The sequence below is a fragment of the Microcoleus sp. EPA2 genome, from assembly GCA_020882975.1.
In the GTDB taxonomy this organism is placed as follows: domain Bacteria; phylum Cyanobacteriota; class Cyanobacteriia; order Cyanobacteriales; family Microcoleaceae; genus Microcoleus.
Genome location: JAHRFD010000005.1, coordinates 53,271 through 168,613 on the forward strand (window position 1 = coordinate 53,271; position 115,343 = coordinate 168,613).

The window sequence follows — 115,343 nt, forward strand, 5'->3', positions numbered from 1 at the left end:
TTCTTTTTGGGATTTTTGAGACCCATGGGTCTCACTTTTTCCCGGTTCGGGATTCAAAACTCAGGATTGAGGAACCAAAATCATAGTTGATTTTTCTTTTTGGGATTTTTGAGACCCATGGGTCTCATTTTTCCCGGTTCGGGATTCAAAACTCAGGATTGAGGAACCAAAATCATAGTTGATTTTTCTTTTTGGGATTTTTGAGACCCATGGGTCTCATTTTTCCCGGTTCGGGATTCAAAACTCAGGATTGAGGAACCAAAACAATTATCTATTCGGACTCCCAAATGCTTCTGCCTCTGAGGATACAGATATCTGCCTAGGCGACGGGTGCGAGCTTCTGCACTTTCTCTTCCAAGGAATCCATCAGAGATTGGAAGGGGCCGACGAATTTCTCAATCCCGTCGAGAAGCAAGTCTTCCATCACTTTGTCCAAATCGATGTCGATGTCGGGATCTTTGAGACTTTCGATCAGCGTGTAAGCTTCTTCGACATTGCTCTCAATCCGGGGCGCGACATCGCAGTGATCGAAACAAGCTTCCACGGTGTTCGGCGGCAAAGTATTCACCGTGTCGGGACCGATCAATTCATCGACGTACATCACATCGCTGTAGTTAGGGTTTTTGGTGCTGGTACTCGCCCACAACAGCCGCTGCACTTTGGCTCCCTTGGCTGCTAATGCTTGCCAGCGATCGCTCGCTACGATCTCTTTATACTTCTGGTAAGCTACTTTGGCATTGGCGATCGCAATTTTTCCCTTGACCGCTTCTAGTTTGGCTTTAGTCGAAATATCGGTGACATTTTTGAGTTTTTCGTCAATCTGACCATCGATGTTGATGTCGATCCGGCTCAAGAAGAAACTGGCAACTGAGGCAATATTGATCACATCCAAACCTTTAGCTGCTCGCGCTTCCAAGCCGCGAATGTAAGCCCAGAAGGTTTCGACGTAGCTGTCAACGGAGAACAGCAAAGTCACGTTAACGTTAATCCCTTCGCTGATGACTCGTTCCACTGCCGGCAATCCTTGAGCAGTTCCCGGAATCTTGATCATCACATTTGGTTTGCCGATCGCCTGATAATAGCGTAAGGCTTCGCTAATAGTGCTTTCGGTATCGTTGGCGATCGTCGGTGGCACTTCAATGCTGATATAACCGTCCAAACCTTTGGACTCTTCGTACACCGGAGCGAAGATGTCGCAAGCGTTGCGGATATCTTCAAACACCAGAGATTCGTAAATTTCGAGTACAGACTTACCAGCCCGGATGCCAGCTTCAATATCAGCATCGTAAATCACATTGCCCGCGATCGCCTTCTCGAAAATGGCAGGATTAGATGTAATTCCCCGCAATCCGCGACTTTCAATCATCTGTTTGAGTTCGCCGGACTCAATTAGATTGCGAGTCAAATTGTCCATCCAGATGCTCTGGCCAATTTCTTTGATTTCTAACAGGTGATTCTTTGTCGTTTCCGTCATGATCTGTAACTCCTACAATTTGGTTACTTGTTACTTGTTATTTGTTATTTGTTACTTGTTATTTGTTACTTGCCAATAACCAATAACCAATAACCAATAACTTCACTCAGAAAGTGTTCTCGGATTGCGCGATCGATCTTGAATAAAAGACTCAACCAGCGCTACATTTTCTTTACTGCCAATAATCAAAGGCGTGCGCTCGTGAAGTTGAGTTGGCACCACATCCAAGATGTCTTGAATGCCGGTACTAGCCCGCCCGCCGGCTTGTTCCATCAAAAACGCCAAAGGAGCAGATTCGTACAGCAAGCGCAATTTTCCCTCTGGTTTTTTCACCGTTCCGGGGTACAAAAAGACACCTCCCTGAAATAAAATCCGGTGAAAATCTCCCACCAAAGCCCCGCCGTACCGGGCACTGTAACCTTGATTGCGGTGGACGTAGCGAATGTAATCTCGATAAGATTCCTCCCACTGCCAAAAGTTGCCTTCGTTGACGCTGTAAACCGGGCCGCTGTCTGGAACCTGAATGTTTTCGGTTGCTAGAATAAACTCGCCCAAACTGGGGTCGAGGGTGAAGGAATGGACACCTTGACCGATGGAATAAACCAGCATGGTACTGGGACCGTAAAGCACGTAGCCGGCGGCAATTTGTTTGTGTCCGTGTTGCAGCAAGTCTGAGGCTGAGCCATCTGCATCGTCCCCCTCTTGCTTGCGGATGCTGAATATGGAACCGACATTGAGATTGGTGTCGAGATTGGAAGAACCGTCTATGGGGTCGTAGAGCAGGCTGTAGCGCCCGATCGGACAATTTTCGGGAATATAGTAGGGTTTTTCCATTTCCTCCGAAGCCAAGCGGCAGACAAGTCCGCTTTGCTGGAAGACGGAGATAAAAACTTCATTAGCATAGACATCCATCTTTTTGACGGATTCTCCCTGGACGTTGACAGCCCCTGTAAACCCCAAGGCATCTGCCATTAATCCAGCCCTACTCAGTCGCCTCGCGATCAGCTTGGCCGCGAGTCCGATGCGATTCATCAGGGCACTGAGATCCTGAGCATCTGCACTAAAGCTATGAAGTTGCTGGAGTACGTGACGGGATAGAGTCGTGCAATCGCGGTCTAAGGCTTGCACCTGATCGATCGGACCCAGACGGGTTTCTCCTGTCGGCGCTTGTACCATGATTTTGATAACCTCCCTGTCTTGCGGCTCGCTAATTTGGGGTTTTCAGGTGCTTGACAGTTGCTCCTGAATCGGGTATTAGACCGATCGCCCTCTCACTTATATCTTAGGGAGGGTTTTGCCAAAGGGGGTGGAACTTTAGGGGAATTTTAGATCCGGTGGAAAATTGAGGAGTGCGATCGGCTGTTGAGTCGGGAATTGTATTCAAAATCACTAATTTTTTGATTTACCGCAGAAAGTGTTGGTTTCGGAATTTAGGTTTGGTGTGTAGCAGAAAGAAGTTAGGCAACGGATTTAACGGAGGTCAGTCAATCGAACCCACTGCTAAAATGATTTTAAAATCAATACATCGGAAAGCTGTCCTATGCCCTCTCCCTTTCCCGGAATGGACCCCTACTTAGAACACCCCGATTTTTGGCAGGAAACTCACAATCGATTAATTGTCGCGATCGCTGATAGCATCATGCCTCAAATTCGCCCAAAATATGAAATTGCGATCGACAAACGCATCTATGAAATTACCGATCCAAATGACAGTAACGGCGACTCGCTTTTAGTTGGTATCCCCGATGTGGCGATTAAACGTCAATCTAATAGCCCCGATGTTCCCACCGGTTCAGTTGCCACTTTAACTATCGCACTGCCTACTACCGTCAAAGTGCCTATTCCTGAAAAAATTAAACAGGCTTACCTAGAAGTGCGAGAAATGGCAACTAAACAAGTTGTCACGGCAATTGAAATTCTTTCTCCTGTCAACAAACGCAGTGGAGAAGGCAGAATTACTTATCTCAAAAAACGCCAGAGTATTTTAGGTAGCTTAACCAATTTAGTGGAAATCGACTTGTTGCGAAGCTGGGAACTGATGCCTGTACTCAACAGTTCCATTCAAAGCGATTATCGGGTTTTAGTCAGTCGTAGCGATCGCCGTCCTTTTGCCGAACTTTATGCTTTTAATTTGCGGGATTCTCTACCTATATTTCCGGTGCCATTGCGCGAAGAAGATGTAGAACCTATTGTTAACTTACCGGAATTGTTCGCAGGTATTTACGATCGCGCCGGCTATGATTATCGGATCGATTACGATCGAGAACCCGTACCATCCCTGTCAGAAGAAAATCTGGTTTGGGCACAGGAACTTTTACAAGAAACAGGATTGCGCGATAATTAATTCTATTTTACCTTATTAATCGGCGATACTTTGGTTGTAATACTCGATCGAGTAGGGATGACTGTCAAAGTTGAATATGAGAGCGATCGCGCTCTAAGTTCTATCTTAGGAAGGGTTTTGCGATCGGGGTGGAACTTTAGGGGAATTTTAGATCTGGTGGAAAATTGAGGAGTGCGATCGAGTGTTGGGTCGGGAATTGTATAAAAAATCACGGATGTCAAGGATGTCAGTTTGTCACAGTTTGATGATAGACAAAAATTGTATTTTAGGGGCGGGATTTCTGGCCCACCCACAAAAAATTCATCAAACTTGACCGTACAATTGAGATTAACCGAACCTTAACCCTTGTGCTTGACAAAAAAAGCACCTTCAGGTAATCGCACACCTTCCAAAGTAGTGAATAGGGTATGAGCAAATTGGGGGTTAGAACCTTCCAAATCAGCGTAACTTAAATTCGCCATTGTCAGGTCAGCTTCACCCAAATTTGTATTGCTAAGGTCAGCCCAAGTCAAGTTCGCTCGACTCAAATTAGCACGGCTAAGATTGGCTCCTCTTAGATCGGCTTTGCTCAAGTCAGCAGCGTATAATTGAGCATCAGGCAATTCGGCTCCTACTAAGAAAGCATGGTATAAATTGACATAGCTCAAATTAGCTTTGCTAAAGTTTACCCCATTGAGATTTGCACCTCTCAAATCAGTTCCGACAAGTACCGCTTCGTATAAATTAGCGTTACTGAGGTCTATGCCCTGTAAATTCATGCCACTGAGTGTCACGCCACTTAAATCAGCACCCTTTAATTGTACTCCATCATGTAAATTGACCATCCGAAAATCCGAGCCACGGAAATCAATTCCACGCAAATAGATGTCTTGGAAATTGACATTTTCAAAAATGAAGTTACGAAAATCTCTCCGACCAAATTTATATTCTTGATGAAATTCTGCCTCTTTCATGATTTTATTGAATTTAGGAGGCTTAGGGGGAAGGGTAGCAGTATCATTACCTGAGATTGTGCGGAACATTTTGAACAGTCTGCTTAACATGATTTTTCTCCTATTCTGTAAGTAAGTAAAATGTAAATTCCATCCAAGTATAGAAACCCAGTCTCACTAAAAAAATGGGTTTATATCTGGTCATTTTTGTGCATGAAAATATTCCATTCACAAATCATCAGATTGCGTACCAGGAACTTTATCAAAAATATTTCTCCGGGTAAGATTGGCTAATTCTCCACAATATCTTGGCAAAACATCGAGATAATTTAAGCTACGACGCAGGTAAGCTTTAGGATGAGAACTTTGCTCAAAAAATGCCACTGATACATGGGCTTGCTCGACCAAAAACCTCCGAATATAATCGATATCATTGATTAGCTTTTGATAACGTCGATTATCAGCTTTTTGTTCCTCAGTGATTTTACCTATGATTTGTTGAGGGTGTTTTTTGGCAATGTTAAACAGGCGATAAATTCCTAGCTCAAGGTTTTTTTGCTCTAACTCAAGCCGTTGTTCAATCTCTTTGATATTACCACCTTGAATCTGCTCTGGATGTTTTTGCAGTTCGCTCCCTAAAAAATGGAGCATATCACCTAAAGAATAGGCTGATTTTTCAACAATTTCTACATTCTGAGTAAGAGCATGAGTAAGCCTTTCAGCTCTTTGTGGGGATATCACTTCCTTACCAGAACGGAGAAGTTTAACAACCTGTTTTAATTTGGGATTGTCGCATTTACCTGTATTGCGGTATTCATCGGCTTTGCTGGCATCAATGTAATTATTTTGAGGCTCAGTTCTGGAACGACCTCGGAAGTCAATCACATTTTCAGATTGAATGTCATTGGGATTTTTTGCGGTCATAACAATTACTTGTGAGTGTTGAGTGACTGTTTTTTCAGTGTTTGGTGGTTGTGTACCCAAGGGTGAATAGGGTACACTTTGCATTTAGCTATCTTCCAAAAATTCATCAAGTTCGATTTGGAGAGACTCGTCAAAAGACATTTGAATGTCTTGGCGGTAAGAATGAGCGATCGCCAACGCGCAAGCCCCCGCAGACGTAATGACTGATGTGGCGAAAAAGAAAAGTGAAAAGCCGAGACTATTCCAATTGCCTGTAATCAGTTTTGAAGTTGTACTTTGTATCGCTAAGCGAGTCGCTTCTGTCCCAGAAATTAACTGGCCGTTAGCGTCGAAGTGCTGTTCGTAAAGAGCGGGCATGATTTGTTTTACTCCTGCTGCATAGCTAGCCGATCGCACAATCTGATCTTTTTGCTTTTCCCAGTCAGCTTTAGCGACTTGAGAGACTTTGAAAGCATCTTCTGTTAAAAGCTTGGTTAAAGGGCAGAAGGGTACTTTTGCTTGACCTTCTTGAGCCAACACCGATTTCCAGTCGCGGTTTTGTTCTTGATACAAACCGTTAGCTTTGATAAAATAGTCATTGCGTGCGGTGCTGCCTTCAGGATAAGTCGCAGCCTTTTCTTGAAACTCTTTACATTTGGCTTCTGCATCTTTAACCGCTCTTAAATCTGGCTGAACGTCGTTAACCTTAATTTCTTGTTCGGCGACCAATTCTTTTGCTCTTAACTCGGCTAAATGACTCTGGTTTAGCGATAATTCAGGTGCGACTAAAGAGGTTCCAGACATCAAGACGTTCATTGCCAACATCGGCACGGTGGCACAGGCAGACCAAATTCGGTTTCCCGGTTTGCGAGTGGCAACTGCTTTGCCCATACCGTTGGTAAATTTGGTCATAGCAAGAGCAAGGGCAAGGGCGAAAATGAATCCTAAAAGCCCCATGTCTTTGCAGGAGTACAACAACAAGGGGAATATACTCACGCCGTCAATCGTGTTGCTGACGTTGATAGCTGTTGCTGTAACTGTCGAAGCTTGTGTGACTTCTTCAGTAACGTAATTAGAGCCGTGAAGCTCTTTGGGGCTAGTTAAGATCAAATCTTTGGACTTTTTGAACCATGTTTTGCTCTTTTTCAGCCAGATGTTAGGGTTTGCAGAAGTTTCATAAGGGTGATTTAGTTCGTGCATTTCTCTTTTCTCGCTGGGACATCTTGTCATAACAGACTGTGTTGCCTGACATTTCTATATCTGCGATCGCACCAGCTTTTATGCAAAATGGGAAAATTATTTGATGGCTGTATCGGCGAAGTTATTCAAAAGTCAAGGATTTTAGTGCGATCGTATAGGTTGAGTCAAGCAACGAAACCCAGCTATAGCCATTGTTGCGGTTGGGTTGAATGCAGTGAAAGCCAACCTACTGATTCTTAGTTACTTAAGTTTGAATTCACCAACCGCAGAGAACGCTGCCCAATAGAAAGGATCTTGAAAGGGTTTAGAGTTATCTTGCATTGTCTGAAACATACGATGCAAAGCCATTTTTTGTGCGCTATTCAAAGGTAACTGTTTTCGATCGATCCACAGTTTCAGTTCAGCCATAGTGATATCTCGCAGCCATAATTGAGATTGACAAAGTGCTGTAGCTACGGATGTTTTACTTTGCAGATTTTCGTAAAACCTAATCATTAAAAAACTTGTAGAAAAGTCGTTGACTGCCCAAAGGCTACTGACTACACTCGAACTGCCTGCAAGCAGGAAGCCGCTGGGAAAACCGATGTACTCATCACTTTTACTGGTGAAGTCAATCAACCCACTTTCACAAGCTGAAAGAGTTACTAGGCAACATTGGCTGAGATCTAGCTTAAGGATTTCTTCCAATGTCAGGCATTTGTCTAAATTAATTTTTGTACTTTCTAGTGAACGATTATTTTCACTTGCAGTTCCCTGTAATTGTCCGTTAGAACCTCCAGCCTCAGCTAGAATCAGAGCCGACTCCAGAGGTGATTCAAAGTTAAAGTAGCCGTGACAAGAGAAATGGATGCAATTAGCATCAAGAAAATGCTTGTTATCTAATATCTCTTTTTTACTAGCAGCTTCTTTCACTAAGACATAATCGTTAGGAGCAAAGTAACGCCTAATATTTTCAACTTCAATATCACTAAAACTTAGGTCTTGGGTAGGGTTTTGAATAGCAAATAAGTGTATCAAATCGGAACGTTTTTGAGTAAGGCTTAATTGCAGAATTTGACAACTAGGAGCATAACTCACACCTCTCAAGAAATAATCTAGGATATTATGGTTTTGACCTTCATTTAGAGGCAAAGCATGGAGAGGTAGCAGGTGCAGGAAGCGATGGGGGACAAAAATTATTCGGTCACAATCAGCAGGCAAATATTTGATAATTCGATCGATATGCAGTATTTCAGCGAGATGCTGAAGACGGGCTGAAAGTTGCTCTTGCCATTGTCTCGTGTTCTGCCCATAATCCTCTAAGTATTCTCCAAACCAAGTAAGTAAGTTTTCTATATCCTCATGGGAGGATTGCCAAACTATAGGACTCTTACCTTGACTGGTAATTATAAAAGTGAATATTTTATTGCTAACAATATACCATTCTATGATGGCTGTTTTTTCATCAAAGTCAAATTTTAGTAAAGCTTGAATTCGATCGAACGAGATTGGTTCAACTTGGTAACTGAATCTTAAATCATTGTCAGTTGGAATCTTTTTTGTTGGGTAGAGTTCCCGACTGGATAGAATATCCACAAGATTACGGGCTTTGCTGAGTTCGACATATTCAATCGCTCGATCGTGTCGATCGATATTAACGTAGCTTTGGACTATTTTTTCATAAATATCAATGGCTTCTTCAAGAATCTCTTGTTTTCTAGATTCAGAAGCCGCCCAACTACGACTTTGTTTTACGGCTTCAATTGCTACCGCAAAGCTATCTATTGCTATGTGCCATAATTCAGCATCAAAAGCTGTATTACCCAGATTTTTTGCTGTTTTCAAACAGTCTAAAGGAAATGTTTGGGGTGTGAAAATTTCTAAAGCTCTTTGATAAGCTTCAATTGCTGCTGCAAGATTCTCAGATTTTTCATATCTAATTCTCTCCGAGTATGCCTTGCCTAAATTATTCTGAGTCATCGCCCATTGATAAGGAAATGTCTCGCGAGTGTAAACTGTTAAGACATCATGATAACAAGAGATTGATTTTTCAATATTCTCCGCTCTATCACCTTTGATTCTATCGCTGTAAAATGTAGCCAAATTGTTTTGAGTGGCAGCCCACTGTTCGGGAAAAGCTTCACGGCTACGGACTTCTAAAGCAGCTTGATAACAACCAATAGCATTTTCCAAATTCTCGGTTTGATCTCCGAAAATCCTGTCTTGGTAAGCAATACCAAGATTATTTATAATCATTGCCCAATCCGACGGAAAATTCTCGCGCGTGTAAACTTGTAAAGCATATTGATAGCAACTAATAGCTATTTCTAAGTTTTCAGCCCTATTTCCTAGAATTCTATCTCTGTAAACTGTAGCTAAATTATTTTGAGTAGCAGCCCACTGTTCGGGAAAAGCTTCGCGGGTGCGGACTTGCAAAGCAGCTTGATAAAAATAAATAGCCATTTCTAAATTTTCCGCTATATCTCCACGTATTCTGGATTTATAGGCTGTACCTAAGTTATTTTGAGTAGTAGCCCATTGAGCGGGAAAATCTGTTAAAGTGTAAACTTCTAAAGCACTTGTATAGCAAGCAATAGCTATTTCCAAATTTTCCGCTCGCACTCCTAAAATGCGATCGCTGTAAGCATTAGCAAGGCTATTTTGCAAGCTTGCCCACTGTTGAGGAAAAGCGGCGCGAGTGTACACAGCTAAAGCTGCCGAGTAACACTGAATAGCTACTTCTAAGTTTTCACTTCTTTGACCTATAATCATGTGATTGTAGGCCCTACCCAAATTTATTTGAGAAAGCGCCCATTTTTCCGGGTATAATTCTCTCTTAAAAAAACTCAATCCAATTTCATAAGCAACGATAGCTAATTCTATATTGACATTTCTACTCCCTAAAGGAAACTGCTGAATTAAATTGCCAAAATTGCAAATTGTTGAGGCTACAGCTTCAGCTTCGTCCGCAGTCGATTCAGATAATAAAGTAGTTGCTACTTCCTGTAAAGCAGCACTTAATTTGACATTTAATTTGTCTAAATTTGATTGTAAAAACGGGTAAAAAACCCGTGGATCGGCACCTGTATCGGAAACTACTTGTAAAACCTGCAACAAAAAAGTTAAATCCTGTTGTGATTCAGCTATTGATGGGTTTTCTACTAACTCTATTATTTGAGTAGCAACACTTTGCAGGAAATCCGCTGCATTTTTATCTCCATTTTCAGCGAGATTTTCTGCTACTTGTGTCATCACCTGAACTAAGCCAGCATCAAGAAGTTCTGAGTTAGCATTTAAGATAGCTGCTTCTTCTCCACTTGGACAGCTTAGCAGTGCTTGTACGAGATGTAGGTAGCCCTGTAGACGCTGCTCGTTCATTCTTGATGCTCGCTTACGCTATTGTCGGATTTGATTTGGTTAATGGGTATCTCCAAAATTCAGGAGGATTGCCACAACAAACAAAAATTGTGCCAGATACAATTTTACCACGGCTATCAGTTTTTCGTCTTTGATAGCTCGATTAAAAAAAGAACTAATCGAACCAATTTTGACATCGAGACCAATTTTGGCTGACAACTTGTCAGATATTTCCTGCCAAGTGTATCCATCTAACCAGAGAAGGAATATTTCTTGCAGAGCAATATCGGGGTGTATTCTCATGGGCTTGCTGAAAATATTTTCAGGATTTTCTAGCGCTGTTTCGCGCATTTTCTCCAGAAAAGAAGGTTCAGGAATATCGGACGTAAATTGGTCTAAGTAGGTCGTCTGTGATTCATCACCATCTGCCGATTGAGCATTGCTGATTTGTCTGTCGGCTGACAGTACGATATCAGTGACTTTTTTTCCTTTTTCAGTTCTCTGATGAATACCTTGGTGACTAGCAATGAAATCGATCTGTTTTTTGGACTGAGTAAACCTCGCGTAGTTTAATACGTTTCCTTTTTTCGGATCGAACTTCCCCTTTTGTATAAACTCGAAAAGTGCCAAGTCTGTTTCTTGCTTAATGTCTTCCGAAACTTGGTGGTTTTCGGTGAGAGATAAGCTGGGTGAATGCTTTGGGAGTGAAAGGCGGCTGGGTTTCCTGAGTTGTGAAACCAATCTAGTTAAGGCTAACTGGCGATCGCGACTTTCAAGGGGATGCCTTTGGGCTTCCAAGGCCAGATCGTTCAGATGGTTATTCAGTTCGGCTTCGGTGAACTTTTCGTTTGCTTCTGGAGATGGCTGCTTTTCTTTGTCGTCCATAAATCAATCAATACTCCTCTGAGAGTAGAAGTTTTTGAGAACCACCGAGAAGCTATCAAGCCCTTATGTCCGCTTGTTGTTTATAGGTTAGCCACTACGGGTTTTGACTGACAAGAGTCCGATCGGCCTTTTAGTCCCACGTTCTGCATCACTCTACATACTGTAGCGGTGTGGTTTGTTATTCATCTAGAAATATCGCCAAATTTCTGCAAGTTACTAAAATTTTTTTCTGCTGTGGTAATCCCTGATCGTTGTATCTGGGTGCAAGCTATACCCCATAAAGCGTTTCAGGATGGGATAGTATTCTATCAGTACGCCTCTAGTCCCTAATTTACCGCACCTGGAGACGATCACCCCATCAAGACTTGCGCACCTTCAGTATCAAGAGAAATCGCCCTTACATCAGCCTTCACCCCAAAATCCCCCCAAGCAGCCGCCATTTCCCTCACAACCGCATCAACATTAGTAACATCAGTTAAAGCCAAAAGCGTCGGCCCCGCACCGCTAATGACCATCCCACAAGCCCCTGCATTCATGGCTGCTTCTTGCACCGCTTCATATCCCCGAATCAGAGACTGGCGGTAAGGCTGGTGAATTTTGTCATCGAGGGCGCAACGCAGCCAATCTCGATCGCCCGCAGCCAAAGCCCGCACCAACAAACCGAGGTGTGCGGCATTGAAAATCGCGTCAGCCCTGCTGTAATCTGCGGGTAAAACCTTCCGCGCTTCGGCTGTGGAAAGTTCAAAATCGGGAATCGCTACCACTGGCACAATATCAGGATGCCAGGGAATGTCGCAAATTTGCCAGGGAACCCCCCCCTGCCCCCCCTTGCTAAGGGGGGGTGTAAGAGGGGATTCATCTCTTAGCCCCCCCTTACTAAGGGGGGGTTGGGGGGGTGCATCGCTAGCAGCGAGGCGACAGCCTCCCAACAAAGCGGGGACAACATTGTCAGGATGTCCTTCAAGTTCGATCGCCAACTGCATCACTTCCACCTGACTCAAAGGCTTTCCGGCTAATAAATTTGCACCGACTAACCCGCCGACAATGGCTGTGGCGGAACTTCCCAAACCTCTAGCCAGGGGCACTTGCATATCTATATGTATGGCGACGGGGGGCGGCGATTGATTGAGGCGATCGTATAATTTGACAAATGCGACATAAGCCAGATTGCTGTCATCTGTCTTGACTTTGGCGGCTTCTGCGCCTGTGACTGTAATTTTTAGTTTCTCGGTTGCGGAGGGTTCGAGAAGAGAGAATTGAAAGGAGTTGTAGAGGCTTAAAGCGGCGCCGATGCAGTCAAAACCGGGGCCGAGGTTGGCGGTTGTGGCGGGTACGGTGACGGTGAAGGTGGAGGTTGCGGACATTTTTTGAATAGTAAATTTTGAGTATTTAACCGCTTGGGAACAGAGATAAATTGTTGATATCGGTTCGATCGCCTATTTTAACTGATTCCTAGAACATCTTCGTAAATTTGTGCGATCGGGCATTGAAATTCTACGCTAGCCAAGCGAACTTCTTCGCCATCCGCGTAAGGATAGAGTTCCCAGCGCCCTTCTGCATTGCGCCGATAACATTCTACACCGATTCTTTCTTGATTAATCACTACGTATTCTTGTAAAGTTTCTAAGGTGCGGTAGTCGGCAAATTTATTTCCGCGATCGAATGCTGCTGTGGTTGGAGAGAGAACTTCTACGATTAAGCGCGGGTGGCGTTTGAAATAGTCAAGACTTCTATCTCTTTCGTCGCAAGTTACCATGATGTCGGGATAGTAAAATACGTCCGCTTGCTCAATTCTGGCTTTCATGTTTCCTGCGTAAATGCGACAGCCTCTGCCTCTAACGTGAGTTGTGAGCAAGTTGACTAGGTTGATGCAAATTGTTTCATGGGCATCACTTGCTCCTGCCATTGCATAAATTTCGCCTTGTCTGTATTCGTGTTTGATCTGGCTAATTTTTTCGCCTTCTAAATAGTCTTCTGGGGAGGTGTAGGTGTGGCTGATGTTGGCAATCATAGTTGGTATTTCTTAAACACTAAGGAAATTATACCATGTTGGCAAAAGCTATTTATTGTTCCAGCATTTGAAGATGCTTAATGGCATCTTGATAATCGTTAGTTTTGCCTGATTTTTGATAGAATTGGGCTGCTGTATGATAATCGGCGATCGCGCCGTTGATATCTTCTAAGAATTCGCGGACTCTGGCGCGATTGTAGTAGGCATCGCCGTAGTTGGGGTCGATTTGAATAGCGCGATCGAAATCTGCCTTTGCTGCTGGGTAATCTTTGAGATCGCGGGCTCGAATTATACCGCGTTTGTTATGGGCTGCGGCGTAGTCGGGATTGAGGCGGATGGCTTCGGTATAATCGGCGATCGCACCTTGAATATCTCCTGCTTCTGACTTGGCTAAACCGCTGTTAAATAAATCTTCTGCCTGATTTTTAACATTATTTATTTGAACTATTAATACTTCTGATTTAGCAGAGACAGCAGGAGATATATTACCAAAAATAGTAAAGATTGCTAGAGTCGCAATTAAGTTGTAAAATGGTGTTTTCATAATTTAGGTAAAAATTAGAGCTACAGAACAACTAAATCCTGGCAATAAAGGCGATGTAAGTTCATCATTGTTTAAGAGCGTAGCAATGAGCCTTAAACTTGCTTGTTCGCGGCGATAAACTTCTATTTGTCGCAACCGCCAATTCACAATCCAGTATTCCTGTACTCCCCGCACTGAATAGAGTCGGAGTTTCAAATCTCTATCCCGTCTTTCATTATCTGCACCTGGGGACAATACTTCAACAATTAACTCAGGTGAGCCGGTTAGATGTCCGGCTTCGTCTAGTAAAATAGCCAAGCGTTCATTGCTCGCCCAAACTAGATCGGGAATTACGTTATCGGCATCTGTGAAAATAAGGCCCGGATTGATTCCTGCTTGTCCTAAATTAGTCTCTCGCGACCAAGTATTAAGTTCTTGGTAGAGGTTGCCTATAGCCTGTTGATGTCCCCAATGCGGTGCTCTAGTCATAAATAGCTCCCCATCAATAATTTCATAGCGATCGCCATTATCAGGCAATAGTTCTAAATCGGCGGTAGTAAAGCGTAGTTTATCAGATATTGTCTGGCTCATACAAACACTCTTGATAGGTGATACAAAAATTATAGACGATCGAGCATAAGAAAGCATCCACAAATTTCAACCTGTGAGTGCAAAAGAAGGCAAAAACAAAACCCGCCCAGGCGGGTTTCTATATTCTTAGTCCGCGAAGGCGGACTTTGTTTGTGTAGTCGCGATTTCCAATCGCCGGATTTCCTGAGAATTACAAACCATGAGATTACTTCAATATAGTCTTAGAAGCAATCCGAGTTTTCTTGCGATCGCCCTCACTCAACTCCTCACCGGATTGCAAGCGAGTAGCAGAGGTTTGGAGGACAGTGGCGGCACTTTTATCGCCCATTTGCAGAGCCGTTTTAGCCGCGGTTTGGAGCATCGTGGCTGCGCCAGCCCGATCGCCTTGCTGCAATCTAGTTTCAGCAAGTTGAGTTTGGCGGTATTTAGCCAAAGCTAAAATGTGTTGCTGTACCATGGGATTGATGGCCGGCTGATAAACTGGCAGGACATTAGTGGAAATCACCACCGATTCAGAGAGCAAACCTGAACCTACTGTCGGATCGTCGTAGCGAATTTGTAATTGCCCGATCGGCTGTTTACCCTCTGGTAACTGTCCAATATAAATATTAGCCAAAACTACTCGTTCTACATCCTTCATTAAATCTCCCAAACGGACCATAAAGCGATCGCCCTCTTGCTCGATCGGTAATTCAATAGTATCAGGGGCAACTTGGGCGATGGGTTTAAGTTCGGCTAACCGCACCTTTGGCATTAAAGAAAAGAGCAAATAAGCATTAGTCAGACCCACGGATTGGACGCGGGTAAACAGCTTGCCAAACTCTTCAACAGCATCTTCAGGACGCTGAATATGAGCCAAAGCACCGCCACCGGCATCCGCAATTTTTTCCAAAATATCCTGGTTCCAGTTATCCCCAAATCCCAGAGAATTCAAGGTCATGTTATACTCAGCGGCCAGCTTAGCCAACTTCAAACAGCGGTTGTTGTCGCCGTGTTCATTTTCGCCATCAGTCAATAGAAAGGCCTGAGAGATAGTTTCTTTTTTGCCTTTGCCCAACTCTTCAATACCTAGCTTAATGCCCTCATCAATTGCCGTCCCACCAGCGGGACGCAATTTCTCAATTTGCCGTTTAATACTAGCGGGGTCTTCCACAATTTGGTTAGGGACAAGGACTTTAGCTTTGTGGTCAAAAGCAACCGCACAAAAGCGATCCCCAGGCTTCAATCTGTCGAGGAGGCGTCCGGCGGCCTGTTTGACGGTTTCCAAAGGACGTCCGTTCATGGAACCGCTGTGGTCGAGAATCAGGCAGAGATTTAAGGGTACGTTGGAGTCGAAGTTTGAGGTGGTGGCAGACACCGAAATGGCTAGCTGGCGCTGGCTTGAGGGCGCATCCGCGTCCAGGTTGGTGTCGTTTAAAGCAGGGAGCAAACTAACTTTCATGCGGGATACCTAAAGATTGCGTTACTATTTCTTTAAGAATAACTCCATCAGTTCAGGCGACATTTCGATGAAAACACCCTTTAAAGCAATGCAATCGCAATACTACGGCGATGCCTCCTACCGGACGCCCCCCCCTGATTTACAATCGCTGTTGCTGAAGGAGCGGATTATCTACCTGGGCTTACCCTTGGTATCGTCCGACGATTTCAAACGTCAAATGGGGGTAGATGTCACTAAACTGATTATTGCTCAGTTACTCTACTTACAATTCAATGATTCGGAAAAACCGATCTTTTTTTACATCAACTCGACAGGAACTTCCTGGTACACAGGGGATGCTATTGGGCAAGAAACGGAAGCTTTCGCTATCTGTGACACGATGAACTACGTGAAACCTCCTGTTCATACGATCTGCCTTGGTCAAGCCATGGGAACTGCGGCGATGATTTTGTCTGCGGGAGCTAAAGGCTCGCGGGCTAGTTTGCCCCATGCTACCATCGTCTTGAATCAACCGCGGACGGGGATGGGACGATCGCAGGCAACAGACATCCAGATTCGGGCGAAGGAAGTCCTGGCAAACAAAGCAACGGCAATGGGTATCCTGTCGAAGAATACGGGTCAGCCAGTGGAAAAAATTGCCAAAGATACCGATCGAATGTGCTACATGACCCCGGAACAAGCCAAAGAATACGGACTGATCGATCGAGTGCTAGAAAGCACCAAGGATCTGCCCGTAGCATTGCCGGCGCTAGTTTAACTCTTTCCTGCTAGGGGAAGGCTTTTTGAGTCTGATTATTTTTTTAGAAGCTTGGATGGTGGTAGCTATGCCTGTTGATGAAATCCTGCGCGTTCCTTACAACATTCCTGGCAGCTCCAACTGGCAGTGGATCAATATATACACTCGCTTGAGCCAGGAACGGATCATTTTTGTGAACCAGACGATAACTACAGGTCTGGCAAATACGGTGATTTCAGCAATGCTTTACCTGGATTCGATCGACCAGAACAAGCCGATATATCTCTACATCAACTCCTACGGCGACCCAATCGCTGGGGGAACAGTAAATCAAATGGCTGGGATGATGTCGGTGGCCGCTGGTTTGGCGATTTACGATACCATGCAGCATATCAAGTCGGAAATCCAAACTATTTGTTTGGGTCAAGCCATCGGTCTGTCTGCCCTATTACTGTCCTCCGGGAGCAAAGGGAAGCGAGCTAGTCTCCCCCATGCGATGATTGCCCTGGAGTATCCCCAAGGGGGAACCCAGGGTCAGGCAACTGATATCACAATCACTGCTACAGAAGTCCTGGCAAAAAAAGATTTAATTCTGGAAATTTTTGCGAAAAATACAGGACAATCTGTGGAAAAACTGGCGAAAGATATGAGTCGCACGTTTTACTTGACTCCGCAAGCAGCTAAAGATTACGGGCTGATCGATCGGGTGTTGGAAAGCACCAAAGAAATATCTCAACCAACTGCCACAGTTTTTAGCTAAAGGAGTTGCCATTGAGGAGAAAATCGGTGGGATTAACTCCTGAATGGGAACTGCTAGCTGCTAACTGTTCATTACTGAAAATTTCACCTTTATTCTGTTAGGAGATATACGATGCCTATTGGCGTTCCCAGCGTTCCGTACCGGCTTCCCGGCAGTAGCTACGAACAGTGGATCAATATTTACGAAAGGCTGTTTCGGGAGCGGATTATTTTCCTCTCAGAAGAAGTAGATGATGGCATTGCTAATGCGATCGTTGCTTATCTGCTGTACCTGGATTCGGAAGATCAGAGCAAACCTATTTACCTGTACATTAACTCTCCCGGTGGCTCGGTGACGGCGGGCATGGCAATCTACGATACCATGCAGCACATTAAATCTGAGGTAGTGACGATTTGTGTGGGTCTAGCGGCCTCGATGGGTTCTTTTTTACTCGCAGCAGGTACTAAGGGGAAACGAGTCGCTTTGCCAAACTCGCGGATTATGATTCACCAGCCTTCTGGGGGCACGCGGGGACAAGCGACGGATATCGAGATTGAGGCAAAAGAAATCGTCCGCATTCGCCATCAGTTGAATCAGATTTATGCAACTCGGACTGGTCAGACTTTAGCCAAAATCGAAAAAGACATGGATCGGGACTATTTTATGTCGGCTCAGGAAGCCAAGGAATATGGTTTGATCGATCGTGTGATTGAAGAACGTGCTTAATTGAAGTTTTCCCTTCAGTAGTGCAGGCAATGCTGAAGGGAAAACCTCGATCCGCGGTAAATTTTGGCAGAGTCTTTACTTTAAGGATTCTGCCATATTTAATGGTATTATTAGCGATGATTTATAGTAAATGGATATTGCAGATTATTACCGACAGTTAGGACTCAGATCTGGTGCGAGCGTGTCGCAAGTTAAGGCGGCTTATAGACAACTAGCCAGACAGTATCACCCGGATGTAAATCCGGGCAACGAACAGGCGAAGAATAGGTTTATTGCGATTACTGAGGCTTATAAGTTTCTGGTGAATATTGCTCCCCCCGATGGGGAGTCGAAAGTTCCCAATGATACTAAGCAGACGGCGACGACATCGGCATCCCAGATGCCAAAAACTCAACCACAGAGAGTGAAAGTGACTCGGAAAGCGTCGCCAATTGAAAATACCCAGGATTTGTCGGCAGCGGAAGAAAAGTTAAAGCAAGATGCTTATTTGCAGTTGCAGGAGTTGCTGAAGTATCAGAGGTTCCCGCGGGCGATCGCCCTAGTGGAAGGTTTGGCACAGCGGATTCCCGATGATGTGGAAGTGCGTCAATGGCAGGCGATCGCCTATCAGCGTTGGGGAAGGCATTTAATTGGGGAAAAACAGGTTGATAAGGCGAGAATTTATTTAAAAAAGGCTGTGAAAACTGACCCTCACAATCGGGCTTTGTGGGCAGAAGTTGAGCGAGATTTTCGCAAGTTAGAACAGATTTATTGAATCTGGGAATTTAGTTGGGTTCTGTGCAGGTAATCACAGGCTTATAGTTTTGAGTTTTTCGAGAATAATTTGAGTATTTTTAGGTCTTTTTTCCGGCAGGGGTTCCATTAATTGGTCTATAAAATATGGTAGCAAACCTTCCAGTTGCACCTCATGATTTCTCCAATTAATTTTACCAGTTGTCTCATCTGTCGGAAAGTCGATCGGCGGTGTACCTGTTAGTAAATGCACAAAAGTACGTCCTAGGGCAAAAAAGTCCGATCGCACTTCAGCTTTCCCTAGAATTTGTTCCGGGGCAGAATATCCAGGGGAACCTATAGGCGTTGTATCAATCCCCGCTTCTCCCACAGCCCCAAAGTCAATTAGTCTCAATTTGCCATCGGGTTGCAACATCAGGTTGGAGGGCTTAATATCCCGATGTACTAAATTATATTGGTGAATTTTGTGTAAAATATGCGTCAGTTGGGTGAGCCAATTAAGGGCTAGTTTGGGAGATATATGTTGGTTTTTATTTAAGAATTGTGATAAAGTTTCTCCCTCGATTTTTTCCATGACTAAACAGGACAATTTCTGAGATTGGTGGGGAAGTTGAATAGTGAAATATCCGTCAGGTTCAACTTGCGGAATTCCGGTACTTCCCGCTAGCCAAATTAAGGTGCGTGCTTCCTGCTTGAATAATCGGATTAAAGTGGGATGATGAGTATATTTCAATACTTTTAAAATTTTGAGAGTACCCCATTGGTTTTCCTCGGTTCCCCAATCTGCAACTGCAAAAATTTCGGTAGGGAGTGCGGGATTTGGCGATCGCACTGGGTGGATGATACGATAGCGATCGGCAATCAATAAAGCCGTCCCGCAACTGTGACAATTTTGAGCTCGATCGCAATTCTCACGGGTTTTGCACTTGGGATTGATGCAGTAACTCATTTGAAGAAGTTATTGGTTATTGGTTATTTGTTATTGGTTATTGGTTATTTGTTATGAATATAACGACAAGTTTTTGATTTTTTGGTAGCACCCGCAGGCTGTGCCACTGCTGGCTCAACAATTTAGTCCTCTAGCCAAAGTGTAGTAAATTTAACTTTTTTTGACGGCTGGGACTATTCCTAAAGATAGATGGCAGAATACCTCTTGCGACCAATTGCAACATAACTAAACATTTCTTAACATATAGAAAACAAAGGGAATGGTAGGAGAGGTTAATCATCCTTCAGCCCTTGGGCGCTAGGTTTAACCGGATTTTTCTGGGTAAGACACTCTCCAGCTAACAGGTGAGTGTCTGGAGAGTTGAGAGTGTCACAAACAAGGGCTAAATCATTGAATCAGCAACAAAACTCAGCAGTTTCAGAATTTTTGCCAATGCTCCAAAAAGGTATTTGGCTGTTTGGTATTATCTCTTGGATATTCGGGCTGACAGATAGAAGTATTGCACTATTAGCAGATGGCTATTTATCGGCTATAGATATTGTCCAGCTATTTACAGCTTCATTCTTCTTTGTGAGTTGGTTGCTTTTAAGTCCCTTTCTGAGTGTGAATGCACCCAGGGTGTTGAAAGTAAAAAACAGCAGACAGAATATAGAAATAGCTCAATAGTTTTTAAGTGGGAATGTCAGTATTGCCATCGCTAGTTTGTTCTTGGGATGCAAAGCGGGTGGGCCAAATTCGATCGCAAAAAAACAAAGTGCCGGCAGTGACACAGAGGGGAATAGCCAACAGGTTCAACAGCGGAATACTGACTAAACCAAAACAAACTAAACCAAAACTGCCACTAGCGGGCAAACTTCCGCGAAGGATCTCTAATTTTTCTTTAAAAGGTCGCCTGCGCCTTTCTAAAGGTGCATCTAAAAAGTCTAAACAGACAAGAGTTGCTCCCAAAGCTACTCCTCCTAAACTGCCTAAAATAGAGCCGACACCGGGGATGAAATTCAGGACTAGGAGTGGTATGCCGAAGCTCAACAAAATTTGTAATTTTCTGAATTCAAAGGCGATCGCTCTTTTGATATCCTGAAAAATGCTAGTCAAACTCATGGGTGCTTCTGCGGGCAATTGACCGTTACGCAGGAGTTCCAATTGTTGAGATAATTCGCCGTACCAAGGGGAACCCAAAATCACGCCAAATTGTACTAATAAAAATCCAATGATTAGTAAAAGTCCGGCTACTAAAAGTATGCGTAACAACCAGCCAAAAGCGATGGTTAAGACGGCGAGAAAACTGAGCCACTGGGGCAAGTTAGCAATTAGTGTATGAAAGCGGAGAGACAAATCGGCAACTAAAAGGTCTATTCCTGACAAACTGGGAAATAGTAATCCTAAATAAAGAGAGATACCAATTAAAAAATTTAGCACTACTGGAATTAATACATAACCCCAGAGCTTGGGTGTTTGCCAAAGCAGTGTGAAAGCTCGCAGAGGATAGGTGAAACCAGCCAGAAGTCCGATGGGCGCGCTGATGGCGCTGGGGGCGGGATTTGAATTGAGCTGCTTGGACATATAGAAGAAGGAAGTTGGCTTGATTTATCTAGGAGCGTCACTTTCTATTATTATTACGTATGAGGATTTATTGTAGGTAGCCCCAAAAGTGAAGCTTTTTATTTACCATACCCCGGAACTTACCCCAACGGACAAAATGCCAGCCTGTGCGATCGCCGTTGACGTGCTGCGGGCGACTACGACAATGGCAACTGCGCTCAACAATGGGGCGGAAGCTGTGCAGGTTTTCAGTGGCTTAGAGAAACTGATGGGGGAGAGCGAAAAATGGCCGGCAGACAAGCGCATTCGGGCCGGAGAGCGTGGCGGTGCGAAAGTTGACGGATTTGATATGGGGAATTCTCCCCTCGACTGCACCCCAGAAAATGTGACGGGGAAGCGAATTTTTATTAGTACAACAAATGGTACTCGCGCTCTCGAAAGGGTGCAAACTGCGCCGATTGTGTTAACAGCGGCCTTGATTAATCGGCAAGCTGTGGTGGAGTTTTTGTTAGATAAACAGCCGGAAACTATTGGGATAGTGGGTTCGGGTTGGGAAGGAAGTTATTCCTTGGAAGATAGTGTTTGTGCGGGGGCGATCGCCCACAGCCTCTTGACAAAAACTGGTATTCCTGCTACTGATTTTGCTGGTAACGATGAAGTATTTGCAGCAATGGCGTTGTATCTCCAGTGGGAAAATCAATTGCATCAATTGCTAAAATCTGCTAGTCATGGTCAAAGACTGCTGCGTTTAGGGGTGATTGAAGATTTGAAATATTGCTCGGAAATAGATACTTTAGATGTGGTGCCAATGCAGCGAGAACCGGGAGTTTTGATGAAGTCGGATTGGAAGACTTCCTAAATAAAGAAGACGGAAATCAGGACTAATTTCCTGACGGCAAATCATCAGGAAAGTGCTGAATTAAACATTGGGCAATCCGTCGCGCTGCACCGGGTTTTCCCATGCGGCGCTTGCCATTTTCATCAATTACTTGTAATCGGTCTGGATGGTTGAACAAAAACTGGATGCTGCTGGCAACTTCATGGGGATGGTTGACTAAAATTAGGGATGGCCCTAGCAGGCGACTTTGAGCTTCAGCAAAAGCGGGTGTAAATTGGGGACCGTTGCCTTCGATGGCGATCGCGGGTTTTCCTAAACCTACAAATTGTTCTGTAGCGGTGCCGGCCATGGCGACGGCGACATCGGCTTCATACAAATAATCGTTAAAATTGTGCTGACTCAAAATCATGGTTGCCTGTTTCTGCACAAAGGTCAAAGGGAATAGGAAATTGGGAGATTCCTGGTTGATTTCTTGGCTAGGAGATACAGCCGGTCGTAAAATACTGCCTTCTCGGTGTTGGGTTCTAGTTTCGCCGTCTAGATTCCAGCCGAATAATTCTACTATGGAGCGCAGGGCTTCTAAATTTAATTCTGGGGAAATGGCTCCTAAAAATAGTAGTTTGCGATCGCCAAAAGTAGATAAAATACCCGTTACCGCCTCTAGAATTAGCTGCCAATTAGCGTAAGCTTCCGGTGCTCTAGAACCGGGTAGTAAAGCGATCGCGAGCGATCGAGACCTTTGGCGAAACTCCGCGTCACCTGCGTAAAATCCGCGGGCTGAGTTTTCCGGTGTCAAGGCATCCATCATGGGATTTCCGAGATTGTAAGCGGGAATGCCTAATTTTTCCAAGGTCTCGGTCGTCAGGGCATCCCTTGGAAAAACGGCCCGACAGCGCCTTCTAGTCATCAGCCAGCGCTCCCAAGGCAAATAAACCGAGCCCGACCAAGCTTCCCAACTCAGACGTCTGGACGGCCCTGTGAGGGGCCCCTTTTCGTCTCGTAAATAATACTCAGACTTGGCAGTACCGACAAAGGCATAGGGGGCACCACTGAGCCAAGCAAACAGCAGTGGGACAATATCTCCGACTGCTAAAATAAGCGTGTTCTGATTTCCCGACTGTTGGTGCGATCGCACCCAAGCACGGATGGCTTTAAATTGAGCGATGGTAAGTTGCAGCAAGCCACCTTTGATGTCGCGCAAAAACTCCCTTCCGTCCATGTAGATAAAGCCGCCAGAAGGCATCCGCTGCACCGGGCCGATGATGCGGGCGTTGTGCAGTTTCGCGAAAGCTTGCCCTTCGCCTACCAGTGGAAATACTGATAATTCTGGTGGATTTGGCTGCTGTTGCAGTTCCTGTAAGATGCGAAGGGCGATCGCGTCTTCTCCGTGACCGTTACTAAGGCAAAGTAATTTCAATCCCAAAACTCTCAAAAATTATATTATACTAATAAATGTCAACTAATAACTGTTAACTAATAACGGTCTCTACACCCTCAATATATTGCTTTAAAAGACTCCGAATTTGTTTAAGTCCAAATTTCTTAGCCAGTTGGCGGACGCGACTAACCAGCGATATTAACTTCGGCTCTAAACTTTCGAGCTTAACCGCCTCATCAAAAATTCCTTCGATGTCACCCATAGCTGCTAATTTTAACATTCTCGCGACAGACTCAGCAACGGGAGGTAATAAAGTAGAGTAAGTTGGCAACTCAGATTTGGGTGATACACTTGCGGTTTTTCGCTGTTTGCTTTCCACAAAGTCCTCATAAATCCATTCTAGTCCCAAATGTAACCCCAACTGTTCTAAAAAGTGATGTGCTTCGATGGGCTTGGGCATAAAATAATCGCAGCCAGCTAGTAGACTTTCTTGTTGCGTCTTCTCAAAAGCACTAGCTGACAGGGCAATTAAGACTACATCCTTTAATTCAGGTAACTGACGCACTCGTCGCGCAGTTTCCAAGCCGTCCATGACAGGCATCAGCAAATCCATTAAAATGACATTCGGTTTAAATTCAACTGCTTTGCAGAGGCCTTCTTGACCATTTTCTGCTTCAGCAATTTCAAACCCTAAACGGGAAAGCAGCTTGGATAACATAGAGCGATTTAATTGATTGTCATCCACGATTAGCACTTTGCGTTTGTCGCCCACAAAGCCCACCAGCCAACGTTGTTCCTGCAAACTCGCCACTTCTAAGTAGCGTTTTGGTGCGGTCAACTCTAAGTCTAGCCAAAAAATGCTGCCTTGGCCTAAAGTGCTTTTGACTTGAATTTCGCTACCCATTAGTTTGGCTAATTTGCGGCTGATAGAAAGTCCCAGACCGGTACCTTCAACAAATCTGTTTGTACCTACTTGATGGAAGGGCAAAAATATTTCTTGTAACTTACTTGAGTCTATTCCCGTGCCAGTATCTTCGACTTGAAAGCGAATTTTGAGAGCGTGTTTATCCGTAATTAAATTTTGGCATAAGCGCAGATAATTCTGTTTCAGCTCCGAACTCAAAGTCGAGAGTTCTGTGTTTTCTCCTTGTCCCCGCCTCCAGGCTTCAGTACCCACATACCCGACTTTGAAAGTGACTCCACCACTGTTAGTAAATTTCACAGCATTTCCCAGCAAATTTATGAGAATTTGACGCAATCTTTTTTCATCCACATAGACTGATTGAGGCAGGGGAGATACTTGTTCGTAACTAAATTCAATATCTTTTTGGGAGGCTCGCATTTGAAACAGGTCGGCAAGGTTTTTAAGAAAGTTAGAAAAATTTAACTCTGTGGGGTAGAGTTCCATTTTCTTCGCTTCGATTTTGGAAAGGTCTAAAACATCTTCGATCAGCATTAGTAGATGTTTGCCACACTGCTGAATGTTGTTGAGGCTTTCTTGATGATCTCGGCTTAAAGTTTTATCTGTTTTGAGGATTTGAGCGTAACCTAAAACGCCGTTTAAGGGTGTGCGGAGTTCGTGGCTCATGTTGGCGAGAAATTCGCTTTTGGCGCGATTGGCTGTTTCTGCGACTAATGCGGCTTTTTGAAGGGCTGCTTCAGCTTGTTTGCGATCGGCTATTTCGGTTTGTGCTTGTTGAAATAGTATGGATTGCTGAATGGCGATGGCTAATTGCACGCACAATTGTCTGAGGGATTCTATGTCTGAGGATTCCCAAGAACGCGATCCGTTGCAATCGTAGGCGATTAGCAGTCCCCAGAGGGGATTTTCGGTGGTAGTTGTGGGATAGGAAATATTTTGTCCGGCTTTTAAAATGGGGACTATTAATTTAGCTTTGACTTCAAATTGATTGAGAAAAGTGATGTAGGGTTCGCTCAAATTCTCCTGATGGATGTTTTCTATAGCTCGCACCCAACCTTGTTGGTAAAGCTCAACAAAATTTTCTGCAAAGCAGGGGTATGGAATGTTTAGATCCCTTAGTGGTGTGAGGTGTTGCGCCAGGGATTCGACCACTACCAGACCGCTCCAGTCTGGATTGAAGCGGTAAATAACTGTGCGGTCTGTTTGTAATAATTGTCGGACTTGTTCGACGGCTGTGGTGAGTATTTCTTCTAAATTGAGGGAGGAACGAATGCGATCGAGCATGGCGACTACCAGCCGTTCTCGTCTTAATTGCTGTACCAATGCCTTTTCGGCTTGTTTGCGTTCGGTGATATCGGTAATTACTCCTACTAACCCGATTAAATTTCCTGTTTCATCTTTAATACTATCGGCTCGAAAGAGAGTTGGTACGAGTTCGTTATTTTTAGTTTTGATTTTGATTTCGCCTTTCCAAGGTTGGCCTTTACGCAGGATTTTAAAGATTTCTAATAATACTTGATTTTTGGGGTAAATAACTATTGCTCCACCAGCTTGATTTAGTTCTGCCACTGTGTAACCGTACCGCTGAATAAAGGCTTGGTTATGATAGATCGATCGCCCTTTGAGGTCAGCAATGACGATCGCATCGCTGGTACTTTCGACCGCTTGAGTAACGCGGAGTAGGTCTAATTCTGCTTGTTTGCGATCGCTAATATCAGTAATAGTACCGACATAGCCTTTAATTTCGCCACCATCTCCGATTTCCGCTACTGCTTGACCGATAACCCAACTGACAGCATCGTCTGGACGCAAAAAGCGATATTCTGATTTAAAAGGAACTCGATCGATTACAGCCTGATACCATTCAGTGTTGACTCGCTCGAAATCATCTGGATGTATGGCATTCAACCAGCCTGTGTCTGCTGCTAATTCTGCGTCCACACCCGTGATTTCACTCCATCGTTGATTCACATAAAGGAAATTTCCCAAAGTGTCGGTATGAAATATACAAACTGGCGATGCTTCTGCTAAAGTTTGGTAGCGGAGCTGACTGGCTCGCAGGGCTGATTCGGCTTGTTTTCTGTTAGTAATATCGCGAACTATGGAAATTATCTCGCCACCTGCCAGCATGGTCAGTGATACTTCTTGAGGGAAAGTAGTACCATCTAGGCGCTGGCCAGTGGCTTCTATATGGCAATACCCTTTTTCTTGAATTGCCGGCATTATTTGGGTGTCAAACTGTTGATATTCCGAGGCTGTATAGAGCATTTTCCAGTTTTTTCCCAACAATTCAGATTGTCTAGAAAATCCATACATCTTCAGATAAGCGTGATTAGAATAAATATATTCTTCACTAGCATTGAGGATGGCGATACCGTCATAAGCAGCGGCTATTGCTACTGCTTGCCGCTGGAGTGTGGACTCTACTTGTTTGCGTGAGGTGATGTCGCGACCAACTGCATAAATTAAACCTTCTTGGCTAAATGGTGAGGCAGTCCACAGCAACCATTTGTAAGAACCATCTTTGCATAAATAGCGATTTTCAAAGTAAAAAGTGGGAATACCATCCATTAATTTTTTGACTTCAGCGGCGCTGGTTTCTCGATCGTCGGGATGAACAAATTCCAGGACTGGCTGGGCGAGAAGTTCAGCAATACTGTAGCCTAGGGCTGTTGACCAGGCTGGGTTTAAGCGTTTGAAATAACCATCAAAACCCAGAATACAAAGTAAGTCTAAGGAGATGGTAAAGAAGCGATCGCGCTCTGCTTGGGTCTGCTTTAGCTCAGTAATATCAATCAGTAAACCGTCCCAGATAATCTCAGATTTGCTCCCAGATTTTGAATGATTATTAAGTATTTCCGGTCTCGAACATCCTTGTAGCCACTTAACTTTCCCTGATGCCGAAATGTGCCGCCACTGTTGCTGCCAGGGCTGCATAGTGGCGGCGGAAATGGCAATGGATTCTTCTACCTTTGGGATGTCTTCTGCATGAATTCTGCTGAAAACTAATTCGGCATTTTCCTGTATTACTTCTGGCTCTAGTTCGTAGAGTTCGCGACAACCAGAAGATACATAAGGAAAACTTTTTTTTCCATCGGGTGAGAGTTTAAATTGATAAATAGCTCCTGGTATGTTGGCAACAAGTCTTTTAAATCTAGCTTCGCTTTTTTCTAGAGCTATTTGTTGGAGTCTGTATTCAGTGATATCTCGAATTGTACCTACTAATATTTTACTGCCGTCAGGGTTTTTAAAGACTGTTTTTTTGGTAGAAATAATGTGTTTTTTGCCACTGAAATCTGTAAAGTTCTCCTCTGTTTCGTTAGGGATTTCAGTATGCAATACTTCTTCATCTTTGATCCAAAAGAATTCAGCTTCAGCTTTGGGGAAAAACTCATAATCAGATTTCCCGATGAGTTCTTGTCGTGGTTTGCCGATCAACTCACAAAAAGCATCGTTTAAGATCATCCAGCGATGTTGCTCGTCTTTGACAAAAATCGGGTCGGGAATGACATTGATAGTGTGGTTTAAAAATTGCTCTGATGCTTTTATTTGGGATTCGTAGCGGTAGCGATCGCTCACGTCTAAGACTACTTTAATCATCCGATCGATCGACCCATCACGACGACGAATACAGCGGAGAGAAACTCGCGTGTAAACTATTTCCCCGTCTTTTCGCACCCACTTTTTATCGGAGATATACCCCTCGCTCCTACCTGCTAAAATTTCAGATAATTGTTCAATGTTATTGCTATAGTCCTCTGCATGAGTCAAGTCTAACCAGTTTTTTGCTATGAGTTCGTCACGCTCATAGCCTAGCAAATTGCACAAAGCATCGTTAGTTTCGATCCAGTTAAAGTTTTCAGGAATGGCGGGTTCAATAATTGGAGCAACGATGGCAATTCCAATCAGAGAATTTTCAACTACAGAACGATATTTTTCTTCGCTTTTGCGCAAAGCATCTTGACTATTTTGGCGCTCGATGGCGTAGCGGAGCGATCGCATTAAAAGTTCGCCATCTATTTTTCTTTTTACTAAATAGTCCTGTACGCCCACGGAGATTAACCGCAGTGCCAGTTCCTGGTCATTTTGACCTGTCAGCACCACAATGGGCACATTGACACCATGCTGTTGTACGCTAGTTACTGTCTCAATGCCCCGACTGTCGGGCAGTGAAAGGTCTAATAAAATTATGTCAAATTTTTCTTGATTCAAATGGAGTATTGCTTCACTGAGGCGCTCTACTTTTGTGAGGGATATCTGCTGTGCATCACTATCGCTCATTCCTGACAGCAAATCTTCTATCAATTCTGCTTCATAAGCATTGTCTTCTACCAACAATACTTTAAACCAGGTAGGAGGTAAAGATAAGTCAAAAACTGCTTTCATAATAGTTAGTTATTAATCTCAAGATTATTGGTAAACCTAACTTGGATTTCACCTTGGTTGATGAAGGTATTTACTAAATTTTAGCTACACATACATTACTATTAGAGTGGCAGTGCGATGTCAGGCTACAAAAAATCTTGAACCTAAATAATTATATCACAAACTAACCATGATGTCAACGCATTTTTTTTAGTAGAACTTGTGATTTTAGTAACTGACAAAAAATTTGTTTTTTTGTTTAATTCAAATAGTAAAAATCACAAATTTAAACTATTTTCATTGAGAGTAAAGTAAAAAGTTGAACCTTGACCTGGTTCCGAATTTACCCAAATACGTCCGCCGTGACGTTCCACAATTTTTTGACAAATTGCTAAGCCAATACCTGTACCAGAATATTCTTTTTGAGTGTGCAATCGCTGGAAAATTTGAAAGATACGTTCTTGATGCTGCCGTGCAATCCCAATGCCATTATCTGCCACAGAAAATAGCCAACGATCGTGCTGTTTGCAAACACTAATAGAAATATCAGGCGGTTCATTCTTGCGATATTTAATGGCATTGCCCACTAAATTTTGAAATAATTGCACGAGTTGGGAAATGTCGCCATTAACTACGGGTAATTCACCATAGGAAACCACAGCTTGGGTATCGCGAATCACCCCTTGCAAGTTAGCTAGAGCTTGCTCTAATACCTGATTACAGTTAGTAGGTTTAAAAGGCTTCTGACTGCGACCTACTCGTGAGTATTCGAGCAAATCATCAATTAAAGCTTGCATTCTCGTGCAGCCTTGAACAATATTTCCAATAAACTTATTAGCTTGACTATCTAGTTGTTCTTGGTAGCGTTTTTCTAAAAGCTGAGCGTAACTAGCTATAGTAGCCAAAGGTGCTTGCAAATCATGAGAGGCAACATAAGCAAATTGTTCAAGTTCGGCATTAGAACGAGCCAATTCTTGATTGGATTTCAAGAGAGCAGATTCGACACGCTGGCGATTGCCTATCTCTTTTTGGAGCAACAGATTTTGTTCTTGCAGGGTTTTTTCAACAGCACAGCGAGTGCTAATTTCCTGTTGCAAAATTAGATTTTTTTCGTGGAGCACTTCTTCGACAGCTAAGCGGCTGCTGATTTCTTCTTGAAGCAGTACGTTTTGTTCTTTTAGCTGTTTTTGTAACTTCCGCAGAGTGAGATGACTTTCGATGCGTACCAAAACTTCTTCAAACTGAAATGGCTTGCTGATGTAGTCTACGCCCCCTACGGCAAAGGCATTTACTTTGTCAAATACTTCATCTTTGGCGCTGATAAAAATTACCGGAATATCGCGAGTTATAGCATCATTTTTGAGGTGTTGACAAACTTCGTAGCCATTCATTTCCGGCATCATAATATCGAGCAAAATCAAATCTGGCGGATTAGAATTGCAGGCTCTCAAAGCCATTTGCCCGTTAATGACGCAGCGGGGCGCATAACCCCGCTGACTTAACATAGTAGACAATAGACGCAGGTTTTCTGGCGTATCATCTACTACTAAAATGTTGCCTAGTGAGGTTTTTTGTTCGTGATTATTCATGAGAAATTTTTCCTGTAAAAAACATGGATGTTTAATTTTAAATTAAATACCTAGTAATAAAGTCAGAGCATTATTATCCCAAGTCAATCCTTTATCTACAACCTTAAATCCAGCTAATTTACACATAGCCTCCAAAGCAGAAGCTGTAGGGAGCCACCACCATGACCCAAAATTGTTGAGGTCAAAAACAGCTTTTTCAGTTATCCCTATAATTGGAGAATTATAGATATACGGCTGCCAATAAGCTGTTAAAATCGCTCGTTCTGCTTCGTCCAAAGCAGGAATGAAAATTACTCCTGAAGCGGGAATTCGGTAGCACCCCCATTCATTTTCTATAAGTTCTTGGGTAATAGCTGAAGTAAAAATTAAATGCTCGCGAGTTATTAGGCGTAAGGCAACTAAAATCTGCAAGGGATGGGGGTGATGGTACAAAACTCCTGCACAGTGAACTATATCGTAAGGCTGACTAATTTCGGCAAGCTTAATTTGAGTGAGATCTTGACTGATACAATTATAATTAGTAATATTTAAATTTGTCATGCGCTCCCGAAAATATTGCCAAAAGCGATCGGAGAGCGGCGTTACATCAATCATGGTTAAAGAAGTAGCACCGTATTTGCTAGCTACAGATACTTTTTCGTTGACAGTTCCCCACAATCCGCGTACTTCTGCAAAAGTTTTGCCTTTGACGAGTCTGGCAATGTAGCGATCGCGAATATCATTAGCTTCTAACTCTAATAATAGACTAGATTCCCCTGTTTGACGCTGTTGCTCTAAAATCTCCTCTAATTTTTGGGATATTTCTGTATCTTTTGGTCTGACTTCTAATGCCATCAAGTACAATGCTGCTGCTGCGTCAAGCCAATCGCTGTGGGCATAATTTTGCGCTACTTGACAGTAAAATTCAAGAGGATATAGTGGCTGCTTTCCATGATGATAGTAGCTAGTTACTATGTCGGAATTTACAGGAGTTCTTTTTGTTAAAGCTTCGCCTAACTTTGTGTAAAGATTAGGGAGATTTGGGTCTAGTTGCAGCGCCCCAAGGTAGGCGAAAACAGCATCGTTCCAGTTGTGAATTTCCCTCAGAGCATCACCTAAATTGTAATGAGACCAAGAAATATTTGGATTGAGTTGAATGGCTCGCTGGTAAGCGGTAGCTGCTGCTTTCCACTGTTGAGTTTTTAAGAGGATTTCTCCTAAATTATGGTAAGTCCAAGAGAATTCAGGATTGAGGGCGATCGCCCGCTGATAGGCAACTATTGCAGCGGGAAATTTTTCCATTTGAACTAAAGTCAAAGCTAAGTTATATTGAGACCAGAATAATTCTGAATTAAGAGCGATCGCCGCTGTGTATGCAGCCACAGCTTCTGACCATTTTTCTAGTTTAAAAAAAGCATCTCCCAATTTGTGAAATGCTACAAAAGAGTTTTGGTCTAATTGAGTAGCGCGGTGATAAGCGGTTGCGGATTCTGACCATTTTTCTAATTTGTCGCAGGCTTCACCGATGCTGTAGTAACACGAGGAACAATGGGGGTCAATTTCAACACTGGTGCGGTAGGCGATGAGAGCTTCTTGCCATTTTTCTAATTTGAACAGAACCTCGCCTAAGTTATAATAATACGAAAAAGAGTTGGGATTTAAATCAATACTTTCCCGGTAGGCTGTTACCGCTTCATGCAATAGTCCCTTTGCTTGCAAAGCATTGCCTAATTTGTAATAAATCTCGGAAATTTCTGGTAATATTTTGATAGCTTGGCGGTAGTTGGCAATCGCTTCATCCCACTGTTGTAACTGGGTAGCAGCGTCTGCTAATTTATAATAGGCTTCGCAACAACTGGGGTTTAAAAGAAGAGTGCGTTTGTAACAAATTATTGCTAATTCTGGCTTGTTTTGTGCGGATAAAGTATTGCCTAAATCGAGGTATTCTTCTGGTATTTCTACGGGTGTGAGCATGAGTGCTTGATACCAACAATGGGCTGCTTCCTCAGCTTTGCCAACTTGGGTAAATACGCGGCTTAAATTACGGTAAAATCCAGCAAAGTCCGGTTGTAGGGAGATGGCTGTTTGGTAACAGGCGATCGCCTCTTGCCATTGCTCCAAGGTAGCACAGAGAGTGCCGAGGTTGGCAAAAGCTTCGGCAAAATCCGGTTTGAGGGCGATCGCAACTTTGTACCAATACCTTGCGTCTTCTAGCTTACCCTGAGCTTGCAGTGCCTTCCCTAGGGTTTTGCAAGTCTCGGCGGAATTGGGATGGGATGCCAAAATTTGTTGACAAAGTGCGATCGCTTGGTCTAATTTCCCTAAAGCCAAATAGATTTCTGCCTGTTGTTGAAAATCGAGGGCTACTATTTCTGAATTCACGTTTTGCATTCCTGTGGAGTAATAAATACCTGTAAAATTATATGTTACAACTTGCCTAAGTTAAAATCCCACCAAGTACATTTACTGACCGACCAAAGGCGATCGATGTCGGCAACACATTAATATAAACTAAATAGTAATACATTAACAGGAAGATAAAGAATGTCAAAGGTCAAGGGGACACCGGAAGTAAGCGTAATTATACCTGCATATAATGGCGATCGCTACATCGTGCAAGCTGTAGAAAGCGTCCTGAACCAAACCTATACAAACTGGGAAATTATCGTCATCGACGACGGTTCTCAAGATGAGACCAATCAAGTATTACAGCCTTATTTTGACAGAATTCGCTACATTTATCAAGAAAACCAAGGAGTAGCGGCCGCCCGCAATAGAGGAATAAAAGAAGCAAAAGGTAACTTAATTGCATTTTTAGATCAAGATGACTTTTTTTTGCCAGATAAATTAGCAGCACAGGTAGCACTATTTAGAGCATCATCTTCCTTGGGGATTGTCAATAGCGGTTGGCACTTAGTTAACGAGCAAGGAGAGATAATTTCTGATATTAAACCTTGGCAATATTTCCCCAAATTAGACCTAGAAACATGGATAGTACAGATGCCCGTACTTCCCAGCGCCATGATGTTTTCACGAAAATGGTTAGAAATTGCAGGGGGATTTAATTCAGAGTTTGATTCCGTAGATGATGCCGATTTAGTCATCCGTTTAGCTGTCTTAGGCTGCGAAGCTGCTTGGCTACCCCAGGTGACAGTAGGTTATCGCCAGCATGACAAAAATGTCTCAATAAAAAAAGCTCTCCAACAAGCAAATCTGTTTATTAAATTAAAACATAATTTCTTCAATAAACCAGATTTGCCACAGCCAATCCGCGATTTAAAAAATCCTGCTTTCTACGAAGCATTGACATGGATGGCATGGCAATTGTACTATAGCGGCTATCCCGTGGCCGCAGTTGAGTATTACCAAAAATCTTTGGCCTATACTCCTTACTCTGCTACAAAAACCGTAATAGATTGGATAAATCGTCTAGCTTCTATTTCTCAAGCTTATGGATTTAGCCTCGATCTGCAATCTTTAAGAAACTTATCAGAATGGAAACAGTTAATGTCTAGCATACTACCCAAAAAAACAGTAAGAGTCAGCGTCATTATCCCAGCATATAACTGCGATCGCTACATTGTCAGAGCCGTAGAAAGTGCCATAAACCAAACTTACCAAGACTGGGAAATTATTGTGGTGGATGATGGATCTACCGACAATATTCGCCAAGTGTTAGAGCCTTACTACGATTCAATTCAGTACATATATCAAGCAAATCAAGGAGCAGCAATAGCTCGAAATCGAGCCTGCGAACTAGCCAAAGGCGAATTTTTAGCATTTCTAGATGGAGACGACTTTTTTCTGCCAGAAAAGCTGGAGAAACAAATTGCTTGTTTTGAGGCCGACCCCTCTTTAGATATGGTACAAAATGGCTGGCTGATAGTCGATAAAAACGGCAAAGACCTCTATCCAGTTATGCCTTGGGAAGAATCGCCAAAATTAGATTTAGAAACCCTAGTTTTGTACAAATTTGTCCGTCCCAGCGCCATAATGTTGCGGCGAGAATGGTGGGAACGCTTAGGGGGGTTTGACTCTCGCTTTCCGCCAACGGAAGATTTAGATTTTGTCTTACGTTTAGCCTTAAAAGGTTGCAAGTCAGTTTGGCTAAAAGAGATATTAACCTGCTATCGCCAGCACGAGACTAATCTCATGTCCGGTGGATTTAAAGTAATGAAAAATATGGAAATGGTGATGGAGCAATTTTTCGCTAGGCTAGACTTACCTCAGCACATTCGCGAATTGAAACGGGCGGAACGTTACAAGTGCTTAGTATGGATTGCGTGGCGGATGTATCGCGATGGATATTTAGCAGAGATGGTTGAGTGTTTGGAAAAATCTCTTCATTACACTCCTTATACTGGTAGTGAAACTGTTTTTAAATGGTTGGAAACTTTTAGGGTTTCTGCCCAAAGTAATGGCGACCCCTTTGATTCCTATGCCTTAACTAATTTAAAAGAATGGCAAGATATCGTAGTGCTGGCTGTTAATAATCCTTATCAATTTCAAGCTGCATCTAATTCAACTTACGAACCGCAAAAAGCGCGGATACTAATGTATGCAGAAGACCACGGAGTAGGAGGTTTAGCTCAATTCAATCACTCCCTCATGTGTAAATTGGCGGCCGAAGGGTACCAAGTTGTTAGCGTGCAGAGTAAAACTGACAACCCTTTAATTGGTGAACAAAAACAGCTAGGTATAGAACATATTTGGCTAGAGTTTGACACGATGAAAGAGTTTTTGCGGATTGCTTACAATTTAGGAGATGCTAAAAAGATTTATGCCCTGGCTAAACCGGATTTAATTATATTTAGTGACGGCTGGCCCATCGCCAATTTTGCAGCCAAGCAAGTTGCTATTCAGGAAAACATACCGTACATAGTTACTCTGGGTTATGTCGATGGCACTTATCAAACTTTCAATCGTGGCGATCGAATTCCCTATTTTGATGCCGTCTCCTATCAGTACGAATTAGCCAAGGCCGCAGTAGCAGTTTCACAGGAAAACTTAAACTTGTTCAAAAGCCTTTTTAAAACGCCTCTAGAACGGGGAAAAGTTATATATTACGGCAGACCTAACATTTATTTTGAACCGCCAAATCTTTCAACTCGCCAACGCCTGCGTCAAGAACAAGGAATTCCTGAAGATGCTGTCGTTTGTTTCACGGCGGCGAGATTGACTCCCATTAAAGGATTTCAGTATCAATTACAGGCGATCGCCCAACTAAAATCTCGTCCAATTTGGCCACAAATTTACTTTGTTTGGGCCGGTCCTGGGTCTACTACTCACGACAACATGGAGCCTGAATTAAGAGCCACTGCGAGTAAATTAGGAGTAAACGAACAGGTTAAATTTTTAGGACAGCGCTGGGATATTGCTGATTGGCTCGATGCCAGCGATATCTTTATTTTATGTTCTGAAGCAGAGGGAATGCCGCTAGCAATTATGGAAGCAATGGCGAAAGAATTACCCGTAATTGCCACAGCAGTCAGTGGTATTCCAGAAGAATTGGGAGACACGGGAAAGTTGCTCCCCGATCCTAAAATAAATCCTGAAGGAACAGTCAAAGAGTTGGTAGAAACGGTGGAAATCTGGGCGGAAAATCCCGAATTGCGACGACTTGCAGGACAAGGGTGCAAAGCGCGAGCTGAACAACTATTCAAAGAGGAACGGATGCTGCGGGAATATGTAGAAGTAATTGAACAGGCCATGGCAACTGATGACAAAAACAACAGTCTTTCTAGGAGTCCGAAAGTTCAAAAGCAGATACAGGAAGTGGATAAGCTGCTAAAATACTATCATTTAGTTTGGAAAGCTTGGGATGCTTGCGATCGCGAAAATAGGTCTGAGATGGTCAAGCATTTGCAATCTTCTTGGGACTGTACCCCATTTTTTACCACAGAAACTATTTTGTATTGGGTGAATGTTTTTGCGATTTTGTCTTCAGAGAAGGGGACTAAACTTGATACTTGCGCGCTAATTAACTCAGGAGAGTGGAAACAATTGATGGAATCAATACAGGGTTTTGAAGTGGTGTCATCTGTTCTTTAAGCTCATCGGCGATTGAAATCGCTACTACACCTACAAAGCTGAATCGGCGATTGAAATCGCTACTACACCTACAAAGTCCGCCTCCGCGGACTAAAGAAAGAACATAAAAGATTATGCAATTTACATTCAAGTTCCCATCTCTTCATAAACTGCTCCCAATTTGTTTGGCTCTTGTCACTGTTTTGTTAATCATTTACTTGGGAGAGCAAAGATCGATCGCCCAAATGCGATCGAACGTCACAGTAGATTTCGGACTCCCAGCAGCCACAACATCCATGAGTGGCATCCTCCACGGAATCGACACCACAAAGCCCCCAGATAACTCGATCAAACCATTGCAGCCCAAACTTTGGCGGGCGGGGAGACTCGATATTTACGATCGCGTAATCGCCAGCGGAGCCGAGTTTCAACTATTAGTCAGCGACTTGTGGGGCTATGGTAGCAATCCCAAAGGTTGGCCCTATCAAAACTACCCCGCATGGGAAGCATTCATACGGCAATTAGCTCAACAAAATAAAGGCAAAAAAATTATTTGGGATGTCTGGAATGAACCAGATTTAAGAAATCCGTTTTGGAATGGAAGCAGAGAACAATTTTTTGAAACCTACAAAAGAGCTTACAAGATTCTGCGACAAGAATTAGGGCCATCAGCCATGATAGGTGGACCGAGTATCAGTACCTACAGCAAAGAATATCTAACCGCTTTTCTGGATTATTGCAAAGCGAACAAACTAGAAGTAAATTTCCTAGCTTGGCACGAACTTAATGACACGATGATTTCATTTGTTGACGACCACGTAATTGATGCTAAGCGCAACTTTCAACAAAGTGCTTCTTACAAAGAACTGAAACTGCAAAAGATTTATGTCAACGAGATTATCGGAGACTTAGCCCAGTACCAACCGGGGGAGATTTTAGGTTATTTCTATAACTTGGAATATGCAAAAGCTGACGGTGCTTGCAGAGCTTGTTGGGATACTAAAGGACCAAATAAAGTTAGCAATTGCTTCAACAATACCTTGAGTGGAATGGTGACTCCCAATACTTTTGAGCCAAGAGCAGCTTGGTGGACTTACAAAGCTTATGCTGACGGAGTTAATTCGCGGGTGCTGAGCAAGTCGGATAACGATCGCGTTGTCGCTTTAGCCAGCAAGTCAAATCCTGAAGGTAAAGCACAGGTACTTTTAGGTTATTTCGATCGCAATTATTCCTCAGCCACAACCGTCACCTTAAATCTCAAAAATTTACCACAGCTAGGTATTCAAAGCGGTCAAAAAATCCGTCTCAAATTAGAAAAAATTCCCAACAATCAAGAAGGCGCAGTGCAAAAACTGGTTAGTGTCAAAGAAGAAACTGTATCGGTTGTTAAAAATGATTTGAGTTATGTCATTCCTAACTTCAATCTACATGAAGGTTATTTATTAACCGTTAGTAAATGATTGAGGGCGGGCACGAGAACCCACCGGACAATAAAATTCATTGTTTGTGAATTGATATCAAATCCGGTAGCATCGTCCTGTATATCTCTATTCTCTCCCTCTGTGTCCTCTGTGTTCTCTGCGGTTAAATCATTCCGATTCAACGCGGTCAACGATATGATTGTTTGTAGAACGGGCAAGATGCCCGTTTTTTTATATAGGCAAGATGTCAGTTTGAACAGATTTATTGACCGTGGATGTTAGAGTTTAACTGGCATTGCTCAAAGACTGTTGTACCGATTCCAACCATTCTTTGACTGTTAGATTCTCGCTGCTGGGATCGTAGTAACATCCTAATTCTTCCAGAATCAATGTTTCTAAATCTGGTTCCGCGATCGACATTTTTAGCAGTTGGTTAAGTTCTGCTAATACAGCTTCAATAGTTTCTGGCGATTCGCTATGGAGGTAATTTTCCACTACTTCGCTAGCACTGCTGGCTTCTAGTGGCCAGTCTTGATGAAAGTAAGAACTGAAAAATTGGGTTAATTCAGAAAATCGATCGTTCATAGGGGATAAGCTGTGAGAATAAAGTATCCGGGAGATAATTTGGTGCTGCGCTGGAGGACGATTTTCAGTCGAGATGTCGAACTTGCTTTGGAAACGCGGCGGGTGAGTGTAATGCCAATTATTCTGTGGGTATCATATTCGATTGTATAACGATTGCTTCGTTTTTTTACCCAGGAGTCGATCGCACTTTTCTTTTCTTCCATTGCTTCAGCAATCGCCGATTCAGCCACGGAACGATAGGTAAACGAAGACGCGGCAGAAATTCTCCTATCCTTGGCCAGTCGCTGTGCTAGTTCTGCTTCTGTTTTACCAACGTGTTTCTCTAAAGTGTGTCCTCCTGCTGCTTCGTGAAAGTCTAATCCGCCGCCCGGTATGTTTGGTGCAAAGGCTAGGATTGTTTGTCCAGGTATGCTGGAGATATGCTGTGCTGAAACAGGAGTTATCGCCGACTGAAATAGGACAATTATTGAGGCAATGCTGCACAGGATACCTAAAAATTTTTGCCAGCGATCGAGTTGACTTTTCATTGTATTTCGTTTAATTTTTCTTGTTAGTATAGCCTCCCGCGGTATTTCCGAGCAATAGACATCTTTACAAAAGCTAGTCTTGAACAGGCAGGATATCTGTTCCACAGTAATTATGGCATAGGTCTATTAGTAAATTTTATTGAAATATAGTTTTTAAATGAATTAAAATTTAAATTCTTTTTTTATTCGCGAGTTTATAAAGATTATATAAAGTTCAAAAAGTAATATTTATTTAAAGTTATTCCCTGAAATCAATGATAAGTTAGTTGATTATCATTAAAAAATTGAAAAAATGCAAGTAGTTATCCTAGCCGGCGGTCTTGGTACTCGTCTCAGAGAAGAAACAGAATTTCGCCCCAAACCCTTAGTTGATGTGGGTGGGTATCCGATTCTGTGGCACATCATGAAGATATATGCACACTACGGCTTCCAAAACTTTCTGGTGTGCTTGGGCTATCGTGGCAACATGATTAAAGAATATTTCCTCAATTATGAAGCCATGAACAATGACTTTACTATCTGCTTAGGTCGCAAAAATATCATCACGTATCATGGGGAACATCGAGAACAAGATTTTAATGTTACCTTGGCTGAAACTGGCGCAGCAAGTATGACTGGAGGGCGGGTAAAACGGATTGAAAAATATATCGATCGCGATAATTTCATGGTGACATATGGGGATGGAGTTGCTGATGTAAATATTGAAGAACTACTCGCTTTCCACAAAGCTCACGGTAAACTGGCAACTGTGACGACGTTTCGCCCTATTTCTCGTTTTGGAATTTTAGATGTAGATAGTCAAGGGCGCGTACTCCAATTTGCTGAAAAACCGCAAATAGATGGCTGGATCAGCATTGGATATATGATATTTAATCGCCGGGTATTTGAGTATTTAGGCGGAGATGATTGTATCTTAGAACAGGAGCCAATGCAGCGTTTGGCGGCCGAAGGACAGTTGATGGCTTATCGCCATGAAGGCTTCTTTTTTGCGATGGATACTTATCGAGAATACAAGTACCTAAATGAACTTTGGGACTGTGGTGAAGCTCCTTGGAAAGTGTGGTAATAGGGAATGGGGAATGGGGAATTGGGCATATTGATGGCTGTATCTCCTCCTCTCCCGGTAACTGATTATTGCTAAGTAAACCAGATCCAAAAAATAGAATACCGAGATTCCCCACTTCTCAAATAAGTCGGAAATCTAACAGTCAGAGCATTTTATGTTAATTAGATGAGATGGATTTTACAGATATTTTAAACAGCACAGAAACCTACCTAAAAAACTGCGTTGCAGCCGATGCTGAAACGATCGACAGCGACTCGGAAGCGCTGAAAATAGCGCTGGTAGGATTGGAAGATAGATCGCTTTTAGCTTTGCGAGTCCCCCAAAAATGGGGTGGCGCAGATATCGATGCGCAAACTTTTTATGAATATCAGGAATTGACAGCGCGATATTCCGGCGCTTTAGGTTTTCTGCAAACTCAGCATCACAGTGCAACTGCCATGCTTGCTAACAGCGACAATGAACTGCTAAAAAGTAGATGTTTGCCTGCGATCGCCCTGGGAGAGTTGCGATTGGGTGTGGGATTTTCGCATTTAAGGCGATCGGGAAATCCCGCTGTCACTGCTACTGCTGCACAAAATGGCTATTTACTATCAGGTAAAGTTCCTTGGGTAACAGGTTTTGGATTATTTCAAAAATTTATTGTAGCTGCGTTACTTCCTGACGATCGCGCTGTATTCGGATTACTACCCTTTGAAAATATTGCATCAGCATCGGGCCAAATCTCCTGTAGCGAACTCATGCCCTTAATCGCCATGAGTTCCACTAATACTGTAACAGTAACTCTGGCTAATTGGTGGTTGGATGAATCGCAAATAATTTCATTTAAACCAAAAGACTGGATAGTCACAAACGACACTAAAAATATCCTGAACTTTGTCCCCGCTACTTTTGGATGTATTCGAGCCGGATTGGACATAATTCAAGCAGCAGCCCAGACTAAAAAATCATCTTTTATAGTTAGTGCTTATGAAAAATTAGCCCACAAGCTCGATCGACTAAAACAGAATTTCCCACAATCTCAACATAGCTCAAAAGCAGAACAATTAGCCCTCCGAGCCCAAGCAATTGACTTAGCCGTGCGTTGCGGGCACGCGGCGGTAACAGTTTCCAGCGGTGCCGCTAATAGCCACAAGCACCCAGCCGGGAGAGTTTATCGAGAAGCTTTGGTGTATACTGTTTCCGGGCAAACTCAGGATGTAATGGCTGCAACGCTCGATGAACTAATCAAATTTTAGATATTCGATATGAGTGACAAATTAAACTCAAATAACCTCAAAACCATCACCTACAGAACAATAGTAGATTTAACTCATAAAATTCACCCAAATATTCCCCTTTGGCCCGGAGATCCAGCGACAGAATTTACAACAGTTGCTCAAATAGAAACAGAGGGGTATTTCCTGCGAAAATTCTCGATGGGCGAACACAGCGGGACTCACATGAATGCACCCAACAGCTTTTATTCAGGAGGCGCAAGTATTGATAGCTATCCTCCACAGTCGCTAGTTGTGCCGGCAATCGCGATCGACATCCGCGACCAAAGTCTTGCCAATCCCGACTATACTTTAACAATCGAGGATGTATTAAATTGGGAACAGGAACATGGAGCGATCGAACCAGGATGCCTGATTATATTAGATACCGGATGGCAGGAAAAATGGGAAAATCAAGCAGCTTTCTTAAATCGAGATGGTGAGGGGATTTGCCACTTTCCCGGATTTGGGAAAGCAGTAACTAAATTTTTGCTAACAGAAAGGTCGATCGCAGGAGTTGGTACCGATACTCACGGAGTAGATCCGGGACGAGATGAAAGTTTATCTGTCAATAAACAAGTTTTAGAGCATCAGGGAATCGTTCTAGAAAATTTGGCAAATCTAGACCAGTTACCAGCAGCAGACTGCACTTTAGTTATAGGAATATTGCGACTTGTGGGAGGTTCCGGTTCCCCGGTATCCGTGTTAGCTTTTGTCCCTTGATGGTGTAAAATTAGATTGATAGAATTCCTGTAAAAAAATCAGATTAATGATCGAACTACCAAAGGACCTCAACGAGGCGATCGCCCAATCCCGCACAGCCACTTCTGCCGCTCTCTCCGACGGCAAAACTCTACTGCAAGTCGAATTAGTATTCCCAGAAATCGCCCTCCAAGCACAGTCCATCGCCGCACAATTCGTCCCAGAATTTGAAGAAATGTACTCCGGTGTCAAAGTCATATTTCCCGATACCGGTGCAGCAGCCCTCGCCCGTCGCGACTGGGGAAAAACAGAATTTAAAGTCACAGACTTGGGCAGCAGCCGCACCCCGGTTGAAGATAAAATAGAACCGGAAGACCAACTATTTCTGCTGGTGAATCCCGCAGCGGTAGAAGTTCCTCAAGTCGAAAAATTGTACATAGCTGCGGGCGATCGCCCAGTAATTATACTCAACCCCCGCCTGGAAGACGTTGCCACCATAGGTATAGGCTATGCAGGGCGCCAACTGCGCGATCGATTCTTGAACAAAATAGAATCCTGCTACTACATCAGAGCTCTAGAAAGTGCAGTCCTATTCCGGTGTTACCCCCAATCCTGGCAAGTTTGGCTGTCAAAAAACGACGACTACGAACTAATTTCCGAAACCGCCCAAAAACCAGTCGGAGACGATTTAGATCGGATTTTAGCTAAAGCCTTGGGAATAGCCGATCCAGATAGCACCGCCCCCGCCAAACCGTTAAAAAAGACAGGCTTCATGGCAGACTTACAGAGATTTCTCAAAGCTTTGACTCAGTAACATTGGGTAGTCAGAAACAGGGTTTGGGAGAGAATAGTCAATGACAAATTTAGTTTTCTGAATTTGCCAAACCTAACAAGTTTAACAGTAATAACTATCAAATCCGGTAGCATCGTCCTGTATTAATCTCTCTCTTCTCGAACTTCGCGTACTTTGCGCCTTCGCGGTTAAATCATTCCGATACAACCGGAATTGATATTATTCAGAATTTTATTCTCTCCCTCTGCTTCCTCTGTGTTCTAGAAAGGTTAAATCATTCCGATGCAACCGGAAACCAAATTTAAATTGGTCATAAATCAGAATCCTTTCGAGCCAAACCTTGAATACTAACTTGCAAAATCGACAAACCCAAAATCAGCAAAAACAACACCAGCCCGATCGTACAAGCATAACCGATTTCCAAATCCTTAAAAGCCCGTTCATAAAGATAATAAACAACAGTCTTAGAATTATTACGAGGCCCGCCTTGAGTCATAATATAAACTTCTTCAAAAACCTTAGTAGCAGAAATGGCCGAAATTACCGCCACCAAAACTAGATAAGGCTTCATCAACGGCACTGTAATATCCCAATGCTTCCTCCAACCATCAGAACCATCAATAGCAGCCGCCTCGTAAAGTTCCGCCTCAATAGCTTGCAGCCCAGCTAAATAAATTACCATATAATAACCCAAGCCTTTCCAGATAGTAACTGTCATGACACTAAAGATTGCCAACTTCGGATTAGCCAGCCAAGAAACAGCAGGCAAACCGACCATTTCCCCCAACTGATTCAGCAGTCCATTTTCAGCAAACAGCCATTTCCAAGCAATCCCAGCAACAACCATGGAAATCACCGCAGGCGTGTAATATGCTGCTCTAAACCAGTTCATCCCCCGGAGTTTCTGATTGCACAAAATTGCCATTCCCAGTGGTAAAACAACCAATATAGGCACAACCCAGGTGAGATAGAGGAGGGTGTTGCCCATAGTTTGCCAAAAAATGCGATCGCCCGCCAACCTCTGAAAATTCTGCAACCCTACCCACTGTGGCGCTTGAGTTAAGTCATACTCATAACTGGTAAAACTCAAATAAAAAGCCTGCAACGCCGGCCACAAAACAGTCAAACTCAACACAAATAAAGCGGGAAACAAAAATAAATAAGGTATTAGGTTGCGTCGGAAAAAAGTCAAAAACATGAATTTATTATTGGTTATTGGTTATTGGTTATTTGTTCTTGGTTATTTGTTATTTGTTATTTATGCACTCGTTCCAAGGTTCTGGCTATTGGTGACAACTTAAGACTCAAACCCATCATAAATGTCGCTTTTAACCGAAGTCTAAATCCCCCTCGCATCCCCACCCCACCCCAAGGGCAGGGCGGTTTCATTCTCAATAAAACGATGATTGTGTAGGGGTAGTGCCTTTTTTTGCCGACCCCCCTCACTTCCTTTGACAACGAGCAGTTTCAACCAGCGATCGCTCCCACAAACAAATAACCCGGATAGTGTTATTTAACTCCAGAAAACAAACCTTTCCAATCACCAGGAGCATTGCCATTTTCCCCCTCTTTCACCTCAAAAGTAACATTACAAGCTTCTGGCAAATCCAAAGCTTCCACGCACAATTGGGCAATATCTTCCCGACTAACTTTACCCTTAATATTGTCACCCTGGTCAAAGATTAAAGCTTTACCTCCCGGCTCTTCCGTCAAAGCACAAGGTCTAACCACAGTATAAGGTATCCCGCTCGATCGCACACAATCCTCCCCCTTCAACTTCCAAGTCAAAATCCCCCCCAACATATCATTCATTCTCACAGCAGGTGGCTCTTCCTCCAAATTAATTCCGGGGCGGCCTGGGCGCGTAACACCAGCCGAACTCACCATCACAAATCTGGGCAATTCTTGTTCAGAATAAGCTTTAACAGATTCTAATTGCAGTTGAAAACTACCCGGTGTAAATTTCGGATTCAGCGCGCCATCATACTCAAACTTACTCAGCATTAACTGAAAAGAATAAATAGTCTGAGCATTTAACCTAGAGCCATCTTTCACAGTCTTAGCACGGAAGACAGGAATCAGTTTTTCAAAGGGAATTGTGACAGTAATCCAGATATTGTAAACCGTATCAAAAGAATAACAATAGCCAATACCATCCCATTTCGCTTCGCTGCGAACAATCAGTTTGTAGCGCTTACCATCACCTTTCACTCGCAATTGAATTCCACTAAATCCTGTTAAATCAAGAGCACTCTCAAAATTCCGAGTCCGCACCGAAGCAAACCCCCCAGAATTGGCAGTAGAAACATTGCCTGTGAATAAAGCTGTATTATCTATCAGTCGGATCGAACTTTCGCTGACTCCACCCATCACAATATCATCAAGTGCACCCCAAGTTTCTTTCAAATCTTCAGTAGGTTTTGTGAAGTCAAAAATAGTTTTTTCTCCGGCTTTAATTAGCTGACTGCGAACAGCTTGCACTAAATTATTCACACCTTTGTACTCGACTATTTCGGGAACATCTACCACTTCTGGCATATAAAATTTGATGCCTTGATAGTATTTTTCACGGTTTGGGGTGTCTCCTTCTACCGGTTGAACACGAGTGCCAGTACAGCAGATAACGGCTTCTACTCCCTCAGTTACTAGCGGTGTTAAGGTTTCCGCTAGGGTGATATCTCCCTCGACTAATTCAACATTTTTACCCAGAATTTCTTGAGCTCTTTTGCTATCTCTCACCAGGGCTCGCACTCTGATTCCCCGCTGTTGCAGCCGCTTCACCACTCGTTTACCAACACCACCAGTAGCACCGGCTACAAGTACCAGCTTGGGTTGGTCTTTTTTAGTGTTGCCACTGCTGCCAAATAGTTGTTGCAGCCAGCTAATGCTGCCGATGAAAGGAATGACACCGAAATAAGCCAAGGTTTTGACAAATCTGCCGGCATCCCATTGGGCGGTATTTTTTTCAGTCACAGTCGCTTCCTCACAATTTGCTCAAATCTACTTAGCTGTTGGTCTATTTTAATTTTAATCTAAACTGCACGCACATTTTGTCACTTCACCGCTGCACTTTATTCATAACTTGGCTCAAGGGAATCTCAACAATAAACTCCGCTCCATCTCCGGGGGCGGAAATGCAAGTCAGTTTGCCACCGTGTTTTTCTACTACAATTTCCTTGCCTATAGCCAAACCAATTCCAGCCCCTTTACCGACTGGTTTAGTAGTAAAAAAAGGCTCAAAAATTTCTGGTTGCATTGCTTGTTCCATACCCATACCATTGTCAGCAATACGAATAACTCCCATCTGGCGAGCGGAATCAAATTCTGTTTTGATCCGAATTCTTCCTGACTTAACCCCCCCTGATTCTTGACCCAATTTAGGCGACAGATTATCCTTCCCCATGGCCTCTTCTATCGCATCAATGGCATTAGCTAACACATTCATAAATACTTGATTTATCTGCACAGGATAACACTCAATTAATGGCAAAGAACCGTACTCTTTAATCAGTTTAATTGCGGGTTTATCTGCCTTCGGTTTGAGTCGGTTGCTCAAAATCAACAAAGCGCTGTCGAGTCCATCGTGAATATCCACTGATTTAATCTCAGATTCGTCAATTCTAGAAAAATTTTGCAAAGACTGAACTATCTCCCGGATGCGATTTGCTCCTAGTTTCATGGAACCGAGCAATTTTGGCAAGTCTTCAATGATAAACTCTAATTCAGCGGCTTCTATTTCTGCTTGAATTTCTGGTGAGGGTGAGGGATAGTGTTCCTCGTAAAGCTGAACTAAATTAATTAATTTTTGGCTATATTCCTTGGCATAGCCTATATTGCCATAGATGAAATTAATTGGGTTACTGACTTCATAAGCCACCGCCGCCACCAACTGTCCTAAACTTGACATTCTTTCGCTTTGCACCAGTTGAGTTTGCGCCCGCTGAAGCTCGGACATCGCTGTTTTTAAATGAGCAGTCTTTTCCCGTTCTCTAGCGACTGATTCTGACAGGGCGGTATTTAATTTCGCTAGTTTTTCAGCTTGACGCAGCACTATATTAATCATGGCTTTTTTCAATTCCAATGCAGCCTCTATTTCGCACTCTTTCCAAGCTAATGATTTGCACTTCACATTTTCTTTCCACAGCTCGAAGGATTTCCTAGGAGACAGTCTTTCGCTGCCATCTTCGTCAATTTGAACTATTTTATTCGGGTTTCCCGCCCAATTTACAGTTCTAATTACTTCGGGGCGAAACCACAATACATATATTTTTTGAATCGGAGATATTGCGATAGCTAAACACCCGCTGGCTGTGTCTTTAAAGCTCTCTGCTTCTGGATAAGATTCTGCCAGGAAATCTGTATAAAATATTTCTTTGGTTAGCTGAGATTGCACCCAATTTATGAGTTTTTTTAAAGATGATTTGGGAGGTGTTTCCCCAACTTGATAGCAGTGTTCTCCAAATACTATTGCAGCTCCCGACGCATTGACTGATTCCAGTAAATTATGTTGGCACTTAATTAATACTTCTGACAAGTTTTCTGAGGTCGAGATGTCTTCAAAAATTTTGGTTTGAATAGATTTTAAGTGTAGCCGGTAGTCATAGTCTTCGTTACCTTCTTTTGATTGCAGTTCTAAAGACATGACTTGTCCAATAAATTCACAGGCTGCCCGCACTTCACAGTTAATATATTTAGGTGTGTAGTGGTGACAAGCAATCAAACCCCACAGTTTCTGATTTTTGATTAATGATATTGACATAGAAGCTGCAACGCCCATATTTTGGAGGTATTCTATGTGAATGGGAGAAACGCTTCTGAGAACGCTGAAACTCAGATCTAGGGGCTGGTTAGTAACAGGATTATTTGGTGAGATAATGGGGACTGGTTTGTAGTTAATATCGGGAATTAATCTCAGCCAATTTAACAAATAAAGTTGTCTGGCTTGTTTGGGAATATCTGAGCTGGGGTAGTTTAAGCCTAAAAAAGGACTCAGCATTTCTGCTTTGTTTTCAGCAATAATAGCCCCGTTACCTTTTCCATCAAATTGATAGACCATTACTCGGTCAAATCCTGTAATTCTTCTGATTTCTGCTACAGTAACTTGACATAAATTATTTAAATCGGGGGAGTTTTGAATCTGGTTTACAGTGGCTCTAACTGAGTGATAAAAGCTAAATACTGACATATTTGCTAGGGATTGAGCTAATTCAAGCTCAATGATTAATACTCCTTCCCACCTGTGGAGGATGCAGTCAAATTCTAAAATTTTTTCGGCTTTTTTTACGGATATTTTAAGAGGATTGATGGTTTTTAAGTTTTCCTTCAGCAAACAGACTTTTAGCTGTTCTAGCTCAGCTTGTTCTAAGAATAAACTCAAATTTTGACCGATCGCACTTTTAGCAGATATTCCCAGTAACTCTTGCGTATTTTCACTGATTTGCAGTATTTCTAGTTCAGGTTCGCTTACCGCCATCAGTACCCCGTGCGGCTGAATGTGTCCCGATATATGAATTGGTTCTCTGTCGCAGTTGGTCAAGTCAACTTCTTCGAGTGGTAAGATTGTGCTTTGTCTATTCATTTTCTGTGTTTTCCGTTGTACAATGTAAAGAGGGTTGTAGGGATTTCTGCTGTAATCTCCAATCCGATTTTGAGCGCGATCGTCCCGATGGACTAACTAGGGACACTTGAGCCTGTCACTACCGCAGACGATCGCTCTACCGCTCATCCTTGACTCCCGCATCAATAGATAGAATATGAGCTTAAATTCCTGTTCTTCGAGCAGCGTCAGCCTTTGTGACATTTGAGCTGGTCGATGTCTCCTACAATTATAAATATTCTGTTTTAATTATTACAGTAATTGTTTCCATTACTCAACGGATATTAATTTTTTTCAATAATCCATCTGTTGACAGTTTACCAGCAGTAGGAACGGGAGAGAAATATGTCTGGGGAGTGACCTGCAATATCAAATATTAAGTTATGGTGAGGGTGCTAAGATAGGCAAGTCAAATCAAGTTAAGCTCTTTAAGTATATTCAACAGGTTCCCTAATTAGATTAATGCTCGACTTTAATACAGTTACCGAATTTTCCCATACCTACTGCGTAGCTATCTGTGCATTTTTAGTCCCAGCCAACTTGCTGATGACTTTGCAGACAGTGATTTGGACAGGACAAAAGCGACCTCGAATTCAAGTGGGAGCCTCTGTGCTTCTTGCTAGTCTCTTCGCGATGACAATGATATTTCATGTTTTTAGTTGGTTCGCCATTGGGGTAGTAATGCCTCCCACGTACATCTTACTATTAATGGCAATCACTTGTCTGACAATCAACGTCTGGGCGATCGCTCATCCTGGAAGTATCATCAAATTAATGGGAGTTTTGGACTCGGTTGTTAGGGAAAATTTCCTAAAAAATAAATCCAGGGGTTTAAGATTTGAGCGACGACAAAATTTGCAGTAACTCACAACAGAAAACTCTATGGCTCCTACAGTTTTGATTACAGGCGCTTCTCAAGGAAGTGGCAAAGCAACGGCACTTTTATTTGCCAAGTCAGGCTACGATGTCGTGATGACAGCTCGTCAGCCCGAAAGATTAGCAGCAGCCGCGGCAATGGTGGAACATCAAGGCAATTCGGTGTTAGCTATTCCCGCCGATGTGGGCGATGTTCAACAAGTGCGATCGCTCGTTGAAAAAGCCCTCTCTTTTTATGGTAACATCGATGTGTTAGTCAACAATGCCGGCATCTGTTTAACGGGACCGATGGAGCAAACTACCACCGAAGATTGGCAGAAATTAATGAATACTAATTTTTGGGGATGTGTTCACACAATCCAAGAACTTTTGCCACATTTCTTATCCCGAAAAACTGGTACAATCGTTAATGTCGGCTCGATTGGTGGCAAAATGCCTTTGCCTCAAATGACTGCCTATTGTGCTAGCAAATATGCGTTGACAGGTTTAACCGAAACCTTGCGATTGGAATTAGCACCTCAAGGAATTCAAGTTTGTGCCGTACATCCGGGCTTAATTAACAGTGATTTTTTAGAAAGAGCTCAGTTTCGCGATCGCCACCAACCAGCAGCCGAACTGCGTCGTCAGGAAATGAGCGAAATGCTGAAATCTAACTGGGCAAATCAGCCAGAAGATATTGCCAAGGCGATTTGGGGCGCGGTGAAAAATAAGCGTGCTGAAGTCACCGTCGGCCCTGCATTTATAGCTGCCGAAGCCTATCGCCTATTCCCCGGTTTAATGCAGTGGGCAATGGAGAAAGGTAATGGGTAATTGGGAATTGGGAATTGGGAATTGGCAAGAGAAAGCAATTCAAAAACTCCGCTATCGAACAGTTTTTAAGGTCAGTTAAAACTTAGATATTGCACCATTCTAAAGAACTGGTAGGGGCGGGTTCACACATAGCCTTAAAGGTTGCAAACAGGTTAAATAAACCCGCCCTCACTCACCAAAAAGCTGCTTATTGACATTGGTGCAATATCTCAGTTACAACTTACTCAAATACTAACAAACAGTCGGTTTCAACCGACTTTAGCTATGAGACAGGGACTTAAGTCCCTGTCGGAGTTTAGCAACAGAAATAATCAATCAATTAGCTAATTCAAAGCACAGAACTAGCATTAATAAAACGACCAGTTAAATCGGCTGGTGTTACATTCAACACAGTCCCTAACAAAGCATTCGTAAAACCAAATCTAATATTAGTAGCTTCCACACGCCCATTACCATCGGGATCGAGGTCTCGCTGGGAGATACCACCCTTGGCTAACAAGCTAGTACCACCTGCTACAGTGGCGGGATCGATCAGCAACAATCTGGGGTCATTCAGGCTATAATTTACCTGTTCAAAGGAGATATTACTGGTGGTAAATGCCGTGCTAATTCCCAGGGAATCATTAAATTTATCAAAATCCACAATTACGGCGTCAGGAACTTCAAAGCCCAGGATTTTTTGTCCGGCTTGATCGACTCGAAGCACAAAAACATCGCTGCCTCCAGCACCTTTATAAATATCAACATCTCTGTCACCAATTAAAGTATCATTACCATCACCACCCACTAACAAATCAATACCTTGACCCCCACGCAACAAATCATTTCCCACGCCACCATCCAGAAAATCACTATTTCTGTCCCCGGTGAGGAAATCATTGCCAATTTCTCCTAAAATATCGTCATCACCCTTACCACCATAAATAGAATCATTACCCGCACCACCTAAGAGACTGTCTTTGTCATCGTTGCCAAAAATCCGTTCGGCATCCGATGAACCTGTAACAGCATCATTCCCACCCAGCAGCCAAACTCCCCCAGGAAAATTAGCAACTTGTCCCGGTGTAAGTGTAATATTTTCGGGAGAATTGTCTCCTACCAAACGAGGAATGCCGGAATTATCTGGTTTAAGTGCCATAGTTGTAAACTGATTGAGATGTAATAATGAATAGGTTGCAATATTCTGATTCTACAGTCCGTAAGGATTGATTCTGGAAGAATCTGACACAATTTTTAACTATTGCATCTTCGCACCAGCCAGCGGAAAATATACTAGATTGAAATAAAAGTTAAACCTTAAGCTAATGCCAATTATCTTAGTTGAAGACTTGAGCAAAATTTATCCCATCGCCATTAAAGAACCGGGACTAAAAGGAACTCTCCAACACTTTTTTAAGCGCACTTACCGCAATGTGAAAGCCGTTGAGGGAGTTTCTTTTAGTATTGAACCGGGGGAAGTTGTGGGCTTTCTTGGGGCTAATGGCGCGGGCAAAACTACGACGCTGAAAATGCTGACTGGTTTAATTTATCCCTCTACTGGTACTGTGAAAGTGTGCGATCGCATTCCATTTCGCCGCCAAGCCGATTTTTTGCAAAAAATCACCCTAGTCATGGGGCAAAAACAGCAGCTAATCTGGGATTTGCCAGTGCTGGACTCTCTGAGAATCAATGCCGCTGTCTACGGAATCCCTGAGAAAGATTATCGACTGCGAGTGGGGGAACTGACGGAGATGTTATCCCTAGAAGGCAAGTTAAATCAGCCAGTGCGAAAACTGTCTTTAGGCGAACGCATGAAAGCGGAATTGATGGCAGCATTGTTGCACCAACCGGAGGTATTATTTTTAGATGAACCGACATTAGGCTTAGATATAAATGCGCAGTTTAGTGTCAGAAAATTTCTGCGGGAATATAACGAACGCTATCAAGCAACGGTGCTGTTGACGAGTCACTACATGGCAGACATTACTGCTTTGTGCAAACGAGTTTTGTTAATCCATGAAGGGCAATTAGTTTATGATGGCAACTTGGATGGATTGCTAGATAGATTTGCACCTTATCGACAAGTTCAGGTAGAATTAGCCAATCCGCTATCTCAAGATCGTGCTTCTGCTTACGGGGAGGTAGAATCTATGGAAGGACAATCGGTGCGATTTTTGCTAAAAAGGGAGGAATTGATGGTGGGGGTAGCGAAGATGTTGGCCGAGTTGGAAGTGGTGGATTTGACTGTTACCGATCCGCCCATTGAAGAGGTAATTGGCAGAGTTTTTCGCACGGGAAAAGTGTAATATTTTTGAATAAGATAGTTTTCAATAACAGGCAAGATGCCTGTTCCACAATACTTTTTGTGGAACGGGCTTATAGCTTGTTGCTAAGATGGAGAAATTAAATCTACAACTGACATGAAAAAATCTATCAGAATTGCTAAAACTTTGCTAACTGCCTACTACGCTTATATGCTAGAATACCGAGCCGAATTGCTGTTGTGGGCGCTGTCGGGAGTTTTGCCGTTTATCTTGATGGGTGTGTGGATGCGGGCGGCACAAACTGGAGAATTTGAGCTGAAGTCCATCGACTTTGCCCGTTATTTTTTAGCTGCGTTCATTGTGCGACAAACCAATGTCGTTTGGGTGATTTGGGAATTTGAAAAACAAGTAGTACAAGGAACTTTATCTAATAAGTTGTTGCAGCCTCTCGATCCAGTATGGCATCATTTTGCCTCTCACGTTTCGGAAAGGTTTGCGCGGCTACCGTTTGTATTCGGATTAACCCTGATATTTTTTGCGCTTTACCCCCAGTCTTTTTGGTTGCCTAGTGCTGGCAGATTTTTGCTGTTTATGCTAGTGATTGCATTGGCTTTTTGCCTAAGATTCCTGATCCAGTATACCTTTGCGCTGTTTGCTTTTTGGTTAGAACGGGCCAGTGCGATCGAACAATTTTGGTTTTTAATTTATCTATTCCTCTCTGGACTGGTTGCGCCCCTAGAAGTGTTTCCTGCACCAGTACGCGAAGTAGTTTTGTGGACACCTTTTCCTTATTTAATTCATTTTCCTGCTGCAATTTTAATTGGATTACCTGTTGATGTAGGGCGCGGTTTGTTGGTAATGTTTGCTTGGGGTGCAGTGTTTTTTGTATGGAATCGCTGGCTGTGGCGACAGGGTTTGAAACAATATTCGGGAATGGGAGCTTAAATAATAATTAAAAATTGGCAAAAAGTAAGTTTAGTCACCGAAAAAAATATGCGTCTTCATGTCAAAGATACTTCCAAGATACCTAGGGATGAGATTATGCAAAAACTCAATATATGTTCTTCAATAATTGCATAATATTTAATATCTTGTATCTATAAATACAAATTGTTGTTCAAAATTCTTATATCAATAAAACAACGACTGATATAAGGGATTAAATAGATTCTAATGACAGCCAAAAAAAACCTCGTTGTAATCGGCAATGGCATGGTTGGCCACAAATTCCTAGAGTTAATGGTCAACTTAGATGCTGCGAAATACTGGAATTTAATTACTTTCTGCGAAGAACCTCGCGTCGCTTACGATCGCGTCAACCTCAGCGGTTTTTTCTCTGGAAAAACAGCGGGAGATTTATCTCTAGTTGAACCTGGTTTTTATCAAGAAAATGGCATTCAAATTCACATCGGCGACAAAGCAGTTGCGATTAATCGGGAACAAAAAACAGTCTCTTCAGCAAATGGTTTAGAAGTTCCCTACGAGAAAATTGTTCTCGCCACTGGTTCCTATCCATTTGTACCGCCTATTAAAGGCAAAGAGGCTGAGGGGACTTTTGTTTATCGGACAATTGATGACTTGGAGGCGATGTCAGATTACGCGAAAAATTGCCAGGTTGGGGTAGTAATCGGTGGCGGTTTATTGGGCTTAGAATGTGCCAATGCTTTGCAAAATATGGGTTTGAAAACTCATGTGGTTGAGTTTGCATCGCGACTGATGCCTGTACAGGTTGATGAAGCTGGTGGTGCAATTCTTCGTAACAAAATAGAAGAGTTGGGAGTTTCGGTTCATACCAGTAAGTCTACTACTGAAATTGTCAGTGAAGATGGCAAAGTTACCAAAATGCTGTTTGCTGATGGTTCGGAATTAGCCACAGATATGATCGTGTTTTCTGCCGGGATTCGCCCCCGCGATGAAATTGCCAGAGATTGTGGCATTGAAGTGGGTGAACGGGGTGGTATTGTGATTAACGATCGGTGTCAAACATCTGATTCTGATATTTATGCGATCGGGGAATGCGCGCTTTATGACAATCGGATTTACGGCTTAGTTGCTCCGGGTTATACCATGGCTGGAGTCGCAGCTAATATTTTAAGCAGTTTAGTAGATGACGGCGCAGATGCCGGTGCCACAAGCACTTTTACTGGTGCGGATATGTCCACAAAACTCAAACTTTTGGGGGTGGATGTTGCTAGTTTTGGAGATGCTTTTGCTAAGTCTCCCGATGCTAAGGAAATTGTTGTGGCTGACACATTCCAAGGTGTTTACAAAAAATTAGTCTTGAATCAAGATGGGAGCCGAATTTTAGGTGGAATTCTCGTGGGAGATGCTTCTGCTTACGGCACTTTGTTGCAATTTATGCAAAATGGAATTGCTCTACCTCCCCATCCTGAAGATTTGTTGATGCCGCCACGAGCAGGCGGAGTCCCTGCTGGTTTGGGAGTGGATAGTTTGCCGGATTCTGCTCAAATTTGTTCTTGCAATAATGTCAGTAAAGGGCAGATTTGTGCTGCTATTCGCGATCGCAATTTAACTGATGTTGCCAGCGTCAAGAAATGCACCCAAGCTGGTACGGGCTGCGGTGGTTGCGTGCCTCTGGTGACAGACATCTTCAAGTCTGAGATGAAGAAAGCCGGGGTTGCTGTCAAAAACCACCTCTGCGAGCATTTTGAATATTCTCGCCAAGAATTGTACCATTTAGTGCGCTCTCAGGGGATTAAAACTTTTGAAGAGGCGATCGCCAAACATGGCAAAGGTAAGGGCTGCGAAATTTGCAAACCTGCGGTTGCTTCCATGCTGGCTTCTACTTGGAACGAGCATATTTTAGACAAGTCTCATGTTGGTTTGCAAGATACAAATGATTACTTTTTGGCAAATATTCAACGCGATGGTACTTATTCGGTGGTGCCACGGATTCCGGGTGGAGAAATTACTCCCGATAAGTTGATTGTTTTGGGGGAAGTTGCCAAGGAATTTGGACTTTATACTAAGATTACTGGCGGGCAACGGATCGATTTGTTTGGGGCTCGTGTGGATCAGTTGCCACATATTTGGCATCGGTTAATTGATGCAGGATTTGAGTCGGGACACGCTTATGGTAAGGCTTTGCGGACTGTAAAATCTTGTGTGGGTAGCACTTGGTGTCGCTTTGGGGTGCAGGATTCTACGAGTTTGGCGATCGAGGTTGAATTGCGCTATCGTGGTTTGCGATCGCCTCACAAGCTCAAATCTGCTGTCTCTGGTTGCACTCGCGAATGTGCGGAAGCTCAAAGCAAGGATTTTGGGATTATTGCCACTGAAAATGGTTGGAATTTGTACGTGTGTGGCAATGGTGGCATTAAGCCACAGCACGCGGTTTTGCTGGCTGCGGATATCGATAAGGAAACTTTGATTAAGTATATCGATCGCTTTTTGATTCTCTATATCCGCACTGCCGATCGCCTGGAACGTACCGCTACATGGTTTAATAAACTTGAGGGCGGAATTGAATACTTAAAACAGGTGATTATTGAGGATTCTCTGGGTATTTGTGCTGAGTTAGAAGCGCAAATGGAGCATTTAGTGAATACTTATCAATGTGAGTGGAAAACGACGATTGAAGACCCTCACAAGGTGCAACGATTCCAACATTTTGTAAATTCTGATTCACCAGATCCGAGTATTGTTCGTGTTGCGGAAAGGGGACAAACACGGCCACCTTACGAACATGAAAAGGCTTTGGTTGGAGTTTCGGAATAAACCCTCCCCAGCCACTCTTGGCAACCGGGCGTGGGATTGCCCGTACAGATGTTTCAGGAATTGGGACAGTCACGGGGGGCTTCTCCTAGAAGAGAATGAAACACCCTTGCTATAACCCCGCTTAATCAGGCAGGGCTGTTTCATTCTCAGGAAAATCAGGCTGTTGTAGGGGTAGTGCCCCCGTGCCTACCCTCCCACTAGATATAGCAATCCTAAATTATTTGTGAATTTCTTACTCCCTCCCCTTAATAAGGGGAGGGTTGGGGTGGGGTAAAAAACTTTACGACTCATTTAGGACTGCTATAGAAGTAAATTAACAGGAAAAAAACATGATTCAATCATTATCGGTTGCCGATACAGTCACAACTTGGGTAGATGTATGTTCCCTAGATGCGATCGCCCCGAATACAGGAGTTTGTGCTTTAGTAGCCGACAAACAAGTGGCGATTTTTCGAGTAGGAAATGGCGATGAACTTTATGCCCTCAGCAATTACGATCCGTTTAGCAAGGCTTTTGTGTTGTCGCGGGGACTTGTGGGCGATCGCCACGGCATTCTGAAAGTAGCTTCTCCCATTTACAAGCACAACTTTAGCCTAACTACTGGACAATGTTTGGACGATGAAACGGTAAAAATTCCCACTTTTGTGGTTAAAGTTGTAGGCGATCGCGTACAAGTAGCTATTGCCTAGATTTTCCCCTGTGATTATTTAAGCCAAATCCGCCACCAGCTCAGACTTTTCTGAATGGTGGCGGATTTTGCATTCAAACGAACACGAACCAGAGGTTTTAGTATAAAATAGAGGTAATTTGCTCAGTAAAACCCCTTAATTAATACCATTTCCAAAAACAATGCAACAGTAGTGACAGGGTGTTGACTTGATGTCAAAAAGCCCACAATATCAACTGTAGCAACTGTTTTGAGAAGGAATATAACTGGGAAATACTGGTTAATTTTCTCTAGGAGAATGCCGAAGCTAGAAAGTAGAAATTTTACTTAAACTTCTTAAAACATCAACAAAACTAGAAATTTTAATCAGGCAAGGGGGAGTAGATTTATGATTTTAAAGGCAAACAAGTTTCAGGGGGCGGGAAAGCATCGGTATGTTACAAACCAAGATTGCATCTCAAAAATTCCAGACATCGACTGAGTTAATTAATCTACAATTAAACACAGCTAAACTGAGTTTATCTGAACTAAAATCCCAAGTTTTCGATCGTCACTGGCGACAGGAATCTTGGCATGAGATTTTGGTGGAAATAGCAGCCAGCCTCGACCCAGAAACCGCCAGCGAAATCCTAGAATATTTAACAGATAAGAACGGTAAGGAGCAAAAGTTTGTCAATTTATTTTTGGCAGCCAAATGTCTCTCAAGAATTCCGGGAAGAGTAAATAAACAAACAGAAATTAAACTGTTAAAGGCTTTAAAAAAATTATCGCAATATGGCATGGGTTTCCTGATTCTTTATCAAACAGGCCAAGAATTGCAAGAAACATATCAAATTCGTTCCCAAGCGATCGCAGCGATCGCCCAAACTTGGAAAAATGACCCCCAAACTCTGCCCTGGCTGAAAATACTCGCTCACTCCAACGACAGTGGCGAAATCCGAGCTACCGCCGTCGAAGCCCTAGCCCGCGGTTGGCCAGACAATCCAGAAATTTACCTGATGCTCAAAAACTTAGCCACCTCCGATCCCAGTTGGGCAGTGCGATCGACCGCAGTCACAGAAATCGCCCTAGCTTGGCCAGACTCCAACGATACCAGACCGCTGCTGACTAAGCTGGCTCTGTCCGATCGCAGCCCCGCTGTTCGCACCTGTGCACTATGTATTTTGGCCCAGAATTGGCACGATCGAACCGACACCTTACTCTTACTCAGAAGCATCGCCGACACGGACGAAAATTTGGGAGTTCAAGTCGCAGCTTGGCGAGCCATAGCCTCTGCTTGGCGATCGGTTTTAGGCACTTTTTCCCTACTCAAAAACCTCGCCCACACAGGAAGTTCTACTCTACGAACAGTAGCAGTGCAGGAGTTGGCATCCGGTTGGCCCACAGCACCCGATGTTTGTCTGCTGCTAAAAACCCTAGCTCGTGAGGATAGCAGCAAAGAAGTGCGGATAGCGGCGATCGCAGAATTGGCCGCCCGCTGGCGGGATGAACCAGAGATTTATCCGCTGCTGAGAACTCTAGGAGAGTCCGACGAAAGTTCGCCCGTCCGAATTGCGGCAGTGCAAGCAGTGGCCTCTGGCTGGCCAGACAACCCCGCAACTCTACCTTTTTTGCAAAATCTAGCTAGGGGCGATCGTGATTCCGAACTGCGAGAAATAGCCCTACAACAGATAGCCGCAGGTTGGCCAGACAGCCCCGAAACTCTGCCCCTGCTGCAACAAATAGCTGATTCCGAAGATTACTGGACTGTGCGGGAGGTAGTGGTGGAAGCCGTGGCTGCACTACCCTCTGGGAGTCTGGAAGTGTTTGTCTGGTTGCAAAATCTCGCCCAGTCGGACAGACATCTCAACGTCCGAGAAACTGCTGTCAAACAAATAGCCTCTCGCTGGTCTTATTTGGGCGACACCCTACCTTTTTTGAAAAGCCTAGTGGACTCGGAGCAAGATTCTCACCTGCTGAGTGTGCTGGTATGTGCGATCGTCGGCGGATGGCCAGAGGACTCGGAAACCTTATCTTGGCTGAAACTTCAGCTTGATTCTGGGGATGCGGTGGTTCGCCAAGCTGCGGTGCAAGAGTTGGCTCGCCACTGGCCCGACAATCCTGAAACTTGGATGCTGTTGGAGGCTAAAGCAGAGGGCGATGAGAGCCCCGCTGTCAGACAAATGGCTTTGCAAAAGTTAGCGCGCGGTGGGACAGATGAATCGCAGATTTTTCAGTGGCTCCAGATGAGAGCTCAACATGATGAAGATTCTCAGGTGCGGGCGATCGCCCTGGTAGAGTTGATGCGGGGATGGAAAGACTCGCCGGGAATGTTTGAGTTTTTGCGCGATCGGGCCCTGAGCGATCCCTACGGTCCAAAAGGTTCTTTTCCATACAATCCCAGGTTTACAGCTTTGGAAGCCATCCTCGAACACTATCCCGAAAATTCCGGTGTTTTGCCTTTGTTGCGATCGCTTGCAATTTCCGACACCGACGAGCAAGTCCGGGCCTTGGCCAGTCTCCGGCTCAAAAGTGAAGAATGGTAGACGGAAACAATCTTTTATCTCAAATCCGGGGGGTGAGTAACCCGGATTTAGCAGGAGTAGTCCCCAACTTAAAAAGCTCAAAAAGCTCAAGTTGTTGGCTGGCTTTATGAGATTGGTAATAAATAAATTCCTTGCTAGTTTTACCTGCAACACCCTTGAGATCTAGTAAAGGCTTAAATGGCAAATAATCTCCGCAATCCCCTTCGCAAAATATAACTTCTCCCTTCCTATTCTTTGCCCACACTGCCAATTGATTGTAATCAATCAGTTTGCTACTGTATCTGTAACCTTTACCAGCATTTTCTTTATAGGGCGGGTCAATAAACCAAGTTGCTTCTACGTCAGGAGCTAGTGTATAATCCCCGCTAATAATTTTCCAATGCTTAACTTTGAAAAGATTTTCCGCCATGTATCGTTTACTGATTTCCCAATTTCTAGCTAAAACAGGAGTTACTTTAATAGTCTTGTAATGAAAAGCCATTTTCGTAGCAGCATGAATAATGTGAAGTAACTCCGAACTCTTTTCACCAACTGCTAAATCAGGTAAGTTACTAATTTTTGATGGTGTCGCCTCATCGATCAACCACTGCCAAATCTTAGAAACTTCCTCATCCCTCTCAATCAGGATAACTTCCTTCTGCCAATAATTACCATAGAGTGAATAAGCTGCTGAACCTGCAAACGGTTCTATAATGGCATCAAAGTTAGGAGCAGGGTAATGTTTGGCTATTTGCTTTTTTCTGCCGTAGTAGTAGAACATTTACTATTTATTGAAAACTTAATATATTTGAAAACTATAGTAATATAACATCCTCTCTTCATCCTCCTGTATTAAACTCTCTCTTCTCTTGGCGTACTACCCTACGGGAACCCCTGCGGGGAACGCACCTTCGCGGTTAAATCACCTGACGATACAACCGGAATTGATCTAAAAAAATAAACAATTTTTCAAGATGTTTATTCATTCCCATAACAGTGCGATCGCCAACCGTACCGCTTCCCCCATCATCGAACAACGAACTCGATCCGATGCAGTTTTTTCCCAGTGCAGCAACTGTCCCCGAAAACCAGCATCTTGCTTCGCACGCTGAACTATCGCCTGACAAATCACTTTTTTCTGAATCTGTTCAGTCGGGATACCTTGCTGCTTCAAATAATCCAACAGTCGCTGTACGCTATCTGTGAATTTATCCGGTGTCTGAGACATCAAAATAAAAGAAATCTGGCGCACCATTTTTTGATAAATTTCTTGTCTTCTCTGCAACACATCCTGTGGCGGTGGTGGTGGTGGCGGTGGTGGCGGTGGCGGTGGTGGTGATGACGTAGACTGCTCATCCCCATTGGTTTCTGCAACGGCCAAGTCTAGCAAACCCAAAATTGCAGTACCCTTAGCTAAAACCTTTTTCAACATATCTGGATAAAGCTCCAAAATGCGATCGCTCAAAATCTTGCCATTCACCAAACGATTCGCACTCAACCGCAATAAATGCTGCTCCTGGGCCGACTCAAAAAATTGAACATTCAACTTCAGTTCGCAACTCTCCAACTCCAGCCGCAGCAACGTAAAAATCAAAGCACTCCAATTAGGAGATTCAGCAAAATAGACCTCGACAAGAGAAGTTTCATCTTGATGGTGCTTCCCAAATTCTCCCAACTCAAAATCCCGATCCACCGGAAAACGATTACCCGGAACTTTCGCAGCATAATCAAACTGATTAAAAACATATCGGCAGTCAACCTTAGACAAATCTACATCTTGAACTTGCCAATTTTGAATACAACAACCCGTAAGCTGCGCCCCCTCCAGATTCGTCCGAATCAAACGGCACTCGATCAAAAAAGCATCTCTTAAATCCGCCTCCGCCAACATCGCATCCATCAAATAAGCACCACTCAAATCAGCCTTCCGCAAATCAGCATTACGCAAATTAGCTTCACTCAAATCAGCCCGCAGCAAATACACTTGTTGCAAGTTAGTTCGCAGCAAATGTGCCTTTTTAAAACTAGCCTTCAACAGATAAGCACCGGAAAAATTAGCTCTACTCAAATCAGCATTATCCAGCACCGCTTCCGTTAAATCAGCCCCAGCCAGGATCGCCCGGTGCAAGTCAGCTTCACTTAGATTTGCCGATCGCATTTGAGCACCATTGAGATCGGCTTCAATCAAATTTACACCCCTTAAGATTGCCGAGCGCAAATTCGCTTCAACCAAGTGAGCTTCCCGCAAATTAGCACCAGTTAAATTAGCACCAACAAGACTAGCACGGTTGAGATTTGCCTCCATCAATTCCGCCCCAATTAACTTAGCCCCGTCGAGTTTAGCCCTTTCCAAATTAATTTGGTCTGATTTCACCAAGCTCAAATCCGCCCCGCCCAAATCCGCCTCTTGCAGCACCACCCAATTCATGTCTGCACCTTCGAGACAACACAAACGCAAATCCGCCTTCGCCAAATTTGCGCCACTCAAATTAGACTGACTCAGATTCGCCCCTGTGATTACCGCACTGCGGAGATCCGCGCGCCGTAAACAAGCCCCAATTAACTTAGCATTACTCAAATTTGACCAGCTTAAATTAGCACCAGTCAAATTAGCACCAGTCAGGTCTATTTCTTTCAGGTTGACACCGCTTAAACTAGCACCACTGAGGTCAATGTGAGCAAAGTTCCGCTCTCCCTGTTGATAGCGCTGTAAAAATTCCTGTATTTGCATTCGGCAGATTTGTGGGCTAGCAATGAAGGCGTTGTATTACCAGCTTTACCAAAAAGCTGGGTTTAAAGCCCCGTCCTTAGAGGACGGCTTTAATTTAAGTGTAAAGATTTCTTGCAATCCGTCAGTTTATAGCCACAATTGCTCGTAAGCATGATAAAATCATCCCATGATTGTACTAGAGTTCAAGTTAAAAGGCAAACCACAGCAATACCGGGTCATTGACGAAATGATTCGCACAGCTCAGTTTGTCCGAAACAAAGCTCTCAGATACTGGATCGACAATCAGGGAGTTAAATTATCAGACCTGTACAAACAATGTGCCATCATGGCGAAAGAGTTTGAATGGGCGGGCAAACTTAACTCAATGGCACGTCAAGCTTCTGCTGAACGTGCCATTTTTGCTATTCAACGTTTCTTCGCTAATTGTAAAGCAAAAAAGCCAGGGAAAAAGGGATATCCGCAATTCAAAACGCATACACGTTCCGTAGAATACAAGACATCAGGCTGGGCGCTTTCCACCGACAAAAGATCTCTGACTTTCACGGATGGTTTTGCTGCTGGGAAGTTTAAGTTAATTGGCTCTCGTGATTTGCATTTCTCGACGCCCAACGAAATCAAGCGAGTCAGAGTAATTCATCGTGCCGACGGTTACTATGCTCAGTTCTGTATCAACGTAGAACGAACAGAGGAAGTAGTTCCTACGGGTAAAGCCATTGGCATAGATGTAGGGTTAAACCATTTCTTGACGGATAGCAATGGGGAAACGGTGCCAAATCCCCGACATCTTCGTAAAAGTGAAAGAGCTTTAAAACGGTTGCAGAAACGGGTTTCTCGGAAAAAGAAAGGTTCTGGCAATCGCAAGAAAGCCATCAATAAGTTAGGCAGAAAACACTTAAAAGTCAGCAGGCAGCGTAAAGACTTCGCCATCAAAACGGCGTTGTGCGTAGTGAAATCTAGCGATTTCGTAGCCCATGAAGACCTTCAAGTAAGAAACATGGTGAAAAACCATAAACTTGCTAAATGGATTAGCGATGCAGCATGGTCACAGTTTGCTCAATGGTTGCAATATTTTGGCACAGTGTACGGCAAAATAGTAGTTGCTGTAGCGCCTCAATACACTTCCCAAGATTGTTCGAGTTGTGGGAATCGCGTTCTCAAATCCCTGTCCGTTAGAACTCATGTTTGCAGTTGCGGTGCGGTATTAGACCGCGACTGCAATGCAGCGAAGAATATTCTGGCGAAAGGATTGAAACAGGCAGGAATTAATTTAAATACGGTGGGGCACACCGGAATTAACGCTTGGGGACAGACCGACCTCTAGTCGTTGGTGGTGACATCAACGGGCAAGTTGACTGGTTGAGCCAAGAATCCCCGCGCGTTCACGCGCCCGGAGTGTCAAAGATTATTCTATATCAAAACAGCAGCACGAATATTTTAAGATGTCGCGCCTTTAAATTGTCTACTAAAATCGTGGTTAAAAAAGAGTCAAATTCTCTCCCCCTCTCCCTTTTCCCCCTTTTTTCTCCCTTTGTCTCCCTCTCGCCTCCTGTACCCACACACACTTTAGATGCGTAGCAGTTGACTATTCTCGCCGGAAAATGCTTTTACAGAAAGCGCTGCAATTCCTGCTGTAAATATTGGCACCATTTAGTCGCTAGAGGAATTTCTGTAAAGGGAACCTGGACAGCAGCAGCATCTTGAGTATCTTTTAACAAAAATTCTAGGACGATCGGACTTCCAGCACTAGGCGGATTTTCTAAATCTACCACAGAGCCGTTAACTAACACTTGCAGTGACTGCACATTTTTCAAGGAAAAAGTTTGCAAGTTAACAGGTCCACTGCGAGTAGGCTTTCCCCAGGTTAAACAATCTTCTTGCTGACCAAGCACAGCATAAATATCGTACTTTGCCCGATCGAACTTTTCGGCCCACACACGATAAGCTTCCAGTTTTTGATACTCGTTCCATCCAGCCCAAGCCAGAAAAATAAAAATTGCTAGCAGTGGCAGCCACATTAAACCTCTTTCCATATTAATTGATTGTTGATTGTTGATTGTTGATTGTTGACTGTTGACGGTTGATTGTTGACTGTTGATTGTTGACTGTTGACTGTTGACTGTTGATTATCAATTATTGACTAACAACCTATTAAATTGGTATTAACCCATAACCAATAACTATTAACCAATAACTATTAACCAATAACTATTAACTAATAACTATTAACTATTAAGGTGACGTGCTCTGCGGGGGGGGTGGCAGTTCAGGTGAGGGTGAGGGAAGCTCCGACGGAGTAGCAGACGGACTTTCCGGCGGTGGCGGAACTTGACCCGGTACTGGTTCGGAATTTTGGAGGCTTCGCACCCACAAACCTAAACCACCGCAAACCAACACAATCGCCAACAGTCCCAGCAGCGGGAGCAAACGCTGCAATCCCGGCTGTTTTTGAGCAGGTTCCTCGGCGGGGGCAGTTTCTGGGTACAGCAACTGTTTGGAGGATTCTGAAAGTTGAGACTGAGACTGTGTTTGAGGCATCGAGAGTGATTTCTTCAATGACACCGAGCCCGACATCGGCTTTGACATGGGCAATGACACCGACGGCGACACCGGTGCTGACTCCTCAGTCGGTTGAAATAAGATCAATTTCTCCGGCGACATCCGAAAGTGAGTCATGACTACAGAAGTGTTGTCATAGCCGTTTTTCTCATTTCCCAGGTTAATCAGATACTCAACGGCCACCTCCAAAGACATTTCGCCCTTAAGTACCGCAGGGCCATAACTCTCCCAAGATTGCTCCACCCAGTCATTGTCGCTTAAACCGTCGGAACATAGCAGCAACAAACCTTCATCTTCCACAATAAATCGCTGAATCGTGGGTTGCAGGAAATCGCCGTCCCGCGTGCCCAAGGCTTGAGTCAGAGCTCCTGCATCGCTTCGCCTTTGGCTTTCCCAATACAAACTATGTCCCAGTCGCACTTCCCTAGAAGCCACATCGTCATCCACAGTCAGCCGCTGGCAAGAATTTTCTGCGATCCAATAGGCGCGACTATCTCCCACATTCACCAAATAGAGTTCGTGGCCGTTATTCGATCGCACATCCTCCGAAACAACCTTAATTTTTTGAGGTAACTGGAGAGCCATGACCAAAGTTGTCCCCATCCGCTCCCGTAACTCCTTTCCCTGCTCGTTATTCTGAGCGGAAATCACATTATTGACAACTCTCACAATCTCTTGAAGTTGTTTTGTGACCATTGTCGGTATCATCAACTCATCTTGTTCAGCGATTTCTGCCAGGAAATTTTGAATCAAAGCTTTCAGAGACTGCACCGCTAATTGACTGGCAACTTCTCCACCTTCATGACCTCCAACCCCATCGCAAACTATGGTCAAATAAGGCAGCAATTTGTCACTTCCAGAAATTTTGCTAAATTTAAAATCCGCAGCATTCGGATAGCAACTATCTTCATTTTGAGAACGTTGAGGTCCGGTATCCGTCATCCCAAACACATCTAAATGTAAAGGTAATTGGGCGGCTTGTTCTAAGAGTAAATCATTGAGTTCGAGGGCGATCGCCTCAAAATTCATGCTGCTGCGGCGCATAAACCGACAAATTTCTCCCAGTCTCGACTTTACCTGGGGTTGAGCCGATTCCACCAACCCAGACCACACATCTCCCAAATCCCGCAAAGTCGGCACAAAATTGCCCTGATGCAGTTCCAGCAAGCGCACCCGCCAGCCTTCCACCCGTAAATTTTCCGGTACCAGCAAACTAGAAGCCACTCCCTGTTCCGATAATGGTGTCCACAGTTGCAGCATTTGCCAAAGCCAATAAACTTGTCGCACAGCGCTAGTTTTCGACCAAGCTTCTAAGATAGAAGGATATAGGCGACCAAAAGTGGTGATGGGTACATTTTCGAGCAAGAGTACATCGAAGGTTTGGGCTGCTTCTCCCAGTTGAAAAAAACCGTAGACTTCAGGTATATGAAGCCTTTGGGGATATAAGTGGAGGTAAGGCATAATTGCATCCGGCAGTTCTTCTGGGACGCTAGGAAGCAAATCGGGACGGCTATCAAGCCATATTTGGGGGGCGATCGCCAAATAGCGATCGCCGATGGCCTTACCCTGCGGCACTTCCTCCACATCAGGTCCCACCGCCCACAAATGTCGATAAATTAGAGGTGTGGAGCAAGCTGCACAGTGCTGTCGCCCAAAGGTATTGCGGGGTTCGGGACAGGCAAGATTCGGGCAATAAATGGATTCGGAGAAATTGTTCATCATATCGGGTAGTTTGTGTAAAAACATTCTGAAGATATATAATTCCCTCGCCCCTATTCAATAGGGCGAGAATAAACTGATTTTAGCCCCTATCACTTTCTTAATTCCTATAAATTGTCATTTCCACCACTGTCGATCGGCTAAAATTGTAATCTAAGTTACTAAAAGTGGTATTCAGGGCGCTCCAAGGCTCAGTCTGGCGATCGCCCCATCAAGTTCATCCAGCTACCTCCAAAATCTAGCAACGATTGGAAATTCGCCAACCTTTACGGAGTTAGTCTTTCGCCATTCTGTAATCCTTTAATTCATCAATCAAAAATACTATTACCCCAACTCTTGTTATGCTGTGGAATCCTACGCTATTTTGGCTGATATCTGGGGCATTGCTATGTTTAGCAGAACTATTTCTCCCCACTGCTTTTGTAGCTTTCATGATGGGACTCAGCGCCTTCGTCGTAGCTGCAATTTCTTTAGCTTTACCTTACGTTAATTTACAAATATTCCTGTGGATGGTCTGTTCGGTAGTTTTTGTGCTAACTACCAGGCGTTTGATACCAAAAGGCAAGACAAAGGCGATCCAAGATGACAAAGAAGCCAAAACTTTAACAGAAATTCCCCCCGGAGAAGCGGGACGAGTAATTTATGAAGGCAATTCTTGGCGAGCACGCTGTGAAGATTGCGACACCGCTATTCCTCCCAACCAAAACGTAATTGTAGTCGGACGAAAAGGCACTACTCTGATAGTAGTTCCAGAAAATTTGCTGCATTCCTAAAAAAATGCCAAATGGTTTATGGAGAATGGGGAATCGGGAATTGGGAATTGGGAATTGGTAGTTGGTAGTTGGGAATTGGTAGTTGGGAATGGGGAATTGGGAATGGGGAATGGGGAATTGGGAATGGGGAATTGTTGATGGGGCAACCCCCCTGCCCCCCCAAAGGGGGAAGGAATGGGGAAGAAAAGTCAACACTCAAAAATTATTAGGAGTCCACTGTGGAACAATTGTTTTTGTTTGTATTTTTAGCATTAGGCGGCTCTGCCCTCGCAGGTTCCGTCAAGATTATCAATCAGGGTAATGAAGCCTTAGTAGAAACTCTCGGTAAATACAGTGGGAAGAAACTAGAACCGGGTTTGAATTTTGTAACTCCGTTTCTCGATCGAGTAGTTTACGAACAAACCATCCGCGAAAAAGTCTTAGACATTCCTCCCCAAGCTTGTATCACTCGCGACAACGTTTCCTTCACTGTGGATGCTGTGGTTTACTGGCGGATTGTGGACTTGGAAAAAGCCTGTTACAAAGTCGAAAATCTTCAGTCAGCAATGGTTAATATGGTTCTGACTCAAATTCGGGCTGAAATGGGTCAACTAGACCTCGAAGAAACTTTTACAGCCCGTTCTCAAATCAATGAAATCTTGCTCAGGGATTTAGATATTGTTACCGATCCTTGGGGAGTGAAAGTGACGCGGGTAGAATTGCGCGATATTATCCCTTCTAAAACTGTACAGGAGTCTATGGAATTGCAGATGGCAGCCGATCGCCGTAAACGGGCGGCAATTCTGACATCGGAAGGGGAACGGGAGTCGGCAGTTAACAGCGCCAAAGGTAAAGCCGAAGCCCAAGTTTTGGATGCCGAAGCGCGCCAAAAAGCGACTATTTTGGAAGCAGAAGCTCAACAAAAGGCGATCGTCCTGAAAGCTCAAGCAGAACGCCAAAGTCAGGTTTTGAAAGCTCAAGCTACTTCTGAGGCTTTACAAATTATCGGTAAAACTCTACAAAATGACCCCAATGCTCGCGAAGCTTTACAATTTTTGTTAGCTCAAAACTATCTCGATATGGGTTTGAAAATTGGCAGCAGCGACAGCAGCAAGGTGATGTTTATGGACCCGCGGAGTATTCCCGCTACCCTGGAAGGAATGCGATCGATTGTTGGGGAAGGTAGTAGTAATGAGGTAAAAAAATAGTCGGAAAATTGATATTTTGTACGTTTGTAACTGGTTCCCAGGCTCTTCCTGGGAACCAATGCCTAGAGGCTCTGCCTCGCTTATTAGCACAAAAATTGGAGGCAGAGCCGACCGATCGGCGTTACCAGGCTCTTCCTGGGAACGAGTAATTACCAATTACCAATTACCAATTACCAATTACCAATTACCAATTACCAATTACCAATTACCAATTACCAATTACCAATTACCAAATTTAAGATTCTTGAGCGAGAGTACATCGATCGCACAATCCGAAAAATTCCAAAGTGTGATAATAAATCTTAAAAGAATGAGATTGCTGCAATTGGCTTTCTAAGTGGTGAACCGGACATTCATCGATCGGAATTGAGGCTCCGCATTCGAGACAAGTTAAATGATGTTGATCTTGGTGGGCGGCACCGTAAAGAGACTCGCCACTAGCAAGAGTTCTGACGTGAACGAACCCCTCTCGCTTTAAACCGTCGAGGGAGCGATAAACGGTTGCTAAGCCCATGCTTTGGTCGCTGTTACGGAGTTCTAAGTAGATATCTTGCGCTGAGAGCGATCTATTCAAGTGCTTGAGCAAGTGTAAAATACGCTCCTGACTACGGGTGCGGTTGGTTCTCATAATTTTTTTGTGTAATCTGCTGGAATCAAATCTATCGCTGTTTCTAGGCTAGCTTACTTGGGGGAAAGGGCGATCGAGCAACAGCCACCTAGTTGTAGGATAAAATAGCTCTAACTTTCGCATCACCTACACATTGCTGTGACTCAAAAATATTTTGCCCAAATTTATGTTACCCTCCGCCCTTCGGTTTTAGACCCCGCAGGCACTGCTGTTCAGTCTGGTTTGCAACATATGGGATACGACAATGTTGAGCGCGTGCGCATCGGGAAATACGTTGAAGTGACTCTGACTGCTGCTGGCGAGTCGGAGGCGCGCGAACAACTCGATCGCATTTGCGACCAACTTTTGGCCAATCCAGTGATTGAAAACTATCGGGTTGAGTTGACTGAAGTTCCTGTTGCTATGGAGACAACGACAGCATAAATGCGATCGATCTTTCGGGTGTGTTTTAAAACCCGGAGACCCCCCTAGCCCCCCTTGGTAAGGGGGGGACAAGAGAGTTCTCAAAGTCTGCCTTAAAAAGCGGAGACAAGAGCATTCAAAGTCTCTGTTAAAAACACAAGAACTCGGAACACTCAAAGTCCCCCTTATTAAGGGGGATTTAGGGGGATCGAGACTTCGATACCAACCAAGATACTATCTGTTTTCTATCTAATTTCGATCCCCCCTAGCCCCCCTTAATAAGGGGGGGACAAGAGTTTTCCTTCTTCCCTCTTCCTTCTTCCTTCTTCCTTCTTTCTTCTTCCTTCTGCTTATGAAATTTGGAGTTATTGTTTTTCCTGGTTCAAATTGCGATCGCGATGTGGTGTGGGTAACTCAAGGGTTACTACACCAACCAACGCGGATGATTTGGCACGAAGATACCGATATTTCGGATATCGACATTATGGTAGTTCCCGGTGGTTTCAGTTACGGAGATTATTTGCGGTGCGGTGCGATCGCCCGTTTTTCTCCAGCGATGAAAGCGACGGCGGAACACGCCAACAAAGGCAAACTTGTACTGGGAATTTGCAACGGTTTTCAGGTGCTAACTGAAGCTGGTTTGCTCCCCGGTGCTCTGGTGCGAAATGCGGGCTTGAATTTTATTTGCGATCGCACTTCATTGAAAGTCGAACGCAGTAATACTCCTTGGACTTCCGCTTATACCTCCGGTGAAATCATCGATTTGCCCATCGCCCACGGAGAAGGCAACTATTATGCCGATGCCGATACTTTGGCAGAACTAGAAGAACACGATCGAGTGTTGTTTCGGTACTGCACAGCAGCGGGCGAAATTAACGATGCTGGGAATCCCAATGGTTCGTTAAATAATATTGCGGGCATTTGCAACCGGGCTGGCAATGTGTTAGGAATGATGCCTCATCCAGAACGGGCTTCCGATCCGATGTTGGGTGAGACTGATGGGATGAAATTGTTTCAAGGGTTGCTGATGTCAACTTTGGCTGCAATTTTGTAGTTGATATTGGGGATATTTGGTGTAGGGGGCGGGTTCGCCGATCGAGTTTGTCACCTACAGATAATCTCCATCCACCCGCCCCGCCCAACCGAGAATCGCGATCGACTTTTTTTCCCACCAGAAATTCAATCAATTTCAAGTTTTTCTAGGACTTGCAAGGGCAACAGTTCCATATACCGAAATTCCTGACTGCTTCAATACTTGAATAGCCGATCGCACCGTAGTACCGCTAGTATAAATATCATCAACTAACAACACCCGATCGCCAGGAAGTCGGCGACGAAAATCCTTACCCAAAATTAAAGCATCCTTCATTTCGGCTTGCCGCTGTGCGATAGAAAGTTGAAATAGTGCCTCAGTATACTTGATCCGTTCTAAACCATGTCGCTGTAAAGGCAAACCCGTTAACTCACAAAAACTTTCCGCCAAAAGTTCCGCTTGATTAAATCCCCGCTGTTTCAGCTTTTCCTTATGCAGTGGAATCGGTACAACGGTTAAATTATCAATAGCTAATTCGGGAAAATTTAGCCAAGCTTCCGCCATCCAATAGCCGAGGGGTTTGGCTAACTCTGGACGATCGTTATATTTCAAAGCTGCGATCGCCCGTTTCAGAGCCCCGCCGTACTCCCCCCACACAAACACAGCCTTCTGGGAATCCCAAAATGCACCAGGATCGGCTAATCGACAGCCCTGAAGTTGCTGGCGACAGTAGGGACACAAATCTGAGGTAGCTGGTCGCTGACACAGAGGACAGTTAGACTTAAGAAATAAATTGAGAAAAGATTTGACCAATCTCGTCCATTTTCGATTGTTCATATTAAAATTGCAATAAGTGATTAATCGGGAAAAGTTAGAATTTTCAATCAATTTCCTAGAAAGGCTAACAGCGTGGACAACTTCTACTGGCTAGACAAAATTAAACCATCAGACAGGGATGCCGTGGGAGAAAAAGCATTTTACTTAAGCTGTTTAATGCAAAAAAATCATCCCGTCATACCCGGTTTTGTTGTGCCACCAAAAGCGTTTTGGCAGTTTCTAGAGTCCATAGACTGGTTGGAACCGCTGTTTGCAGACTGGCCAAACTCTTCACTGCACTTGAATGTCGATGAACCAAAACAACTCCAAGCCATCGCCCGCAGCATTCGCCGACAAATCACCTCCACCAAACTGCCAGATTCCTTACTCTCCACCATGGATGCGGCTGTTTCTCAACTAAACTGCAAAGCATTAATTTTTCGCCCTTCCCTGACGACGCAACACCCGAACACCGCCGGAATGCTGGAATCTCAAGCAGTGCGCGCCGAACCAGCAGCCATCGAGGCCGGACTCAAAGCAGCTTGGGCGGAACTGTTTAGAGCCCAAAGACTATTTTACTGGCAACGGTGCGGCATGAATGTACAGGAAATTAATCCCGCTGTTTTAGTGCAGCCACTCTCTTGTGCGATCGCCGCCGGTGCGGTGGAAACTAACAGCAATGAAGGCTGGGAAATCCAAGCCACCTGCGGTTTAGGAATGTCCCTCGCTAGGGGAGAAACCATCCCCGATTACTATCAAGTGCAACCGGAAACAGGCAAAATTACCATCCAGCGATTGGGTTACAAAACATTAGCTTATCATCTCAAAAGCGACGAAATCAAATCGGAGGAAAAACCACAGATCGGAAAGGGGAACTCTTTCCAAATTCCTAACTTTCAGTTTCCCAGACCAAATTCTGCTGGAAGTTGTTTGGATATTTATATATTAGGTGAAAAGTTACAAAGTGAATATGTATTAAATCAGCATCTCTTAATAAAATTACTCGATTTGAGCCAAAAAGCCAGGAGAGAATTCGATTTCGAGCTAATTTTAGAGTGGACGATGAATCAGTCAGCAGACTGTAACGAACCGGAGTTTTATTTCACTCAAGTTCGCCCATTGAAAAACCAAAAAGTCCCTGAAATAATGGAAAATCTGATCGCACAAGCTAACCAAAATTTAATTGCCCTAGGCAGAAATCCTAGGGTACTCAAAGGTTTGGCGGCCGCATCAGGAAAAGTTAAAGCAATTGCCCAAGTTATGGGTAATTCCCATCCAGAAAACTCGGAATTTGTAGCGGGGGCAATTTTGGTGACACGGGCAATTTATCCCCATTGGCTACCTTGGCTCAAATTAGCTGCTGGGATTGTTTGCGAACAAGGAGGTATGACGGGTCATGGTGCGATTTTAGCTAGGGAGTTGGGCATCCCCGCTGTGGTAGGAGTTGTCGGTGCCACTCGCGCGATCGAGACTGGGGATTCGGTGTGGCTAGATGGCGACACTGGAGAAGTTTTTGCGTCTGCTCAAATTGAGGCGATCGCCCCTACAAATATCAGCAATTATGGAGAAATAGCCAATGATGCAGATTTGTCCATGACAGCAGCCAAAATGTCGATCGCCCATCACCAATTCCCCACAGCATCTCCATCCCTTCTAGAACCAAAATCTCAGCCGCCAGAATTACCTCAAAATGTTGTCAGTCCCCCAACAGTGACTCAACTGCTGGTGAATGTCAGCCAAATGAGTTCCATCGAGCATCTCAGAAATCTACCCATAGACGGTATTGGATTAGTGCGATCGGAATTAATGGCAATAGAAGCTTTGGAAGGTCAAAATCCCCAACTTTGGTGGCAAAATGGTCGGGAATCTGAATTTGTGCATCGCATGGCGACTCAGTTAAATTTATTTGCTGCGGCCGTCTTTCCCCGTCCCATATTTTATCGTTCCCTCGATTTACGGGAATCGGGAATCCACGGTAGTTTCAGTTATACCTTTGAACCAGAGTTATTTGATTGGGAATTAAAGGTACTAAAAACATCCTGGGATGCGGGGTATACAAATATTAATTTAATTTTGCCATTTGTGCGCTCTGTAGACGAGTTTAGCTTCTGCAAGCAGCGTTTAGAAACAGTTTGGAAACAGCGACCCGTTGAGTTTAAACTGTGGATTATGGCCGAGGTTCCTTCGGTTTTATTTTTATTGTCAGATTACGTGAAAGCAGGAGTTCAAGGAATTTCCATCGGCACCAATGATTTAAGCCAATTTATGTTAGGAGTTAACCGCAACTCGGCAGATATGGCTAGCGCTTTCAGCGGGCGCAATCAACCGATGATGAGGGCGATCGAACAATTAATCCTTCAGGCTAAGGAGGAGGGAATTCCTTGCTCTATCTGTGGCGATGCTCCAGCTTTATATCCACAGATGATTGACTCCCTGGTGCTGTGGGGGATTTCGTCGATTTCTGTGAATGTGGACGCTGTGGAACAGACTTCTAGGGCGATCGCTCGCGCCGAACAGCGTATCATCCTAGAAGCGGCGCGAGCGAGCTTTAAAAATAATCATTAGATATCTGCCAAAAGTCAGAATAACTGTTCCATAATAAATAGGGTTGATGTCTATTAAAAATCATTAAAAACAAATCCATTCCAAAGTTACCATAGTAGTATTGAGAAACAGTTTACTCCAAGGGGGCCAAAATGAAATCAAGAATGATTACAACCACAGCAATCCTACTGGCTGCGATCGGTATTTTGACACCCCATCCAGTCTCAGCTCAACCAGCCACCGACGGTGGCACAAAACCGGGATTTTGGCAACCAGAAGCACAGATAGATAATACTCGCAACATTACCCTCAGACTATTAAACGAGACTGGATTGAACCTAGAATACGGTCAGTCTGGTGTTGGTTTGTCATCCTTGCCGATCGGCACTACAAAAAACGTCGTGGTTCGCATCGGCAACCGCACCGGCGATCTTGCCAATATTCCCATTAATGTCAAAGGTGGAACCACCACTTTGAAATACGACTATAGCGTCGATTCCCAGAAAAACATCGTGACAGTTCGGATCACCACATCGGACGGGCGGACTAGGCAAGACAGGTCAATTTATATTGATGAAAAAGGACGAGTTTATTCGTTCTAGTTTATAGGTGGGGGCGGGTTTATTAAGATTGTTATTTTTGGGCGATTATGGTTGGTGAACCCGCCCCTACAGCATTGGTAAAATGTTAGATAAAATTTCGGGTAAAACATTGAATAAAATCCGTAGGGACGGGTTAAAAGATGAATTTTGCCACTCACAGAGCATCTTCATAAACCCGCCCCCACCCAACTAATAACCCAGTTGTAGGTTGGTTTTCGTTCCTCAACCCAACCTACAGATTAGCTCTAATGGTGGAGCAAGTGCATTAAGCCTTCTACAGTAGGACCGATCGCACCTGCTGAAACTTCACAAGCGACTGTTTCGGCTGCGCAGTGACTAGCATGAAGGGTGTTTTCAATAGCCTGACTGGCTCCCTCCACTGCATCACCCCCGCATTGACCGTAAGCAGTCTCTGTGACCATTTCAGCTTGAATTTTTCTGTTGGTTTCTGTGGCATTCATGTCCCAACTTTTGATTGTTTGGACAATCTCTAACCCGGTCCAAATCAACATTCCGAGCAAAACCGCACCAATCAAATATTCCATAGTTTTCTAGAGGATTGAGGTTGGCTATATCTAATTTAACGCAGGGACTGAAAGCCAACAGGAGAGAAAATATTATGCTTGCAAAGCAGCCAACAGACATAATAATAATGCCTCCGTCCACTCCACTACAGCACCATAGGTATCACCAGTGTGACCCCCTAAACGGTGGTTAAACCAGGCTCCCGTCAAAATTCCGATCGCACTTCCCCCCAAAGCCATCCCCACCGCCAACAGCCACCGATCGCCCTGCAAGACAACTTGCAACACACTCAAACTCAGTAGCAGCAAAACTCCTGGGATAAAATCAAAAGGAGAATAAATCGATTCCTTGTGAAAAGCTCCCTTACCCTGGGCCCGGAGATAGGGATAGCGGGCGATCGCCACCAACTGGCCCCACCGCCCCCAACCAGCCACACCCATCAAAGCCAACCACCGATATTCATTCAAATCCGTCAGAGCAGCCGTTTTCAACAACAAGATTGCCACCGCAGCCATCGCCCCAAAGGCTCCTGTAACGCTGTCCCGCATCACCTCCAGCCGTCGCAGGGGGTCTGGTACAGCCAGGCCGTCCGCCGTGTCCATAGCCCCGTCTAGGTGTAACCCCCCAGTCAGGGCAATACCTAAAACTACTACCAAGGCCGATCGAGTCAAAGCAGGCATCCCCAACAACTGCAATCCCAGATCCGCCAGTCCCAGCATCCCCCCAATCAACAGCCCGATTGCCGGTGCAAAGCGAGCAATACCCCGAAACTCCAAATTCCAAGAAATCGGCACCGGCAAACAAGTATAAAAAGCGACCGCAGCAGCTAGTGCAGCCCCCAGATTCCGGAAAAAGTCGATCGTTGAGCGAACCAACTGATTGTGCACCATAAAATAGAAATTTTTTCGCATTGTATGGAGTTGTGAATCCATTAGCGTATGCCAGAATTGGATCGGTAACACCCTTAGTTCCTTCGATCAGGCATTCATCCTGGCGACAGCTCTTTTCTTTAGAAAACTGCTACCGACAGCGCACCCGAAGAACTGCATCTACTGAAACTTAACTCAAGACAAGCGTTTCCTTTGTAGGAAAATCTAGTTAATTCTGTGATTTCCAACCAGGGGAACATACTACAACAGAGGCTTTTGCTCCATGAGTAATGACCAATTAAACAACAGGGTGGCTGCTCCTTGCATCATCGATACAGGCATTGTCGTCAACAAGCGCGATATCCAAAGATTGCTCTTCGATTTAGGACGTGTCCGCTACCTACATATGCAGGACGGCAAGATTTACAGTCAAGGCGAAGGGTATGTCCGGGAAGTGTTCGTTAACCCCAATCGCTCTACTCTGATTGCCAACCGGGCTATTTATTTGAATGTTGATAGTTTTGATTATCTGGAACTGAAAAACTCCAAGGAAGAAGGTGCTTATTTTGACCTGATTCAAGAGGGACGACTGTTACGGTTAATTCCTCTCTCCAATCCTTTGCAAGAGCAACTCAGCCGGAATTTAAATGCTGCTGCTTTAGATGCAGTCGTGGATCAGGTACTCTCAGGGAGCTGGGATTATCAATTAGATGAAGACGATTCGCCGTTTTAAAGGATCGTTGGCTAAGGCTAAGGTCAAAATTAGTTCGACTAAAGCTCAAGAACGTTTAAAATTGTTCCGATGCCCAATGCCCAATGCCCAATGCTCCATTCCTAATGTCCGAAAAATTTTCTTTTCAATCTCTTGCCCATTGCAGCCATACCCAAGCGCGTGCGGGAGTGTTTGTCACTCCCCACGGTGTGGTAGAAACGCCTAAGTTTATGCCCGTGGGAACCCTGGCTAATGTCAAAACTCTGACGCCTGCACATCTTAAAGATGCTGGCTCTCAAATGGTTTTGGCTAATACTTATCACTTGCACTTACAGCCGGGGGAAGATATTGTTGCCGGAGCTGGTGGATTGCATAAATTCATGGCTTGGTCCGGGCCGATTCTGACCGATTCGGGCGGCTTTCAGGTGTTTAGCTTGAGCCAAATGCGTACTATTTCTGATGAGGGGGTGACTTTTCGTTCCCCCCGCGATGGTCGTATGATTAATTTGACACCGGAGCGATCGATCCAAATCCAAAATGAGTTGGGTGCGGATGTGATTATGGCCTTTGACGAGTGTCCCCCTTATCCAGCGACGCGACAGGAGGTGGAAGGGGCGACAGACAGGACTTATCGCTGGCTCAAGCGCTGCATTGCTGCTCACTCGCGCCCGGATCAAGCTTTGTTTGGGATTGTACAGGGGGGTGTTTACCCGGATTTACGATCGCGATCGGCAAACCAGTTAGTAGATTTAGATTTACCAGGTTATGCGATCGGCGGTGTCAGCGTTGGGGAATCGGGGGATTTGATCGCAGAAATTGTGAAAGTGACAGCACCCCTGTTACCGGCACATAAGCCCCGTTATTTGATGGGAATTGGCACTTATCGGGAAATGGCCGTGGCGGTGTCCCATGGTGTAGATTTGTTTGACTGTGTGATTCCGACTCGGCTGGCTCGTCACGGGACGGCTTTGGTTGGGGGGGAACGCTGGAATTTGAAGAATGCTCGGTTTCGAGAGGATTTTACTCCTTTGGATGAGTCTTGTCCTTGTTATACTTGCCAAAATTTCAGTCGGGCTTATTTGAGCCATTTGGTGCGAGCTAAGGAACAACTAGGCCACACTCTGCTGGCGATTCACAACGTGACTGAGTTGATTCGCTTTACGGTTCGGATGCGGGAGGCGATTTTTGCCGATCGCTTTACAGAGGAGTTTGCTCACTGGCTGACACCTACGGTCGATCGAACATGATTGCCTTTGCTTAAGATATGCGACAATTATGAAAAATCTGTTGGATAGGTAGGTTGATTCATGGAAGCTGCATTACTTTTAGCGAAGCTGCCCGAAGCTTATGCGATCTTTGACCCTTTGATTAATGTTTTGCCGGTGATTCCTGTGTTTTTCTTGTTGCTGGCTTTTGTTTGGCAAGCGGCTGTCGGATTCAGATAATTCTGGTTTTATTAAAAGCAGGGGCAATTCCCCAATTGTCCCTGCTTTTAGCTGTTGAGTTTTTCGGTTGCTCTGGAATTATTTAACCGCACAAAGCGCTCCAGAGCGCAGAGAAAGAGCCCAGAGGGATGAATGCTATGTTTAGCTGCCGATCGCCTTTTGGAATGCCGGTCTTTCTGCAATTCGCTTCATATAGTCTAAAACCGCCGGATAAGCGCTGAGGTCTAGTTTTAGCATCATGGGAATATAGTTTAAAATCGAGCCCACTGCGGCGTCGGCTACACCGAATTCATCGCCCATCAAAAACTGCTGTTTCTCGAAGATGTGATTAAGGGGTGTTAACAATTTGGGAGTTTCGCGATCGCGACTTGCTTCCACAAATATTCCCGGCCCTAGGGTAGCGTTAGCAAAGAGTACCCACTGCACGACTTGAGCTTGTTGCTCCAAATTCTCCGGCATTTTACCATATTTTTGAGCTAAATAGAGCAGAATTGCCCCAGATTCCCAAAGTTTAAAATCTCCATCGGCGATCGCCGGGACTTTTCCCATGGGGTTAATTTCGAGAAAATCTGGCTGCAAATGTGCTCCTGCTTGCATATCCAGCATCACGAATTCATAGGGCACGCCTATTTCTTCCAGATACCACTTGATAATTGAGGCCCTGCTGCGAGCTCCACCGTAAAGTTTCAGCACCGTTTTTTCCCTTTAACGAAATCTGATTTATTTTAGCATTTGTTATTGGTTATTTGTTATTGGTGTCGCTAATAACTAATGACCAATAACTGGCAATTCCGTCAAGTGTACAAATAAGATTCTGCTACCAATAAAAATCAAAATTGCTCCGCCCAACATCTCTATTTTATTTGCAAACAAATTTCCACACTTGTGTCCAATAAACACACCAGCAAACGCCAAAAAGAAAGTAATGAATCCTATAGCAGTCACCGCAGGAGCAATAGAATCTTTCAGAACAGCAAAGCCAATCCCCACGGCTAAAGCATCTATACTTGTTGCCACCGATAATCCGATTAAAGTACCCGTATCCAGGGGATTAAATTTCTTTTCTTCTCCGTCATTTTGTAGGGATTCATAAATCATTCTACCGCCAATGAAACTCAACAATCCGAAAGCTATCCAATGGTCAATTGCCGAAATTAAAAAGCTGAAACTCAGACCAATAAACCATCCGATTACTGGCATCAAAGCTTGAAAACCACCGAAAAATAAAGCAATTTTTAAAGCTTTATTGACTTTCATGTGTTTAATTGCTAAACCGCTGGAAACTGAAACTGCAAAAGCATCTGCTGCTAGTCCCAAGGAAAGTAAGACGGTAGTGGCTAAATCCATTTCTGTAATTTTTTTTATCTGATGGGTAAACTATTAAACTTCTCGATAACAGCAAGTCTGCAACACGCAGGCGATGCGTCGTCCACAATAATTCTGGGATAGGTCTCTTGCTCTTAGTCTTTAAGTTTACACTAAGTTATCCTTAAGTTAGATATTTATCATAATCAATTCATTTTTAAATCATATTTTTTTCATAATTGGCTGGCTTGAAAAATGTCGTACTAGGCTGTATTATAAGAAATACCCTGAAAACCCCGTGACTTGAGTCCGGGGATGAAAGGGCGTTGCAGGATAAATCCTGCCTACTCTCTTTGTGCTTCAATGTAACGCTTAACGGTAGGCTAAAATTTAGCCATATCCCTTGACTTGTGTTTATAGACACTGTATGGTAAACGCAAGCTAAAGACAAGAGGTGAAACACAATTGTTAACCAACTACGTTTACAAACTGCGTCCTAATCAAACGCAGACCTCAAAAATGTCAGCTTGGGTGAATATGCTTAGGAGCCATTATAATTGGTGCTTGAATGACAGAATTGTTCAATACAACCAACAATTCATCCAGGGAGATTATTGCGACATTAAAACTCGCGGTGAAGCTTCACCACTCACTTGCTTTGTCAGTAAGAGCGGTGCAACTGGGAATCCGTGGAAAGATTCTAAGTCTGACAAGGAGGGCAACACTAGAAATCCCCGTCGAAGTGCGACGGACATTCAGATCACAGCATTGCCAGAATTAAAAAAGGCTAGACCGTGGTACAGCGGAATAGACTCAACAGTCCTACAACAGAACATTAAACGTTTAGACACTGCTTACAGCAATTTCTTTGCAGGCAGGGGTTTTCCCAAGTTCAAGAATCGAAGTAATTTTACATCTTTCACTTGTGTAATGGGTGTGAAAATACAAGGGAATAAAATCTATCTTCCTAAATTGGGTTGGATGCGATTTTATAACTCTCGTCCGATTCCAAATGGGTTTACCATCAAGGCTTGTACCGTTAGAAAGCGCCAAGATGGTTGGCATATTTCTCTCAGGATAGAAGATAAATCAGTTCCTGAATACAGAGCCAGACCTCTTGAACAAGTAACAAAGGTGGTTGGGTGCGACTTGGGAATTACCAAACTGGTTCATTTGTCTGACGGGTATCAAATTGAAAACCCTAAGTTCTCCACTACTAAAAAGGCTAGGCGAACTTTAAAAATCAGACAGAGACGGGTTAGCCGCCAAGTTAAGGGAAGCAAAAAACGCCAAAAGGCAATCAAACAAGTAGGGCATTTTCATCAAAAGATTAGCGATCGGCGTCAAGCGCATCAATGGAAAGTTGCCAACAAAATTGTGTCTCGCAATATAGACGCAATTGCCTTGGAAGATTTGAATATTTATGGAATGATGCACCGCTGTCAAGTAAGAACAGATGAAAAAACCGGGAGGTTTCTGAAAAATGGACAATCAAGAAAGAAAGGACTAAACCGCGCTATCTCTGATGCTAGTTGGGGTGATTTGATTCTGAAGATCGAGTATTTAGCTGCAAAGCAAGGAAAGGTTGTAATCAAAGTTAATCCCAAATACTCCAGTCAAAAATGCAGAAGTTGCGGGCATATCGACCAATCCAACAGAGATGGTGAAAAATTCATCTGTGTTGAATGTGGGTATCACGAACACGCAGACATTGGCGCAGCAAAAACCATCAGAGATCGAGCTTTGGAAATAGTACGTGGGGACTCCGCGAAACTTGGTGCTTGTCACCTAAACGCCCAAAAAATATCACCACGCTCGAAGAGCAAACGTGGTGAGTTTGGGAACCTTGGTAACAAGGATATTAAGACCGAAATGTCTTAAGAATCCCCTCGGCTTCAGCCAGGGGAGTGTCAAAGGAAGACTTATCAACTAGCAGAATTGATGATGCCGGAATCTAAACCATACCAGCCACTGCTACTGAGATTACTGCACGGGGTTAACGCTGCGATCGCCTTGGGAGCAATCATCACCGCCTTCTGGGTGTACAACACCTATGACGGGCGGTTCGGCAAAGTACCACTACCTCAAATTCCAGATATTATCGGCATTCATGGGACTTTTGGTAAGCTGTTAATTTTAGGGATCGTGCCCGGTTTTGCTTTATACAGTTTCCACAGAGGTCAAAAACGCTTGATACAGCCGGATTCTTTGGGGAAATTGACACAATTCGGAAAACCAATTTGGTGGTACACTTTGCATCGGATTGTGAATACGCTGATGTTGGTGGCCATGAGTTTTTCGATCGCCTCTGGGAGTATGGTTAAGGAAGAATGGCTACCGGCAGGGGAATTGACAAAGGTTTGGTATTATTTGCACGCTTCTGGATGGATCGTATTAGTATTGTGTCTGGCAATGCACTTGTTGATGAGTGCCAAGGTAGGGGGATTACCATTAATTTTGTCGATGTTTGATTTTAAGAACCACAAGAGTAGCTAAACCTATCTGATGCCCATTATGCCCAAAAATACGCTTCTAATCTTGGTGGAAATTGTGGTGATGGGAGGTTGGCTATTTGCATTGGTGGCACCGTTGTTATTTCCCTAACCCGAAATTTGATGGCTAATACCAAATCAGGTTATAGGATTGGTAATTCCACCACAAAATCCACACCACCTGCATTTTGAGACTCGAAGGGAAATGGAAACGGAGATTCCACCCAAACACGCCCGCCGTGAACTTCAGCAATAATTTTATTGCCCAGGGACAGCCCCAAGCCTGTAAATTCGCTAACAGACTTAGTAGTGAAAAATGGGTCAAATATTCGGCGCTGAATTTCTGGCGGAATGCTGGGGCCGTTGTTGGCGATCGATACCGCAATAAATCTGCCTTCGGGATACTCGACTACCTCGGTTTTAACTATAATAATTTGCTCTTGATTGTCGCTCGTATTCATTGCCTCAATAGCATTGCTAATAATACTGGCAAAAACTTGATTTATTTGACCACCATAACACAGCACCAACGGGATATTATTGTACTGCTTAACTATAGATATTTTGTTGTCCAGCCGAGAGGCAAACAATACTAGAATATCGTCGATTCCTTCCTGTAAATTGACGTAGGTTTTGTCGGAGTCGTCAGGGGTAGAAAATTTCTGTAAAGCCAAGATAGTGTCGCGAATGCGTCCCGATGCTATTTTTAAGGTATTGATAATTTTTGGCAAATCTTGGCTCACAAAATCTAAGTCTATTTTTTCTTTTTCTTCCTCAATTTCTCGCACTGATTCTGGATATTTTTCGGAATATAGTTGAATGATTCTGAACAAATCTTGCAGATAATCATTGATGTGAAGTAAGTGACCATAAATAAAGTTAATTGGGTTGTTAATTTCCCGCGCAATTCCGGCAGTTAGTTTGCCTAAAATTGTGATTTTTTCCCTTTGCACCAAGTGTGCTTCGGTTCTTCTGAGTTTGGTTAATACTTCTTCCAATAGCTTGAGTTGTTCTTGAATTTGTTCCTGGCGTTGAGATTGGGAAATTGCGATCGCCAGAGAGTCTGCAATGGCTTCCAAAAGTTCCACTTCGTCGGGAGTACCAAACTGCCACTGACTACAAACGAAAAGATACCCCAGGCGATTAGTCTGGGTGAGCACAGGTACTGCTGCGTACTGACGGTTTTTGAGTCTCAGGTGCTGGGATTCCTGAGATACTAAAGTATCGATATCTGTGACTTTCCTGAGCGTTACCGACTCCCCGCGCTGGAGTCTGGCGGCTAAATCTCCACAGGGCCCGGATTCGGCACCAAATACTCCCAATCGCGATGATAAACCTTCTCGGTAATATTCCGAGCAGAATTCTAACCTGTCTTTTCGGGGATCGTACCAGCCGAAAATTGTGCGCTCTATATCCAGTATACTTCCGAGTTCCTCAACGGTGGTTTGTAGGATGCGATCGACATCCAAGGAAGCGCGAGTGCGACTTGTCAAGCGATGGAGGAGAGCTTCTGTGCGAGTGCGGAGGCGATCTTTTGCAAACAATTTTAGTGCCACAATTGCTCCTATCATAGCTGTGGCTAAAAGTGCGGCGGTGACGGCTGCTAATATATTTAATGGGTACAGTTCTTTTTCGAGGTTTTCTTGAGGAATTACTAGGGCGATCGACCATTCTGCCTGTTCTAAAGGAAGATAAACTACGTAAACTTTAGCATCGTTAATTTTAGTCAGGGAAATGCCAGTTTTTTGATAAACCATCTCTCGGACTACGCTCACCAAATTAGCATCTTTGGAGTCTAATAAACTGGTAGCAGGCAAGTCTGTATTTCCGATTAATCTGGCATCGGGATGAACAATCGGTACTCCTTGAGAATTGAGTACAAAAGCGTAGGTTCCGGCTCCATATTCCAGCTTTCCTACTACTTGGGCTAATCGTTGAATTTTGATGACACCATTCATAACTCCGATCGGCTTTTGAATGGTGTCAGAAGTGGGAGCGCCTACCTTTGGCCGCACCGGAGCAGAAATGGGAATAATTTGTTGTTTTAGCGTGCGAGAAACAGTAGGATCTGAAACATATACTTCCCCAGCCATGGCTTTTTGAAAGTGTCGGCGATCGCTCACATTAGCTGCTGCTCTCCCGACTTTTGTAGTGAAGTAAGAACCATCCGGCTCAATTAAGGCAAAATGCTCAAATTCTGGCAGTCGATTTACTTCAGATTTTAAATAGGGTTGTGCCACCAACCAATTCATTGAACGAACGGGGGGAGTGTTAGCGAGGGTTTCGATTTCAGCTTTTCTAGTTTCTATCCACCGATCGATTTTATTACTCCGATTCCTTACTTCTAACAAAGCATTTTGCTCTAAATTTTTGACAATTAAGCGTCTCACACTTTGATAACTCATATAACCAGCGATACTGGCTGCTATAGTCCCCCCTAATATTAGCAGCGCTGCGATGTATCGAAGACGGTATCCACGGCTAAATCGTGCTGGTAATAGTCGATTTAATTTCCAGCACTGCTCTTTCGCAAAGCTTCGCATAGTTTGACCAATTTGTAAGATTGAAATCTTAGCTCACCTGCGATGCACCCTGAGCCTGCAAGCAGTTTGACACTACTAGCATTTAATAATTGCGGGTTGAAATTTTCTCCCGCTGGTAAGCTCACCCTGTTAAACTGGAATTATACCATTTTATGTTTTTTTATGTTTTAAACTTTAATTTTTATATTAAAAAATCCTAGTGGATAGGTGTTTTTTTTCAGCTAAAAAGACGTAACGAATCAGATGATAAGTCACATCTTCGCGGCTGGTCTATCCACTACATTCCTTAGCAAAAGCGATAGTCAAACATTATTTATTTTAAAGAACTTTGTGAGTGTGTTCGTGTTGTTTTACATTGTCTTCTGTGCGAACAACGCGCTGGGTATTGAGAACTCTTTTGCGATCGAGGGAATAAGAAAAGTCGCTACGAACTGTTCCCAAGGGGATGTGAGATTGAGCTTGGGGGCGGATTTTGTAAGTGCGGGCGGCGGCGATCGCCCGAAAGCCAAATTCTTCGCAAAACTGAGCCGAGGTGGGGAATTCCGGCAGCATAGTGGGTGATTCGCCGTCGAGCACTGCTCCCAAAGTCGTCCCCCAAGCCCTTTGATAGGATGTGGGAATTCCCTTGACAATTGCCTCCAAAGCTGCTGAGGGGATAGCTTCAATTACTTGTACTTCGAGAACTTCACCTTCTTCTTTGACGAAGCAGGTGGCCAAACCCACTACCACGTAGTCGTCGGTAGATAAATCGGGAGCGTTGGGATAAACTGTTGCAGTCGCCATAAAAATCTTGTGAGTAGGAGTTAAAAACCTGGAGCGAAGGTCAAACCCCTGAGAGTGGATCAGACCTGTGTGTTGATAGTACCACATCAAGCTAGATGCCGGATAATTCGGCAGGGATTCCCCGCAGCTACGACGTTTGCAGGGATATTTTTAACCACCACACTGCCTGCACCGATCGTGCTACCATCGCCGATAGTGACTCCGGGGCAAACGATACTACCGCCACCAATCCACACATTATTGCCAATATGAATCTCACTAGCCAGTTCAGAGCCAGAAAGTCTAATTTCCGGGTCAGTGGGGTGGAAAGCAGTGTAAATTTGGACTTGTGGGCCGCACAGTAAATTTTCGCCGATGTTAACTCGATTGCAATCGAGAATCACGCAACCAAAATTTAAATATAAGTTATTTCCAGCATAAATATTACTGCCGTAGTCGCAGTAGAAAGGGGGCTCAATTTTAACTTTCTCGCCGAGGGCACCAAATAATTCGGCGAGAATTTGTAAGCGTTGGGATGTTTCGTCTTCGCGGGTAGCATTGTAAAGTCTGGTGAGACGGCGAGCTCGCTGGCGCTCGCGAGTCAATTCCGCATCATCCGCTAGATACAACTCGCCGGCTAGCATTTTCTGTTTTTCGGTTTTTGACATCGGATTTATGGCTTTTTCAAATCAAGGCTTTGATTGCAAACAAACACCTAAATCTAAATTGGCTAATTGTTCAAAAGCTCGATCGATCGATCCTGTTCCCCTCAAAAAACCTGTGTTCCCACCAGGACAAATATACTGTAAAGTTTCCGGCGAAAAGCGATCGATAATGGATTTCACGCTGTTAATTTGTCGGGGCCAGTGAAAAGTTTTTGCCGTTCTCTGCGGTTGAGGTACACCTTCTCGATTGGGGAGCAAGTGTCGGCCCGAAAACAGAACTCCGCCACTGCGACTATCATAAAGACAGGACGAACCGGGAGAATGACCGGGAGTCCAAAATACAAAAGTGCGATCGCTCAGAGCAAATTCTCGCTCAAAAGCTGTCACTTGCAATCCCGGTAGCAAATAAGCTTCCTGCTCTTGAATCACGATTTCGCAGCCGGTGGCTTCCTGAATCTCCCGCACCTTACCCATAGCGCCCCGGTGAGTCAGAAACAACAACCGGACACCGCCATATTTGCGTAAAAATGTTTGGTTAATCTCATCCCAAGCCGGACAATCTACTAAAATGTTAGTTTGGTTTTCTACAATGAAGTAAGCTGTCCCACCGAGGGTGTCCCGGTTAGGTGGAAAAGCAAAGATATTGTCGAGTACGGGTTTTGGTTGTTTAGAAGCTAAAGTCTGTTGTTTCAAGGAAGTATCATAGTTAATGTGTCTGGAATTAATATTATGTTCTTTTTATGGTTGTTTGTATTGGGACTGTTCTCATACTTTTTATTGCACAACAGCATCCGTCGCATCACGCGAACTCCGGTATGGCTGCTGTGGCTGGTAATTATGGCACCGGCCCTGATTTGGACTGGTTGGCTGTTAGTTAACGGCCCTAGCAAAAGTTCACCGCCAGATTGGCTAATTCTACCTTTTTTGGTTTGCCCTTTTTTGTACTGGTTCCTGGTACAGTTGGGGCGCAAGGAAATTACCAGCGAAACGGCGCAAACCACAGTTAGTGATGGGACTGAACCTGCAAAAGCCGTAAAAAAACCTGCTTTACGCCCGATCGATCTAGAAGAAGAAGCTAGTTTGCGTGACTGTTTTCCTTGGTCTGTTTACTATTTGCGAGATTTAGAATTTCGACCCCAGGCTGTAATTTGTCGCGGACAGTTGCGGACTAACCCAGAAGCAGCTTACCACGCGATTCGGGAAAATGTCGAAAAGCATTTTGGCGATCGCTTTTTGGTAGTATTTCAAACAAGTTTCAGCGGTCAACCCTTTTTTGCCCTAGTCCCTAATCCCGAACATAAATCCGCCGAAAGTCCTGTTAATAATCAACCTTTGAATCGACCATTTTTTGCTTTAGGTTTGCTGCTCATCACGCTATTTACCACTACGATAGTGGGTGCACAAATTGCAGGAATTACCGAAAAAACTGTCCAATCTAATCCGTCACTGTTAATTAATGGTTTGCCCTATGCTACCGCTTTGATGGTCATTTTGGGCATTCACGAATCGGGACACTATTTAGCAGCAAAATTTCATAAAATTCGGACTACTTTACCCTATTTTATTCCCGTACCCTTTTTCTTGGGAACCTTTGGCGCTTTTATTCAAATTCGGAGCCCGATTCCCCACCGTAGAGCTTTATTTGATGTCGGTATTGCAGGGCCTTTGGCTGGTTTAGTAGCGACAGTGCCGTTTTTAATTTGGGGTTTGTATCACTCGACAATTGTGCCTATTTCTAACAAGTCAGGGATGTTAAATTTTGATTCTTTCAATCCCAATTTTTCTCTGATGATGACCCTCTTGAGTAAGTTAACCTTGGGTGGTGCTTTAAATTCGGAAACAGCGATTAATTTGCATCCGGTGGCGGTGGCTGGTTATTTGGGCTTGATCGTGACGGCGTTTAATTTGATGCCGGTGGGACAACTCGACGGCGGGCACATAGTCCACGCTATGTTTGGTCAGGGGGCAAGTATGGCGATCGGGCAATTTGCTAGACTTTCTATGTTGCTCCTAGCTTTTTTGGAACCAGGTTTGTTGTTGTGGGCGCTGATTTTGTTTTTGATGCCGCTAAACGATGAACCGGCATTGAATGATGTTAGCGAATTAAATAATTGGCGTGATGGTTTGGGCTTGGTGGCGATGGGGCTATTATTGGCTATTCTGTTACCAGCACCTAGGATACTGATTCAGTGGTTGAATGTTTAGCAGGAATAATCAAGCACGAAGAAGAGCGAGGTGAAGAAGACTTATGAGCCAGTTTTTTAGTGACCGATATCTTACTTTTTATTAGGTTGAGTTACTTAACCTTTTTAATATTTATAATTTTTATAATAAATATTCAGCCAATTAATAAATGTATTTTTATACACAAAATAAGTATAATTTTAAATTAATCTTGACAGTCTGGGAAGACCTATGCTAGGTTTTTTAGGGTTACAGTAAATTTACTGAAGTTTAGTGCAGCCCTAATGCAGCCCTAATGCAGCCCTAAGTGCGATCGACTAGATGGGATAGGTAAACTAATGGAGGAAAACATAATAACTACAACCTAGTACCAGTGAAAGTGTCTAGGTATCCCATTTTATGTTTAATTAAGTGAACAGACTTAGTAGGGAGGTAAATTAGAAAGTAGATGTAAGGCAATTGGCATTTCAAACTTCATCAAATTTACCCTAATCTCCTGGGGTTAGCATCATCACTCCTGCCCTTTAATAAAAATTAAATTTAGCCATGAATCTTTTTCTACTTTCTTCACGGGCTTTAGTCTCAAATGTATCTTGGGACCCGGTTTTTGAATTGGAAAATATTGTTTTACAAACCTGCCAAGCACAACTTTTGATTCCATCGTGTCGCGAGATCGTCCAGTGGTCCTCATCTAAACTCCATCCATTACCCGATCGCATTCTACGTAAAGTTGTCAAGTCTACTACAGGTTTCTATACATTGGAACCTTTACCTGATTTGTCCAACCAGTCCAATGTTTTACTGCTGATAGGTATCTCAGGAGCCGATCTGGAACTCCTATCAAGTATACCAAAGTGGAGGGAACGTTTTGATGTTGTCATCGCTTATATTTTTGATTCTTGGTGTCCAGAAATTTATTCAAAAAATGTCTATCAATTAGATCATTTATTCGTGGCACTTCCCGAAGTTATAGATGAACTTAAGCAAAAATTTGGTGTCCCAGTCTCCCTAATCCCCTTTGCGGCGGATGTTCTCACTCAGGGTTCGTGTCAACAGAAACGTTCCATAGACTTAACTAGCTTCGGGCGCATTCCGTCACATTACGATCGTGCTTTTTGCCATAAATTTAATCAACCTGGTTCCGAACAAATTTACTTTAAATCTACGCCCAGAGCAGCAGAGGAATTTCCGAAATTGCCTTACGAAATGCGTAAAGACGAGCCAGATACTCTGATGCTATTTCACATTCTCAGACATAGCAAGCTGACCTTGGCATTTGATACGCTCTATCCTGGTATGCGTCCGTTTCCTTATTCGTTTATTACACTGCGTTGGTTTTACGGGGCGGCGACGGGCGGTGCGGTAGTTGGGAAGCGTCCAACTACCCCTCTAATGGATGAGTTGCTGAATTGGGAAGATGCGACTATTGAGTTGCCCGATGACCCGCAACAAAGTGTAGAATTCATTGATGAACTGTTAGAGGACGAAGTAAGGCTGAATGGGATATACAAACGCAACTATGTTGAGAGTTTAGAGCGTCATGACTGGAGACATCGGATTCAGAGTATGCTGGAAACGGTGAAAATTCCTCTACCCCAAGGACTAGGAGAAGAATTATCAAAGCTTAAGAGAATTCATGACCAAATGGTATGTCGATTTTAGATGGGGTATTTGAGATGAGAGAATTAATTGCATGGAGCGTTTGTGGGGTCAAAACTACATTATTTGATGGTCATGAAAGAGCAAATTATTGTCAAAAAAAAGTGATTAAATCGCAGAGATTTTGATTGAATTTGAGAGCGATATATTCACGTCGTTTGACATAGATTCCTAGGGATAAATAGGAAAACTAATCAATTGTAACAATACTTTGGTAGGATATACTCTGGCATTGACAGTCCCACATCTTAAAATAATCCCGAATCGACATGAGCCAGCATCCAGACCGCATTGCCCCTCATGGTGGCATCCTGGTCAACCGCATCGCCACCCTAGACCAAAGACAAGCATTTTTTGACAAAGCAGAAGCTTTGCCACGAGTTCAGCTTTCTGATCGATCGATCTCCGACCTACAAATGATCGCCATCGGCGCCTTCAGTCCCCTGCAAGGGTTCATGAATGAGGCAGATTATCGATCGGTCGTCACCCAAATGCGACTCTCCAACGGCCTCCCCTGGTCAGTACCAATCACCCTCTCAGTCAGCGAAGAAGTGGCAGCCACCTTGACAGAAGGGACTTTGGTCCGCCTAGACTCCCCCAACGGCGAGTTTGCCGGCGTACTGGAACTGACTGAAAAATATCGCTACAGCAAAGAAGAAGAAGCCATTAACGTCTACCGCACCGACGATCTCAAACATCCAGGTGTCCAAGTAATAGACAAGTCGGGTCCAGTGAATCTGGCAGGCCCAGTGTGGTTGCTGGAACGGGAACTAGACGCCCGCTTTCCCCAATACCAAATTGACCCGGTGAAATCGAGAATACTGTTCGCAGAAAAAGGATGGAAAACCATAGTGGGTTTCCAAACCCGAAACCCGATCCATCGCGCTCACGAATACATTCAAAAATGTGCTCTAGAAACTGTAGACGGCTTATTCTTGCACCCTTTGGTGGGGACGACTAAGGGCGATGATATTCCGGCGGATGTGCGGATGCGTTGCTACGAGATTCTGCTAGAAAAATACTATCCGCCCGATCGCGTAATTTTAGCAATTAATCCCGCGGCGATGCGCTACGCCGGACCACGGGAAGCAATTTTTCACGCTTTGATTCGCAAAAACTATGGTTGTACTCACTTTATCGTGGGGCGCGATCATGCGGGCGTGGGCGATTACTATGGTACCTACGATGCTCAACACATTTTTGAAGAATTTGAGCCGGGAGAATTGGGAATTGTGCCGATGAAATTCGAGCACGCTTTCTATTGCAAAGTGACGGAACAAATGGCGACCACGAAAACCAGTCCTAGCACTCCCGAACAGCGGGTACATTTGTCGGGAACCAAAGTGCGGGAAATGTTGCGGGCTGGAAAATTACCACCCCCCCAGTTTTCTCGGCCAGAAGTTGCTGCGGAATTGGCAAAGGCGATGAATATTTTCAGCTATGAAATTTAAATCTTAAACCTTGTTGTTGGCGACACTTAGTCTTCGGCAGAGGAGTGAGAATATTAAGTAAGAGCACGACGATCGGGAATCATTAATGGGACTCAAGCGGCGGGAATTTTTGCAGCAAGCGGGCTGGGTGTTAGCAGCGCTGGGTATCAGCGAGGCTGGATGGGAACGGTTGGGCGATCGCTACTACCAGGCTCTAGCCCAGCCGACAGCCCGCAAATTGGCATTGTTAGTGGGCGTTGACAAATATCCAGGATCGGCGCTGCACGGCTGTGTCACCGATGTGGAATTGCAGCGGGAATTACTGGAATATCGGTTTGGGTTTGGGCCATCAGACATTCTGACTTTGACTGACTCTCAAGCTACCAGGGAAAATATCGAGACGGCTTTTGTCAGTCATTTGACTCAACAAGCTAAACCCGGAGACGTGGTGGTTTTTCACTTCAGTGGCTGCGGTAGCCGAGTCAGTTTGAGCGAGTCACCGACGGTAATGCAAAACAGTTTGGTGCCGGTAGATGATGTTGTGCCTGCTTTGGGAAACCGGGCGGTGAACGATATGTTAGAGGAAACACTGCTGCTGTTGATGCGATCGCTCCCAACAGAAAGTGCGATCGCCATTCTCGACACCAGCTACAGCTATCCCGGCGTAAATCCCACCGGCAACTTCCGCATTCGTTCCCGCCCCCGCCCCATAGTGGCGAGTCCAAGCATGGGCGAATTAGACTTACTCGATCGACTTAAATTAGTCAACAATCTCACTTCTAGCGGAGGCACCACACTCACCGCCGCCGCCCCTGGTCAACTCTCCGCCGAAATTCAGTGGAACGGGTTTACAGCCGGTTTATTTACTTACGCCCTCACCCAAACTTTGTGGTGGACAACTCCCGCCAGCAGCTTGCAAGTCAGTTTTAGCCGCGTCGCGGCTCAAGTCGAGCAAAGAAGCGGCTTAACCCAGGAACCGCAAATTCGCCATGACGATGTAAAAGCACCTGCGGGGATGTTTACCACAGCGATGTTAAATTCCCCTACTGCTGACGGCGCAGTGTCTGCGGTAGAAGAGGGTAGCAAAACTGTCCAATTGTGGCTGGCCGGGTTGCCGCCAGAAATTTTAGAGTCCTGTGGCGCTTCTGTATTCAGCCCCGTTTCCTCAGAGGGCGCGAGGCTGTTAATGCTGAGACGTAACGGTCTTTCTGCTAAAGCCCAAGTCTTAGAAGCGCCCATCTCAAACCAGGTGCAACTGACTGCGGGCGAATTAGTCAGAGAAGAAATTCGGGTTCTGCCCCGAAACATCAGTTTAACCGTAGCTTTGGACTCTGGTTTAGAACGCATCGAACGGGTGGACGCTACCAGCGCCTTTGCGACAGTGCCCCAAGTCTCGGCGGTAGCGGGAGACCAACCGGCCGACTATCGGTTTGGTAGAGTCCCAGAAACGACTGTAGCTCAAACTCCTGGGGTCTATGAGCCTGGTTTGTATCAAGGTCGTTACGGTTTGTTTTCTGTGGGTGAAACCCTGGTTCCCCATACCGAGGGTGATGGGGGAGAGGCAGTGAAAGTTGCGGTACAGCGATTGACTCCGCAGTTGAAAACGCTGCTGGCGATCAAGTTGCTGCGCCTGACGGCCAACGAGGGGTCTTCGCGTCTGAAGGTGCGGGCGATGCTATCAACTCTTGCGCCTCAAGCCATCACTGTGGCTGGGCGATCGCCCGTGCGAGGTGTCAGTGACGATCGAGTGTCATCGCTGAGGGCGGAAAGTGAGAAATCTGGGAGTTCTGGTATATTAAGTGTGAATGCGGGGAGCCGACTGCAATATCGACTGTATAACGAGGGCGATCGCCCAATTTACTTTATGGTGTTTGGCTCGGATAGTTCCAGACGGCTGCTAGTATTGAATTCTGATGGGGAAACCAATGTTCCAAGACCGATGCAGCCGATCGCCCCTGGTGCAAATTTGAGTGTACCCCAGGCAGGAGCGATCGGTTGGGAGGTATCTAGGGCGATCGGACTTAGTGAAACTTTTATTATATTTAGTGAGAAGCCCTTCGATCGCACTCTGAGCGCTTTACAGGGAGGAATGCAGCAAGCCAGGGATGCCTTGCCAATTCGAGTATTGTTGAATCCTTTAAATGTGGCCAGGGCTGTATTGGAAGATTTGCACGCCGCCAGCGTGACAGGGGTGGAAAAAGTGGGGATATCCACCGATGATATAGCCTTGGATGTGAATGTGTGGGCAACTCTGAGTTTTGTCTATCGGGTAGTTTAATGATTGCTGTTGATGCCATCAATTCAGGGCTATTCCCATGACTCTTCCTCTGCCTTCCTTTCTCAATGCCCCTTAATTTCCCCAAACCGCAATAATTCTTTACAATTAAAAAGGGTAAATATTCCTATTAACTTCAACAACATCCCTTAAAAAATGCCTGTAAACCAACTTTCTGCAACCCCATCCCCCCTCCAAACAGCGGAATTCGACTATGATATCGCGATCGTCGGAGGCGGCATAGTCGGTGCAACCTTAGCGTGCGCCCTCAAAGATTCAGGCTTAAAAATCGCCATCATCGAAACCCAAATCCCCGCCGCCGCCGCAGCCAAAAAACAAGCTTACGCAGTCACCTTGCTGTCAGGAATGATTTTAGAAGGCATTGGCGTGTGGGAACAAATCTTGCCACAAATTACCACCTTCGAGCAAATTAGCCTCTGCGACGGCGACTATCCTGGAATTGTAGAATTCCATCGCCCAGACTTGGGAAATACGGGCAAATTACCTGTACCAAAAGCAGCATTAGGCTATGTGGGCGAACACCGAGTCATGCTATCGGCTTTGCAGGAATCCTTAGCAAAAAACCCGAATTTCAGTTGGGTTTGTCCGGCGGAAGTAGTCGAGGTTAAATATTTAACTAATTGTGCCGAAATTGCCATCAAACAAAACAGTGAAACTCGCACTGTTCGTACTAAATTATTAGTTGCTGCTGATGGTTCTAAATCTCGCATCCGCACAGCCGCCAACATCGGCACTCGCGGCTGGAAATACTGGCAATCCTGCGTTGCTATTACTATTAAAACTGAAAAACCCCACAACGATATTGCTTTTGAGCGCTTTTGGCCCAGTGGCCCGATGGGAGTTTTGCCATTACCGGGAAACCGCTGTCAAGTAGTTTGGACTGCACCCCATGGGGAGGCGAAAGCTTTGCAACAAATGGATGAAACAGAGTTTTTAGCTTTGTTGAAACAGCGCACGGGCGGAGTTTTGGGAAATTTGGAATTGGAGAGCGATCGCTTTTTGTTTCCGGTACAGTTAATGCAGAGCGATCGCTACGTGTTGCCCAGATTAGCATTAATTGGCGACGCCGCCCACTGTTGCCATCCCGTCGGCGGACAAGGCTTAAATATGGGCATTCGAGACGCAGGGGCGATCGCCCAAATCTTGCAACAAGCCCACGAAAAAGGCGAAGACATCGGCGATTTGCGAGTATTGAAAAGGTATCACAACTGGCGCAAAAAAGAGAATTTAATCGTGTTAGGATTTACAGATTTCTTAGATAGGTTATTTTCTAATACTTGGCTGCCAATTGTCGCATTTCGCCGCTTCGGATTGTGGTGTTTGCGAACAATTCCCCCAGTTAGGTTTGTAGCATTGCGCTTAATGACCGGCTTAATGGGGCGGCCCCCGGAATTAGCACAAAATTAGTTTATTTCATACTGTAGGGGCGGGTTTTACCAACCATAATCGCCTGAAACAAACAATCTCGAAAACCCGCCTCTCCACCCAACGATAAATCATCATGTAAATTTTGGCGATGGGATGCAAATTTCAGGTTGATGTGGGCGATCGGTGGTGTGGGGGCGGGTTTATTTAGATGGTTGGTAATTGTTATGTATTGTTGGTGAACCCGCCCCTACAAAATATCGTACAATACCATCAAAGAAACCGGGTTTTTTCCTGGATATTTGCAATGTTACGAATTTTGTCGCAAAAACGCGGTATAATATCAATTCCGTTAGCATCGGAATTATTAATCTTTCTCTTCTCTTCCTTTGCGTCCTTTGCGCCTTCGCGGTTAAATCATTCCGATGCAACCGGAAACGATATAATGCTCAGCTCGAACCCTGCCCTGACAGCAGTAGACAAACCATGCAACCCGAACAAGAACAAGAGATTCTCAACCTGCGCGATCGCCAATTAACGCCCAAACAAAATAATTTAGCAGTTGCCTATAGTAACAAAATCAGAGGAGGGAAAGCTGAGAATATCGAAATGGCGATCGCGTATTACACTCCTTACAAAATTGTCTAGCATCCGATAATCCCTTTAATCTTCTCTACAAGCTGTGACACCAATCCCAAGGACATAGCAACAGTCCCTAACTGTGCTGCTATTGCAGCCGCTATGGATTCAATTGTTGCACCAGTCATAATCATCTGTACGATTGTGGTTGCCAGAAATACCATTGTAACTGCACTAGCTGGAACCAAAACTACTAGCCCTCCGACCATTGCTGTTACTGCGCCAACAATAAGCATAGATTCAATTGGATTAGGGCTGTGGCATAGTGTCGCGAATAAACCTATTGCTGTCAAGTTATTAAATTGTAACAAAGGTAAAAAAATAGTCATTTTGAATGTCCCTCCAAAATTATTTATTAAAAATAATAATACCTAGCCTCCAAGTTTAGCAACCCCTAGTTAACTAGCAGCAGGGCGATCGTCGCCCACCCCTCGCGCACGCCATCTAAGAAACCGGGTTTTTATAATTTCTATCAACAGTAACAAAATATCTCCAAAAAACCCGGTTTCTGGCCACTCACAATCACAATCCAAGAAACCGGGTTTTTACGATTTCTATGGATAGTAACAAAATATCTCCAAAAAACCCGGTTTCTGGCCACTCACCCATCAAAAACAAAACAACTGCCAACAGCAAAAACTGTCAACAGTTGTTTCATCTATTCAATGCGGATGGCGAGACTCGAACTCGCAAGGACATAATGCCACACGCACCTCAAGCGTGCGCGTATACCAATTCCGCCACATCCGCTCTTTTTGACTATCTCTGGGTTTTTTGCGTTACGAGTTAAAGATGTACAGGTTGAGGTTTCTGACTTTTAACTTGTGACTAGCCCCTTGAGACCACCGATTTAAAATCATAGCACCATTATCAGGAAATTGTAAAATAAATTTTTGTTAAGAATTTATGGGAAACCATTATCCAGAAGATACCGAAAGGGATTATTCTACAGAATATTGAGTGAATAAGCACCGAAGATGGGGTTCTCGAAAATTTTAATCGCTAATCGCGGAGAAATCGCCCTCCGCATACTACGCACCTGCGAGGAAATGGGGATTGCCACGGTCGCCGTTCACTCCACCGTAGACAAGCACGCCTTGCACGTCCAGTTGGCAGATGAAGCCGTTTGTATCGGCCCCCCCACCAGCAGCAAAAGCTATTTAAACATCCCCAACATCATCGCCGCAGCCCTGACGCGGAATGCCGCAGCCATTCACCCTGGCTATGGCTTTCTCGCCGAAAATGCCCGATTTGCGGAAATCTGCGCCGATCATCAAATTACGTTCATTGGTCCTAGTCCTGCTGCGATGCGGGCAATGGGTGACAAATCTACGGCTAAAGAAACTATGCAGCGGGTGAAGGTCCCCACTGTTCCCGGTAGTGAAGGATTGCTGGCCGATGAAAAGGAAGCTTTGTCGATCGCCCGCGAAATCGGCTATCCTGTGATGATCAAAGCCACAGCCGGCGGTGGAGGCCGTGGCATGAGGCTAGTCAGAGAACCATCGGAACTCCCCAAGCTATTTAGTGCAGCCCAAGGCGAAGCCGATGCAGCCTTCGGCAATCCGGGACTTTACCTAGAAAAATTCATCGAAAAACCCCGGCACATCGAAATCCAAATCCTCGCCGACAACTACGGTAACGTCATCCACCTCGGTGAAAGAGATTGTTCGATTCAGCGCCGGCACCAAAAACTCCTGGAAGAAGCCCCCAGCCCCGCCCTCAGCCAGAAACTGCGAGATCAAATGGGTCACGCCGCCATTGCCGCCGCCAAATCCATCAACTACACGGGTGCAGGAACAGTGGAATTTTTGCTTGACAAATCGGGCAAGTTCTACTTCATGGAAATGAATACTCGGATTCAGGTAGAACATACCGTGACGGAGATGATTACAGGCCTTGACTTGATCGCGGAACAAATTCGGATCGCCCAAGGAGAAAAACTGCAAATCAAGCAAAACCAAGTAATCCTTAACGGCCATGCGATCGAGTGTCGGATCAATGCCGAAGACCCCGATCGCAATTTCCGGCCCCATCCGGGCATAATCACAGGCTTTTTGCCTCCGGGCGGCCCTGGGGTGCGGATGGACTCTCACGTTTACACTGATTATGAAATACCCGCTTACTACGATTCTTTAATTGGTAAGTTGATAGTCTGGGGGCGCGATCGACCTTCAGCCATTCGCAGGATGAAACGGGCACTGCGGGAATGTGCGATTACCGGTGTTCCCACCACCCTCAGTTTCCACCAAAAAATCCTCGACAGCCCGGAATTTCTCAGGGGCGAAGTTTACACCAATTTCGTAGAACAATTTATGGGCCAAAACAGTTAGTAGTCATTAGTCATTAGTCATTAGTCATTGGTCATTAGTCATTAGTCATTAGTCATTAGTCATTAGTCATTGGTCATTAGTCATTAGTCATTGGTCATTAGTCATTGGTCATTGGTTATTAGTCATTAGTCATTGGTCATTAGTCATTAGTCATTAGTCATTAGTCATTAGTCATTGGTCATTAGTCATTGGTCATTAGTCATTGGTCATTAGTCATTAGTCATTAGTCATTCGTCATTCGTCATTCGTCATTCGTGGGATTAAGGTGGGCAATGCCAGCCTGGCCCTCGTCAATCTGGCGAAGAAACTCCTTAGACGCTGGAAATTTCCTATCTTGCGATAGTCAAGACTGCTGACCAATGACTGCTGACTAATGACTGCTGACCAATGACTGCTGACTAATGACTGCTGACTAATGACTGCTGACTAATGACTGCTGACTAATGACTGCTGACTAATGACTGCTGACCAATGACTGCTGACTAATGACTGCTGACTAATGACTTTTGACTAATGACTGCTGACTAATGACTGCTGACTAATGACTGCTGACTAATGACTGCTGACTAATGACTGCTGACTAATGACTGCTGACTAATGACTGCTGACTAATGACTGCTGACTAATGACTTTTGACTACTGACTAAGGACAATTTATGACATTAACTGTGCGCGTAGTTGCCCCAGACAAAACTGTTTGGGATTCCAATGCTGAAGAAGTAATTCTGCCGAGCACTACAGGCCAATTGGGTATTTTAAGCGGTCACGCTCCGATGTTGACTGCTTTGGATACCGGAGTGATGCGCGTCCGTCCTGGTAAGGAGTGGGTGTCTATTGCTCTGATGGGTGGCTTTGCAGAAATCCAAGAAAATCGAGTGACGGTTCTGGTCAATGGCGCCGAAAAAGGTGACAAAATTGATAAAGAAACTGCTCGTGCTGCCTACACTGAAGCAGAAGCTCGTTTGGAAAAGTCCGCTAATGGCACTCTCCAAGAGCAAATTCAAGCTAAGCAAGCAATTAAACGTGCGCGAGCTCGTTTTCAAGCTGCTGGTGGCACGCTCTAGGGAGTCGGACACAACATTTTGGTGTTGCTACGTCAGCATCATTAAGGACACAACTAATGTTGTGTCCTTAATATTTGGTTAAATCCCAACTTCCGACAATAGAGATTGCATAGTTTCCCAAGATAGCCCTTGCTCAAGATAGCGAGGGTTATTGGGATTGTAGGGTCCTGCAAGGCGATCGACACTGATGATTTTTGCTCCCTCCGGTAACACTGGTATATCTGGATCGAAGGCAGTCGATCGCACTAGGGAACTAGAAAAACCTTTAAAAATAGAAATTTCATCGAACTCCCCCTCACTTTCAACCTTCACGATTAAAACTTCTTGAGGGCGTTTTACTGTGTATTGTTCCAAGCGGCGAGCGATCGAATCAGTCATCCTAAATATCACTTTATTAACAACTATAATCTAGCATGATTTAGCTGTTGATTGCCCAAGGGTTGTGGGGAATTTATTAAGAAAATTAGACCTTTTTTTCATAATTTAATCACCGCCAGTAGCATGGGGTGGTCATCCAAAATATTTAAAGTTTTATCCGGTTTTACCTAGATTGTCTCAGTCATAATACATTCAGGGTTAATAATTGGTACTCCTAATTTGATCGAGGGGATCAAGACTTGTCATCCCATCCCTGATTTTGACCCCAAACGTGAATAGACTGTGGAGGGTTATTTGACTTCGAGGTGAAACAGAGACAATCTACCTACTTTGGGACACTTTCCAGGTGCGAGGACTGTCCAGTTTGCCAAGGGTACTCAACTCAGGACTTCGATCGCCCAAAATTCAACTTATAATTAGTTTAAAAACAAAACACTTAACAGGGGTGTAGATTCCAGCCGATCGCCCAACTAACTATTCTAAGATAAGTGATTGCTATGTCAACTTTTTTTTTAAAAAATTTAGCTGCTCAACTTTCAGGAAAAGTTAATTTACGAACAGTGGTCATAGTACCCTTTGTGTTGCAAGTATTTGCAGCCGTGGGACTGGTGGGGTATTTATCATTTAGAAACGGCCAAAGATCAGTAAATGACCTGGCTGGTCAATTGATGAGCGAAGTCAGCAATCGCATTGAACAAAATTTAAAAACCTATCTAGAAACTCCTCACCAGATTAATCAAAGCAAACAAGATGCTGTGACATTGGGTTTTGTGAACATGAAAGACTTGTCAGCTTGGGAGAAATATCTGTGGAGACAAGTGCAACTATACCCTTACATTAATTTTACGTCGCTGGGCAATAAAAATGGAGAGTATCGCACGGGAGAAAAGATGTCAGATGGGACCTTATTGATTAACGCATCAGGTCCGTCCACAGGTTTTGACTTTCATTCCTACCATACCAACGATAAAGGCGATCGGACCACAGTAGCAGCCGTTGTCAAAAATTTTGATATCCGACAACATCCTTCTTATACCTTAGCCGCCTTAGAAGGTAAAGCCACTTGGAGTTCTGTCTACGTATCCTTCCTGGAACCAACATTAATCATCAGTGCCCTCAAACCAGTCTACAACAGCCAAAAACAGCTAGAAGGGGTTTTAGTTACAGCCTTGCGTCTCGATGCCATAGGTCAATTTTTAAATAGCCTCAAAATCGGTAAATCAGGTCAGACATTTATTGTAGACAAAAATGGCATACTCCTTGCAACTTCGACATCCGAAAAACCTTTTAGGACTAAAAAAAATCAAAAAGAACTGTTTAAAGTTACCGAAAGTAGCGATGCTGTAACTCAAGCAACAGCTAAATATTTAGCAACTAAATTTACAGACTTGCACCAAATTGAAAATTCCCAGCAAATCAATTTTGCCATCAACGGGAAACAGCAATTTTTAAAAGTTCTGCCATTTAAAGACGGCAAAGGTTTAGATTGGTTAATTGTCGTCGTCGTTCCCGAAGCCGACTTTATGGCACAGATTGATGCCAACACTCGCACTACAGTGCTGCTGTGTCTAGCTGCTTTGGCGATGGCAACAGTGGTGGGAATTTGGACATCCCGCTGGATTGTCAAACCTATTCTAGAACTGAAAGATGCAGCCACAGCTTTGTCTGAAGGACAATTTGACAGAACTGTAAAACTAGATAGAAGCGACGAATTAGGCATACTTGCCACAGCTTTTAATAGTATGGCTGCACAACTGCAAGCATCTTTTAACGCCTTAGAAACTAAAAATAGCGAATTGCAGCGACTGGACAAACTCAAAGACGAATTCTTAGCCAATACTTCCCACGAACTCCGCACTCCCCTCAACGGGATTATTGGTATTGCAGAATCTTTAATAGATGGTGCTACCGGAACACTGCCAGAAAAAACTAATATGAACTTAGCTTTGATTTCATCCTCTGGCAAAAGACTGTCATCTTTAATTAACGATATTCTTGACTTTTCTCAACTCAAGCACAAAAGTATAGACCTGCAAATTAAGCCCGTCGGTATCCGGGAAATGGTCTACATAATTCTGACTTTATCTAAGCCGTTGGTAGGTCAAAAAAACTTACTGTTAATCAATGCAATTAGTCCAGAATTGCCGCCAGTGGCGGCTGATGAAAATCGTTTAGAACAAATACTTTACAATTTAATTGGTAATGCGATTAAATTTACCGAAAGTGGCAATGTAGAAATTTCCGCAGAATTGTTAAGGAACAATGAAAAATCATCAATACCTAATTCCCAAGTAGCGATTACTGTATCCGACACGGGGATTGGCATCGCCGAGGAAAAATTAGAGCGAATTTTTGAATCCTTTGAACAAGCTGACGGTTCCACTGCTAGAGAATTTGGTGGCACGGGTTTAGGTTTGGCTGTGGTGAAGCAATTAGTGGAATTGCACGGAGGTCAAATTCGGGTATCTTCAACTGTAGGAGTTGGTTCTCAATTTACCTTTACTTTGCCAGTCTCTGAAACTCAACCAGAAGCTAGCAGCAGGTATCCCCTTCTGGCTCAGGAGGGCGATCGCAATTTAATCAATCATCCGGTTGCAGCCGAATTACCGATGATAGATTCTCAGTCAGTAGCCAATCAAGAACAGCTCCAAACTGATAAAATTAAAATCTTGATTGTGGATGATGAGCCGATTAATATCCAGGTGTTAATCAACAGTCTTTCTCTCGAAAATTATGCGATTACTCAAGCTAGCAATGGGCTGGAAGCCTTAAGTTTGATAGAAAATGGATTTAAGCCTGACTTAATGTTACTGGATGTCATGATGCCCCGGATGACTGGTTATGAAGTGTGTCGAGAAGTTCGTAAAATATACTCGCCTTTGGAATTACCGATTTTGATGTTGACTGCGAAAAATCAAACCTCAGATTTGGTAGAAGCTTTCAACTTAGAAGCCAATGATTATGTAACTAAACCTTTTATCAAAAAGGAATTGTTAGCCAGAATTAATACTCAAATTCGTTTGGCAAAATTGAATGCAGCCTACGGTAGATTTGTGCCTCACGATTTTTTGAATTTGCTTGAAAAGCCTAGTATTATTGAGGTGAGATTAGGGGAAAATAAAGAAAGAAACATGACTGTTTTGTTTGCTGATATTCGCTCATTTACGGTGCTATCAGAACAAATGACACCCACTGAAAATTTTGCTTTTATTAATAATTATCTAGGCAGAGTTAGTCCAGCAATTAGAAAAAATAATGGGTTTATTGACAAATATATTGGGGATGCAGTCATGGCACTTTTTCCTACTTTTCCTGATGATGGGGTTCGAGCAGCCATTGAGATGCAGAAAGAAGTAAATGTTTATAACCAACAGCGACAAGAAAGTGGCTTGGGTCCTATTTCCATCGGCATTGGTTTACACGTCGGTAATTTAATGTTGGGTACAATTGGTGAGCGAGAACGCATGGAAAGTACCGTGATTGCTGATGCGGTGAATCTGGCTTCTCGTTTGGAAGGGTTAACTAAGGTTTATGGTGCGGGAATTTTAGTTAGTGATTCTGTGATCTATGGTTTGAGCGATCGCGAACAATATAAGTACCGATTTGTCGATCGAGTCACAGTGCAAGGCAAAACAACTGCTGTGTCGGTGTTTGAGATTTACGATACAGAAACAGAACAAACTATTGCACTCAAACAGCAAACTGCGGAGATTTTTCAACAAGGTTTAGATTTGTACTATCAACAAAAATTTGTTTCTGCCCAAAAAACCTTTCAGAATATTTTACAAATTAATCCTGAAGATAAGGTAGCAATGCTCTATTTCAAACGAGCTCGCAAATATCGAATGTACGGAGCACCGGATGGCTGGGTAGGGGTGGAAGCTTTGACTGAAAAATAGGGAATCAGGGATTGAGGAATGGGGATTTGGAATCAACAGTTAACAGTCAACTGTCAACTGTCAAAAATTTGGTGTTACCCAAATCGATATCGGTCCTAATTAATTTACTGACCCGTAGCCGATCGCCCTTGTTTGCCCAGTCTTATTAACACAAAATAGGATAAGTAAACTACATAAATTGCTAAACCTATCATCGCTAAAAAACCCAAAAATTGAGGGTTAGTGTTAGGGTGAAACATTTGTTTGTACAGCCAAGGTGGGTCAAGCCAAATGCGGCAAAATGGTTCCTCAATGATTTGACTTTGAGATTGGAAGGCGCAAGTTAAGAAGGGAATTTGAGCGATCGCACCCAATCCGCTGTAAACAGTAATCGCCCATCGCCAAGCAGTAAAAGCCAGTTTCAGAGGCGATGGGGGTCGATCGTCAATTTCTTCGTTCAAATCAGCCCAAAACCATAAACTAGCAGGAATCAAAGCCCTGGCGATCGGCGACGACACAAAGCCCACAGGCAGGGCTGCGATCATTAGGTAAAGTGTAATTGCTAGCAAACTCGCCACTCGCCAATAGATAATCAACAAACGGACGATCGCGTCAGATGAAGCAAAAACAGCCCAAATCAGCACTACCAGTGGGATCGAAACCGTTAATAACACAGACAACCGATAATCCATCCAGACTAGCGGTTGAAACCAAGGTCCGGTCGCTGCCAATAAAAGACTTAACATCTTTGGGAAAATATACTCACTTATTTGTGGAAAATCTTACTACAAAAAAGCCAAAAAATCAGCAACTGGGACATCTTGTCATGTTCCTGTTGCTGCTTTATTTTTGGGAGATCTAGGCTGCGTAGTGCGAACTACCAGACGCTTTTTGACTACATTTCTGTTGGCGATCGAGGTAAAGAAAAGGATTGAGGGCAAATTTTGCCCTCACCTTTGGCTTCTATCTCTAAATTGCAGCTTTATTCGTCGTAGATGCGGCACTCAGCAGCGTCAGGATTGTCGTCGCAATATTTTTCAAAGGAATTCTTAGGTTTAACTTGCTTTTGGTGAGAGGCTTCTGCTTGAAGTTCTTCAACTGCGTCCCAGGCGGCCGCACACTCGCCAGACGTGCTGCCGCTTACGTCGCAGACTGCACGAGCGTTTTCGAGTTCTTCTTCAATTTTTGCTTGGATGTTGCCCGCGGGTGTGGTTGTCATATTCACCTATATCATCAATAGAGGAAAGGTTTTTGTTGCTCTATAGAACCTATCGAGAACTGTCTGTGTTACAGTTGAGGGTCTACTTATTGCCGGTACGCAGAGGGAATATTCCTTCTAAGACCCAAGCGTTACTTGAGGTCGAGCTTACCTGACTTTTGATCAAAACATTACATGGAATTGTCGTGTCAAACTGTATAGAGCTTGATCTTTTAAGATTTGAGCGATCGCACAGTGGACAGCAAACTGATTTATCCTGCCAATGTTAACTTATCTTAACACAACGATAGCTTTGTCGGGGAAGTCGATCGCGCCACAGCAGAGTCCTGGGGACGCCGATGCAGGTTAACCTAATCTAAAAGATAGTTTTATAGAGAAGTTGTGCCAGATGTACACCCAAAATGAAATGCAGTGGGTCAGCGCTTTATCCACCCGTCCCTCTTTAGAATCTGCCCTCAAAGAAGTTATAGAACAAGCCGATCGACTCTTAGAAGGCCCAGCAGATTTGGGGCTGATCTTTATCTCCTCTGCCTTTGCCAGCGAATATTCTCGGCTGATGCCTTTACTCCAAGAATTACTGCCGATTCCTGCTGTAATTGGCTGTGGTGGGGGAGGGGTAATTGGAACTGGTCTAGACGGCTTTACGGAAGAAGTAGAGGGTTCTCCGGCGGTTAGTTTGAGTCTGGCACGGTTGCCAGGAGTGCAAGTTAGAACTTTTCACGTCGCAGCAGAACAAATGCCGGACTTAGATAGTCCTCCCCATACTTGGGTGGATCTGTTGGGTGTGCCAGCCCAGGAGGAACCGCAGTTTATCATCTTAGGCGATCCGTTTTCGTCAAAAATTAACGATTTGCTGCAAGGGCTAGATTATGCCTATCCGGGCGCGCCGAAGGTAGGGGGACTGGCTGGTGGGGACGGTACTAGGGGTGTGGCGCTGTTCTGCAACTATCGGCTTTACCGAGAAGGGACGGTTGGGGTGGCTTTGAGTGGGAATATAGTTTTGGAAACGATCGTGGCTCAAGGCTGTAGGCCGATCGGGCGTCCGTATCGGGTGACGGAAGGGGAGCGCAATATTTTACTCAAACTGGAAGAACAAACCAACGATACAGGCTTCGGGGGGACGGAGCGATCGCCCTTGGAAGCTTTGCGAGAGTTGGTGCAAACTTTGAGTGAAGAAGACAGAGAGTTAGCCCAACACTCGCTGTTTGTGGGGGTAGTCAGCGATGAATTCAAGCTGGTACTGGAGCCTGGAGATTTTTTAATCCGAAATCTGTTGGGAGTAGACCCCAAAGTGGGAGCTATTGCGATCGGCGATCGAGTCCGTCTCGGACAGCGCATCCAATTTCACCTGCGGGATGCCCGCACCTCCGCAGAAGACCTAGAAATGCTGCTCGATCGGTATCAGCGATCGGCCGAGTACAGCGGTACATCCAGTGCAGGCGCTTTGATGTTCTCTTGTCTAGGGCGCGGTGAAGGGCTGTACGGCGAACCCAACTTTGACTCGCGACTATTCGGCCGCTACCTCAACAACATTCCCCTAAGTGGTTTTTTCTGCAACGGTGAAATTGGTCCTGTCGGCGGGAGCACTTTTCTGCACGGCTACACTTCCGTATTTGGGATTTGCCGTCAAAATTCCTAATTGCTTGAGGGTTGACTGTTGTCAGTTGACTGTTGACCCGTTCGCGTAGTCGAAGGGCACAGCACCGATAACAAATAACAAATAACCAATAACCAATAACTAATAACGAATTCCCCATTCCCAAAAAGAAAAAGCGGCAGTCATCTGCCGCTTTTTCTTTTAACTAGATATCAGGAAACCTTAGAAACTAAAAACAGTCCGCAGGAGTCCGACCCAGATATCGTCGTTTTTGTTGTTGTGTTCAGGATTCATAATCACATAAACGCCCGGTGTCACTGAGATAAAATCATTGACTTGGAAGCGATAGAAAGCCTCTAGGTGATAAGAGGTGTCGCGGTTTCTGGTGACATCGCTCTCAGTAACTTTTGGGGGTACGCCGAAAACGAAGCCGAGGAGGTTGCCGCTACGACCAAAGTCGGGCAAAGCCACAGTGAGGGCAGCGTTTTGGATGGTTGCCTCGTTGTTGGATCGTCGCAGTTGTTCAGCTTTTGTGTAACCGTACCAACCACCAATCTGAAAGCGGCTGCTGGGTTTGAAGTTAACTTGCACGCCAAAGTTATCTGCTGAGGTGGCTGATTGACCGAAGGGCCGGTTAGCCAAGGAACTGCCCGTGCTGCCCATGATGCCAACAGCGCCAGCGCGATCGTATTTCCGGGTGTAAGTCAGACCCAAATCAAACGGCTTGCTAAAAAAGCCTAGCTGAGCCAAAGCGCTGAAAGAACCGTCGAAAACACCCCTGCCGTTTGCTGGGTTGGGAGCATCGCTGTCGCCAGCCAGATAGCCGGCAGTAGCTCGGAAGTTGCCGAAGTTGTAAGTCAAACTTGCGCCAGCTCCTTGGGAACCGCGGAATACGGCCGGGTTGCGAACTCCAAATCGGGAAATTGAACCAGTACCCGTAGAGTTAAAGGGAGTAACTACGTCTGCAATTTCATCCAGGTCAAGTCCTTTAGGACCAACAAAGACTGTAGCGTTACCGATCGGGAAACGATAGTACAGTTCGTCTAGTAGGAAATTGCTGTTATCATTCCCGTCAAACGCTAGACGAGTCATGTTAGTACCCGTAGCGGTTGTTGCTGAGTAGTTGGGAACGTTTAGGGCTTGCAAGCGGGTTCTGAGCAAGTCCTTGCCGGTAAAGCTGGTGTTTAAGTTCAACCGTACCCGGTAGCCGAGAGTGGTGGATGTTTTGTCGTCGTGAAGGCCGATACCATCTCCGAAGGTGTCGCTGGCGGCAAAAATCACTTCTCCAGCCAACTTGGTGGTGGTGGAAAATTGATTTGCTTCGAGTTCTGCGGTGCGGGCTTCTAGAGCGTCTACTCTGCCACGGAGGGTAGCCAGTTCGGCTGCAAATTCTTCTTGCAGGCGTTGCAGAACCCCTAAGTCTTCTTTGGTGACGAAGGTAGATGTTGAGGAGCTAATTAGCTTAGTTACTTGGTCTAAGCAGGCATTAAGTCCGGCTGCAAATTCATAGCGTGTCAGGGCGCGGTTGCCGCGGTAGGTACCATCGGGATAACCTGCGATACAACCGTAGCGTTCGACTAGGGATTGCAGGGCTTGGAATGCCCAGTCCGTCGGCCGCACGTCGGAGAGTTGGGATACCGATGTCACTTGGGACATGGCTCCTGACTGTTCTGTGGGTTGGGCTTGGGGAGCAACTGGGACGATCGGGTTGCTCAGTTGTGTCGGGGCAGTCTGAGCAACTTCTACCTTAGCTGCTGGGGCGGATGTTGGCAGTTTAGCGTTTTCGATCGCTGGATTCAGACTGGTTGGCACTGCCAAGTCTGATGCTTGGGGCAATGCTGCTGTTACTGGTTGCAGTTTGGCAGCACTGGTATCTGGTTCGATTTTTGCCAGTTTTTCTGCTTCTGTGGAGTTAGCGCCGATCGCTGGTGCGATCGCGGGTTCAGAAGTTGTCGCTGCTGAATTTTGCTCTGTAACTGCTGAGCTGCTATTGATTGCCACAGTCTCGGAGGCAGCAGGGGCTGCTGCAACTGGTTCTGCAACTGGTTCTGCAACTGGTTCTGTTACTAATGCTGCAATTTGTGACTCAGATGGCTGAGCTGTTGCTAGCTGGTCGGCGACCGCCGTTGTGGTCGATTCTACAGCGAGGGCTGAGCCAGAAGCCACTGTGGATAATCCCAGAATGGCCGGGGATACTAGCAGTAAATTCCAAAAAGTTCTATTCATCATTCCTCACACCATCACACTCTATTTAACTTTAGCAGCAAGTCCCAACTGCTTGTTTTTGCGGTTTCTGCCTGTTCACAATATATCTTTTACTGCTTGCGAGCCTATCTGTCAAGGTTTTTAACCTGAATTTAAAGCTAGCTCCCTTGGGGACTGTTTTCTCGAATTATTCGAGAACCCTGGGATCGAGGCACATAGATCCGCAAATGTTTTGTGACATCTCACACTTGACAACTTATGAATTTTGTGATGTCTGTGTGAAATTTAGTATAATCTGCTCTATCGCAATATTTTAACACAATTTTTTCTCCGATTTACCCAAAGTATCTGCGGGAGTGTCTCCCACCTAAAATTTTTATTATTTTTGTGGGGGTCGAATCTACCGCACATCTGGGGGCTTTGGATTGAGTTGTACGATCGATTCTGTTGGGGAATTATCAACAAATTATTTTTAATTCCCAACAGTATAAGCAATCTTAATAATTCCCATCCCCCGATCGCCCTGTTTGTCTATTTTTCCTAGGCTGCTGAATCCTTGTAGCCTGTGCTACCTGCCTCCTAGGTATAGCTGGAGGTTGCAGTATGATTGAGCAACATAGGTTTGCACAGGAAAAACCACCTCTATCGTGGCCAAACCTCGTAAGTACAAGAGTGAGGATTTATGGAAGATTTCGGCATTATTATTGCCTGCTGCGACCAAGATTATCTGTTTGCTAAAGGTTGCTGTGCTAGTATCAGATATTTCCTAGGAGATGTGCCGATTTGTCTGTTGATTGATGGCACATTTTCTGTCAGTGCCTTAGAAAAGTCCTATGGAGTGAGAGTTATCGATCGCACCAAAGTGACGGAGGACGTGCTAAGGAACAGAAGTTTTGGCTGGGGCAAAACAAAGATGATTGCTTTCTGGGAAAGTCCTTGGTCAAATTTTCTGGTGTTAGATGCAGATACAATCGTTTGGGGCGATGTCCTCAAATTTGCTAACTTTCAGGAATTTGATTTTATTATAGACCAACCTTGTCAGGAAAATTCCGATGCGGATGTGGCGAAATTTTTCTTTGATCTTGGCGGTGTGGAGAAGTATTTCCCCAATTTTCACTGGCAACAATATCGAGCCAATTATTTCTGCACAGGTACTTTCTTTGCTAAACGGAATGTTTTTAGCTTGGAGGAATACGTGGAAATTTTAGATTTTACCCAGGCACATCCGGGGATATTTAAGTACGGAGAAATGGGTTTTTTGAATTTTATGATTTTCCGGGCGGCCCAGGAAAAGAGGCTGCGGGTGCAGAATGTCGATATGCAGTTATTGATGCCGGATTTTGACCAAGATTTGCTCAAAAAGCAATTTCCGATCGCAGAAAACGGGCCTGGAGGCGATCGCACCGCAGCAACGGTAATTCACTGGTGCGGGCCCAAACCAAGTTTATCAACATCTAAAATTTACTCGGAACCGATGAATTTTTGTCGCCGCAAATGCCAGGAAGATGTCTGGAATCGCACTGGTTTGTCCGCTGAAATGTTTCTGCAATTTGAGGATTGGCAGCGATCGATCTACGTGTATAAAAATAAGTTTAAGAAGAAGTTTCGCGAATTGACAGCGAAGTAACTTTAACCTTCGAGGGGTAAAGTTGGGCCCGATGGTGGTAAAACTTGGCGGTGAACGGTGATTTTGTCGCTTTCCCGCTGAGTTTGCATTTCTACGGCGATCGCCTCAAATTCGATTTCCAGACAGCCGTAGGGAATTTCTAACTCTGCCGTTGCTTGGAGTTTCCCCAAACCATTAGTTGTAAATTCGGTAATCCAGCGCGGCCCGTCTAAAATTACATAGGTTTGTCGATCGTACACCCAAATTTTGACAAAAATGCGTGGCATTAATTCCGGTAGTTGCACTCTGACTGTGACTGGCTTCCCTGGGACGATCTCTCTAGGAGGTTCGATGACCGGCATTGGTACTAACTCGTCTGGGGACAAAACGTAGGGAGTTAGGGGATTGACTTCTGGTTCAACAACTTTTGTAGCTTTTGTTGTCGCCTGTTTCTGGATCTGGGGTGCTGGTTCATCAAAGATCACAAATTCTCTAGCTTCCCAACTTGTAGGTTGGGGTGGGGAAATTGTAGAGTCGCTAGTTGCCGATGGCGGTGGTGTGGGAGTTTTGTTTTCCACAATGGCTATTTTTTCCCTGCTATTTTCTGCGTCGGCTGCTGCGGGAGTTGGTTGCTGGGAGGTTGCTTTTAGCCATTCCGGGGATTCACCGCTGCTGACGAAAGAACTCAGTCGCGACCAAAATCGATTTTGCACCTTTAAAGTTTGAAATGCTTCTTTTGTGGGTGCGGCTTCAGGTTCTGAGGTTGGGGTTTCTGGCTGGGGAGTGTTTTCAACTTTTTGGTCGCTTGCTGTGATTGGGGCTTTTTCTAGGGCCTGTTTGATTTCTGAAGGTGGGGTTGCTGAGTCTAATTTCGGTGTTTGGGTGTCCGGGGTTGGGTCGGTTTGAGCATCCTTGGCAATTTCTGATAGCAGTCTTTCTCGGTTGCTGTCGGGAAGTTTGCGACCAAATCCTGGTAATTCTAATTTTTTGCTAGCACTTTTATCCTGACGGTTGTTGAGTTTTGGGGGTAAATTTTCATTGGTTTCCTCGGCTGCTGTCAGTGAAGTATTCGCTGTTTTTTCAACTAGCTTCAGGAGAGATAGATTTGGTGCTATCGAACTAGGTTTTGAGCTGATGAGGGAGGGTTCGGCTTTCTGTGTTTGTGGTGCGCCGAAATCCTCTTTGATGACATCGAGAAGCTGTTCTAAACGGGCTGTAATTGTGAAAAATTGGGTGGCTAGGGATACATTGTCAATGCTCAGAATTGCTTCTCCTAAAATTAGTCGGCTTTTGCAATCGGCTGGAATATAGGTGACGCAGCCAAAGATACAAGGGGGCTCTTGTTCTGGCATCGGCTGTTGGATTTCTGCTAGAACTTGTGAGGTTTGGGGATCGCGTAGGTAGATTTGTAGTTGCGCTGAACCGATCAGTTTTTTGATTTCTGCGGTTTGGGATTCGGGGATTGGTGTGACGCTTTTGCTGGGGCTTTTGGGGGGTTGGGGAAGGTCGATTTTGCCGGAAATAATTAAGGGGCGACCTAGTTGGGTGACGAAGGTTTCTCGATCGAGGATGATTTGCAGGTTGTAGGGAGATTTGGGCCCAGATGCTTGGGGAATCGGGAATTGGTGGATTTTAGCGGGTTCTGGTTCTGGGGTGGGTGTGGCGACATCGGCTGCTGCTGCCAGTTCTGAGTCTGTTGGGGAACTGCTGGCTTCTGTGGGGTCGATCGGTTCTAGTGGTTGGGAGGTTTCCGATTCTGCGTGCAATACTTCTAACTGAACGCCGTATTGCCAAGGTTTCGCTGGTTTTGATTCTGGATCTGCTAAGCAGGAAAGTTCCCACTTGCCTGGTTTTAGCCTGGTGTAGGGAATGATGACTACTAATCCTTCTGAATTGGTGCGAGTCGATCGACTTTGGACTTGTCGCTGTGGTGGTACTTGATCTAGTGATGTGTAGCTAACGCGAATTTCGATGTCGGTGTTGGCGTGTGGCACCCGCGCCACGACGCGATACCTACCTTCTAGAATTTCCACGTCGGCGGTTTCTAGGGGCAACCAGGCGCGATCGCCTTCTTTCTGTAGCAAAAACTCTAATTTTTTCATAATTTTTTTCCCTTGGAGATCTCCGCTTTCTTCCTTCAAGGTTCGCGGTGGGTTATTTCAGGACAGCTACAGGCATTAATTTAATCTATGTTTTACACTTTAATCCAAAATCGGTACGGCTGGTTCTTCTTTTCATCCCAAATCTACCATTTCAAATCAGCCCAGTCACCAAGGACTGCCGATGATGCTGAAAGCTGCCCAATAGTATGGATGGGATAAATTTTTGCTATCGATTTGCGGAATAGACAAGGGCAAGAATGTTTCCCCTCTGGAACTTCGCAGTTGACCGTTTTCGATGGTGACTTTACCTTGAATCGCAGCTATTTGTGCTTGTCGCATCGCTTCGGCTTTAATGATGGGAGGATCTTTTGGTTTGCTGACTTTTAATTGCTGGTAAAACTCGGTCATTAGCGCTAAGGTGCCGGCATCACTGACGTACCATAAGCTAGCCAGGGCTGATTTTGCTCCTGATTGCAGCGCTAAGCCCGCAAATCCTAGTTCTGCTTCTTTGTCTCCTATGGCTGTTCTACAGGCACTTAATACCAATAGTTCTAGGGGCGGATTATTCCATTTTAAATCTCTCATTTGATCCAGTCCCAGTTGAGTATCCCAAAATTGAATATAGGAGTTTTTGGGAGATCCAGACCGGAATTCTGCATGGGTGGCGAGATGGATAATGCCGTATCTTTTTTGCAGTCGCTGAGATTGCAAATTAACTATGGTGAAGTCTTCGTTGATAAATGATTGACCAGGCCACTGTTGGGCGATCGCCCTTAATTCAAAAGGGACTGCTGGTAGGGGTTCTTGGTTGGATGTTTCGGAAAAAATTGCAGCCCCCATTGCGAGGACTTGGGTGTTTCTGAGGTTGGCGTAATTAATGTCTGTGAATTTGAAGGCGGGAATCCTGGCGATGCTATATTTTTGGATCAAAAATTGCTCTCCGTCGTGCATTGCTGCTAATGGTAAAGTCCGCAAACCTTCGCCCACACAGAATAGTAGGGTTTCAATTTTTGCTGTTTGTAACTCTGTTTCTAAGGGGGCTACGATCCATTTATATAGTTGTTGTGCTGGTTCTAAATAGCTGGTAGTGTTGATTTTTCTGGGGTTGGTAATTTCGCTGCTGAATTCTTGGGCTACTTGCCTTAAGTTTTTGAGTTGTGCTTCGGGTACGCTGCGGAGGATGGGCGCGCGATCGGGCAAAATTAATATTAGTTCTAGTTGGTCTGTGCGCGGTATCGCATAAATCAAAGCTGGTTTTTTCTTGGTTTTGACTCCGAGGCGAGATAGAGTATTTGCGATTTCTTGGGCTGTTTTCGATCTCGCCCCAAAGTTTTCTATCAAGTATTTTTGATAGTCTTCTTCCCAGTCTTCTTCGATTCTAGTAACAGCTTCGCCGAGGTTGCCTTCGTCGAGGAGTTTTCTCATTTCTTGCCCATTCAGTCCCCCTGTGACTTGGGGCTGGGCCAGGATGCCAATATTAGCTGTACTCCACCAGAAAAATAGGAATATTAAACAGTAAAAGAATGCTGTCTTGATTCTTTGCTTAATTTTATTTTTATGGCGGGTATGTTGGGATTGGTAGTCCATTTTTTTAGACCGATAATTGACATTTTCAACCCTTAAGAAAAGCACAGGTTTTAAGAGGAACTAGAACCGTGACTATGTTTGCCTGATTATAGCATTAAGCTTCCTAGATACAATGGCTATTGTTCCTTATTCTCTTTGGCTTGGGCCTTTGAGGGAGTTGGGGCTTGGGCAGTTATTCTGCCTTCGCCCCAAGGGGGGATTCTGGTTGCTTATTTTTTCGATAAAAGCTTTGCCAACACATTCCGCGTTATCTGTTGAGCTCCGCTATTCAAAACAGGCGATCGCAACTGTGGCGCACTATAATCATCCAATCCCCAGATCCACTGCATCGAACCACTAGCAAATACTTTCGCCCCTGAATCTGCGGTATAAACAGTCATGTCACCATAGCGAGTCCCCCCACCGTAAGGATAGGGAGAATGGGCGAGACGAACTATATTTTTCGGGGCATTGCCAAACATTCGATCGACTTCATAACCCAAAAGTCCTGGCAACTTGTCACCCTGTTTTAAATCAGTTTTTTCTAGTAGCCAATCGGGGGCGCTTTCATCAATCACAATGTCGGAATTCACCTGAAATGTTTCGTACATCACACCGATTAAAGAATCTTCGGGGCGCCCGATAGCACGATCGCGCCAGCGAGTTGTCACCAAAGAATCAAGTACCGGCAATTTATTGTAAGTAGTGGTTTCACCTAGTTCTGCTTTGCCAATCCCGTAATTTAACTCCCCTGCCACCGCTATTTTTAGAGGTGAATTAACTTCACCAACTTCCTGACTCAATCCCCCCATTGGGTCTAAATCTGCCATTTCTTTATAAGCAACTATGGTTCGATTCACTTCCCCAGTAATTCTGCTGGGTTCTAAGCGAATTTGCCAATAGCAAATATTCGAGCCAAAAAAGCCGATACTAACGCCTTTATCTCTAGCTTTTTCTATATTTTCTCGCATATCCCTCGACCAATATTCATCGTGACCTACGGATAGAAATGCTTGGTGAGATAATAGCAGGCGCGAGTTAAAATGGGTATCAATATTAGTTGCATAAGTGACATCATACCCTTCTTTTTCTAGCCACCTCAGCATATTGTATTCCCAACCAGCACTCGCAGTTCTCCTTTTTGGCTGAAAATTGGTTAAAAATTCCCCAGCCCCGATACCGTAAGCTGCCTTGCGATTGGGGCTCATACCGTAGGGTCGATTAAATGAAACTTTATAGGCTTGTTTCCCGCGACTGTTCCAGCGGTAAAGGGATTTGTAGCCCCAATTGTTGTAAGCTTGAAAAGTAGTAACGCTGGATTGAAACAACAGATCGGATTTGCGATCGTCATCCCGGACTACAAAAATAATATAACTTTGCTTTCCCGTTTTGCTGCCAGTCAATTTTGCCAAATAAATCCCGCTTGTCCATTCATCTGTGCGATCGGGAATTTGCAAAATATACGGGTCTTGCCAATGGCACTCAATTAGTCCTGATGCTTCGTCTTCCTGGGGCGGATTTTGTCTGATTCCCTTGCGAATAATTTGGTCATTCATTCGCCTTCCCCCCAGCCCATTATACCATCCCATCCGAAATATGTCTATGGTATAATTAGGGTCGTTGGTATTAACAAATAATTTAATTGCTTCACCCCGATTAACGCTGGTGAGAGAGGCATAACCTTCGATTTCTCGTTTGATGGCAGGATTGGTCAATTCCCAATCGGTTGTGCCTGGTTTTTGGTTTTCTAGGATGGTGAAATTAGTGGCGATCCTCTTCGAGGGCTTCGCTAACGCCCTTTTTTCCCGACTAGAATAGTTTTGAGAATTGGATGCTTTGTTAGCCAAAAAAGGAAGGGCTAAGCCAGTTAAGAAAGCTTTAATCAACTCTCGACGATGCAATTTGCCAAATAGGCTGACAGTCATTGGATTTTAGATGGGAGACAGGGAGGGGTGATGTAGACTACACATAACTTTACATCAGCCTCAGAAGATATCATACCTGGTGTAGATTATTTGCGATCGAACTTATGTAGGAGGCGGCTAAGACTCTGAGTGGGGATGTGTCGATCGCATTTCTTCACATATCATGTCTTAAGCTAAACAATTTTAGCTCGCAAAGCCGATTTGAGATTTTTGAGGTACAAGCCTGGGGAAACATCCTAGCCACCTGGAAAATCTACAATCTAAAATCGATGAGCCTATTGATTTTGACCCCCTGTTACTTTGTACCACTGATGAGTCAATCAACCAATTCCCCGCTATCTCAACCACTATCACGACGAACCGCCCTCAAATTCCTCGGAGTTGGTGCCGCCGGCGGGCTCCTGGGCTACTCTAGATTTTCCAAGCCAGAGCCCACCGTGTTTCAGCAAGACACCCTCGATTTACCGCAACTACTAAACACCCCCAAAACCGTTGTAGTTGTCGGTGCTGGCTTGGCTGGGCTCGCCTGCGCCTACGAACTTAGTCAGCGGGGTTTCGCCGTAACGCTGTTGGAGAAATCGCCCCAACTAGGCGGCAAGATTGCTAGTTGGCCGATTTCCGTGGGGAACCAGACTTTTATGATGG

At 44.4% G+C, this 115,343-nt stretch carries 89 protein-coding genes, 1 tRNA gene and 1 pseudogene (1 of these 91 only partly in view); 44 read left to right on the plus strand and 47 right to left on the minus strand.

The window, feature by feature from the left end; genetic code table 11:
• Positions 1-319 precede the first annotated feature (319 nt).
• Both tal and fbp read right to left on the minus strand, forming a co-directional pair.
• Entirely contained in the window at positions 320-1,474 is a 1,155-nt protein-coding gene (tal, locus tag AAFP14_RS07125) for a transaldolase (protein ID WP_341731596.1), read from the minus strand.
• A 102-nt stretch (positions 1,475-1,576) separates the two neighbouring features.
• A complete protein-coding gene (gene fbp / locus AAFP14_RS07130; protein ID WP_341731597.1) occupies positions 1,577-2,650 on the minus strand; it encodes a class 1 fructose-bisphosphatase in 1,074 nt (357 codons plus the stop codon).
• 364 nt (positions 2,651-3,014) lie between these two features.
• Here fbp and AAFP14_RS07135 point away from each other — a divergent pair, with 364 nt between their 5' ends.
• On the plus strand, positions 3,015-3,818 hold the full coding sequence (locus AAFP14_RS07135; RefSeq protein WP_341731598.1) for a DUF4058 family protein: 804 nt from the start codon (positions 3,015-3,017) through the stop codon (positions 3,816-3,818).
• A 338-nt stretch (positions 3,819-4,156) separates the two neighbouring features.
• Here the strand turns inward: AAFP14_RS07135 and AAFP14_RS07140 are convergent, their stop codons facing one another.
• From AAFP14_RS07140 to AAFP14_RS07185, 10 genes are all read right to left on the minus strand, one after another.
• Positions 4,157-4,840: a pentapeptide repeat-containing protein gene (locus AAFP14_RS07140; RefSeq protein ID WP_341731599.1), complete on the minus strand. Its 684-nt coding sequence runs from the start codon at positions 4,838-4,840 to the stop codon at positions 4,157-4,159.
• Between the two features lie 138 nt (positions 4,841-4,978).
• The gene (locus AAFP14_RS07145; RefSeq protein ID WP_341731600.1) at positions 4,979-5,674 is read right to left on the minus strand and encodes a hypothetical protein; all 696 of its coding nucleotides are present in this window, start codon (positions 5,672-5,674) and stop codon (positions 4,979-4,981) included.
• 84 nt (positions 5,675-5,758) lie between these two features.
• Positions 5,759-6,853 carry a hypothetical protein gene (locus tag AAFP14_RS07150; RefSeq protein WP_341731601.1) on the minus strand — a complete coding sequence of 365 codons (1,095 nt, stop codon included), beginning with the start codon at positions 6,851-6,853 and terminating at the stop codon, positions 5,759-5,761.
• Positions 6,854-7,093: 240 nt separating this feature from the next.
• Positions 7,094-10,210, minus strand: a complete 3,117-nt coding sequence (locus tag AAFP14_RS07155) for a CHAT domain-containing protein (RefSeq protein WP_341731602.1) — start codon at positions 10,208-10,210, stop codon at positions 7,094-7,096.
• Positions 10,211-10,249: 39 nt separating this feature from the next.
• Positions 10,250-11,074 (minus strand): hypothetical protein, encoded by an 825-nt coding sequence (locus AAFP14_RS07160; protein WP_341731603.1) that lies wholly within the window; start codon positions 11,072-11,074, stop codon positions 10,250-10,252.
• 350 nt (positions 11,075-11,424) lie between these two features.
• On the minus strand, positions 11,425-12,438 hold the full coding sequence (gene thrB, locus AAFP14_RS07165; RefSeq protein WP_341731604.1) for a homoserine kinase: 1,014 nt from the start codon (positions 12,436-12,438) through the stop codon (positions 11,425-11,427).
• Between the two features lie 77 nt (positions 12,439-12,515).
• The gene (locus AAFP14_RS07170; RefSeq protein ID WP_341731605.1) at positions 12,516-13,085 is read right to left on the minus strand and encodes a Uma2 family endonuclease; all 570 of its coding nucleotides are present in this window, start codon (positions 13,083-13,085) and stop codon (positions 12,516-12,518) included.
• 52 nt (positions 13,086-13,137) lie between these two features.
• Complete coding sequence (locus AAFP14_RS07175; RefSeq protein WP_341731606.1) at positions 13,138-13,629, minus strand: tetratricopeptide repeat protein; 492 nt, start codon at positions 13,627-13,629, stop codon at positions 13,138-13,140.
• 3 nt (positions 13,630-13,632) lie between these two features.
• Positions 13,633-14,199 (minus strand): Uma2 family endonuclease, encoded by a 567-nt coding sequence (locus AAFP14_RS07180; RefSeq protein ID WP_341731607.1) that lies wholly within the window; start codon positions 14,197-14,199, stop codon positions 13,633-13,635.
• A gap of 205 nt (positions 14,200-14,404) precedes the next feature.
• Positions 14,405-15,640 carry a vWA domain-containing protein gene (locus AAFP14_RS07185; protein ID WP_341731608.1) on the minus strand — a complete coding sequence of 412 codons (1,236 nt, stop codon included), beginning with the start codon at positions 15,638-15,640 and terminating at the stop codon, positions 14,405-14,407.
• 67 nt (positions 15,641-15,707) lie between these two features.
• Here AAFP14_RS07185 and AAFP14_RS07190 point away from each other — a divergent pair, with 67 nt between their 5' ends.
• From AAFP14_RS07190 to AAFP14_RS07205, 4 genes are all read left to right on the plus strand, one after another.
• Positions 15,708-16,397, plus strand: a complete 690-nt coding sequence (locus tag AAFP14_RS07190) for an ATP-dependent Clp protease proteolytic subunit (protein WP_341731609.1) — start codon at positions 15,708-15,710, stop codon at positions 16,395-16,397.
• 67 nt (positions 16,398-16,464) lie between these two features.
• Positions 16,465-17,136, plus strand: a complete 672-nt coding sequence (locus AAFP14_RS07195) for an ATP-dependent Clp protease proteolytic subunit (RefSeq protein WP_341731745.1) — start codon at positions 16,465-16,467, stop codon at positions 17,134-17,136.
• A gap of 111 nt (positions 17,137-17,247) precedes the next feature.
• A complete protein-coding gene (locus AAFP14_RS07200; RefSeq protein ID WP_341731610.1) occupies positions 17,248-17,841 on the plus strand; it encodes an ATP-dependent Clp protease proteolytic subunit in 594 nt (197 codons plus the stop codon).
• Between the two features lie 130 nt (positions 17,842-17,971).
• Positions 17,972-18,595 carry a J domain-containing protein gene (locus tag AAFP14_RS07205; RefSeq protein WP_341731611.1) on the plus strand — a complete coding sequence of 208 codons (624 nt, stop codon included), beginning with the start codon at positions 17,972-17,974 and terminating at the stop codon, positions 18,593-18,595.
• A gap of 33 nt (positions 18,596-18,628) precedes the next feature.
• Here the strand turns inward: AAFP14_RS07205 and AAFP14_RS07210 are convergent, their stop codons facing one another.
• A complete protein-coding gene (locus AAFP14_RS07210) occupies positions 18,629-19,522 on the minus strand; it encodes a serine/threonine protein kinase (protein ID WP_341731612.1) in 894 nt (297 codons plus the stop codon).
• A gap of 366 nt (positions 19,523-19,888) precedes the next feature.
• On the opposite strand from AAFP14_RS07210, the gene AAFP14_RS07215 reads away from it, so the two are divergent.
• On the plus strand, positions 19,889-20,188 hold the full coding sequence (locus AAFP14_RS07215; protein WP_341731613.1) for a hypothetical protein: 300 nt from the start codon (positions 19,889-19,891) through the stop codon (positions 20,186-20,188).
• 3 nt (positions 20,189-20,191) lie between these two features.
• On the opposite strand, the gene AAFP14_RS07220 is transcribed toward AAFP14_RS07215, so the two are convergent.
• Positions 20,192-21,085: an EI24 domain-containing protein gene (locus AAFP14_RS07220; protein WP_341731614.1), complete on the minus strand. Its 894-nt coding sequence runs from the start codon at positions 21,083-21,085 to the stop codon at positions 20,192-20,194.
• Between the two features lie 88 nt (positions 21,086-21,173).
• On the opposite strand from AAFP14_RS07220, the gene AAFP14_RS07225 reads away from it, so the two are divergent.
• Positions 21,174-21,923, plus strand: a complete 750-nt coding sequence (locus AAFP14_RS07225) for a 2-phosphosulfolactate phosphatase family protein (protein ID WP_341731615.1) — start codon at positions 21,174-21,176, stop codon at positions 21,921-21,923.
• A gap of 22 nt (positions 21,924-21,945) precedes the next feature.
• On the opposite strand, the gene AAFP14_RS07230 is transcribed toward AAFP14_RS07225, so the two are convergent.
• The 4 genes from AAFP14_RS07230 to AAFP14_RS07245 all read right to left on the minus strand — a co-directional run bounded on the left by AAFP14_RS07230 (position 21,946) and on the right by AAFP14_RS07245 (position 32,517).
• The gene (locus tag AAFP14_RS07230) at positions 21,946-23,319 is read right to left on the minus strand and encodes a lipid-A-disaccharide synthase-related protein (RefSeq protein WP_341731616.1); all 1,374 of its coding nucleotides are present in this window, start codon (positions 23,317-23,319) and stop codon (positions 21,946-21,948) included.
• Positions 23,320-23,371: 52 nt separating this feature from the next.
• Positions 23,372-28,588 (minus strand): PAS domain S-box protein, encoded by a 5,217-nt coding sequence (locus AAFP14_RS07235; protein ID WP_341731617.1) that lies wholly within the window; start codon positions 28,586-28,588, stop codon positions 23,372-23,374.
• Between the two features lie 257 nt (positions 28,589-28,845).
• On the minus strand, positions 28,846-30,156 hold the full coding sequence (locus AAFP14_RS07240; protein WP_341731618.1) for an ATP-binding protein: 1,311 nt from the start codon (positions 30,154-30,156) through the stop codon (positions 28,846-28,848).
• Between the two features lie 42 nt (positions 30,157-30,198).
• Positions 30,199-32,517 (minus strand): tetratricopeptide repeat protein, encoded by a 2,319-nt coding sequence (locus AAFP14_RS07245; RefSeq protein ID WP_341731619.1) that lies wholly within the window; start codon positions 32,515-32,517, stop codon positions 30,199-30,201.
• 162 nt (positions 32,518-32,679) lie between these two features.
• On the opposite strand from AAFP14_RS07245, the gene AAFP14_RS07250 reads away from it, so the two are divergent.
• Together AAFP14_RS07250 and AAFP14_RS07255 are read left to right on the plus strand one after the other, a co-directional pair.
• A complete protein-coding gene (locus tag AAFP14_RS07250; protein ID WP_341731620.1) occupies positions 32,680-36,186 on the plus strand; it encodes a glycosyltransferase in 3,507 nt (1,168 codons plus the stop codon).
• 164 nt (positions 36,187-36,350) lie between these two features.
• Positions 36,351-37,625, plus strand: coding sequence for a GH39 family glycosyl hydrolase (locus AAFP14_RS07255; protein ID WP_341731621.1), 1,275 nt, complete (start codon positions 36,351-36,353; stop codon positions 37,623-37,625).
• 246 nt (positions 37,626-37,871) lie between these two features.
• On the opposite strand, the gene AAFP14_RS07260 is transcribed toward AAFP14_RS07255, so the two are convergent.
• Both AAFP14_RS07260 and AAFP14_RS07265 read right to left on the minus strand, forming a co-directional pair.
• Positions 37,872-38,171: a contact-dependent growth inhibition system immunity protein gene (locus tag AAFP14_RS07260; protein ID WP_341731622.1), complete on the minus strand. Its 300-nt coding sequence runs from the start codon at positions 38,169-38,171 to the stop codon at positions 37,872-37,874.
• Entirely contained in the window at positions 38,168-38,698 is a 531-nt protein-coding gene (locus AAFP14_RS07265; RefSeq protein ID WP_341731623.1) for an RNase A-like domain-containing protein, read from the minus strand. The genes AAFP14_RS07260 and AAFP14_RS07265 overlap by 4 nt, the downstream gene beginning before the upstream one ends.
• Before the next feature lie 292 nt (positions 38,699-38,990).
• Here AAFP14_RS07265 and rfbF point away from each other — a divergent pair, with 292 nt between their 5' ends.
• From rfbF to AAFP14_RS07285, 4 genes are all read left to right on the plus strand, one after another.
• On the plus strand, positions 38,991-39,764 hold the full coding sequence (rfbF, locus tag AAFP14_RS07270; protein ID WP_341731624.1) for a glucose-1-phosphate cytidylyltransferase: 774 nt from the start codon (positions 38,991-38,993) through the stop codon (positions 39,762-39,764).
• A 170-nt stretch (positions 39,765-39,934) separates the two neighbouring features.
• Positions 39,935-40,999, plus strand: coding sequence for an acyl-CoA dehydrogenase family protein (locus AAFP14_RS07275; protein ID WP_341731625.1), 1,065 nt, complete (start codon positions 39,935-39,937; stop codon positions 40,997-40,999).
• Positions 41,000-41,008: 9 nt separating this feature from the next.
• Positions 41,009-41,740, plus strand: a complete 732-nt coding sequence (locus AAFP14_RS07280) for a cyclase family protein (protein ID WP_341731626.1) — start codon at positions 41,009-41,011, stop codon at positions 41,738-41,740.
• A 46-nt stretch (positions 41,741-41,786) separates the two neighbouring features.
• Positions 41,787-42,533: a DUF1995 family protein gene (locus tag AAFP14_RS07285; RefSeq protein ID WP_341731627.1), complete on the plus strand. Its 747-nt coding sequence runs from the start codon at positions 41,787-41,789 to the stop codon at positions 42,531-42,533.
• A 289-nt stretch (positions 42,534-42,822) separates the two neighbouring features.
• On the opposite strand, the gene AAFP14_RS07290 is transcribed toward AAFP14_RS07285, so the two are convergent.
• The 3 genes from AAFP14_RS07290 to AAFP14_RS07300 all read right to left on the minus strand — a co-directional run bounded on the left by AAFP14_RS07290 (position 42,823) and on the right by AAFP14_RS07300 (position 48,090).
• Complete coding sequence (locus tag AAFP14_RS07290) at positions 42,823-43,710, minus strand: carbohydrate ABC transporter permease (RefSeq protein WP_341731628.1); 888 nt, start codon at positions 43,708-43,710, stop codon at positions 42,823-42,825.
• Positions 43,711-44,021: 311 nt separating this feature from the next.
• Positions 44,022-45,485 (minus strand): CIA30 family protein, encoded by a 1,464-nt coding sequence (locus tag AAFP14_RS07295; RefSeq protein WP_341731629.1) that lies wholly within the window; start codon positions 45,483-45,485, stop codon positions 44,022-44,024.
• Positions 45,486-45,570: 85 nt separating this feature from the next.
• Positions 45,571-48,090, minus strand: a complete 2,520-nt coding sequence (locus AAFP14_RS07300) for an ATP-binding protein (RefSeq protein WP_341731630.1) — start codon at positions 48,088-48,090, stop codon at positions 45,571-45,573.
• Between the two features lie 480 nt (positions 48,091-48,570).
• Here AAFP14_RS07300 and AAFP14_RS07305 point away from each other — a divergent pair, with 480 nt between their 5' ends.
• Together AAFP14_RS07305 and AAFP14_RS07310 are read left to right on the plus strand one after the other, a co-directional pair.
• Positions 48,571-48,972: a hypothetical protein gene (locus tag AAFP14_RS07305; protein WP_341731631.1), complete on the plus strand. Its 402-nt coding sequence runs from the start codon at positions 48,571-48,573 to the stop codon at positions 48,970-48,972.
• 18 nt (positions 48,973-48,990) lie between these two features.
• Positions 48,991-49,794: an SDR family NAD(P)-dependent oxidoreductase gene (locus tag AAFP14_RS07310; protein ID WP_341731632.1), complete on the plus strand. Its 804-nt coding sequence runs from the start codon at positions 48,991-48,993 to the stop codon at positions 49,792-49,794.
• Between the two features lie 328 nt (positions 49,795-50,122).
• On the opposite strand, the gene AAFP14_RS07315 is transcribed toward AAFP14_RS07310, so the two are convergent.
• Positions 50,123-50,932, minus strand: a complete 810-nt coding sequence (locus AAFP14_RS07315; RefSeq protein ID WP_341731633.1) for a calcium-binding protein — start codon at positions 50,930-50,932, stop codon at positions 50,123-50,125.
• Positions 50,933-51,098: 166 nt separating this feature from the next.
• Here AAFP14_RS07315 and AAFP14_RS07320 point away from each other — a divergent pair, with 166 nt between their 5' ends.
• The 5 genes from AAFP14_RS07320 (at position 51,099) to AAFP14_RS07340 (ending at position 58,967) form a co-directional block, all read left to right on the plus strand.
• Positions 51,099-52,079 carry an ABC transporter ATP-binding protein gene (locus AAFP14_RS07320; RefSeq protein ID WP_341731634.1) on the plus strand — a complete coding sequence of 327 codons (981 nt, stop codon included), beginning with the start codon at positions 51,099-51,101 and terminating at the stop codon, positions 52,077-52,079.
• A 114-nt stretch (positions 52,080-52,193) separates the two neighbouring features.
• Positions 52,194-52,982 (plus strand): ABC transporter permease, encoded by a 789-nt coding sequence (locus AAFP14_RS07325; protein WP_341731635.1) that lies wholly within the window; start codon positions 52,194-52,196, stop codon positions 52,980-52,982.
• Positions 52,983-53,210: 228 nt separating this feature from the next.
• The gene (gene nirB / locus AAFP14_RS07330; protein ID WP_341731636.1) at positions 53,211-55,775 is read left to right on the plus strand and encodes a nitrite reductase large subunit NirB; all 2,565 of its coding nucleotides are present in this window, start codon (positions 53,211-53,213) and stop codon (positions 55,773-55,775) included.
• A gap of 329 nt (positions 55,776-56,104) precedes the next feature.
• On the plus strand, positions 56,105-56,464 hold the full coding sequence (gene nirD, locus AAFP14_RS07335) for a nitrite reductase small subunit NirD (protein WP_341731637.1): 360 nt from the start codon (positions 56,105-56,107) through the stop codon (positions 56,462-56,464).
• 412 nt (positions 56,465-56,876) lie between these two features.
• On the plus strand, positions 56,877-58,967 hold the full coding sequence (locus AAFP14_RS07340; protein ID WP_341731638.1) for a HEAT repeat domain-containing protein: 2,091 nt from the start codon (positions 56,877-56,879) through the stop codon (positions 58,965-58,967).
• Between the two features lie 19 nt (positions 58,968-58,986).
• Here AAFP14_RS07340 and AAFP14_RS07345 read toward each other — a convergent pair whose 3' ends face one another.
• Both AAFP14_RS07345 and AAFP14_RS07350 read right to left on the minus strand, forming a co-directional pair.
• On the minus strand, positions 58,987-59,727 hold the full coding sequence (locus AAFP14_RS07345; protein ID WP_341731639.1) for a hypothetical protein: 741 nt from the start codon (positions 59,725-59,727) through the stop codon (positions 58,987-58,989).
• 201 nt (positions 59,728-59,928) lie between these two features.
• Positions 59,929-61,677, minus strand: coding sequence for a pentapeptide repeat-containing protein (locus tag AAFP14_RS07350; RefSeq protein ID WP_341731640.1), 1,749 nt, complete (start codon positions 61,675-61,677; stop codon positions 59,929-59,931).
• Between the two features lie 166 nt (positions 61,678-61,843).
• On the opposite strand from AAFP14_RS07350, the pseudogene AAFP14_RS07355 reads away from it, so the two are divergent.
• Positions 61,844-63,057, plus strand: a pseudogene (locus tag AAFP14_RS07355) (RNA-guided endonuclease InsQ/TnpB family protein); the annotation flags it as partial.
• A gap of 224 nt (positions 63,058-63,281) precedes the next feature.
• On the opposite strand, the gene AAFP14_RS07360 reads toward AAFP14_RS07355, so the two are convergent.
• Both AAFP14_RS07360 and AAFP14_RS07365 read right to left on the minus strand, forming a co-directional pair.
• Entirely contained in the window at positions 63,282-63,707 is a 426-nt protein-coding gene (locus AAFP14_RS07360) for a hypothetical protein (RefSeq protein WP_341731642.1), read from the minus strand.
• A gap of 199 nt (positions 63,708-63,906) precedes the next feature.
• Entirely contained in the window at positions 63,907-65,979 is a 2,073-nt protein-coding gene (locus AAFP14_RS07365) for a protein phosphatase 2C domain-containing protein (protein ID WP_341731643.1), read from the minus strand.
• A gap of 314 nt (positions 65,980-66,293) precedes the next feature.
• Between AAFP14_RS07365 and AAFP14_RS07370 the strand changes: the two genes are divergently transcribed.
• Both AAFP14_RS07370 and AAFP14_RS07375 read left to right on the plus strand, forming a co-directional pair.
• On the plus strand, positions 66,294-66,725 hold the full coding sequence (locus AAFP14_RS07370) for an NfeD family protein (protein ID WP_341731644.1): 432 nt from the start codon (positions 66,294-66,296) through the stop codon (positions 66,723-66,725).
• 218 nt (positions 66,726-66,943) lie between these two features.
• Positions 66,944-67,912 carry an SPFH domain-containing protein gene (locus tag AAFP14_RS07375; protein WP_341731645.1) on the plus strand — a complete coding sequence of 323 codons (969 nt, stop codon included), beginning with the start codon at positions 66,944-66,946 and terminating at the stop codon, positions 67,910-67,912.
• A gap of 235 nt (positions 67,913-68,147) precedes the next feature.
• Here the strand turns inward: AAFP14_RS07375 and AAFP14_RS07380 are convergent, their stop codons facing one another.
• Positions 68,148-68,540, minus strand: coding sequence for a Fur family transcriptional regulator (locus tag AAFP14_RS07380; protein ID WP_341731646.1), 393 nt, complete (start codon positions 68,538-68,540; stop codon positions 68,148-68,150).
• A gap of 138 nt (positions 68,541-68,678) precedes the next feature.
• Between AAFP14_RS07380 and purS the strand changes: the two genes are divergently transcribed.
• Positions 68,679-68,963 carry a phosphoribosylformylglycinamidine synthase subunit PurS gene (gene purS, locus AAFP14_RS07385; RefSeq protein ID WP_340520982.1) on the plus strand — a complete coding sequence of 95 codons (285 nt, stop codon included), beginning with the start codon at positions 68,679-68,681 and terminating at the stop codon, positions 68,961-68,963.
• A gap of 331 nt (positions 68,964-69,294) precedes the next feature.
• Positions 69,295-69,996 carry a phosphoribosylformylglycinamidine synthase subunit PurQ gene (gene purQ, locus AAFP14_RS07390; protein WP_341731647.1) on the plus strand — a complete coding sequence of 234 codons (702 nt, stop codon included), beginning with the start codon at positions 69,295-69,297 and terminating at the stop codon, positions 69,994-69,996.
• Between the two features lie 135 nt (positions 69,997-70,131).
• Here the strand turns inward: purQ and AAFP14_RS07395 are convergent, their stop codons facing one another.
• A complete protein-coding gene (locus tag AAFP14_RS07395; RefSeq protein WP_341731648.1) occupies positions 70,132-70,812 on the minus strand; it encodes a ComF family protein in 681 nt (226 codons plus the stop codon).
• A 72-nt stretch (positions 70,813-70,884) separates the two neighbouring features.
• Between AAFP14_RS07395 and AAFP14_RS07400 the strand changes: the two genes are divergently transcribed.
• Positions 70,885-73,356, plus strand: a complete 2,472-nt coding sequence (locus tag AAFP14_RS07400; RefSeq protein ID WP_341731649.1) for a putative PEP-binding protein — start codon at positions 70,885-70,887, stop codon at positions 73,354-73,356.
• A gap of 143 nt (positions 73,357-73,499) precedes the next feature.
• Positions 73,500-73,937 carry a hypothetical protein gene (locus AAFP14_RS07405; protein WP_341731650.1) on the plus strand — a complete coding sequence of 146 codons (438 nt, stop codon included), beginning with the start codon at positions 73,500-73,502 and terminating at the stop codon, positions 73,935-73,937.
• 245 nt (positions 73,938-74,182) lie between these two features.
• Here AAFP14_RS07405 and AAFP14_RS07410 read toward each other — a convergent pair whose 3' ends face one another.
• Together AAFP14_RS07410 and cobS are read right to left on the minus strand one after the other, a co-directional pair.
• Complete coding sequence (locus AAFP14_RS07410; protein ID WP_341731651.1) at positions 74,183-74,482, minus strand: hypothetical protein; 300 nt, start codon at positions 74,480-74,482, stop codon at positions 74,183-74,185.
• A gap of 72 nt (positions 74,483-74,554) precedes the next feature.
• Positions 74,555-75,352, minus strand: a complete 798-nt coding sequence (gene cobS, locus AAFP14_RS07415) for an adenosylcobinamide-GDP ribazoletransferase (RefSeq protein ID WP_341731652.1) — start codon at positions 75,350-75,352, stop codon at positions 74,555-74,557.
• 262 nt (positions 75,353-75,614) lie between these two features.
• Between cobS and AAFP14_RS07420 the strand changes: the two genes are divergently transcribed.
• The 3 genes from AAFP14_RS07420 (at position 75,615) to AAFP14_RS07430 (ending at position 77,488) form a co-directional block, all read left to right on the plus strand.
• Positions 75,615-76,064 carry a hypothetical protein gene (locus tag AAFP14_RS07420; protein WP_341731653.1) on the plus strand — a complete coding sequence of 150 codons (450 nt, stop codon included), beginning with the start codon at positions 75,615-75,617 and terminating at the stop codon, positions 76,062-76,064.
• Positions 76,065-76,168: 104 nt separating this feature from the next.
• Positions 76,169-77,290, plus strand: a complete 1,122-nt coding sequence (tgt, locus tag AAFP14_RS07425; RefSeq protein WP_341731654.1) for a tRNA guanosine(34) transglycosylase Tgt — start codon at positions 76,169-76,171, stop codon at positions 77,288-77,290.
• Between the two features lie 60 nt (positions 77,291-77,350).
• Positions 77,351-77,488 carry a photosystem II reaction center protein K gene (locus AAFP14_RS07430; RefSeq protein ID WP_293149949.1) on the plus strand — a complete coding sequence of 46 codons (138 nt, stop codon included), beginning with the start codon at positions 77,351-77,353 and terminating at the stop codon, positions 77,486-77,488.
• Positions 77,489-77,629: 141 nt separating this feature from the next.
• Here AAFP14_RS07430 and AAFP14_RS07435 read toward each other — a convergent pair whose 3' ends face one another.
• Entirely contained in the window at positions 77,630-78,181 is a 552-nt protein-coding gene (locus tag AAFP14_RS07435) for a glutathione S-transferase family protein (RefSeq protein WP_341731655.1), read from the minus strand.
• 75 nt (positions 78,182-78,256) lie between these two features.
• Positions 78,257-78,835: a manganese efflux pump MntP gene (locus AAFP14_RS07440; RefSeq protein WP_341731656.1), complete on the minus strand. Its 579-nt coding sequence runs from the start codon at positions 78,833-78,835 to the stop codon at positions 78,257-78,259.
• Between the two features lie 423 nt (positions 78,836-79,258).
• On the opposite strand from AAFP14_RS07440, the gene AAFP14_RS07445 reads away from it, so the two are divergent.
• Both AAFP14_RS07445 and AAFP14_RS07450 read left to right on the plus strand, forming a co-directional pair.
• On the plus strand, positions 79,259-80,674 hold the full coding sequence (locus tag AAFP14_RS07445) for an RNA-guided endonuclease InsQ/TnpB family protein (protein ID WP_341731657.1): 1,416 nt from the start codon (positions 79,259-79,261) through the stop codon (positions 80,672-80,674).
• 60 nt (positions 80,675-80,734) lie between these two features.
• Positions 80,735-81,289: a cytochrome b/b6 domain-containing protein gene (locus AAFP14_RS07450; RefSeq protein WP_341731658.1), complete on the plus strand. Its 555-nt coding sequence runs from the start codon at positions 80,735-80,737 to the stop codon at positions 81,287-81,289.
• A gap of 139 nt (positions 81,290-81,428) precedes the next feature.
• Here AAFP14_RS07450 and AAFP14_RS07455 read toward each other — a convergent pair whose 3' ends face one another.
• The 4 genes from AAFP14_RS07455 to AAFP14_RS07470 all read right to left on the minus strand — a co-directional run bounded on the left by AAFP14_RS07455 (position 81,429) and on the right by AAFP14_RS07470 (position 85,948).
• On the minus strand, positions 81,429-83,690 hold the full coding sequence (locus AAFP14_RS07455; protein WP_341731659.1) for a sensor histidine kinase: 2,262 nt from the start codon (positions 83,688-83,690) through the stop codon (positions 81,429-81,431).
• 456 nt (positions 83,691-84,146) lie between these two features.
• A complete protein-coding gene (locus tag AAFP14_RS07460; RefSeq protein ID WP_340521009.1) occupies positions 84,147-84,611 on the minus strand; it encodes a hypothetical protein in 465 nt (154 codons plus the stop codon).
• Between the two features lie 86 nt (positions 84,612-84,697).
• A complete protein-coding gene (locus AAFP14_RS07465) occupies positions 84,698-85,258 on the minus strand; it encodes a sugar O-acetyltransferase (RefSeq protein ID WP_341731660.1) in 561 nt (186 codons plus the stop codon).
• 21 nt (positions 85,259-85,279) lie between these two features.
• Complete coding sequence (locus AAFP14_RS07470; RefSeq protein WP_341731661.1) at positions 85,280-85,948, minus strand: MBL fold metallo-hydrolase; 669 nt, start codon at positions 85,946-85,948, stop codon at positions 85,280-85,282.
• 33 nt (positions 85,949-85,981) lie between these two features.
• Between AAFP14_RS07470 and AAFP14_RS07475 the strand changes: the two genes are divergently transcribed.
• From AAFP14_RS07475 to AAFP14_RS07500, 6 genes are all read left to right on the plus strand, one after another.
• Positions 85,982-87,460, plus strand: a complete 1,479-nt coding sequence (locus tag AAFP14_RS07475) for a site-2 protease family protein (protein ID WP_341731746.1) — start codon at positions 85,982-85,984, stop codon at positions 87,458-87,460.
• A 525-nt stretch (positions 87,461-87,985) separates the two neighbouring features.
• Entirely contained in the window at positions 87,986-89,101 is a 1,116-nt protein-coding gene (locus AAFP14_RS07480; protein ID WP_341731662.1) for a glycosyltransferase, read from the plus strand.
• A gap of 266 nt (positions 89,102-89,367) precedes the next feature.
• Positions 89,368-90,549, plus strand: coding sequence for a sulfate adenylyltransferase (sat, locus tag AAFP14_RS07485; RefSeq protein ID WP_341731663.1), 1,182 nt, complete (start codon positions 89,368-89,370; stop codon positions 90,547-90,549).
• 85 nt (positions 90,550-90,634) lie between these two features.
• Positions 90,635-92,806: a caspase family protein gene (locus AAFP14_RS07490; protein WP_341731664.1), complete on the plus strand. Its 2,172-nt coding sequence runs from the start codon at positions 90,635-90,637 to the stop codon at positions 92,804-92,806.
• A 153-nt stretch (positions 92,807-92,959) separates the two neighbouring features.
• Complete coding sequence (locus AAFP14_RS07495; RefSeq protein WP_341731665.1) at positions 92,960-94,231, plus strand: FAD-dependent hydroxylase; 1,272 nt, start codon at positions 92,960-92,962, stop codon at positions 94,229-94,231.
• 444 nt (positions 94,232-94,675) lie between these two features.
• Positions 94,676-94,837 carry a hypothetical protein gene (locus AAFP14_RS07500; protein WP_341731666.1) on the plus strand — a complete coding sequence of 54 codons (162 nt, stop codon included), beginning with the start codon at positions 94,676-94,678 and terminating at the stop codon, positions 94,835-94,837.
• Here AAFP14_RS07500 and AAFP14_RS07505 read toward each other — a convergent pair.
• A complete protein-coding gene (locus tag AAFP14_RS07505) occupies positions 94,834-95,157 on the minus strand; it encodes a hypothetical protein (protein ID WP_341731667.1) in 324 nt (107 codons plus the stop codon). The genes AAFP14_RS07500 and AAFP14_RS07505 overlap by 4 nt on opposite strands.
• Positions 95,158-95,494: 337 nt before the next feature.
• Positions 95,495-95,578, minus strand: a tRNA-Leu gene (locus AAFP14_RS07510).
• Positions 95,579-95,805: 227 nt separating this feature from the next.
• Here AAFP14_RS07510 and accC point away from each other — a divergent pair.
• Positions 95,806-97,158: an acetyl-CoA carboxylase biotin carboxylase subunit gene (accC, locus tag AAFP14_RS07515; RefSeq protein WP_341731668.1), complete on the plus strand. Its 1,353-nt coding sequence runs from the start codon at positions 95,806-95,808 to the stop codon at positions 97,156-97,158.
• 656 nt (positions 97,159-97,814) lie between these two features.
• Positions 97,815-98,222 (plus strand): ATP synthase F1 subunit epsilon, encoded by a 408-nt coding sequence (atpC, locus tag AAFP14_RS07520; RefSeq protein ID WP_341731669.1) that lies wholly within the window; start codon positions 97,815-97,817, stop codon positions 98,220-98,222.
• A 78-nt stretch (positions 98,223-98,300) separates the two neighbouring features.
• Here the strand turns inward: atpC and AAFP14_RS07525 are convergent, their stop codons facing one another.
• On the minus strand, positions 98,301-98,600 hold the full coding sequence (locus AAFP14_RS07525) for a DUF7734 family protein (protein ID WP_341731670.1): 300 nt from the start codon (positions 98,598-98,600) through the stop codon (positions 98,301-98,303).
• Between the two features lie 497 nt (positions 98,601-99,097).
• Between AAFP14_RS07525 and AAFP14_RS07530 the strand changes: the two genes are divergently transcribed.
• Entirely contained in the window at positions 99,098-102,499 is a 3,402-nt protein-coding gene (locus tag AAFP14_RS07530) for an ATP-binding protein (RefSeq protein WP_341731671.1), read from the plus strand.
• A gap of 104 nt (positions 102,500-102,603) precedes the next feature.
• On the opposite strand, the gene AAFP14_RS07535 is transcribed toward AAFP14_RS07530, so the two are convergent.
• Together AAFP14_RS07535 and AAFP14_RS07540 are read right to left on the minus strand one after the other, a co-directional pair.
• A complete protein-coding gene (locus AAFP14_RS07535) occupies positions 102,604-103,224 on the minus strand; it encodes a DUF3177 family protein (protein WP_341731672.1) in 621 nt (206 codons plus the stop codon).
• Between the two features lie 236 nt (positions 103,225-103,460).
• The gene (locus tag AAFP14_RS07540; protein WP_341731673.1) at positions 103,461-103,697 is read right to left on the minus strand and encodes a Calvin cycle protein CP12; all 237 of its coding nucleotides are present in this window, start codon (positions 103,695-103,697) and stop codon (positions 103,461-103,463) included.
• A gap of 388 nt (positions 103,698-104,085) precedes the next feature.
• Here AAFP14_RS07540 and AAFP14_RS07545 point away from each other — a divergent pair, with 388 nt between their 5' ends.
• Positions 104,086-105,336: an FIST signal transduction protein gene (locus AAFP14_RS07545; RefSeq protein WP_341731674.1), complete on the plus strand. Its 1,251-nt coding sequence runs from the start codon at positions 104,086-104,088 to the stop codon at positions 105,334-105,336.
• A 180-nt stretch (positions 105,337-105,516) separates the two neighbouring features.
• On the opposite strand, the gene AAFP14_RS07550 is transcribed toward AAFP14_RS07545, so the two are convergent.
• Positions 105,517-107,520, minus strand: coding sequence for an iron uptake porin (locus tag AAFP14_RS07550; RefSeq protein ID WP_341731747.1), 2,004 nt, complete (start codon positions 107,518-107,520; stop codon positions 105,517-105,519).
• A 661-nt stretch (positions 107,521-108,181) separates the two neighbouring features.
• Between AAFP14_RS07550 and AAFP14_RS07555 the strand changes: the two genes are divergently transcribed.
• Positions 108,182-109,126: a hypothetical protein gene (locus AAFP14_RS07555; RefSeq protein ID WP_341731675.1), complete on the plus strand. Its 945-nt coding sequence runs from the start codon at positions 108,182-108,184 to the stop codon at positions 109,124-109,126.
• Between the two features lie 2 nt (positions 109,127-109,128).
• Here AAFP14_RS07555 and AAFP14_RS07560 read toward each other — a convergent pair whose 3' ends face one another.
• The 3 genes from AAFP14_RS07560 to AAFP14_RS07570 all read right to left on the minus strand — a co-directional run bounded on the left by AAFP14_RS07560 (position 109,129) and on the right by AAFP14_RS07570 (position 114,698).
• Complete coding sequence (locus AAFP14_RS07560; protein WP_341731676.1) at positions 109,129-111,207, minus strand: hypothetical protein; 2,079 nt, start codon at positions 111,205-111,207, stop codon at positions 109,129-109,131.
• A 165-nt stretch (positions 111,208-111,372) separates the two neighbouring features.
• Positions 111,373-112,794: a CHAT domain-containing protein gene (locus AAFP14_RS07565; RefSeq protein ID WP_341731677.1), complete on the minus strand. Its 1,422-nt coding sequence runs from the start codon at positions 112,792-112,794 to the stop codon at positions 111,373-111,375.
• 209 nt (positions 112,795-113,003) lie between these two features.
• Positions 113,004-114,698, minus strand: coding sequence for a N,N-dimethylformamidase beta subunit family domain-containing protein (locus tag AAFP14_RS07570; protein ID WP_341731678.1), 1,695 nt, complete (start codon positions 114,696-114,698; stop codon positions 113,004-113,006).
• Positions 114,699-115,009: 311 nt separating this feature from the next.
• On the opposite strand from AAFP14_RS07570, the gene AAFP14_RS07575 reads away from it, so the two are divergent.
• A protein-coding gene (locus AAFP14_RS07575) for an FAD-dependent oxidoreductase (RefSeq protein ID WP_341731679.1) crosses the window boundary here: on the plus strand, positions 115,010-115,343 show its 5' portion. The gene runs 1,619 nt beyond the window's last position; the window shows 334 of its 1,953 coding nt (coding positions 1-334); its start codon is at positions 115,010-115,012; its stop codon lies beyond the right edge, outside the window.

Coding starts and splice junctions, on each gene's coding strand:
- AAFP14_RS07360 (WP_341731642.1), bottom strand. CDS start 63,707: ATGGAAAGAGGTTTAATGTGGCTGCCACTGCTAGCAATTTTTATTTTT.
- AAFP14_RS07430 (WP_293149949.1), top strand. CDS start 77,351: ATGGAAGCTGCATTACTTTTAGCGAAGCTGCCCGAAGCTTATGCGATC.
- AAFP14_RS07420 (WP_341731653.1), top strand. CDS start 75,615: ATGAGTAATGACCAATTAAACAACAGGGTGGCTGCTCCTTGCATCATC.
- rfbF (WP_341731624.1), top strand. CDS start 38,991: ATGCAAGTAGTTATCCTAGCCGGCGGTCTTGGTACTCGTCTCAGAGAA.
- AAFP14_RS07525 (WP_341731670.1), bottom strand. CDS start 98,600: ATGACTGATTCGATCGCTCGCCGCTTGGAACAATACACAGTAAAACGC.
- AAFP14_RS07325 (WP_341731635.1), top strand. CDS start 52,194: ATGAAAAAATCTATCAGAATTGCTAAAACTTTGCTAACTGCCTACTAC.
- AAFP14_RS07235 (WP_341731617.1), bottom strand. CDS start 28,588: ATGAAAGCAGTTTTTGACTTATCTTTACCTCCTACCTGGTTTAAAGTA.
- AAFP14_RS07285 (WP_341731627.1), top strand. CDS start 41,787: ATGATCGAACTACCAAAGGACCTCAACGAGGCGATCGCCCAATCCCGC.
- thrB (WP_341731604.1), bottom strand. CDS start 12,438: ATGTCCGCAACCTCCACCTTCACCGTCACCGTACCCGCCACAACCGCC.
- AAFP14_RS07380 (WP_341731646.1), bottom strand. CDS start 68,540: ATGAGAACCAACCGCACCCGTAGTCAGGAGCGTATTTTACACTTGCTC.
- AAFP14_RS07505 (WP_341731667.1), bottom strand. CDS start 95,157: ATGACTATTTTTTTACCTTTGTTACAATTTAATAACTTGACAGCAATA.
- AAFP14_RS07480 (WP_341731662.1), top strand. CDS start 87,986: ATGAATCTTTTTCTACTTTCTTCACGGGCTTTAGTCTCAAATGTATCT.
- AAFP14_RS07465 (WP_341731660.1), bottom strand. CDS start 85,258: ATGTCAAAAACCGAAAAACAGAAAATGCTAGCCGGCGAGTTGTATCTA.
- AAFP14_RS07275 (WP_341731625.1), top strand. CDS start 39,935: ATGGATTTTACAGATATTTTAAACAGCACAGAAACCTACCTAAAAAAC.
- AAFP14_RS07405 (WP_341731650.1), top strand. CDS start 73,500: ATGATTACAACCACAGCAATCCTACTGGCTGCGATCGGTATTTTGACA.
- AAFP14_RS07370 (WP_341731644.1), top strand. CDS start 66,294: ATGCTGTGGAATCCTACGCTATTTTGGCTGATATCTGGGGCATTGCTA.
- sat (WP_341731663.1), top strand. CDS start 89,368: ATGAGCCAGCATCCAGACCGCATTGCCCCTCATGGTGGCATCCTGGTC.
- AAFP14_RS07495 (WP_341731665.1), top strand. CDS start 92,960: ATGCCTGTAAACCAACTTTCTGCAACCCCATCCCCCCTCCAAACAGCG.
- AAFP14_RS07205 (WP_341731611.1), top strand. CDS start 17,972: ATGGATATTGCAGATTATTACCGACAGTTAGGACTCAGATCTGGTGCG.
- AAFP14_RS07545 (WP_341731674.1), top strand. CDS start 104,086: ATGTACACCCAAAATGAAATGCAGTGGGTCAGCGCTTTATCCACCCGT.
- AAFP14_RS07315 (WP_341731633.1), bottom strand. CDS start 50,932: ATGGCACTTAAACCAGATAATTCCGGCATTCCTCGTTTGGTAGGAGAC.
- AAFP14_RS07560 (WP_341731676.1), bottom strand. CDS start 111,207: ATGAAAAAATTAGAGTTTTTGCTACAGAAAGAAGGCGATCGCGCCTGG.
- AAFP14_RS07450 (WP_341731658.1), top strand. CDS start 80,735: ATGATGCCGGAATCTAAACCATACCAGCCACTGCTACTGAGATTACTG.
- AAFP14_RS07150 (WP_341731601.1), bottom strand. CDS start 6,853: ATGCACGAACTAAATCACCCTTATGAAACTTCTGCAAACCCTAACATC.
- AAFP14_RS07320 (WP_341731634.1), top strand. CDS start 51,099: ATGCCAATTATCTTAGTTGAAGACTTGAGCAAAATTTATCCCATCGCC.
- AAFP14_RS07365 (WP_341731643.1), bottom strand. CDS start 65,979: ATGTTTTTACACAAACTACCCGATATGATGAACAATTTCTCCGAATCC.
- AAFP14_RS07555 (WP_341731675.1), top strand. CDS start 108,182: ATGGAAGATTTCGGCATTATTATTGCCTGCTGCGACCAAGATTATCTG.
- AAFP14_RS07440 (WP_341731656.1), bottom strand. CDS start 78,835: ATGGATTTAGCCACTACCGTCTTACTTTCCTTGGGACTAGCAGCAGAT.
- AAFP14_RS07155 (WP_341731602.1), bottom strand. CDS start 10,210: ATGAACGAGCAGCGTCTACAGGGCTACCTACATCTCGTACAAGCACTG.
- AAFP14_RS07340 (WP_341731638.1), top strand. CDS start 56,877: ATGTTACAAACCAAGATTGCATCTCAAAAATTCCAGACATCGACTGAG.
- cobS (WP_341731652.1), bottom strand. CDS start 75,352: ATGGTGCACAATCAGTTGGTTCGCTCAACGATCGACTTTTTCCGGAAT.
- nirD (WP_341731637.1), top strand. CDS start 56,105: ATGATTCAATCATTATCGGTTGCCGATACAGTCACAACTTGGGTAGAT.
- AAFP14_RS07135 (WP_341731598.1), top strand. CDS start 3,015: ATGCCCTCTCCCTTTCCCGGAATGGACCCCTACTTAGAACACCCCGAT.
- AAFP14_RS07240 (WP_341731618.1), bottom strand. CDS start 30,156: ATGAATAATCACGAACAAAAAACCTCACTAGGCAACATTTTAGTAGTA.
- AAFP14_RS07175 (WP_341731606.1), bottom strand. CDS start 13,629: ATGAAAACACCATTTTACAACTTAATTGCGACTCTAGCAATCTTTACT.
- nirB (WP_341731636.1), top strand. CDS start 53,211: ATGACAGCCAAAAAAAACCTCGTTGTAATCGGCAATGGCATGGTTGGC.
- AAFP14_RS07280 (WP_341731626.1), top strand. CDS start 41,009: ATGAGTGACAAATTAAACTCAAATAACCTCAAAACCATCACCTACAGA.
- AAFP14_RS07540 (WP_341731673.1), bottom strand. CDS start 103,697: ATGACAACCACACCCGCGGGCAACATCCAAGCAAAAATTGAAGAAGAA.
- AAFP14_RS07410 (WP_341731651.1), bottom strand. CDS start 74,482: ATGGAATATTTGATTGGTGCGGTTTTGCTCGGAATGTTGATTTGGACC.
- AAFP14_RS07160 (WP_341731603.1), bottom strand. CDS start 11,074: ATGGACGACAAAGAAAAGCAGCCATCTCCAGAAGCAAACGAAAAGTTC.
- AAFP14_RS07200 (WP_341731610.1), top strand. CDS start 17,248: ATGCCTATTGGCGTTCCCAGCGTTCCGTACCGGCTTCCCGGCAGTAGC.
- purQ (WP_341731647.1), top strand. CDS start 69,295: ATGAAATTTGGAGTTATTGTTTTTCCTGGTTCAAATTGCGATCGCGAT.
- atpC (WP_341731669.1), top strand. CDS start 97,815: ATGACATTAACTGTGCGCGTAGTTGCCCCAGACAAAACTGTTTGGGAT.
- AAFP14_RS07195 (WP_341731745.1), top strand. CDS start 16,465: ATGCCTGTTGATGAAATCCTGCGCGTTCCTTACAACATTCCTGGCAGC.
- tal (WP_341731596.1), bottom strand. CDS start 1,474: ATGACGGAAACGACAAAGAATCACCTGTTAGAAATCAAAGAAATTGGC.
- fbp (WP_341731597.1), bottom strand. CDS start 2,650: ATGGTACAAGCGCCGACAGGAGAAACCCGTCTGGGTCCGATCGATCAG.
- tgt (WP_341731654.1), top strand. CDS start 76,169: ATGTCCGAAAAATTTTCTTTTCAATCTCTTGCCCATTGCAGCCATACC.
- AAFP14_RS07180 (WP_341731607.1), bottom strand. CDS start 14,199: ATGAGCCAGACAATATCTGATAAACTACGCTTTACTACCGCCGATTTA.
- AAFP14_RS07490 (WP_341731664.1), top strand. CDS start 90,635: ATGGGACTCAAGCGGCGGGAATTTTTGCAGCAAGCGGGCTGGGTGTTA.
- AAFP14_RS07210 (WP_341731612.1), bottom strand. CDS start 19,522: ATGAGTTACTGCATCAATCCCAAGTGCAAAACCCGTGAGAATTGCGAT.
- AAFP14_RS07145 (WP_341731600.1), bottom strand. CDS start 5,674: ATGACCGCAAAAAATCCCAATGACATTCAATCTGAAAATGTGATTGAC.
- AAFP14_RS07290 (WP_341731628.1), bottom strand. CDS start 43,710: ATGTTTTTGACTTTTTTCCGACGCAACCTAATACCTTATTTATTTTTG.
- AAFP14_RS07530 (WP_341731671.1), top strand. CDS start 99,098: ATGTCAACTTTTTTTTTAAAAAATTTAGCTGCTCAACTTTCAGGAAAA.
- AAFP14_RS07220 (WP_341731614.1), bottom strand. CDS start 21,085: ATGTCCAAGCAGCTCAATTCAAATCCCGCCCCCAGCGCCATCAGCGCG.
- AAFP14_RS07500 (WP_341731666.1), top strand. CDS start 94,676: ATGCAACCCGAACAAGAACAAGAGATTCTCAACCTGCGCGATCGCCAA.
- AAFP14_RS07350 (WP_341731640.1), bottom strand. CDS start 61,677: ATGCAAATACAGGAATTTTTACAGCGCTATCAACAGGGAGAGCGGAAC.
- AAFP14_RS07185 (WP_341731608.1), bottom strand. CDS start 15,640: ATGAAAGTTAGTTTGCTCCCTGCTTTAAACGACACCAACCTGGACGCG.
- AAFP14_RS07140 (WP_341731599.1), bottom strand. CDS start 4,840: ATGTTCCGCACAATCTCAGGTAATGATACTGCTACCCTTCCCCCTAAG.
- AAFP14_RS07300 (WP_341731630.1), bottom strand. CDS start 48,090: ATGAATAGACAAAGCACAATCTTACCACTCGAAGAAGTTGACTTGACC.
- AAFP14_RS07190 (WP_341731609.1), top strand. CDS start 15,708: ATGAAAACACCCTTTAAAGCAATGCAATCGCAATACTACGGCGATGCC.
- AAFP14_RS07565 (WP_341731677.1), bottom strand. CDS start 112,794: ATGGACTACCAATCCCAACATACCCGCCATAAAAATAAAATTAAGCAA.
- AAFP14_RS07460 (WP_340521009.1), bottom strand. CDS start 84,611: ATGGCGACTGCAACAGTTTATCCCAACGCTCCCGATTTATCTACCGAC.
- AAFP14_RS07345 (WP_341731639.1), bottom strand. CDS start 59,727: ATGTTCTACTACTACGGCAGAAAAAAGCAAATAGCCAAACATTACCCT.
- AAFP14_RS07250 (WP_341731620.1), top strand. CDS start 32,680: ATGTCAAAGGTCAAGGGGACACCGGAAGTAAGCGTAATTATACCTGCA.
- AAFP14_RS07265 (WP_341731623.1), bottom strand. CDS start 38,698: ATGAAAAGTCAACTCGATCGCTGGCAAAAATTTTTAGGTATCCTGTGC.
- AAFP14_RS07260 (WP_341731622.1), bottom strand. CDS start 38,171: ATGAACGATCGATTTTCTGAATTAACCCAATTTTTCAGTTCTTACTTT.
- AAFP14_RS07395 (WP_341731648.1), bottom strand. CDS start 70,812: ATGAACAATCGAAAATGGACGAGATTGGTCAAATCTTTTCTCAATTTA.
- AAFP14_RS07535 (WP_341731672.1), bottom strand. CDS start 103,224: ATGTTAAGTCTTTTATTGGCAGCGACCGGACCTTGGTTTCAACCGCTA.
- AAFP14_RS07305 (WP_341731631.1), top strand. CDS start 48,571: ATGCTCGACTTTAATACAGTTACCGAATTTTCCCATACCTACTGCGTA.
- AAFP14_RS07455 (WP_341731659.1), bottom strand. CDS start 83,690: ATGAGTTATCAAAGTGTGAGACGCTTAATTGTCAAAAATTTAGAGCAA.
- AAFP14_RS07550 (WP_341731747.1), bottom strand. CDS start 107,520: ATGAATAGAACTTTTTGGAATTTACTGCTAGTATCCCCGGCCATTCTG.
- AAFP14_RS07170 (WP_341731605.1), bottom strand. CDS start 13,085: ATGATTGCCAACATCAGCCACACCTACACCTCCCCAGAAGACTATTTA.
- AAFP14_RS07570 (WP_341731678.1), bottom strand. CDS start 114,698: ATGACTGTCAGCCTATTTGGCAAATTGCATCGTCGAGAGTTGATTAAA.
- AAFP14_RS07310 (WP_341731632.1), top strand. CDS start 48,991: ATGGCTCCTACAGTTTTGATTACAGGCGCTTCTCAAGGAAGTGGCAAA.
- accC (WP_341731668.1), top strand. CDS start 95,806: ATGGGGTTCTCGAAAATTTTAATCGCTAATCGCGGAGAAATCGCCCTC.